This is a genomic window from Vibrio litoralis DSM 17657, from assembly GCF_000426765.1.
Classification (GTDB): domain Bacteria; phylum Pseudomonadota; class Gammaproteobacteria; order Enterobacterales; family Vibrionaceae; genus Vibrio; species Vibrio litoralis.
The window spans coordinates 57,672-173,014 of the sequence record NZ_AUFZ01000016.1 but is presented as its reverse complement, the minus strand read 5'-3'; the positions used below and the strand labels follow the sequence as shown (position 1 = coordinate 173,014).

Here is a 115,343-nt window from a genome sequence, read left to right as displayed (position 1 = left end):
AAGATACAAAATTTTGGTCGTTTCCTCTCTAACATGGTTATGCCCAACATAGGTGCGTTTATCGCATGGGGCTTTATTACTGCCTTATTCATTCCAACTGGCTGGTTTCCAAACGAAACTTTAGCCTCTATGGTTGGCCCGATGATTACTTACCTGCTTCCCTTATTGATAGGTTATACCGGTGGTAAACTTATCGGTGGTGAGCGTGGTGCAGTTGTCGGTGCAATCACAACAATGGGTGTGATCGTTGGAACCGATATTCCAATGTTCATGGGGGCAATGATTGTTGGTCCTATGGGCGGTTGGGCAATTAAAGCCTTTGATAAGCGCGTAGAAGGTAAAATTAAAAGTGGCTTTGAAATGTTGGTTAACAACTTCTCAGCCGGCATTATCGGGATGATTTGTGCAATTATTGCCTTCATGCTGATTGGTCCATTTGTTAAAGTACTTTCCAACACTTTAGCTGCAGGCGTTCATTTCTTAGTGGATGCTCACTTACTTGCATTAACTTCTATTTTTGTTGAGCCAGCAAAAATCTTATTCTTAAATAATGCAATCAACCACGGTATTTTCTCACCGCTCGGTATTCAGCAAGCAGCTGAAACGGGTCAGTCTATTTTCTTCTTAATTGAATCTAACCCAGGCCCTGGTTTAGGTATTCTTTTAGCTTATATGTTTTTTGGAAAAGGTACGGCAAAACAAACTGCCGGTGGTGCCTCGATTATCCACTTCTTCGGTGGTATCCATGAAATCTATTTCCCATATATCTTAATGAATCCACGTTTAATCCTAGCCGCGATTGCGGGGGGTATGACGGGTGTATTCGTTCTCACTCTCTTTGATGCAGGTATCGTTTCCCCTGCTTCTCCAGGCTCTATCTTCGCTATTTTATTAATGGCACCGAAAAGCTCAATGCTAGGAGTTCTGTGTTCTATCTTTGCCGCCACGGCCGTGTCATTTACCATCGCAGCATTGCTAATGAAATCACAACGTACAACGGAAGAAGATGGCGATGAAACTGCCTTAGATAAAGCCACTGCTGATATGCAAAACATGAAAGCATCAGCGAAAGGTGAAAGTGCTGCAACCAACCAAAGTAACAAAATAGATATGGCAAATGTTCGTAGCATTATTGTCGCTTGTGATGCCGGTATGGGATCAAGTGCCATGGGTGCCAGCCTGCTACGCAAGAAAATTCAACAAGCGGGTCTAGATATTCAAGTAACCAACCTTGCCATTAATAGCTTACAAGAAGGAGTTGATATCGTGATCACTCATAAAGATTTAACAGAACGTGCTCGTAAACATGTCCCTAATGCATTCCATATTTCATTGGTTAACTTCTTAGATAGCGAAATGTACAACCAACTAGTAACCAAGCTATTAGCTGAGCAACGTCCAGAAGCGGCTAACGATAATCAAGCAATGAAAGTCTCTATACTTGCGGCAAATGATGAAAGCTTTGAAGAACAAGCGCCTTCTGTATTTAATATTGAACGTAAAAATATTCATTTAAGTTTATCTGCCAGTAATAAAGAAGAAGCTATCCGTTTCGCAGGTAACCAATTAGTCGAACTTGGCTATGCTGAACCAGAATATGTCGATGCCATGTTTGAGCGTGAAAAACTGGTACCTACTTATCTTGGTGAATCAATTGCCGTCCCTCATGGAACCGTTGAAGCAAAAGACCGAGTCATCAAAACAGGCATCGTGATTTGCCAATACCCTCGTGGTGTGCAGTTTGGTGAAGACGACGATGAAGTCGCCAAACTTGTTATCGGTATAGCGGCTAAAAATGACGAACACATTCAAGTAATCACTACGATAACCAATGCGTTAGATGACCCTGATGCCATTGAAAGATTAACAACGACAACCGATGTCGAAGAAGTATTGGAAATCTTACAAGGTAATCAAGCGGCATAACTCTGTATGATTCGAGGTCAGCGTGCCCCTATACACCTGGCCTCACCCTAACAAGCTTTATTTTTATCGTAGGAATTTATTATGAAAAATGCAGTTCACTTTGGTGCAGGTAATATTGGTCGAGGATTCATAGGAAAGCTTCTAGCAGATGCAGATGTTCAAGTAACTTTTGCTGATGTTAATGCACCGCTTGTCGATCAAATCAGCCATAAACAAGAATATAAAGTTAAAGTCGTCGGCTTGAAATGCCAAATCGATACGGTGAATCATGTTACTGCCGTTAATTCAGCCAGTGATGATGTGATTGAACGTATCATCCACACAGACCTTGTTACAACAGCTGTTGGCCCTAATGTACTTGATATCATTGCTAAAACTATCGCAACGGGCATCACTAAGCGCTTTGAAGCAGGTAATCTGAAACCTTTAAATATCATCGCTTGTGAAAATATGGTTAGAGGCACAACTCATCTAAAAGGTGAAGTTTATAAATACTTATCCCCTAACCTACATACTCAAGCAGATACTTTAATTGGGTTTGTCGACTCTGCCGTTGATCGAATTGTTCCTCCAGCAGAAGCGGCGAATGATGATCCACTTGAAGTTACCGTAGAAAGCTTTAGCGAGTGGATTGTCGATGAAAGCCAATTTAAAGGCGAAATTCCTGATATCGCAGGAATGGAAAAAACCAATAACTTAATGGCTTTTGTAGAACGCAAACTATTCACTCTCAACACTGGTCATTGTATTACCGCGTATTTAGGTTGTTTAAAAGGCCACCGTACGATTCGCGAAGCCATTGAAGATCCTGAGATTTACTTTGATGTAAAACAAGCTATGCATGAAAGTGGCGAGGTGTTAATTCAGCGCTACCAGTTTGACCGTGAAATGCACGGGGCTTATATCCAAAAAATATTAGATCGTTTTGCTAACCCTTACCTTGTTGATGAAGTGGATCGCGTAGGACGACAACCTATTCGTAAATTAAGCGCTAATGATCGCTTAATAAAGCCACTACTTGGCACCATCGAATACGGGACAGAAAACACAACTTTATTGAAAGGGATTGCAGCGGCTTGTAAATATCGTAATGATAACGACCCTCAAGCAATTGAATTACAGAAATCAATTCAAGATCAAGGAATTAAAAAAACATTAGCGCATTATACCGGGCTTAATGAAAACAGTGCCGAAGTGCAAAAAATCGAAAGTCTTTACTTACAACTTTAATTCTAATAATCACGGGGGCTTTTTCCGCCCCCTCTTAATTTAGATGGTCTAATGAGCGAAAAATTAAACGAAACAGAGATATTGGAACGATTAAACCAAGCACCGACGGTGAGAGGTTTCTTTATCCAAACCGTGGAGATATTTGATGAGTCTATTGATGCTCTCATCAAGCGTATTTTCCGTAAGGATAATTTTGCCGTGCAATCCGTTGTCGGACCTTTATTGCAAGATTCTGGTCCTCTCGGCGATCTAGCGGTTCGTTTAAAACTATTGTTTGGTTTAGGCGTATTGCCCGATGCTATTTATCACGATATTGAAGATCTCATTATTCTGCGTAACAAACTCAATAATGACGGCTCCGAATATGAATTTACCGACCCATTAATCATCAGTAGCATTAAGTCACTTAACCTCATAGAAAAAATGGCAATGGTGCCTTTAAATATTACCGAACCAGATGATGATATCGACCTAAGCTTTTACCGCATGCAACTACAACGTCAGCAGCAAGTGATCAAGTCTGGTCTATCTCTGGCCATTGTTGATATTTGTAGTGAACTCCAAAAAGATAGCCCATTTTAATAGTACTACACTTGACTATATAGTTCGTCCAGCTTTAGAAAGGATTCTAATGTGACTGGTTCATCAAGTAGCTTTTTCGCTTGCTCTAGTAAGTCCATGCTTTTCCCTAATAGATGCCGTATTTTTAGCTTAACAGGCTAATTTCACAATGTGGAAATCTTTGCCCAAAATCCTCCCTTCTAATCCGGACTTGATCGTTTTATTCCCTAGTCTAAATAGAAATATCGTGACATTCTCTAAGTTATATCTTGGTCTCTAACAGCTAAGATGGCAGCATTAAATTGCTTGGATTTATCGATATCATTCAAGCCAACCATAACGTGACTAAACATTTATACTTCCTTTTTAGAGTGTTGTTGAACTAACCTACTTTGCTATATCAACTTTCTTATGTCTATTGATGCATTGTTAAGGTGTGAAGCACGTAATATAGTATTTTATATTTTACTAATGAAACAAAATTCAAAGGGTGAATACGGAGAAACCACAGAATCTGCTTCCTCCGATTGAGAGTCGAGTTAACCACCGATATGGCAGGCAAATCCCATCGATTCTACTTTATGTTTTAGTTGTCGGATCTTTTCGTCTGGGTTTGATGCAGTATCTTGCATAGGATAAATACGTCCCAGTAATGCGTACTTATTCTCACCATAATTGTGGTATGGAAGAAGATGGATGGTATCCACGTTGGACATCAACTGAGCAAATTCACCAATCGCTTGGATCTCTTCTTCGTTATCGTTAAACCCAGGAATAACTGGGACACGCACGGTCACTTTGGTAATAAATGAAATACGCAGGATATTTTCCAGAATGGTACGGTTATCAACCCCTGTTCCCGCTTTATGAACGGCAGGATTAATGGCTTTAATATCGACTAATGCTAAATCAATCCAAGGGAAAACATCTTCAATGGCTTGTTTTGAACCCAGTCCAGTAGTTTCTATCGCAGTATGCCAACCTTTCTCTTTGCACCCTTTAAGTAACTCTCGGGCAAATTCAGGCTGCGCTAATGGCTCGCCACCAGATAAGGTGATTCCGCCACCGGCTCTGCGGAATAAGTTCTCGTCTTTTTTAAGCTCAAGCAGAACTTGCTCTACCGTCATTCGCTTGCCTTTTATCTCAAGCGCACCGGTTGGGCAAACATCAACACAAGCACCACATTCGACGCATTTTTCACGATCAATAAAATGAGGATTTGAATGGGAAATCGCCCCCACTTTGCAAACATCGATGCACTTGCCACAATTCACACAATCGCTGGCTTTGAAGATCAACTGAGGTTTAGCCTGCTGCGATTCAGGGTTGCTGCACCATTTACAAGAGAGTGGACAGCCTTTGAAAAAAGGAATAGTTCGAATTCCGGGACCATCATGTAACGAATATCGCTGGATGTTAAAAAGAACACCTTCTTTGTTGTAATCAACTTCATTCATACAGTTTCTCGTTATTTTGATAAAAATAGGCCGCTTACTTACATCACGGCCTATTTATTATTTTTAGAAATTATAATTGCTGTTCTGTACGGCTAATGATGTCGTCCTGAACCTCTTTCGCTAATACAACAAACTGAGCACTGTAACCCGCAACACGAACCACTAAGTCCTGGTATAGGTGTGGATTCTTCTGAGCATCAAGTAGACGTTCACGGTCGATAACGTTGAACTGTACGTGCATACCTTTACGGTCAAAATAGTTTCTTACCAAGCCGCTAAAGTTGCGTAGTCCTTTCTCTCCAGCCAGTGAAGAAGGTAGGAATTTTTGGTTGTACAGTGTCCCGTTCGAAGCAATGAAATGGTCAAGTTTCGCCACAGAGTTCGCAGCAGCAGTTGGGCCAGAAACGTCTTTACCTTGACGAGGTGACACACCATCAGACAAAGGCTTACCAGCTAAACGGCCATCTGGTAATGCAGAGACACCTTTACCGAACAGAACGTTAGCTGATACTGGGTAGATACCCGCTTGGAACTGACCACCACGCGTATTGGTGTACTTCTCGACTTCTTCGCAGTAGATGGATGCACAACGGCGAGCCACGTAGTCCACGTCATCAATATCGTTACCAAAGCTTGGTGAGCTTTCCAGGATAAGACGGATTTCTTCATGTCGAGAAATGCTGCCTACCGCTGGCGTCGCTTGTGTTTGTGCGCTTGAGAGCTGACGGAACACTTCTTCTTTAATGGCTTCTGGGCTTAGAGATCCGTTTTCCGCAATCAGACGTTGAACCACGTTGTAGACATCTTTTTCATCTAAAGAGATGCGGCTAGCAGCAGGAGCTGCAGCGTAGCCAAAGTTCGCATCTAGCGCGCCTTTTAGCTCAGTCATTGTCAGTTTACGATCTTCGAACACTTGTTTTTGCATTGCATAAACAGAGTCGCCCGTATCAGCGATACCAAATGCTTGCGGGCCTGTGTAGTTGTAAATCGCACCGCCGTCTTGCAAAGACTTACCACGACCAATACAGTCATCAACCAATGCAGACAGGAATGGCAGCGGACAGCGCTCAGCATGTGCGATATCAACACTATTACACGCTTCAACCAATTGGCGAACGAAATGGGCAATTTGCGCTGTGAATGCATCAAAGAAGTCTTCAGTATCAGTAAATTGAGTCATATCTTTGGTCATAGGGCCAATTTGTTTGTTATTAGCACGACCACTGTTTAGTGTGATTTCCAATACTTTTGCGACGTTGAAGAATGCAGCATCGTGCCAACCTTCAGTACGGTGTGGTGCTTGTGGTTCTACACAACCAATGATGCAGTAGTCACGAGCATCCGCCAATGAAACGCCTCGGTTTTGTAGTGATGGAATGATAACTTCATCGTTGTACATTGCCGGAACACCAAGACCTAGGCGAACCACTTCACAGGCACGGAACAAGAACTCATCTGGCGTACCTTGCCACACACGAATAGAAAACGAAGGCGCTGGTAATTGAACGTGTGCCGTCGCTTCCATACACATGTAGCTTAATGGGTTGGTTGCGTCTTTACCGTCTGGCGTCTGACCACCAACACATAGGTTTTGGAACACAGCGTAGCCGGCAAACGCCTGAGCGGATATTTCATCACGCGTTTTATTGATGTCGTTTAGTTTGATCCAACAGCAGTCAACCAACTCTTGAGCGAATACAGGGTCGATGGATTTATCTGCTGCCAAGAATGGGTACATGTATTGGTCAAAACGTCCTGGTGAGATCGAGTGACCACTTGACTCAATTTGCAGCATGCTTTGTAGGAACCAGAATGTCTGACATGCTTCCCAGAAAGTGGTTGCACCGTTCTCAGGAACACGGCGACAATTCTGACTGATTTGTTCAAGTTCACGTTTACGTTGAGGGTCCGTTTCAGTTTGCGCTAGACGATCCGCTTCATCAGAGTAACGGTGCGCATAGACAATCGCCGCTTCATAGCTGATGATAATTGCATTGTAGAACTGCTCTTTTTTAACGAAATCTGGTTCTGCACGGTCAAGTTTTGCCAACGCGGCTTTGACTTGCTCAATCACGCCACGGAAACCAATCCGCAATACTTTTCCGTAATCAACACAGACGTGGCCAACGCCACCGTAGAAGTAGTTACCTACACTGAATACACCCGCATTCATAGAATCGTGGGTCTCTTGAGACATATATGACGCCGCTAATTCACTGGTGGTTTTACCTGGCCAGTATTTAAATGCTTCGTGCAATTCTTGTGCAGTTTTTTTCTCAATAATGAATGGGTCCGCTACGCGGTGCTCCATTGTTTCAAATTCTTTTTCTACCCAGTCGAAAGAGAACTCTGGACAAATTTCAGTTGAACGTGGGTTAATCGTCACCGCACCGACAATCAATTCATCTTTACGAATCGTCACTGGTAGCTCGGTATAAATCTTTTCAACAACTCTTGCTCTGCGCATGACCGCTGGTAGATGCTCGTTTTGTTTATAAGCTTCCGTGGCTAAAACAGCACGCTCAGACTCGACGTAAGGTTTAGCGTCAATGATCATTTTTTTTAGTCGTAAAACGCGGTCAGTTGGATTAGAAAAACCTTTCTCTAACATAGTGATGTTACTCCGTAATTATTAATCAGTATGATCGCAAGATCAGACCTTAGTTATTTTGTTCCACGGCAGTTGCTGTATTTCGATAAATAATGCGAATGCCTAGTCAATGAGTAAAATTGCGCAATATTGAAGGATGTGCACTTCATGCAGGTACGCCACATGCGTTCTCTATCGCTAATTAATTAAAAACCGTTTAAGTCATCTTCAATAGTGCGCATCGCTTCATTCACAGCCGAGACTTCCCCAAAGATGGCGAGCGCTGTGACATGCTGTGGACAAGAGCCAGTAATCTCTGTTACCGCCACATCTGCACACTTGCTTGCTAAATCGGCACAGAAGTAAAGGTCAGGGATGGGCAACATTGCTATTCCAATCGCATCTATGCGGATCAAACCCAAGCGCTGACGAAATTCCGAGGGTACACGGCGTTTAAACATCGTAAGAGTGTCTGGACTTGGTGCGTTAATTATGCGTTTTTTCATAGTTCTATGCCTATCCCTTAACTACATTAATATTCAAACAGTTATCGAATATTTAATGCTTCGACCATGACACATCGACGGTGACGAGCAAAAGAGCGTGCAGAGGTAATGCCTTCGCCCGTTGGCCCAGCGATAGTGAATGTTGTATGACCTTCACCACCCACACCAATTCCTGAGTACGATGGGCCGTTTTTCACAAAAATTGTGGTTTGAATTAAACGGGCCATTTTGGTCAGTTTTTCAACATTGGTTGAGTGCATGATTGCAGTATGACGGTTGCCATGTTCAACCTTAATTGCCAAGTCTATCGCTTCATCCACGTTTTCAACGCGGACAACCGGTAGGAGCGGCATCATCAGTTCATGAATAACAAATGGGTGATTTCTTTCTGTTTCAAGCAAAATGACTTTAACGTCATCGCCAACCTGGATATCTAATTTTTCAAGGATGTAACGAGCGCCTTTACCAACAAAAGCGATATTCGGGCCAGTACCCTTTTCATTTAGAACCAGTGATTGAAGTTGTTGAATCTTCTGTCTGTCACACAATAAATACGCGCCACTTTTCTTCATGCAATGAATCAAGTAATCCGCGACTTCATTGACAACAATGACTTCTTTCTCAGCGATACACGGCAAGTTATTGTCGAACGCACAACCATTGATGATGTCTTTTGCAGCTTTCTCAATATTTGCTGTTTCATCAACCACAGCAGGAGGGTTACCAGCACCAGCACCAATCGCTTTTTTGCCAGTTGACATCACTGTTTTCACAATCGATGGACCACCCGTTGCGACGAGCATATTCACTCGAGGGTCCTTCATCATTGCATTGGTGTTATCAATCGAAGGCTCCAATACCGTCACGACCAAGTTTGCAGGCGCGCCCAGTTCAGCCAGTTTTCTGTTGATCAAATCAACCGCAACCAGTGAGACATTGCGCGAACGCGGGTGTGGGCTATACACCACCGTATTCCCTGCCGCCAGCATACCAATACTGTTGTTAATAATGGTTTCCGTTGGGTTAGTCGTCGGTGTGATTGAGCCAATCACACCGTACGCAGAAAACTCTGTCAGAGATAAGCCTGAATCGCCACTAAGTGCTGACGTCACGAGGTCTTCTGTACCTGGCGTTTTCGTTGCTGCGATGCGGTTTTTGGTCAACTTGTCTTCAAAGTTACCCATGCCCGTTTCTTCAACCGACATACGAGAAATTTTTTCAAGCACATCGTCTTGCGTGAAAACATCTCGAATACCTTTTACAAACGCAGCGCGGTCGCCCATGGTACAGTGACGGTATTGGACTTGAGCCTGTGAAGCAGCACTGATCGCCTCTTCCATCGACGTAAAACAACCTAAGTATTCTGCCGAGCCACGCACAGTGTCTTGGCTAGGCACGCTTTGAGGTTGCGCCTGTGTCTCCTTTAATATTTGAGAAACAATGCTCTCTAAGTTTGTATCTGCATTTGATGCGACAGGTTGTGCGTTCGATGCTGTCGCATTGGTGTATTTGCTCAAGACTTTTTCGACTGCTTGAGCAATGTCTTGTTCATTCATTCTTGATACTCCTTACAGCATCCCATTAAATTTCAATCACATTGCGAAATTTAGATGTATGAGGTTGTGCTTGACTTAAGAGGAGCTGAATCCATCGTTCCCAAGAGTTGAAGCCCAACATCACGCGCAGTTAGTACAGCCTGGCGAACCGCGCCAGAATCACCAGCAAAGGTAAAGATCACTTCATTACTGAAGCATGTACCTTTTGCTGGCGTTGAATAACCAACCGGATCAATCACAGCAGATTTTGCCGCAGCATCAGCAATAACCACACCGATGGCCGCTGGAGACGCACAAGTCATACCAAATGATTTACCAATTGGTGCACCAAATGCTTTGTTTAGGGCAGAGCTTGCGCGAGCCGTGTATTGGAACTCTAAATGACCCGCTACGTTGCCGTACACGTCACCAAACGTACGATTGATTTCAGATAGCGTCACTTCCACTGCGCGACGTACATCAGAGACATCATCCGCACCAAAGATGATTAGACAGCCATGACCACCGCCACCTTCTGTATCACGAGCAAGCTCAACCGCAACCACTTCACTGTTGGTGGCTTTTACTGCTTCATCGGCAGCAAAGATGTGTGGACCTGCACCGTTACGAGCACCCACAATGCCAATTGAGCGGTACTTTTTGTCGATGTTCATCACTTCATGCAACTGGCTATCAACACTCGCTACAACAAGGCCAATAGTGCGACCAAGGTCAGTCGTACCAACAAACTCAGTCAGACCACAGCTAGAAAAGTCCACAGTAGGCGTCGCAGGAGCAGCTTGTTGTTGTGCTGGCTGTTGTTTATTCATGACCTCAGAAATAATCTGTTCAACAAAATTATCTTTCATCGTCAATTTCCTTCTGTTCTATTACTGAACTGTTTTTGGCAAGATTTTTTCGACTTCAGTGTGAGGGCGAGGAATAACGTGTACAGAAACAAGTTCACCAACTTTGCTAGCAGCAGAAGAGCCCGCATCCGTTGCCGCTTTTACAGCACCAACATCACCACGAACCATTACTGTGATTAGGCCAGAGCCGATTTTTTCGTAGCCAACAAGTGTTACGTTTGCAGATTTAACCATGGTGTCCGCTGCTTCAATTGCAGAAACCAAACCTTTTGTTTCAACCATACCTAGAGCTTCTTGTTGCATAAATACCTCGATAATTTAAATGATTACTTTTCTGGCAAAATAGCCCTACGAGAGGTTGTAGGCTCTGCCTTATTCATTAAGCCATTTCATAATAAAAGCCTGGGGACAAAATGTTTTGCCCCGAGTGAGGATTCTTTTGCTGACAAAATTTGTGGCAAACAAGAATTTACAGCGATCTAAATCACACTAAATTTCAAGTAGGTAGAAAGCGCTCCAGGGCACCTTGGTGTACCGAGGGCTTAAAAGGAAGATAAGAGAGAAAATATAGGGTTAAGCCAGTCCTCGCGGCTTATTGAGGCAAGAATGAATGGATTAGATATAAAGTTATCACGAAGGACAAATTTGTCCTGTCGAGCGTTCATCATTTATGAGAACGGAAAATATCAGCGGGATTTCAATGGCATAATTGCTATGTCATTGAAGGTACAGAATACGTAAAAATCGCCTGATTTCAGGTTAAATAAGATGCTGCCACATATCAGGATGCGGCTTTGCTACCACCATACTATGAACCAGCAGACCTTTTTCGCCCGCACTTTTACAGCCGACGTTGACCGCGTTGTTGACGTCACCAATATCGCCATTGACGACAAAATAACACTTACCACCGATACCAAATGCCATGTGGACACGAACTAAAGTCACGTTTGCGGCTTTCATTGCTGCGTCAACCGCCTCGATGCAGGCCGCTACACTAAAGGTTTCAACCACTCCAACCGAACCTCTGGTTTCTACAGGCGTAACACCAGAGATCGCAGGTAGGATACTGGAATCAATCTTAGGCAAAATAATGCTATCGACCTTTAAGTGCCCGGCTATCATTTCACCGTGTTCTACGGCTTGTTTTACTGCTGCGACATCACCAGTAATCATGACAATATATTTACCTGGGCAAATCGTTTTTGAACTCAGCACTTCCACGCTGGCGCTTTTCAACATGCTATCGGTGACTTCGACGCCTTTTGCAATACTGCTTAATTCAAGCAAGCCAATGGTATCTTTCATTATCTACCTCTGTGAATAGTAATATATTGAGAGTCAACGGAACTCACCGTGCCGCTACAACTTGCGTGCACACCTAAACTCAACGCATTTGCTTTTGCTTCGACTAACTTTTGCCCTACTTCTACTTTATCGCCGACTTGCACTATCGGCTCACCCGGCGCACCAATGTGCTGACTTATGGCAACTTTGACTTGCTGATATGGTAAATCAAACGGTTGCATTGGCGCTTCTTGATAGTACGGCGTTAAATTAAGACGAGAAACCAAACGTGACGTTGGGACCAAGCGGTATTCTGCCATTGGGTCAGCATCTCTCAGGTCACCACTATATTGTGCGCCTTGTGTTCGTAGTTGCTTCTTCAATATTTTGTTCACACGCATGGGAGAAATATTGACAGGACAAGCATAGCTCTCACATAAGCTGCACTCTGAACACGTTAATGCGGATAAGAAAGTTGATGGCTTAGCTAAATTTTTGTAGTTAGTGGCCCGGATCACCTGGTTTGGTGCGAGCTGATGACCAATTAAATGACGCGGGCACAATTCAGTACACAGTGAGCACTGCTCACAAACTGTTTTCGCCATGTTAAGAATCTGCTGATCAGTTTTCAGACGGCGCTGAATTAAAATGTGCTCGCGTGGTAACACCAATAATGCGCCTGTCGTTTTGGTCACACACTGATTCAAATCTTCAACTAATGCGCCCATCATTGGTCCACCGTTAATCACGGCAAATTCATCCACGGTAACGCCACCAGTATAATCAAGTAGTTCCTGGAATGTAACACCGAGAGGAACCGTGATGGTCATTGGCGTATTGACGCAACCATTGATGGTTAAGGTACGCTCAAAAACCCCCTGCTCAAGCTCAACGGCATGACACACATTAATCAGGGTTTGAACGTTATTCACAATCACGCCAACGGTTATTGGTAATTGTGCCGGCGCCACACGACGGCCCGTTGCCATCCAAATGGTGATGACTTCATCGCCTGCTGGATACACATCTCGCAATATATGAATGCGCATGTTGGAAGCCAGTAACGGCGTTAAGGCATCAATCGCTTTTTGATATTTGGCTTTTAGTGCGATAACCCCTTCTTTCGCTCCAGTAGCTTTCATCGCATACGTTAGACCACGGATGAGTTCCGCTGCCTTCTCCGCCATCAGTTGCTGATCGACTTTAAGCATCGGTTCGCATTCCGCTGCGTTAACCAAAAAGGTTTCAGCCTCAGATTGAAGCTTTACGTAAGTCGGGAAACCAGCGCCACCAGCACCAACCACAGCAGCATGTTTAACTCTTTCAACAATGGTATTCTTATCCAATTGAGTAAGATGCGAATCAATAATACTTTGTTGATTTTTCATAATATTGCCTCTAGGGCCTGTTGTTCTAGAAAATGTCTAACCCGGAATGCCTAATCGTTTGTAGATTTGGCAATTATTGGGCTAGTTCGGCTGCATCTTGTGCAATCATCTTTTCTTCATTAGTTGGTAACACCACAATCGCCGGCGAGTTTACTGTGGAAACAACGCCCCATTCACCTCTCGTCGTCGCGGCATTTTTCTCTTTATCGAGTTTGAAACCAAACACCGCCAATTTTTGTACGGTGAGCTCTCGAATTAACACCGAGTTTTCACCAATGCCACCGGTAAATACCAATGCATCGATACGATCTAACGAAGCGAGATGGCCGCCAATATGACGTGCTAAACGGTGCACTAACACCTCTATGGCAAGTGCCGCACGTTGATTACCTTGAGCCCGCGCCTGCTCTAGTTCGCGGCAATCGCTTGAAAGTCCAGACACACCAAGTAAACCTGACTGGCTGTTACTCATCCTGTAAACAGAATCCAGCGATTGTTGCGTACTATTGGCGATATACACCGCGGCGCCGAAGTCCAAATCACCACAACGCGTCCCCATCACCAGACCTTCAAGCGGAGTCATCCCCATCGATGTATCCACACTTATTCCGTCTTTCACTGCGCAAACAGACGAACCATTACCAAGGTGTGCCACGATGATGCCGTGGTTATTCTTATCCAGGCTTAAGCGTTTCACCGTTTCTAACGCGATAAATCGATGTGACGTGCCGTGAAAGCCATAACGTCGTACTTTATGTTCATCACGTAACTCTAGAGGGATGGCATAGGTATAGGCTTCTTCCGACATGGTTTGATGGAACGCAGTATCAAATACCGCGACATTCGGAATATTTGGCAACAGTGTCATCGCGGTTTTAATGCCGATAAGGTTTGCAGGATTGTGCAGAGGAGCGAGTTCAGACAACTGTTCTATTTTCTCAATGATTTCGTCAGTCACCAGCACCGAATCACTGAACTCACTGCCGCCGTGGGCAACGCGATGACCTATCGCACATAAAGAGTCCATCAATTGTAAACTAGACATGGTTGCGAACAGTTTTTCTAATGCCGCTGAATGTGTGCCTTGTGTTAGTTCGAAAACAGATTTGTTTCCTTGCGAATCTTTTAGTGAAATAAAAGCGTCTGATAGTCCTAACTTCTCTGCCACACCCGATAAAACTGGCTCATCTTTCCCGGTTGGTAAAACAGAAAACTTCATAGAAGATGAACCACAGTTAATAACTAAAACACGAGTTTCTGATGACATGATGACCTCAAAAGAGAATGAATATTGAATAAAATGGGGAGTTAAAAATAATGTTGTTTTCTGGGCATTAGCGGGTGAACAGTGAAATCGCCGCCTGTGCGATGGCACAATCTTGTTCTACCGTTCCACCACTGATACCAACGGCACCCAATAACTGACCGTTTGTCCATATTGGTAGACCTCCACCAATACAACACACGTTTGGCGTATTTTGTAACCCATAGAGACTTTGGCCAGGCAGTACCTTATCGGCCAAATCTAATGTTGGCATTTTCAGCGCGACCGCCGTCCATGCCTTCTGTCTAGCCAGTTGATGGCTAACCAGTAGTGCGTTATCCATGACAAAGAAATAACGCTCTGCCCCGATGTGATCGACAAAGCTAAAAACAATATCAATACCCACCTTTTCCGCTGCTTGTCGGGCGAAATCACCAAGTTGGGTAATCGCCTGTAAACTCACAGTGGTAGCCGGACTATCCTTTACGTTCATGTTCAGCGCCTTATGTGAGGGTTTACGATTCTAACGAGTCAACAATGCCGACGATTGCAGCATCCGTAACAGAGTCGGAGTGGGAACTGCTTTTGCGAGCGGAACTTCCGGTTGTCACAACAACGATGTCACTATTGCCTGCGCCAACACAATCAATCGCAATTTCAGTTTCACTGGTTGGGCGGTGTTGTTGATCTAAACGCGTAACCACCAGTAACTTATTACCATTAAGCGATTCATGCTTGGTGGTGGATACAATCGCTCCGGTTACTTGGGCTAAATACATATAAATTCCCCTTAATTGATTCTTTCAACAAAGATACGTCGACGGGCAATTTCCTCTTTAGCTGACGGCGTAATGATTGTATTTTTTTCGATTAGCAACGGCTGCGCTTCAGGCTGTAATTTAACGTCAGCCAGCGTAATCAGTGATTTCAGAGCAACACGTAATACCTTGGGTCTACCGATAAAGCTGACTCCATAGTCTTCAACCTTATTAACATATGTCGAAATTTGTTCGGTTAATGGGCCGGGCGCGTTGTCTAACACAGTTTGATATTCATGATTGAGTGTCGCTGTGATCGGTTTTCGATTGAGCAACGCGTGAAAAGCCCAACTGGTGGCTAAATTGTCACGAATACACAACGCCAACTTGCTTAAGCTATTGGTTGATATTGCAGGAAAAAAGACAGCGTAATAATCGTCATACAATTCATCAGGAAGGCAATAATCCATCGAAAATTCAATATCGCCCTCTTGCTGCCAGCGCAGAAACACCGATTTGATCACCGAGTTCTCGGCGGAATGAGAAAGCGTCACTGCAATACCATAGCCGGACCAATATAACGCCTTAATGCAGCTCAGTGTATCGAGTAATGACTCCTGCTCGTTACCAGTTAAAATGACTCGAATCACTTTTGAACGTTGCGGTTTGCGAGCTAAGATTTCGTCAACGATCTGACTGATCATGACGATTAAGTCTTTTGTCTCCATAACAAGGTTACTCACTTGCTTTCATTGCGATGCCTAACGGAGTAACAAGCAATGGATCAGGTACAGAAAGCGATTCAACACCAGTCACTTTGGTAAAGACTTCGGCAAACTGGCTGAAGCTTGTTGCACCACCCACCAACCATAACTGTTCCGCTGAATTGGTTTTTAACCAGAGCGAAACTAAACTGGCCATTTTTTCCACGACTGGACGCACAACGGAGAAAACTTGTTTTTCATGTTGTGAGTCTTTTTTCATCGTCTCCGCTTGGTCGTATTCGAGATTCATTGCGCCAGCTAACACCAATGTCATATGCGATCCGCCAGTGGGTTCATCGGCACTAAAAGTGACATCACCTTTATCCAAGATACTCATACCAGTCGTACCACCACCGACATCGACGACCGCTCCACTTTGTAAATTTAATGCGCAAGCAGCAGCAACTGGTTCATCAATCACATCAGTGACAATAAACCCAGCAGATTCAACTACATTAACAATGACTTTTACGCTGCCTTCTGAAACACCTGGAGGGATGGCCGTTGCGGCTTTCTCTAATGTGCAGCCAAGCCCTTCTTCAACTTTTTTCTTCAACATGGAAACAACTTGAGTCGCGGTGATGTAATCCACCACAATACCATCTTTGACCACTTTCGAAGGGTAACTTGCACCTGCTACAGGGTTGTTGTTTTTATCTACAACCACAATGGCAATATTCGCCGTACCAAGATCCACACCAACTTTAAAAGGCCCTTTCTTTTTCAGGCACTTTTCATCTTGTACTAGTTTGGCAAGTTTTTTTAGTCGCTTGTATGAAGTTGAATCTGACATGGCTTACCTCACTTGATAACGAGTGACGCTGTCGTTATTTTTAAGGCCAAATGCATTCGCCTCTTCAACGTCGATGTGCATTTCCATCACCGCGTCGTTACTCACTCGCACCACAACATTGCGTAGAATCCCTGCTCGGTCGCCTTGAGTTTCAACATCGATTTCCATACCGTCTTTAAGACCAAAGGATTCAGCATCTTGATGTGAGATATGAATATGACGCCAAGCCACGATCACACCATGGTCTTTAATCACCTTTCCTCGAGGGCCAATAAGTTCGATACTCGGAGAGCTTTCTAAGTCACCTGACATTCTGACTGGTGCTCTCACGCCCAATGCAAACCCGTCAGCAATCGAAATCTCAACTTGTGTTTCACTGCGCAGTGGCCCCAAAACACGAACTTTTTGCAGTTCACCTTTAGGACCTTTTAACGTAATCACTTCTTCAGCGGCGTACTGGCCTGGCTGTTTTACGGCTTTAAAGCGCGTCAATTCAGATCCAACACCAAACAATGCGTCCATATCTTCACGGCTTAAGTGCACATGTCGATTGGAGATACCAATAGGTACGACTAATTTATTATTTGATTCAGCAACAACATAGTTGCTCGTAGATGCAGTATTGGAGTGGCCAAATAACTCTTTCATTATCTGTTGCGTAATGAGTTCTGCCTTTTCCTTAATTGTGTCCATAATAGCTTTACCATTCTTAGAAGAATCTTTCTGATTATTACGATAATTTGTAATAAGTCTTAATGTTTGCCTTTGACTAGGACTTTTTTGACGACAAAATATAGCCGTGACAAAACGATCCAGATTAGCCAATGATTTTTGTAAGCAGCATATCAATATCACTGGCCGTCGGTTTTCTTGGGTTGGTTATGGTGCACCCATCCGCCAGCGTGGCTTCAATAATTGTCTGTCTAGCAGCTTCAACGTCTTCACGCTTCTTTCCAAATTCAGTCAGGGATGCAGGGATCTGCTGTTGCTTGTTTAAATTACGGATAGCCGTCGATAGCTCTCGCACCGCCTGTGAAGGAGAGTCAACATCAATCTTCATTAAACGGGCACATTTTTGATACTTCTTCAGTATGTCCAAGCTGCCGCTTTCGCCATTAAAATCAATAATTAGCGGTAGAAGCATGGCGTTAATTTTGCCATGGGATATGTGCAATATGCCGCCCAACGCATGCGCCATTCCGTGAACCAAACCTAATCCAGATGAATTAAATGCCATGCCCGCCATACACGATGCGTTATGCATATGCTCGCGAGGCTCAATCGCAGATTCGTTTTCCACTACCTGCGGCAAATAGGTGGCGACTAAATGAATGGCTTTTTCTGCAAGCGCATCACTAAAATCATTAGAATTTATGGAAGCCACCGCTTCAATGGCATGCGTTAACACGTCCATACCGGTATCGACAGCAACCGTTCGAGGAACGCTTAATACCAACTCGGGGTCTAACAGTGCAGCGTCAGGTAATAAATCAGCAGAGACGAGTGGGTACTTTTTGCCGTTCGAGGCGTCCGAAATAACCGCATACGACGTCACTTCAGAGCCAGAACCACTAGTGGTAGGAATGGCGATCAATTCAATTTTTTGACCTTGGTAAAGATCCTCTAACGTAATTTTGATGCCCTTAGCGGCATCCAACGAAGAACCGCCACCTAAAGCAATAATCACATCCGGCTGAAATGATTTAAATTGCTGTACACCCGCAACAATAACCGCCGTGTTCGGGTCTGGCTTCACATCACCAAAAACTGAAACGGTCGCATAAGGCATTGCTTTAATTAACGATTGAGTCTTACCAGAAGACACCATAAAAGCATCTGTCACGATAGCGACTTTTTTCGAATTTAAGCGCTCTAAAGAGCTGATAGCATTTGTACCGAAGTACACATCCGGCACAGAAAAAAATCGACTAGCCATTAAATTCTCACTTCCTTTTGGATAAAATTAAAAATACTAATTTGAATTTAACACTAATCGATATAACGAAACTTATAAGAACTTGCCTATAGTTAGTAAAATTTTGTTGTTCTACGTAAATAATGGACAAAACATCCCCCTACTTGAATTTTTTACACTCGATAAAAATAGAGAACAATTTTTTCATAGCATAAATAAAAATCAGACAATATTTTTCCTTACCGCTAGATATACTGAACAAGTGGAAATATAAAACACAACTTTCGATAAATTCCCTACTATTTTTAATTAACAATAAATAAGGTTTTATTATGGATAAAAAACTAGCAGGCCAGTGCATTGCTGAGTTCTTTGGAACTGGTCTATTTATATTCTTTGGAGCCAGTTGCTTATGCGCGAACATATTGGCTGGTGCTAACTTTGGGCTATGGGATATCGCCATTGTTTGGGGTTTAGGTATTGCTCTGGCTGTTTACCTAACCGCTGGGGTGTCTGGTGCCCATTTGAACCCAGCCGTTACGATAGGTTTATGCTTATTCGCAAACTTCGAAAAAAGAAAAGTGCTACCCTATGCGCTATCACAAATCGCTGGCGCATTTTTTGGTGCGACTATCAGTTACGTCCTTTACCAAAGCTTATTCACAGATTACGAAGCCGCACATAATATGGTGAGAGGTTCACAGGAAAGCTTGGCACTGGCTGGCATATTTACCACTTTCCCTCACCCTTCAATCACCGTTTTTCATGCTGTTATTGTAGAAATTGTTCTTACAGCAACACTGATGTCTTTGATTTTATCGCTCACCGACGATGGCAATGGCGTACCTAAAGGTGGCCTAGCTCCGCTACTAATTGGTATTCTCGTTGCCGTTATTGGCGCAGCAGCCGCCCCGTTAACCGGTTTCGCGATGAACCCTGCGCGTGACTTTGGCCCACGATTATTCACTTTTTTCGCTGGCTGGGGTGAAATGACGTTAACGGGTGCAAGAGACATTCCTTACATGATCGTACCAATTATTGCCCCCGTGATCGGAGCATGTATCGGTGGTGCTGGTTATCGTTTATTGATTGATAAATACGTGAGTAAACCAGAAATAGAGACCTCGAACGAAATTCAAGAAGTAAAATAATCGTTATTTTCACACGCTCTAGTGAGAAAATATTTTCTCATTATCACTAGGGCGTCATTCTCTTCAATAAATAAAACATACCTCATATTTATTTTTATATGGTCGACCAAATACTAACCCTACCCTGAAATTCGTACTCTGTATTCTTGAAATCATAAAGAATAACGATAAACAACTATTTGAAGAATCACACTAATATAGTGTTTATATCCAAATCACCTTAAACTACTTGGCCTATAAAAAAACCCCAATCACACAGAAGTTCCATGTGTTTGAGGTGTATTCAGAAAGGTCAGCAGAGAGTGTGAACGCAATCCTAGTTTGACGCTGAACGACGATTTGATTTCGATCGACTATTGGTTGTGGCTGCCGCCGAGCTCGTCGCTGCTTTAGCCGCCGTTGATTTTGTCGTTGTTGTATTACTTGTTGCTGGCTTGGCTGCTGCCTTTTTGGCTGGCGCTGATTTTGCCGATGCATTGCCAGGCTGCACTTTTGGAGAGGCATCAGCTGTCGCTTTTGCTTTTGCTTTTGCTTCTTCAACTGCGGCTGTTGGTGTTTCTTTTACAGCGTCTTGTAGTAAGACGTCAGCTTGTTTAGCATCTTGTTGCTTAGTTTCATGTTGCTTAGTCTCTTGATGTTTCGATTCTTGTGCTGCATTCTGTCCAGCAATAATAACCGCCTCCAAACCTTCAGCTGTTCGTGCTAGAACCTTGTAAGCATAGACTTCACCAATGCGAGAAGCTGCTGCAACGCCTGCATCAACAGCTGCATTTACCGCACCAACATCCCCCACAAGTTTAACCGTGTGTAGACCATTACCTTTCGCAGACTCATAACCCAGCAATTCAACATTTGCCGATTTAATTGCCGCATCCGCAGCCTCTATTGCGGCCGCTAAGCCCACCGTTTCTATTAAGCCTAAACTTTGACCAGACATAGACATACCTTTCTCCTTAATATTGAATTAGATGTATACCCAAATAACCTCAAGGTGCTAGGTTCAGCGAGAATGACTTGATTCACAGTCGCGGCAACGACTTGAAGATCTAGTAGTTTTAAATCAAAAATCGTTAGCAAAGGCTGTGGGCCAAGGCAACTCGCTCTAGCCACTTATGCTTCACTTCGTAATCGTTCTGATATTGTCGTATCTTCCCAAGGGAAAATATCCCGACCAAAATGGCCATAACAGGCAGTTTGACGATAACGAGGAACCAACAAATTTAATTGTTGGATCATTTCATATACTCGAATATTGAAATGTTCATCAACGAGTTGATACAGACGAGATACTGGTACTTTTTCTGTACCATATGTATTTATTTTCATCGAAACTGGTTCAGAAATACCGATCGCCCATGCAAGTTGGATTTCGCATTTTCTAACCAACCCCGCTGCAACCAAGTTCTTAGCGATATACCTCGCCATATAAGCAGCAGAACGATCGACTTTTGAAGGGTCTTTACCCGAGAACGCACCGCCACCATGACAAGCCGCACCGCCATAGGTATCAACGATGATTTTTCGGCCCGTTAACCCGCAATCTGCAGTAGGTCCGCCAATATGGAACTCCCCAGCCGGATTGACGAGAAATTGCGTTTTTGAGGTCATCCAGGATGCGGGAATAACGGGTTTAATAATGTCTTCAATCACTGCCTCACGCAGATCTTTCAAAGAGACGCTTGGTAGGTGTTGAGTTGACACTAAAATCGTGCGGGCTTGCCGGATAGTATTTTGGTGATATTCAAGCGTAATTTGCGCTTTCGCGTCAGGGAGTAAAAAAGGCAACGCACTTTCTTTACGCAATAATGCTTGCCGTTTCATTAACTTGTGTGAATAACTGATAGGAGCAGGCATTAATTCTGTCGTTTCATCACAGGCATAACCAAAGGTGATACCTTGATCACCAGCGCCCAATAGAGAAAAATCAGAGCTTCGGATGCCTTCAGATATATTGCTCGATTGAAGCCCGAGTAAGTTGATAATCCCGCAGCTGTTGCCATCGAACCCAGCGGTAGAACTGTTGTACCCGCAGCTCTTTATCGTAGCTCGAACAATCGCTTCAATATCTACCTTAGCGAATGAATTTATCTCACCTGCAACGATAACAACACCTGACTTGATCAAGCATTCACAAGCAACTTTGGCAAAAGGATCTTGGAGTAGAAAAGCGTCTAGAATCGCATCAGATACCTGATCGGCTAGTTTATCTGGATGCCCTTCTGAAACGGATTCTGAACTAAATAAGTAGCTTTCCATTATCTATACTTTCATACTTTAACCATATCTTATGGTAAATAGACATATAGTTCATGGAAAGACACTTTATTGCCAGTATAGTGGACTATTTTGTTATCCCTTTCTTTTCAGAAACAAGATAGTACAACACGATTTAGTTCTTAGTTTTGATCACATTTCTCTGTAATCAGATGGAGATACACCAATTTCCTTTTTAAAGATTCGACAAAAGTAGTTTGAATCTTTCCATGCAAGTTCTAGAGATATCGTATTGATTTTCAAATCACTGAACTTTAGCAAAGCGCAAGCTACAATGAGTTTTCTCTGAGTTATATAGTTTGAAAACCCAACATTTTCACTCTTTTTAAACGCCCGACTTAAATAGCATGAACTGACAAATGTTTTCTCGGCGATATCGTCTAATGTAATATTATTTAATCTTTTTTTTTCAATGTGGAACTTGGCTCTTGCGATAAAATCTACACTAGATGACTGCTTTTTAAATAACGGAGTGAATATAACATTACCAACGTCAAACAACGAAAATATAAGGCGTGAATAGAGATCTTCTTTTAAACCTGAACGTCCAACATCTTCAGATAGTGCATGTAGTTTTGAGCAAATAGAGGAATAATCTTCGCTCAATGAATCAAGAAAGAAACCTAGCGTATCAAGGAAGTTTTTTACCCTACCTCTTGCATCTTCACCAGCTTTCGTTTGTACGTAACATTCATTAATTGTCTCTAAAACAAAATCATTCCAAAGTACATAGTTTTTCTCTAGAAAAAGGTTGTTTATTGTTTCCTTTAACTGTTTGGATTCTTTGCTCTTCTCCTCATCAAACTCAAGCGTCTTTTTAATAGTCTCGCTCAAAACTTTTTGTCTGACTGGCTTTAATAAGTAATCTTGAATCTGCAAGTTGAACATATTGCGTAACATGTCAAAATCGTCATTAGCGGTGGTGACAACCACTTTCGCTTCATTATTTTTGGATCTTAGATAATCGATGACTTCTTTCCCATTAGGCAAAGGGATATTAATATCAACCAACATCAAATCAATATTTTTAATATCATCTATTAATTGGATTGCTTTTCTTCCTGTTGATGCTTTATGAATAAGAGCATTATCGACGCACGTTAAAACAATTCGTTCGATAGACTCCATTTCAATTAATTCATCTTCCACAATCACTATATTGTACATACAATATCTCTTTAATTATTATTCATAGGGATTTTTAGCATTATTGTTGTTCCATGCATTGGCCTGTTAGGGCTGGATATTTCCAGTTTGTACTCATCTCCGTACAAAAGCTGTGTTCTATTGATTATATTGTATATGCCAATGCATCCACTTTTAGAGTTTTGCTCACCAGCAATTATTTCTTTGATTTTACTTGCGGCGATACCATCGCCGTTGTCTTGTAACTCAATGAATAAATCTTCCCCATCATCATAGGCTTCTATAGATAGAGTGCTCATGATGTCTCTTGGTTCCACAACATAATTGAAAAAGTTTTCTACCAATGGTTGAAGAATCAAAAAGGGACAAGGAATATTAAAATATTTTTCAGGAACATTGCACGTATACGAAAATCGGTCCCCCATCCTTACCTCTTGGATAGACATATAATTTTTGACATACGTTATTTCGTGCCCAAGAGTAATAACGCCACGAGTGCTTTTCCTCAATAAATAACGCATCATATCAGAAAAGTTATGCAGCATATTTTCGGTTCTATCTGCTTCTTCTAAATAAGCCAGACGACCAATCGTATTCAGAACATTAAATAAAAAGTGGGGATTAACTTGATAAGAAAGCGCTTTAAACTCAGCTTCATTTAAAGCCTTCTCCATTGCCATACTTTTTTGTAATTCATTTTTTAGTTCTAATTCTTTTTTATGCAGTTCGCTTTGAATAAGCCGTGAGTGAGCTTGCTCAACCAGATAAGACGCAACATCGAACAAGGTGTCTGCTGTCGATACAAAGCGTTCATAATCCATTTTTTTAGTTTTATCGTATAAAGCAATGAGTTCAGAACTATCTTCCCAAATTCTATTCTCTTCAAGAATGTACGGGATTTTACTTTTTGCACTATCCTCGACTTTGACTTGACCTGATATCATTGCACCTAAATACTGACCATTAACCATAATCGGTACCGCACATTCAACAAAACCACAGTAACAACGATATACCACTGGCTTACCGGTTTTCATAGCAATACGACCACCAGCATCATCACTTTCAAAACATTGCGCTTTTCTTTGTGGATCTTTTCTCGATTGAGCACAATATTCACAAAATCCACTTAGCTTGGTGACAGGCTCACCGTGAGAATCAACCACAACCAAAGCAATCTCCATTGACTGGCTGAAGTTGTTCTGCAATATTTGCAAGCGATTGATATCTAGATATTCTTCAAGTGTATACTGCATAATTCTCAGCTATTGTGACTTACGGCATTGTGGAATTATAAATTTACGACTGACTCGTAACCTGACACAGATCAATCAAGTTAAGTATCATTAGTGTTGGGTAGCTGTTTTGAGATATTCGTTATAGTTTTCTATGGCGTTGTTGCCTAAATCAGTTGAACCTTTTCCAAGTCCTGTGATCTGATCCTTTGTGATGGTTAGAACGGAGGTGACTGGGTAAAGCGAAAAAGCAGATAACTAACTGGGCGGAGTACAATAAGGCTTTGTGCAAACGTGGCTCGGTTACGTTCTGGATAGATGATTCAACCGTAGATGCATGGCGATGTAAAACCCATCACGGCAAGCGTGGTAGAGGCTTTCAGTACTCTGATACCGCTATTGAAACTGCTTTGATGATTAAGGGCATCTTCTCTCTACCATTACGTGCTCTCCAAGGCTTTATCGACTCTATCTTTGACTTATTGGATGTTCCGGTGACTTCCCCTGATTACACCTGTATCAGTAAACGATCGAAGACAATATCGCAATAAATCTAGAGGGGCGATTCGCCATATAGCCATTGATTCAACTGGCCTCAAAGTCTTTGGCGAGGGTGAGTGAAAAGTGTATTTGCGGGAATCGTTCAAGGCTTAGTATTAACTGGGAGTATTGGCACAATGGTGACCGGGTTGAAACCTGAAGAGCGGGCAAACGTCTTCTCTGTTATTTATGCGACCTCTTATGTTGGTGCCGATATTAACTTACATAAAAGAAATTTCACCACGTCCTACTCTGTTTATTCATGGTGAAAAAGCACACTCACTTTATATGGCTAAGACCGCCTATGAAAATGCAGCTGAGCCAAAAGAGTTAATGATTATTCCCGGTGCTAGCCATATTGATTTATATGATCAAATGGATGTCATTCCATTTGATAAACTCACGAGCTTCTTCAAACAACATCTCGCTTAATCAATCGTTAGTATTTTATCGCTATATAGTGAACTGGGCATAAGATCATTCTTTTGCCCTTATTAACTCATTAACTGAATTCGACTTTTAAGTCATGTGTGCAGTTTTAAGCACATAGGCCCTTCTATAAAACCAAGGTAAAATAAACGAACTTATGAAATCAACGACGACCTATGATGGCTCATCTTCTGAGCTGACTGATAATACAGCTCATTGGAGTGGCGTATTTGCTATGTCTTTATGTGTATTGGCACTTATTGCATCCGAGTTTATGCCGGTTAGTTTGCTGACATTAATTGCAAACGCCTTACAAATAACCGAAGACATGGCAGGTCAAGGCATTGCAATCTCTGTTACTTTGCCGTATTGACCAGCTTATTACTACCTACTTTTATCGGCACCATTGACCGTAAAAAATTACTATTAGCACTCACTTTTTTGATGGGTATATCTGGAGCCATTATAGCTGTAGCGCCTAACTATATGGCTTATATGCTGGGTCGTGGACTCATCGGCGTAGTCATTGGTGGATTCTGATCTATGCCTGCGGCAATGGCCATTCGATTAGTGCTACCTGAAAAAGTCCCCAAAGCACTCGCCATCTTTAATGGTGGTAATGCGATAGCGACCGTCATTGCTGCACCATTAGGTTGTTATTTAGATTCTATTGTTGGGTGGCGCGGTGCTTTCCTAGCAATAATCCCTACCGCACTGATCACCTTGATATGGCAATGGTTAGCCTTACCAGTGATGAAAACAGAGGCAACTACACCGGGACCTAGTAATATTCTTAATACATTAAAAAACCGTATTGTTGCCCTTGGTATGGCTGGCTGTGGCGCTTTTTTTATGGGACAGTTTGCACTCTTTACTTACTTGAGACCTTTCCTTAAAACGGTGACACAAACCAGCGTCTCTACATTGTCTCTACTATTATTGGCTGTTGGGCTTTCAGGGCTTATTGGCACACTTATCATCAGCTCATTTCTCAAAAGAATGTTATTGTAGTGGTCAACTAAAAAGGCAAGGTGAATTCACCTTGCCTTTGTGTTTTTTCTACAAATAATTTAAGCCGCATACCAACCATCAACTAACACTTCTGTTTGCTCTAACACAAGCTTAATGGCTTCTTCAGCGACATCTCATGGGTATTTCTATTTGCGTAATAATCAGCGTTCAAGGTTACGTATACGATCTCGAACGCTTTTCCGTTTCTGCCAATCTACCGTCGCAGATTTACGTAATTGTTGAGTCAATTCAATGGCGAGTTGACGTAAATTTTCATTACCTAATTCACGAACGGATGACTCGTTTTCTAACAAGGCGCGATAAAAAGCGATTTCATCATCATGCTTATCCCTCCAACGAAAGCCAAGCAGCACCTCGAATACCGCTACTATCACCAAATTGTGCCCTGACAAACTTGAGATCAGCGAAATCAGTGAATACATACTTTGACGTTGCTAATGGCAGATCTCGATATATAGACTCAACTTTAGATAAACCACCACCAAGAACAATAATATCCGGGTCAAGTAAATTTACGACACTAGAAAAACATCTCGCCATTTGATCAATCAACTTGCCATAGGCGTTTGCAGCGTTATCATCTCTTTCATTTAGCAAAGCAACAATTTCATTAGCGGGTAAATATTTGCCAGTAATGAGCTTGTAAGTCAGCTCAAAACCAGTTCCAGAAATAAACTGTTCTATGCAATTTTTTCGCCCACAATAACATGGGCGAGATACCCCATCCATTTCTGGACTATATCCCGGCAACGGATTATGCCCCCATTCACCGGCAATAGCATTAGGCCCACTCCATACTGCTTTATTAAAGACGATACCTCCACCGCAACCTGTTCCCAAAATTGCACCAAAAACAACGCTTCCATCTTTACCAGCACCATCTACAGCTTCGGATAGGGCGAAGCAATTCGCGTCATTAGCAATGTTTATTGGACGAGATAGAAGCTTGCTTAAATCAAACTGCAAATTTTGACTATTCAAGAATGTACAATTAGCATTTTTAATCAAGCCAGTAACGGGGCTAATCGCTCCAGGTAAGCCGATACCAACTTTGCACGAGGAACCGATTTCTTGTTCGATCGATAAAATAAAATCAGTCACTGTCGTTAAAAAATCTACGTAACTTTTTGGAGTAGGCGTTCGTTTTTTTAAGCTCACCAATCCTTTCTCATCCAAAACACATATTTCTATTTTGGTTCCACCAATGTCTAAACCAATATACATCTCACAGTCCACCTTAAATCCAGTATTCAATAAACTATTTAGTTAGTTGATATCGAAAATCCAAATGATGCTTTAGTGAGATCATCCGCAACGAAATGCAATTTATAGATAACACTACCCCAGACTTCTTTATGCTTAATGTCTGTTAACTCTATTTTCTCTATCCCCTGATAGACTAGATTATTCGCTTCAATGACGAGTGTTTTATTAGCTATCTTCAACAACACGGTGTTATTAGATTTTTGAATCACATCGCGAACCGTAATGTACAGAGGGAATTCAACAGAACTTAGAGGTTCGGACAATACTATCGACTCTTCCACTGTAACCTGAGGCTTTTCATGATCGAAAGTGATATGTTTTTGAATGTTGTCACTATCGCTTTTATAGCCATAAACAGCACTAGTATCGAAACTTAAAGTGCTTTGTGTTTCATTATTTGCAAACTGAACATCCGTCGCATCGGCTCCCACTCCATGTAATTGAACTCGTCCATTAATCACTGGGACATTATGACCAACAGAGCTAATATGCCACATGTCATAACGAGTATCGCTAAACGTTTCACGCGAATATTCACCTTGACCTAAATCGAGAATAATAGGCTCGCCATCACAATAAACACTAAAGTGCCCAACATCATTATGTGAATGGTGGTTAATTAACTCGTCATTGCTTCCTGCGATTGCGCTCATGCATAACCCAACTCCCGGAGCGACATTGTCACGAGCCACCATTACTTGCATATCGTCAAGCCATACAGATTTCTCGCTAATTAAAGTACTTGAACTAGCAACTTGTGGAGTCCAAAATAGTTGGCGAGTAAGGTGAACTAATGACTGTCTCATATAATCACGACCATCACGCTCAGTAGACTGCTGAAGGCATTTAGCAGCCGCTCGTTGTGAGTCTTTAATCACTAAGTTTGCAAGCTGTTCAGACTTAATCAATTGCGAATATTTACTCAATAACCCATGGTCAAGACCCACCTTCAACGCACCATCGGCAAAGTTAACATAGCTATTACCACCAATATGTAACTTAAGAATATGCTCTCCGAAATTACGCAACTTAAGGTTCTTTTCTACTTCCAGATCTACCTGAAAACGTTCTTCCAGTAACGCGATGAAAGCTGCTAAACGACCAGCGCTCACATTCCAATAGGTGGGCCCCTCAATACAACTGCCACTTTCTTTGAGATTATCAACAAATCGAGATACCAGTACGCACAATTTATCCGCAATACTGACCAGACGATGTTTATCTTCAACCAAATAACAAGCGGTTAACAGCAAGTTATGCGCACACCATACTGTCCAGTTATTTTTACCATTATACCAGCCATAAAGCTTTGAGCTTTCAAGTTTGCTTAATACTCGAGTTTCTATTTGTTTATGAATTAAGTGATATAACGCGGGGTATTGTTTTAACAATACAGGTTTGAGCAAGTAACTCAGTTCCGCCAATAAACCAGCCGTTTCACAATTGAATAAGTCCAAATATTCATCATCAGGAACGGGAAATGGGTCATTTTCATTCCAAGGATTAACATCTTTATATAGAATCATTTCATGATGGTGTGCAAAATTATGTGCTGGCACACACCAATAAATTTCACCCATTATTTCCCAAATATAATCTATGATCCTTGGTAAGTATTTTCGCTCATTCGTTAAACATTCAGCGATAACCAGATACGATAACTCAACTCTGCGGCGGAAATAGTTTTCTTCATATTCAGAACGATCACCATTCACCATAAAATTGGTGTACATTGTTCCTGATAACGGGTCGATTTCTTTTAATAAAACTTTATCAGCAAATCGCGTAATCGCTTTCGGCCAATTATCCAAACCGGACGGTAGAGCTATATTTTCCCATTCATCACGTTTATCAATAGTCGGAAATGGTTGCCAATGATCGCTATCGAGACAACCACTGACAAACTCATTCAGCAAGTTAGTGAACATATTAAATACCAAATTTATAAAGATAATAAGATTAAGCAGTACCCCGATATAATTACGAAGTACTTATCAATCCTAAGCTCGAATTCGATTACCTGTTTTTTCGTCAAAAACAAGAACAGTAGAAAGCTCCGGAACTAATGATATTTCCTGGCCGACAGAAAGACTTTTCTGTTCCTTAAATGCAGATGTCATATTAAATGAAGGTAAACTGCACATTACGACCATATCAGAACCAGTGTTTTCGATAGTATTAATCACTGCGTTTAATCCATCTTTGTGCCCACTGTCTTCTACTGTCAGATGCTCAGGACGAATACCGACTACAACTTTAGCACCATCATCAATCGCTAAATTTTGATCCAATTTAATCACATCACCGCTCGGTAGTTTTGCGAATAAGCCGCTACTGTCTTTCATTACAACGCAATCAATTAAGTTAATTGACGGACTTCCTAAAAAACCAGCAACAAAAGTGTTATCCGGCTCCTGGTATAACTGTAATGGCGAACCACACTGGTAAATCATCCCATCTTTTAGAACGACAATTTTCTGGCCAAGAGTCATCGCTTCAATTTGGTCGTGAGTTACATAAATAGAAGTTGTACCCAATGATTTATGTAAATCAGCAATTTCACCACGTACTTGAGTTCTCAGCTTTGCGTCTAGATTCGATAAAGGCTCATCAAATAAAAAAACCGCAGGGTTTCTAACAATAGCGCGCCCCATTGAAACACGCTGCCTCTGACCCCCCGATAAATCTTTTGGCAAACGGTCTAAAAGGTGCTCAAGCTCTAACATGTTTGCAGTTTTCTCTACTTTCTCTGCAATTTCACTCTTGGGCATTTTTGCCAGTTTCAAAGCAAAACCCATATTTTCTCTAACAGTCATCTGAGGGTATAAAGCGTAGGTTTGAAAAACCATTGCAATATCACGCTCCTTAGGTTGTTCTTCAGTTACCACTCTATTTGCAATAGAAATTTCACCAGAAGACACTTCTTCTAACCCTGCGATTATGCGCAACAAAGTAGATTTACCAGAACCACTTGGGCCGATAAGAACACAAAACTCACCTTCTTCAATGTCTAATGACACATTACGAATAACGTCAACAGAACCAAAGGACTTAGATACATTTCTCAGAGATACAGATCCCATAATCGTTCACCTTTTAAAATTTAGCCTTTGACCGCGCCGGCCATTAGACCGCGGTTAAATTGTTTTTGTAGTAACAGATACACAATAACTGACGGTACTGTCGCAATCACTGTTACAGCGATAAATATATTTTGCTGCATAATTTCATCCACACGGAGTGACCGAAGAATCACTGGAATGGTATATAAACTGCGATCGTCTACAGCAATCAATGGCAATAAGTATTGATCCCAAATCATCAAGAAGCCGAAGATTGTCGTTGTACCCAATGCAGGTTTAATAAGTGGCAAAATAACGTTTTTAAATATTTGTAGTTCACTGGCCCCGTCCACACGAGCTGCATCTTCTAAGTCTCGTGGAATTGCCTTCATGAACTCTGTCAGCAGGAATATAGAAAATGCCCAGCCTACAACAGGTAGAATTAGACCTGCGTAAGAGTTGTATAACGATGTATCTATAATTGGGATTTCTTTTTGAAGCGTTAAATACAGTGGAATAGAAATAACTTCATCCGGTAGCATCATCGTAGATAAAATAGCCAAGCTAATAATAGCTCCACCTCTGAACTTCTTACGAGCTAAAGCATAAGCAGCCAGAGCGCTAATTGTTGTCTGAAGGATAGTACCTAGCACAACCACAATTAGCGAATTTAACAAGTAAAGCCACGATTTAATCTCAACCCACGCGTATCGAAAATGATCAAATGTTGGTTCTTGAGGCCAAAGTACAAGTTGACCCGGCTGAACAGTATTCTTACTGAATGCAGTCGCAACGATTCCCCAAAATGGCCCACAAAAGACGACGATAATGAGGGTATAGGCAACGAACCTTGCAATTTTTTCATAAATAGTTTTGCTCATGATTCCTCCTATTAGTTTCGTTCGAAACGACTTTTAATAAAGATATGGGCGATAGTCAGGCATACTGTGAATACAAATAACAGGAACGACACAGCTGCTGCATATCCGTAGTCCATTCTGTCAAAGCCCGTCTTGAAGATATGGGTCATTATCATTTCTGTTGACCCGGCAGGCCCACCACCTGTTGTTGTATATACTTCTGTAAATACTCGGAACCCACGAATAAAAGACAACATCAAGACAACAGAAATCGCCGGGATTAGGCCAGGTAGAGTCACATGCCAAATTTTTCGCCAGGGAGAAGCCCCATCAACGTTCGCGGCGTCATAAAGCTCTTTATTAACTCCGGCTAAACCTGCGATAAGTATCACCATGTTATAAGGAATGGTTTTCCATACTTGAAGCAAAATAACCGTAAACAAAGCCATATTAGGATCAGACATCCACCCCTGAGGGGCGATATCAATAAAGCCTAAAATGTAGTTCACAACACCTGTGGATGCCGGATAAAACAGAATGCGCCACACTTCAGCCAAAATAGCCACAGAAGTTACTGCAGGTATAAATATTGCGGTACGGATAATACGAATATGTCGCGCTTGTCCTTGAAGTAACAATGCAACAGCAAATGCTAGGATCACACCACAAACAGTCGATGAACCTACGTAAATGAATGTATTGATAACAGCATCATGCAACTGAGTATCCGAGAGTGTTCTTTGAAAGTTTGCCAGCCCCACGAACTCATCATCACCAAAGAACTTTATTTTATAGAAGCTCATGATCAGTCCCTTGACAATAGGAACAAACTTGAACCAGGTGAACACGATCAATGCAGGTGCCAGAAACAGCCAAGGAACCAGCCAACGCCGCTTAGTCATAACTTAATCCTTTATTTAAAACATCATATAATGGAAGGAAATATCAGCCCTTAGATAGAATTACCTAGGAGCCAATATAAATACCTATTTCAAACTTACTTGGCTAGAACACCTTGACGACTTAACTCACTGTTTACAGCAGTATCAATATCTTTCAAACTATCCGTGATGTCAGTTGAACATGAAGATAAAATTCTATTGAAACCATCTGAAGTAATTTGACGAATTGGTTTCCAGTTTGGCACTGCTGGGAAATAAACTCCTCCTTCCGCATACTGTTGCGAGAACGTATTCCAGTTTGAATCGTTATAGATTTTTTCAGTGTTAATGTTCTTATTTACTGACAAACGTACAACAGGCAACGAGTCACCTTCAACACCAACGCCCATCCCCATTCTCTGACCTTGCTCTGAGATTAAGAACTCAAGAAACTTATCCGAACTCTCCCGGGTCCCTTCATTACCAGCAAGAATGAATGCGGCAGTACCTTCAGCAAGTGAGGCACTACTCATTTTGCCTGTTGGAGGTATAATAACTTCAATCTTATCTTTGCCTGGTTCGTTATAAAATGAGCTTAAGTGATATGGACCAGAACGATAAATCCCCGCCTGACCTGAGTTAAATACCGGTGTCGCATCGCCAGTAGTTGATGTTATTGCTGCTGGTTGTGCATAACCTTCACAGACCATTTTTTGTGCAAATAACATCGCAGACTCGACTTCAGGAGTCGCTAAACTAGCCTTAAAGCCATTTTCATTTGATGAAAGGAAAGTACCGCCAGCCTGCCAAATTAAGTCACTCATAAACCAGCTAGCATAGCCACGCGTCGAAGAAAGAGGCATTACATAACCATATGTATCGGCTTTACCTGAGCTGTTTGGATCCATCTCGGTAAACGCTTTTGCCAACTTGTACAAATCATCCCATGTTTTTGGTTTGTCAAAACCTAGCTTCTCACGCCAGTCTTTACGCACGAATACCGCAAAAGCTTGAGCAGAAAAAGGGACACCATAATGTTTACCATCATAGGCACGCATGCCTTTCCAAGCGACATCATAAAGTGCCTTCCCACCTTTCACAGAATCTTTATCAATCTCTTCTAAAATCCCCATTTCGTTCATTTGCCCCATGGATGTTGCATCTGTTAACACCACATCAGGTAATTTACGACTAGCGGCAGAACGAGCTAGACGAGTTTCAAAGTCAGAGTTAGCCAGGAACAATTCCACTTTAACGCCAGTCTGGTTTGTAAACTCTTGAACTATTGCTTCTATAGTGCCTCTCTCATTGTTTCCATATCGGGCCCAAACATTCAGTGTATCGGCAGAAAATGCAGGCGATGCCACAATAGAACTTAGGGAAAGTGAGAGGCACACGGCCAATTTCGTTCTCATAATATGTTCCTTCATTATTGTTTTCTTTATCAGAAATATTGAACACAGGTTCATGTAGGGTACTGCGTCCTCCAGCACCACATGACATAGTGCTAACTCAACGGATAATGACACTAACGTATAATTTTTAGTCATTCAATCTCAAAATCTAATTTTGAGTTAACCGGTTACCCAATATGTTAAACACATCACGAAAACACAATCAAAGGGGTGTGAGGTAGTTAGGAGAGATATTTATGAGTGATATTATGAATATATGGTTAACCGGTTACCTTAAAGTACAGATCTTAGTTCATTTAATATAAAAAACTGTTCTACTATGACTTAGGATTTACAAGGGAGTATTTATAGTCTATCGACAGAGAGGGCTTAAGTTTATAGAAGCCAACGTTATATCCGTTTGGTCGACTCACGTATCACTAACTCAGGATCAAGATCTTCTCTTGAAATCACGGTCTTGCCTTCAATGAGATCAAGAACTTTCTTAATCGCCATTTCACCAAGATCTTGCCCACGGGTATCAATCGTCGTAAGGGAAGGGTTAACGTGTTTACTAATCGGATTATTATCAATACCAGCAATCGCTATATCTTGTGGAATACGGACCCCAAACTGCCTAGCTTGACCCATTAAGCCAATAGCAACTTGATCATTACAAGCAATAATTGCATCAGCACGGTGATTTGAGAGAAGGACTTTTGAGGCTATACGCTCCGCCGCTTCGACTGTTGGTTCTTCAACGTTGTATTCAATAAACTTGATATCATGGTCAGCAAATATAGATTTAAGTTCAGCGATCCGAACAGAATTCCAGTTTGCGCCTGAGTATCCCACATAAGCAATACTCTTTAACTGCTGTTGAATTAAATAATTCGCTAAAATATCGATGGTCAGCTTTACATCCATACCAACGGAAATGACACCAGTTCGAAATGGATGGCCAATAAAAACGACAGGGATACGTAATTCAGTCAACCAATCAATAACTTCGTCAGATAAGCGTCCTGAGATAAGGAGACCGTCAACTCGTGTGATAAGCGTTTGTAACCTCTGCTTTATCTGACGCTGATTTTCATCTAAATCAACAACGAGCAAACTATAATTCCGCTCTAACGCTATTCGGTTCGCTCCCTTAACCACATTAGTGTAATGAGGGTTGCAAATATCCAGCACTCCTAACCCAATTGCACCGGTTTTACCCGTTGCAACTGCTCGAGCCATAAAATTTTGCTGATAGCCTAATTGATCTATTGCTTCACGAATTTTAGACTCGACAGGTTCAGAGAATGATTGCTGAGCATTCATGAATTTCGAAACCGTTGCAGTCGAGACTCCAGCGACTTTCGCAACATCACGAATAGTTGGTTTTCTCATTTTGGTCATAGATCACTTCTTATCAGGTAGTTGTAGGAGATGAAGTATGCAACCGAGCTTGCTTGTTTTCAATAGAAACCAGATAACACATTGATAAATTTAAATGTTTACATAGTGACAGATAGGATTAATTCAAACCTGATCTGCTTCAACAAGACTAGAGACTTCATTGAGCGATATTTTGTTACAAGAATATACTCTTGATGCCTTACTATAAGAAACGTGGCTTCGGCTCCACTTGTAGACAGATAAATTCGAATAGCCCTGTTCTCTTCCTCTCATAGAATATTGACCATAGATAGCACGTAATAGAGTCTCTTTGTAGCCACGTACCTGCAAGATGCGAGTTAAGAGTTTTATCTAAACCTTTAGATAAAGAAAGTTGATGACGGAATAGTCCCCTGAAGTGACTTAGATATGCTGATATTGCATTACTGCTATTTCTTCATGATTTTTAGTCATACTCATTATTTTGCATAGTCATTAGAATATTCAAACCTCTGCCTCATATACTCATGCGACTTTACTATTATTAAGGAAGAACATGTCTACATTATTCCAACCTTTACCGCTTAAAAGCCTAGAGCTCAAAAACCGCCTTGCTGTCGCACCTATGTGCCAATACACAGCGGTAGATGGCATCGCAAATGATTGGCACCACATCCATTACGCTGGGTTAGCTCGTGGCGGCGCAGGCTTGGTGGTGGTTGAAGCAACAGCGGTTTCTCCTGAAGGACGCATTACGCCAAAATGCTTAGGTATTTGGAATGATGAGCAAGCGCAGCAACTGGCTAAGGTCGCTCACTCTATCAAACAAAATGGCAGTGTTGCGGGTATTCAAATTGCTCATGCTGGCCGTAAAGCTAGCGCCAATATTCCATGGGAAGGCGATGACCATATTGATTCATCAAACCCTGAAGGCTGGGATACTATCGCCCCATCAGCGGTGGCCTTTGGTGCTAACTTACCAAAAGTACCGGCTGAAATGACCAAAGATGATATTAAGCGTGTAAAGCAAGATTTCGTCGCGGGTGCTAAGCGTGCATTAGAAGCAGGTTTCGAGTGGTTAGAACTTCACTTTGCTCATGGTTACCTTGCCCAGAGCTTCTTCTCTATTCATGCTAATCAGCGTACTGATGAATATGGCGGCAGCGCTGATGGCCGTGCGCGATTTTTATTAGAAACTTTCAATGCGGTACGTGAAGTATGGCCTGAACATCTACCACTAACTATCCGTCTAGGGGCTGTTGAGTTTGATGGCAATGATGAAGCGATGCTGCAAGAATCGGTTGATATGCTCAACAAAATGAAAGCCAATGGTTTGGATATGGTCAGCGTCAGCGTTGGTTTTAATACCCCAACCGCACAAGTCCCTTGGGGGCCAGCATTCCTAGCCCCGATTTCTGAGCGTATTCGTCAACAAACGGGGTTACCGGTGGCGTCTGCTTGGGGTATTGATAAGCCTGAAGATGCAGAGCGCGTGGTGGCAGAAAATCAAATGGACCAAGTGATGATCGGTAAAGCTTATTTAGCGGATCCTCACTACACTTATCGCCTCGCCAAAGCATTGAATGTTGAAAAGCCATCTTGGTGCCTACCGCCTTCTTATGCCCATTGGCTAGAGCGTTATAGCTTCGCTGATAAATAATAAATGGGCAGCGAAAAAGTACAAGGCTACTACTTCGGCCGACTACTTAAATTCGCTGAATGGCACCCAAGTAATGGTGTGTTTAAATTAAAGTTAGAAGCTTAATCACACTTTAACTTCACAATAAAAAGCGATGCTTGATCATTCAGGCATCGCTTTTTTGTTGGGTGGATTTTTAGTATCAACCTTTACGATTAATCACCATAAATATCAAAGCTAAAATATTGATCCGCAATCCTATCGTAAGTCCCATTCGCACGAATCTCTGCAATCGCTTTATTAAATGCTTCTGCTAATTGCTTATCTTGCTTGCGTAGTGCTAAAGCAGTGCCCTCGCCTACATACGCTTTGTCCGTTACTGGCTCACCAGCTAATTCAAAGCCTTTGCCAAGTGGCTTATCAAGAAAAGCTAATTGCAGCTGGTCAGCATTACTAAAGGCTACATCTAGGCGACCACTATCCAAATCAAGGTACACTTCATCTTGCCCTTTATAACGCTTGATATTCGCCACATCTCCAAACTTCTCGGTGACGTAGTTATCATGAATGGTACCTAATTGAACGCCGATATTTTTACCGGTTAAGCCCGCTTTATCCATGTTGTAGCCCGCATCGGTCTTAGCCACAAAACGGGCTGGCGTTTGGTAGTACTTGTTGGTGAACAAAACACGTTTCTTACGCTCTTCGGTAATACGCATTGACGCCATAATAACATCGGCTTTTCTAGCAAGTAACGCAGGAATTAAGCCATCCCAATCTTGAGAGATCCAAACACATTTAAAATTGGCTTCTTTACACAGAGCCTCAGCAATTTCAATATCAAAGCCAGTAGGCTCACCATCTTCATTTTTATAGTTAAAAGGTGGGTAGGTAAAATCCGAAGCAAGACGTACGACTTTTTTGTCCGCAGCATGAACCGTTCCGACTATCATTGCGCAGCATACCGCCGCAAGCGTGATTAATTTTTTCATCATAAATCCTTTTATTATTTATATTCTTTTAGCACTTGTAGTGTTTTATTCATACTGCTGACAGAGCCAATTGAAATTCTAACGCATCCTTTCACCGTCGACTCATTAGCAGGGCTACGAGCCACAATACCCTTATTAAGCAGGTATTCGTAAAAGTTATTGCTGCCTTTAAAGCGAATGAGAACAAAATTGGTACACGATGGATAGACTTTATCCACGATTGGAAGTTGATTCACTTCATGGCTAAACCAATCTCGTACCTCTGTTAAATGTTCGGTTTGTGCCTGCATCTGCATTAAACCAGCAGAATCTAGCGCTTTTAATGCAATCTCGGCACTTGGGTCGGCAATCGGATATGGCGCAATTAAGCGAGCGACATAACTCATCACACTTTGATCAGCGATTAAGAAACCCACGCGAATTGCCGCCAAACCAAATGCTTTTGATAAAGTACGAACCACAATTAAATGTGGATATTGCGCCATTAAATTCAACACACTAGTTTGCGGGGCAAATTCAATATAAGCCTCATCGACCACAACTAGCGACTGATCTTTAGTGCGCTCAAGTAAAGCGACTAAGTCTTGCTGATGTAGCGCATTGCCGGTTGGGTTATTCGGGGAACATAAAAATACAATGCTGGTATTTTCAAGCTCAGCTTCAATTTGAGCTAGGTTGAGTTGAAACTCCGACGTCAATGGCACGACTGCCGTCTTCACACCCATTGAGTCGGCGCAAAACTCATACATACCATAAGTTGGCGGACAAACTAGAATTTGATCATTACCCGGCTGACAAAAAGTACGCACTAATAAATCAATCGCTTCATCTGCGCCGCGCACCGCCATGATCTCAATATTATCATTGAGTCTATTGTCTTGGTTCTCACCATCTAGATGAAATTGTTCACAGTAACCACGGTAAGCCGCTGCAATATCAAACGGTAAGAAATCTGGATAGCGATTATAATGGCTATTTACCCCCTGCTTCTCATCACCATACTGACAACATGTTTCTAATTCATTGGCATTCAGCCACAGATGATCTTGTTTATTGGTCATACCACGCGCAATGCGTCTGGCCGATTGATAAGGTATGAGTTTTTTTACCGCCTCAGGAACCAACTTATCTGCTAATGATGTCATACGCCTCTCTCGCCATGCATAATAAAAATAAAAATCACACTAAAATTAATTTTAAATTCTAATTTAAAGCATAAATAATCACTTTGAGTTGAGTCTTGATTTTATACAAACAAGCCTTGCAATAAGAAACGAAAAGTAAGCATACTAGCCATGAGGAAAAATCATATCTAATCTCACGACTTGAGAGTGTTTGATTTTATTACGATTGATGAACAAGGAACGCTCATGCCGACTCGACTGCCTTCGACTAAAGCACTATACGCATTTGTAGTAACCGCTGAAGAACTCAACTTCACCGCAGCAGCAAATCGGCTCAATCTCACACAAGGTGCGGTTAGTCGACAAATCTTATCGTTAGAGCAGCAATTAGATGTCGCCTTGTTTCATCGACACGCGCGAGGGTTATCACTCACATCTAAAGGTGCAGAATTTCTGCCGTTGGTTGAACATGCACTGAATCACTTGCAACGTTCCATCGAACACATCGCCCATGACAAACGCAAAATCAAACTCAAAGTTCCAAGCTGCATTACTTCATGGCTACTACCCAAACTAATGAACTTTCAGCAGAAGAATCCCGAGATCGATGTTGAGCTCACCTCAACTATTAAACACAGTGTCAACTTTGCCAGTGAACCTTTCGATGCAGCTATTGGCTATGGCGATCTCGATACCTTTAGCCAGCAAGATCAGCCATTGCACTACCATTTATTATTTGAAGAGATCTTAACGCCTGTTTGTGCCCCGACCTTGTTAGATAAACACCAACCACTACAAGCAAACATACTAGAACAACAAACATGGCTGCACGCCACACCTGAAAAGTCGGATTGGAAGTTATGGTTAAAAGCTTGGGCAACCGAACAAAACCACCCCGAGTGGGCAACATTGAAAGGTAAAAAGAATCAGCATTTTGCCACATTAGATCTGTCGGTTAATGCCGCAATGCAAGGTTTTGGTATGGCGATTGGTGATACGATACTTGCCCAAGCCGACATAGATCTAGGTAGGCTTATCGCCCCTTGTCAGCTCAAGGCTCGCTCAGGAAAAGGCTATTACTTTATACGCCCGAAATCGCAAATAAATAACAATATCGAGCGTTTAATGGGTGAGTTATTAAAATAGATTAGCGTCTAAAAAATAAAGTCGGGATCACCAAAATCACCCACCAGCCCATCGAGAGCAAAGCGGTCGCTAAGATAAAGCCTGAAACATTAACCGAAAAGTTGAAAGCGGCGAGCATCCATTGCTGATGAAATAGGTTGAAGTAGAAAGATACCGTCCACAACACTGCGACAACAACCAAAACAATCACCAAACCTTTCAATGCATTGTTAAAATCTCCACGGCTAGGAATGCAGTGGAAGCAAATTAAGCAAGCAAGAAGTAGAGTTAATGCATGTTGGCGAGAAGATAACGCGCTATCAATAAAGGTTTCTATGACGTAGCCACAGTAGTGTAAAGCGGCTGCGGAAACGGTATACACATTTGCCACATCCACGTTCAAAACAAAAGGCCGAATGGTTGGCATTGCTAAAAAATGCTGCAATAACACGATCACTGAAAAGCCTGCCAATAATGGGGCGATTGCAATAAAAAACACACCTATTGATTGATAAAGTGAACGTTGATTCCAATTGTGATCGACATAACCAAGTCGGCCATCTTTTCCCATTTGAAACCAACTTATTTTATGAATTTTATGGCCAAAGATTAATGCGATTATTGCATGTGAAGCTTCATGAATGGGCGTTCCCACCATGGCAGATAGGTAGAATAACCCTTTAGATAATGGGTTTTCGATCACTCTTGACCCTAATGCTTTCATCATGATTTGTTGTAAACCAATAACGAATGCCACCACGGCCAAAAATACTGCTAGACCAATCATAACCTTTCACTTTCTAAATACTAAAGCGCCATTCTAACGTAGAACGATAACCAAGTAACCTTAGCTAATATAACTTATTGAGGAAAATCATGTCCCTGTATAGGTAACTTGGCTAGGTAACTGGAAAAGCTAAATAAGTCATTTTTTCTATACCCATAAAAATTAAAGGTATATAATCCGCCCGCCTTAATTACTTGGATTTTTCATGGACATCAAAAAATGGTTTACGAATGTAGAGTTCATCTCTCTTTCTATTATTGTTTTATGTACCAGTCCATTCATTATCCCGACTGTTCATGCAGCCAATCATCTTGTAAATCCACCTATTTCCTCTGTGATGAAAAGTGGTTCGGAAGAAGTGCAATCAGGCTTATATCAAGAGCTTGAAATCTCAGAAAACCAAAGCGCTTCAAATGGCTTAACTCCGCCAGTATTACAAGATGAGCGCTACCCTGTGTTGGATGAATTGTAATCCATAAAATCCACAGTGGTCCTTCAAAATAACGGTAATCTACCGAATCGAGCATAAAAAATGGTGTGCTGCTTATGCCAACACACCATTGTTACTTTTCAATTCTAAATGACTTAATCACTCGTCATCATCAACAAACACATGCCCTTCTAAAGAATACGGTTCACTTTGATGCTCTTTCATTTGCATCGAATGACCGCGAACTTTTTTCAACGCTTTCTCTAATTGGCTGGCTTGTTGGTAATCACCTTCAGCATAAGCAAGGTAGATTTGATGTTCGAGATCTTCAATACGGTCTTGGTCTGTCACAACATCCTCCTGCTAACTATTGATCTTATACCCAAGTGACTTCAAGATGCAGAATTCAGAGCTATCATCCAAGCCTTTAGGCAAGGAAGATTGGCGTAGGAATGTAGGTACCTTTCAAACCAATCTGACGCGGCATAAAGGTTTGGATGAAGCTCCCGAAGGGCAAGTTAAAACAAGCTTTATCCTGCGTTAAATTGAACAGAGATAGAATCTATGATCGTATTCAATTTGCCTTGCCTAAAGCTTGTTTTATTCTTGCTGAAACTTGCACCTTGAAGTTACTTGGGTATATCCACAGAAAAATCAGCTCTAATTAGCTTTCCACAACAGTGTAGACCAAAGTTAAAAACGTGTTAAATACAATTAAAATAAGCTTAAATATTAAGGTTTAATAAAGTAATAGCCATAAACTATGTTAATATTTTTTCATATCATATTTAGAGGTATTACCTTTCCTCCTAAAACATGAAATGATTCAATAATTAAAATAACTTCCCAACCAAATTGGTTGCTACTAGGGTGATGATAATCAATGCCACATACCATTCTCAGCCCCAAGGCATTTAAAAGTCTAGCGACAACTTTTCTCGTCCCATTCCCTATAATTGGGCTAATTTTCTTTTTGGTTGGAGAAAATCACCTAAAGCAAGAACTACACAGAATTTCTCATTCGTACGTCAATCAAATAGAAGCGATTGCCGATGAGCTTCGAGATGAAAATTTACAAGCGCTTTATGATGCAACCAATTGCCAACAAATCCAGAAAGATCTGTTATTTAAAGCATTTTTAAGAGAAATGTTGATTGTAGAAGACTTAAAAATCACCTGTTCTTCTAAAAGATCAGAAGCAGATTTGGCAAAAATTAAGCATCAACTGCCAGCCGAAATGCTGGAGACCGGTGAATACTTATTTGATGTTCCTTATAAGGATGGGCCTGTCCGTAGTTTATTAGTCGTCGATAAAGATAAAAATGCCCCATCGCGTTCAGCCATATCAATTATCGATCAAAGTTATATCGATGTGAGGCTAGGCTTAGGCAACGATGATCGTATTATGCATTCAATCATGACGGTTTCAGGCAAAACCTACCCTGCAAATAGCCACATTGAGGATAACCGCTTCCTGACTACCGCTAACTCGGATCATTTGAATATTCAAATCTCGATTCAGCCAAGTAATAAACTCAAAAATGAACTTTATATAAACTGCGTATTATTCACCATTCCAGTCTCGTTATTCTTCTCGATGCTTTGGTACTTGCTCAGATACTGGTACCAAACCAAGGGTTCATTAGCAGAAAAAATGAAAAAAGCACTGAAAGCAAACGAGTTTTACTTGGTATATCAACCCCTAGTGGACAGCTCTACCGCCAAAGTTCAAGGTATGGAAGCATTGATCCGTTGGAACAGCCCAAGAACTGGCTTTATCGGCCCGGATATTTTTATTCCAGTCGCCGAGCAGCATGGTCTTATCAATAAAATTACTGACTTTGTATTCGAGCGTGCATTAGCCGATTGGCAACAAAACACGGTCAGTGACTTACATATTGGTATAAATGTTCCCCCTAGCTATTTATCGCAAAATTCATGCTTAGAAAAATTAAAGGCATACGCCAAGCGCTATCAAGCTCAAGGCCTTCAACTCGGGATTGAAATTACGGAACGACAGCTGCTTGATAAATCTGACAGAGCGGTACTTACCGATATTCAAAAACTCGGTATTGATGTCTCTATCGATGATTTTGGTACTGGTTATACTTCTTTATCCGTATTAGAAGATACCGAGTTTAATTACCTAAAAATTGACCGCTGTTTTATTAATACCATTGGTATCAAGTCGGTTAACTCTCCGGTATTAAATAGCATCATTAATCTCGCCGATAGTATGAATGTGTTAATGGTTGCCGAAGGGGTAGAAACCAAAGAACAAGCCGATTACCTCAAATCCCATGGCGTTCAATTATTGCAGGGCTATTTCTTCTATAAACCTATGTCCTTGGAAGATATGTCGGCACTGCTAAAAAATAACCAATGAATTATAGGAATAGGTGAGTTTCCTTCCTTTTACTAATCGGCTCCAAAGTTCAATGATATAGTCACGACACTCATTTGAGCAGCATTAGATAAAAGGAAGGTAAATGGAACTGTCATTCGAAATCATGGCGTTACTCGTCGGTGTGGCGGCATTAGCTGGCTTTATTGACGCAATGGCAGGTGGTGGCGGTTTACTGACCTTACCGGCTTTACTGGCAGCAGGTATTCCTCCCGCTCAAGCTTTAGCGACCAATAAACTTCAAAGCTCGTTTGGTAGTTTTTCCGCCAGCCTATATTTTATCCGTAGCGGTACGGTGAAACTGCAAACCATGTGGCTGCCAATTGCTTGTACATTTGTAGGCTCAGCACTTGGCGCAGAAGCGGTACAAGTCATTAAACCTGACCTATTAATGAGCATTATTCCTATCGTGCTGATTGCTATCTCAGGTTACTTTCTGTTTTCTAAATCCGTCACCCTACATCCAGATGATAAACCTAAACTCTCTGAAGCCGCATTTGCCCTCATCATCGGAACTAGTGTCGGTTTCTATGATGGATTTTTAGGCCCAGGTACTGGTTCTATCTTTGCGGTATGTTTCGTGGCAATTGGTCGCTATAGCCTAGTCGCTGCCACTGCTCGCACTAAAATTCTCAACTTCACTTCGAATATTGCAGCTTTGTCATTTTTTATTATGGCCGGATTACCTATTTGGGAATTAGGCTTAACCATGGCGGTGGGCAACTTTCTTGGGGCACGCTTAGGTGCCAAAGTGGTACTAGGCAACGGACAAAAAATTGTTCGCCCATTGGTGATCATTATGTCGATGACAATGGCGCTTAAGCTTCTGTGGGAACAGCATCAGCAATGGCTGCTATCAATGCTTTAACTCGCTCATTACGATAAGTATTGGGGCGGCAACATAAATGTACTGGGCGAAATAGCGGTTTTAACTCATCAAAACTAAAGCAATATTTCGCCTCAATCTTTAATGTTTTGACTATCGATAAAGGAACCAAAGCTGGCGCGACACCACCTAATGCCAGTTGCGCAGCCGCGGTATAGGAATCCATCTCCATCAATGCCGAAATGCCGAGTTGAGATAGCACATCAAATTGGTAACGGTTCGCAGGGTTTGATAAATCATTAGTGATAATGTGTTGCGGCAAAGCTTGCAAAGGTTGCAGGCTGACCAACACAAAAGGTTCATCGCACAAGCGCACTACTTTCAGCCCATGCTTGGTGGGAATTTCACCGGCACAAAAGCCTATGGTCGCTTTCCCTGATTGCACCCGCTCAACAATTCGAGGGGTATGGTGGGTACTGATATGTATCGCCGAATCTTGCTCAAAATACCCCCCCATCATGCTAGATAGGTACCCCGCCACCAAAGTTTCTGAACAATCTAAATGAATGACCGTCTCATCATTTAAAGTATGCTGCTCATAGATACGGCCTTGCAACTCATGAAACGTCGGCTCGACACTGGCAATCAACTCTTTAGCTGCCGGCGTTAAGCGCACATGTCGTCCATCCGGTACAATCAGCTTCTTACCTAACTTCTTTTCCAGTAAAGAAATACGCTTACTGACTGCCGATTGGCTGATATACAGTTGGCTTCCTACTCGACTCATGGTTTTCTCATGACTCAAGACCAGCAGAGTTTCAATACCTTCAAGCAACATAAAATTCATTCTTTTTGGGAATAGATGAGATGATAATAACTCAGTCGATGATGTTCTGCGATCTCAATCTAGGCATTCATTAACAGCTCGTTCAAATCCATCAGTAAACTACCTTTAATCACTCCTTAGATAAAATCATACTTTTTTAATTACCGTAACAAAAAAGTATGATCTTTCTTCTCACTTTAAATAATAAACCGAACAAACGACACTTAAACCAGAACTAAAGTTTAATGGAATAATTTCAACTAGCACTTTAGTTTCAAATCGGACTATCAATGAAAGACTAAAGTTTATTTAAAAATAATAAACTTTCAACACAATAAAACACATGTCAAACGACTCATTGATAGTTACTACATTTCATCTATAAATAATGAATCGTTAATTATCACAAAGGGGAAATGATGAAAAACATGGATGTCATGTTACTCTCCACTAGCTGTATTCAGAGTCAATTAATGAAAGAATTACTATCCGAATCTTTAGGGCCATCAGTCAGCCTAGTCAATCAACATACCTTTACTTATCATGACTGGGATCGACCGGCATTAGTTTTAGTCGATCTAGCCAACTTGCCCTCTTCAAACCGACCGTGGGAGGAGTACCTACATGGCTTTAAGGAAAATGTCAGCACAGTTCTACTCAATACCCAAGAAAGCATTTCAGCCCAAAAATTATTACAGTGGCCGAATGTATATGGCTACTTTTCTCACTACGAAGATCAAGAAACTCTCATTAAAGGTTTAACAAAAGTATTAGAAGGTGAGCACTGGATCCCGCGTTCAATGTTAATAGAAATGTTACTCTACCTTCAGTCAATAAAACCAATTTCGACGACTTCCATTGAGTTAACTAGTCGAGAGATTGACGTGCTCAACTTATTATCTAATGATAAAAGTAACACCGAAATAGCCAGTGAGTTATTTGTTAGCGAGCACACAATAAAATCTCACTTATATAAAGCATTTAAAAAGATTAATGTAAAAAATAGAATGCAAGCCAAAAGATGGGCACGCTGCAACCTACCTTTATATGAAAGCTAATTTAAAATACGTTAATAGAATTAGCTTAATCTAGCAGTTCAAAAAAGGTAGAAAGACAAAAAGATAAATGAAAAATGGGTGGGAGAGGAATAAAGGCCGTTTAGCGAAACTCTACCGCGAGTGGTTCCAACTGAACAAACATCCCATCAACGGAATTTTTATCATCAATGTAAACCATTTGCGATTTGTATTGGTCACTGTAAAAATTGAGTTCATATTGCCCTTTAGGGATCATGTCGACTTCAAATTCGCCTTCCTCACCAGTATAAAATGGAAAACTGCGGCTGCCATCTTCAGAGACAAATTCTCCGATAACATCAACAAGTGGCTCGCCTTGAGCTTTTAATTGGCCGGTAACCAGCAGGCCTTTAATCATCGCTAAGTTCACACTTGAGCCTCTACGCAAGCCCCCTTGTACTACGAACTCAGAAAACTCTAACTCTTGGTCGAAAGCTAACTCACGGGTATTTACTTCGATTAAGCGCTCTCGACGATTACTCACTTCAGTGACTAAAGATGTCACACCGCCCTGTTCTTTCGGCACAACGGCAACACGACCATAATCGTTTTTTAGTAAGCGGTAGTCATCACTCTCATCTTCTAGGCTCACAATGGTAAAGCCAGAGCTAACTGGTGATGTCCAAGCAACGTCAGTACCAGAAAAGGCAACGCCAGTTTCTAACCCGACACTACCTACTCTAGTCCTATTCTCTGCATCAATTTCATTGGTAGAACTAAGACGAATATTGCCATTTAGGTAGTCACCATATTTTTTATAATAGAGATCCGCACCATCATATTCATGGTCGCGAAAATTAGCGGTACCACGCCAACTTTGATCAATACCGTAACTATAAAAAGACAAAGCATTTTCACTGTGTTCTTTACTTGAATCATAACGAGAAGACACACTAAAGCGTTGGTTAAATAAGCTGATCGGTATATTGGCAGAAATGGTAAAACTCTCTTCGCTATCACCATAAATCTCTTTCCAGCGTAGATTTACCCCGAGAGTCAAATAGTCCCATAAGCGATAACTGGTATTGAGCGCTAACGAGTTTTCGACGTTATCATTATCATCAAAGCGAGAATAACCATTAAAAGACATGTAACCATTGGTGATCGGGAGGTTTAACCCGGTACTAAAGCGAATATATTGCTGGGTTTGATAACCAATGAGCGGCTCTTGATAGCTATATTCATAACTGATGTTGGTGTTATTTAACGCGCCCCAGGCCGTTTCAGGCAAATAGTAGCTCGCTTTTCCTTTATAAAAATCACTTTGCTCGGTTTGCTTTAGCCCTGTTTCTAAAGTCAAAAAGTCATCCCACACTGCGAAGTTATGCAACAAGTTGTAGTCTTGCACATCTTGTTGCCATTCCACTTTAGGAGAAATTGTCCACCAATCGGTCAAGCCATACGACAGCACCATCTGCGCGGCTGGGACTTCATCGTTAAGCTCTTTAACCCCTTCGGCGTTGTAACTCTGAACATACCCTGCTGTCCATTGGGTTTCCAGCGTTCCTCCTAGTAAGATTTCGGGAACATTAACCAAATTATAAAACTGTACGACCTCCGAGCCACCTTGATCGATATAACTCACTTCAACTTCATTCACCCCATTATCAATAGGTAGATCACGCAAATTATATTGTCCCGGTGCGAGACGAATTCGGCGGAAGTCTTCACCGTTAATTCTAATGGTGACGATGGAGGTGGATTCTAAAACAATCGGAACTGAGTTAGGTCGATAATAGTCGCGTAAATATTGCGGCTGGTAAGAATAGGAAAGCCCGAAGATATCCCCCGGATTGAGTTGCTGAATTTGGGTGTCGGTGTAATAGTCCCCAACTTGAATAAAACCATAGTTATTCGGTAAGTCATACATTAACCGAGAGGCATCACGCTGAACTTTGACTTCCTCGGTAATACTGTTGCGAGAAAACGTGTGGCCATCTTCAAAAGTTAATGGGCCGATAGCAATACCCGTTCGTAATGCTAGGCTGTCGGAAAACAGAGACGTCTCATCAAGATTATGGGTATGAGAATAGTAAAGATTAAACACCCCGCTAATAGGGCTGGGTTCAATCATACGAACGTGTTTCGCGTACTCTTTTTTAGACGAATAACCTCCAAATGGAATATCGATTTCTTCAAGTTGCTCTGCGGGAATATCAATCGTGATGATCAACATATCCTCATCAAAATTGGCACTCCATCCTAGCTTTTGCATGTCACTAGCGACAATACGTGCATCCATAAACTCTTTCACAAGTTTGGTTTTAATGCTGTCTAGTACAATAGGAGACAGTTTATCGACAAACTCACCGCTATCGAGCTGCCAATCGGAAATGTTCTCATTAGATAAATAAGCGGTGATTTGTACTCGTTTGGTAGGTAGGTCAACATCAATCGGCATGGGAATTCGCTCGTCAGCCCACGTGGTTAGAGGACCTCCAAATGCAAATAGCAGCGTAATAACTGACCAGAGTTTCATTATTCAAATTCAAGAATATCAATTGAGTTCACTTGGCTTGGGGCAATACCCGGCTTGATCGGCAACACCAGGTTAGATTTGGCTAACATATTAATCGTCGGCAGTGCATCTTTGTAAGTCACTTCTCCGCTTGACCCTTGATTAAATACCAAGCCCCAGTTACTTAGTACCGTATGCTTATTACCTAGGTTTTGAATAGATACTTTGCCTGCATCCATCTTGGCGACAATGTTATGCTCGGCTTTTTCTGGCGTAACATAAACGGAAGTAACAAATTTGTAGTTAAATTTCACCCCTTCTTGTTCGCCCACGGTGATTGGCTCAAAAATAACTCGATAAGATCGTTCGTCTTGCAATGCTTTTTTCCCTAAATACATCACCTTAATTCTTTTTGATTGCTGTGGGTTTAATATAATTTTACTTGGAAAAATACGCAGTTCTTTGGTGTCTTCATTCACTTCATTACCAGTTGAATCCATAGTTCGGTAATACGTTTTAACTAAATAAGTTTGCTGCTCACCAGATTTATTTTCAATAGTATAACTAGATACTGGTTTTTTTATATCTATATCCATCGAAAGTGGTGTGATCATGACATTAGCTAAAGCTGATATGGAAAATAGCGAAGTAATAATAAAAGGTATTATTTTAAACATAGTGCAACCTTAAATAATAAAGAGGAGGAAGCCCCCTCTTTTTATTTTATAAAACTATAGAGCGACAAGAGAAAAGGTAATAGTTTCTGTGTAGTGGCCACTACCTGCATTATCAAACGCACCTGCATCAGTTTCTAAAGTAAGCTTGAATTGTTGCTCCCCAGGCTCATAGTCTGAAGTAAACACTCCATTCATATTCGCACCACCGGCATAAGTAAATGATGCATTGCTAACTTGAAGTTTCGGTCCATTCTTAACCGATGGAGTTAGTGTATAAGGGATCGTATCACCGCCATCACTATTAAATAAACCACCTTGAGCTAAGCTAACATCGATGTTATAACCATCATTGGAGTTACACTTTACCGCCCCACTGATACTTTGAGGGTTTTTATCAGTAATATTATTCAGCTCTAGTATTTTATTATGCCCAGCACTTAATTCTGCAATTTCACCAAGAGATGTGTCCGCATCACCGGTTGCCAGTAAACCAATATTACAAACTAATGGCACTGCATGAGTAAGGGTCACTGACGCGGTTTCATTACCGTCAGCCAATGCATTCGATGACGCTGCAGCTAAGCCGAGCATCGCAAGTGTTATTGCTGTTTGTTTCATAATAATTCCTTTTACCGTTCAACGGATATTTTCATTAAAATTGACGTGACCTTGACAATCACCCGTTTAATTTAGTCGAATAAAAACAAACGCAGGAATGAAATAAATGGGAATTAACGATGAGCTATTAATTAAAATCTAGTATCGCTTTTTATTGGTAAATAACACAACAAAAAATAGACAAAAACAATCTATAAGAATTAATTATTGATGAATTCAGGTATGAGCTTTTTATTAATTACCATCGTGGAATAAGAAATGAAAAAGGCCAAGAACATTTATGCTCTTGACCTTAAATTTGAAATGATAGTGGACTATTAGATCTATACCCGAAGTAGTTGGGGTTGCAGTGAGGCGACAAGCGAATGAGGCCCCATGAGCATAACTAGCCTATGTGATTGGGCCGAATGAACGCCGTCAGCTTCAAGTACAATGGATCTAAAGTTTATTTACATTCTGCCTTGATTACCGCTACTAAGCGATCGACCGCCACCACTAATTCTTCCGTCGTCGCATTAGTAAAGTTCAAGCGAAGAGCTGGCGTCACCTTCTCACCTTGCTTGTAAAACACCGAGCTTGGTACTACCGCTACTTTGTTTTTCAATGCCGCTTTGGCCAAAGCAAAATCATCACATTCTGGCAAGGTTAACCAAATAAACATGCCGCCTTCTACCGGATTAAAGTGGCAGCCTTGTGGTAACTTGGCAATCAGTTGCTCTGCTAAACACAAGTAACGTTCTTGATAAATTGCACGCAAGGTTTCTAAGTGAGCAGGAAAATCTTGATGGTTTAACAAATCAAGCAACACCGCCTGCATTGGAATACTTGAATGCAAATCGGCACATTGCTTCACTTTTACCAGCGGTGCAATCCATTCAGCTTTCCCCGTCACGACGCCCATTCGCATACCTGGCGCAGCAATTTTAGAATAAGAACGCAGAACTAATGCTCTTTCAGGGCAGAAGCTCGACACCAAAGGCAGCATCTCTCCAATAAAGCGAAGCTCACGATATGGCACATCTTCTACCAGCGTCACGTCATATTGTTGACACAATTGCGCCACTTTTTGACGGACTTCTAGGCTCCACGATACGCCGGTCGGGTTATGAAAATCTGGTACTGCATAAAATAGTTTTGGTGATTGCTCAGCAAAACACGCTTCCAGTTCAACAAGGTTTGGTCCATCCGCTTGTTGTGAAATACTGATCACATTCGCTTGTGCGAGACCAAATACTTGCAACGCACCTAGGTAGCTTGGCGCTTCCATCACCACTTTGTCATTTGGGTTAACAAACGCACGGGCAATTAAATCCAACGCTTGTTGAGAGCCTGTGCAAACTAACGATTCATGATGCTCAGGAAGTTGAAACTGACTGCGGAAATAATCAAGCAATGGGCCATAACCGGCGGTTTGACCATATTGGAACAACGCAGGTTTTTGCGGTAATGAGGTTAACGATTCATCCATTAAGGCAATCGGGAAAGTATTTCCGTCAGGTAATCCACCAGCCAAAGAAATGACGCCTTCCGCTTGAGCGTCCATTAAAATTTCACGAATATAAGAAGGTTGGATTTGTTGTAATGCTTGAGTAAGTTCCATTTTCCAGCTCAGACTATGATTAGATTGAGCCATTGTACGCCTTCTTCGATTATCGACAATATTGTAAACATAAAAAATGCCCAGTTATTACACTGAGCATTCTTCTTTATGTGATAAGTCACCACATATTATTCTGTCATTACTGGCCTTTGAACTTGTCAGCAAGTAATTTATCGACACCGAAACAACCTGAGCCCGATACCGCGAGAGATACTGCCATTGCTAATAATGCTAGACCAAACTCGTAGCCACCATTTGCCAAGAACAAGCCATTCGGTAAGTGTACACTCACTATCGCAACCACCATAGTAAAGGCAACCACAACAGCTGCTGGGCGAGTTAGCAAACCAAGCAATAAGAATAGACCACCGAAAAACTCACCAGAGCCAGCTAAGAATGCCATTAGCTCACCTGGATTTAAGCCTAGTGACGCCATAAATTGACCAGTACCAGCAAGGCCGCCACCACCAAACCAACCAAATAATTTTTGCGCACCATGCGCCATTAAAATCACACCAACAGGTACACGCAACATTAATGGGGCTAAGCTTGCTTGAGAGTGTAAAATTCGTTGTAAAGCTGACATGAAAAACTCCTTAAAAATAAAATGTGTTAAATAAAACTTACTGCCACAAATAGGATTCCATTGATAAAGCGTGATGCTGGATCCCGCCTTTGATCACTGAAAACTCATCACTACTGTTACTCGCGCCTAGCGCTACTAACAATGGTAAATAATGCTCATGGGTTGGATGGGCTCGAAAAAAGTTCGATTGCAGATTTGGCGCATCAAGCAAGGCTTGCGCACTGCGCCCTGTCATTTGCAATCGAACCCATTGTTCAAACTCCACCACATAATCCGCCGCTTGCTTTGAACCAATCACCACATCACCTAAGTTGTGAGTAATCGAACCCGACCCAATCACTGCGATATCTTGCTCACGTAAACAACCTAACTGCTTGCCCAAGTGATATATATCGTCACCTGATGCATGCGAATTAATAGAGACTTGAATCACTGGAATATTCGCGTTTGGCACCAAATGCATCAACGGCACCCAAGCACCATGATCGAGGCCGCGTTGAGCTTGCTGCTGAACCTGAAAGCCCTCACCTTCAAGTAAGCCCTGAATCGCATTAGCTAACTCAGGAGAACCTTGCGCAGGGTATTCCAGCTGATATAACTCCGTTGGAAAGCCGCCAAAATCATGAATGGTTTGCGGCGCTTTATCTGAAGTTACACTAGTAAAACCATTGGTGACCCAGTGTGCTGAAACCACAACTATCGCTTTCACTTCATCAAATACAGATTGATGTTGTTCAAGTAAATCACGTGCATGGCTTTGCTCAATTGCAAACATCGGAGAGCCGTGGCCAACAAACATCACAGGTGCTAATTTCACTTTCTCTCCTCCATTGCCAATTCAGTAAGCTGATGGAATGAAGTTTGCGCCCCTTGAATTTAATTGACAATACCGCTAATAATGAACACATTGTTCAATAATTTTTTACAGTAAGAGTCACAAGGATCTAGCAACATGGATAAACTTAACTTAATGAATAGCTTCGTTCATGTGGCAGAAAAAGGCTCCTACACCGCTGCCGCACAGCATTTAGGCAAGACCAAAGCCTTAATGAGCACTCATATCACTCAGCTTGAAACGCTCTTAGAGGTTCGATTGATTCATCGCTCAACTCGTGGATTACAGTTGACTGATGCAGGTAGAGCCTATTACGAACAAGCCAAACGGATACTCGATGATATTTCGATGGTAGAAGTAGGCTTGAGAACTGAACAACAGCAGATCGGCGGACGACTACGCATTAGCGCACCAGCAACTTTTGGCGAATGTGTCCTCATGCCGTTTATTGCGCAATTTATTCAAACCCATCCGGATATTAAGATTGATGTAGTGCTCAATGATCGCTTTGTTGATCTAGTATCAGAAGGCTACGACTTAGCGATTCGAATCGGTCATTTACCTGACTCTGACCTGATTGCGCTTCCGGTTGGCCATATGTCACTTAAAGTCTGTGCATCCAAGGCATTCATTGAACATTTTGGCGAGCCCAAAACACCGCTAGATCTTTCCAGCCTTCCAGCGGTGTATGACAGTAATAATAAAGGCTCCAAACTGAGACAATGCTACAAAGACGGTGAAACCATTAGCTTTCCAATCCAACATTCCGTCTCGGTGAACAATGCACTTGCCTCAGCTTATCTAGCGGTTCATGCCAATGTTTTTACCATCAGCCCAGACTTTGCGGTCGGTCCTTTTCTTGAATCAGGACGACTACAAACCTTACTGCCTGATTATGATTTTGGTGCCTATCCGATAAATGCGGTTTATAGCCATCGCAAATACTTACAGCAAAAGATCAATGTGTTTAATCAAGCTTTAAAAACCTACATGACTAAAGCATGCGTTTAAATAAACCTTAAGTTAAACTGAGGTTTAAGATAGGAAAAGTTAGTGGAAATGAATATGGATATGAGCGTGGGTCAGGTAGCTAAAAGAGCTGGGATAAGCGTCGCGACCTTGCATTTTTATGAACAGAAAGGGCTGATTTACAGTAGTCGAAATGCAGGAAACCAACGCCGCTACCCAAGGCAGATCCTACGTAGAATTGCAGTCATTAAAGCGGCACAAAATGTCGGTTTAACACTGCAAGAAATCTCAGAACAGCTCGCTTATCTACCGAAACATAGAGCGCCAAAAAAAGAAGAATGGGAAACCCTAGCTCAACATTGGCAGCAACAATTAACGCAAAAGATCCAAAACCTACAAGCACTACAAAACCAGCTCGGCAGTTGTATTAATTGTGGTTGCTTATCGTTAGACAGCTGTGCGTTATATAATCCTCAAGACAGCAAGCCTATCCAGCAAGCTGGTGCCAAACTCAGTATAATACAAACACAATAAGCGAACCCGATGGCGAACAAGAAAACTAAGTCCGAACTTCCCTGTATTACCCTACCTTCGTTGATACATCGCATTGGCGGAGAAAATTGCAAATACGCAAAAGCCATCGCCGCACAACATCAATGTGAGTTAAAACGCATTCGTCGCTCGCGTAATTGGCAAATCACAGGAAACTCAGAGGACTTAACGAATCTTTTCACCACACTACAAGCAGAACAGAGCCAAGGATTTGATTATTTAATCAATAAGTTAAATACAGGTTTACTCGCTCTCAACGATAAGCCGGAATCAAAAGCAGAGCAATTAGCCTCACTGATCGCTCAACAACCGGATATCACGTTAAATGAACTCATGGCAGCCACCAACTGCACCATGGCTGAGGCTAGAGTGGCAAGGTTTAACTTTCAGGATTTCGAATGATTACAATACGTCCCTATCAACCCGAAGACGCAGCAACACTCTGGCAATTGTTTTTCAATACCGTCAGACAAATCAACGTGCGAGATTACACCCAAGCGCAAGTTGAGGCATGGGCTGAAGATAAGTCAGACCTTACGGATTGGATAGAAAAAATGAAGAGCAACCAACCTTTTGTTGCCAAGATCAATCAACATATTGTCGGTTACTCTGACTTACAAAGTGATGGTTATATCAACCACTTCTTTTGCCATCATCAATACCAAGGCTGTGGCGTAGGAAAGGCTTTAATGCTGCACATTAATCAGCAAGCCAAGCAGCGGAATTTAACTCGATTACATGCTGATGTGAGTATGACTGCTAAGCCATTTTTTGAACATGCTGGCTTCATCGTTAAGGAAAAACAAAACGTCTCATTGCGAGGTCAGTTGTTCACTAACTATAAAATGGAAAAGTCAATTTAACCGCAACTCGGAGAGCAGCGTTCTCGTATCACGCAACAAGAAATCGTTTCGTGTGACGTGATGCGAGTTGCGTGCAAAAACAAACGCGATGAATAGGCTTCTACTATTCTTGCTTATCACGCTTATGCTTAGGTACATAATTTAAAATAGAAATCGGTACTTCTTTATTTGGCGTAAAACCTTCTACCGTTTGGCGTTTGATCAAATGACCAAGACGGCTTTCAATCATACATAGATTTTTAAAGTCATCACGTGAGACTAATGATACCGCCTCACCTTTTGAACCTGCACGGCCAGTACGACCAATTCGGTGGACATATTCATCGGCAGGGAATGGCATATCATAGTTAATCACACACGGTAGATCATCGATATCAATACCACGCGCCGCGACGCCAGTTGCCACTAAATACTTCACTTTACCTTGCTTAAACTCATCTAACACACGAGCACGAGAGGCTTGATTGCGACCACTGTGGATCGCCTCTGCTGCAATGCCGCGTTTTTCTAGTTGAGAAACCAATTTCGCCGCGCCATGTTTTGTGCCAATAAAGATCAACACTTGCGACCAGTCTCGCTCGGTTAATAAGTGGCTCAATAAGGCTGATTTCTTATCTTTATCAACCGTAATTAAGTACTGGTTGATTGAATCTTTTGAGGCTTGATGTTTGGCGATCACGATTTCTTCAGGATCGCTAATTGCCGTGCGAGCTAACTCTCGAACTGGGTTAGACAAAGTTGCCGAGAATAATAGGTTTTGAATGTTTTCCGGTAGGCGCGCTAAGATCTTATTAATGTCTTCAATAAACCCCATGTCTAACATGCGGTCGGCTTCATCTAGTACCAACATTTCAACTTCATCAAAATGTACAGAATGCTGGCCGTATAAATCAATCAAACGACCTGGGGTAGCGACCAGAATATCGACCCCATCAATTAACGCTTGTTTCTGCGGTGCGTAGTCAACACCACCGTACATGGCTAACGAGGTTAAATTAAGGTGTTTGCCATAAGCTTGAATATTTTCATTCACCTGAATAGCAAGTTCACGAGTAGGCACTAGAATTAAAGCTCGGATACGCTTTTTACGCTGAGTTTGACCACCGCTTAAGCGCTGTAATATTGGCAATACAAAACTGGCTGTTTTACCGGTACCGGTTTGCGCCGCGGCGATTAAGTTTTTTCCATCAAGAATGATAGGAATTGCTTTGCGTTGAATTTCTGTTGGTTTTTCATAACCTTGTTCAGCAACCGCTTGCAGGATGGAAGGGCTTAATTCCAGTGTAGAAAATGGCATCGAATATCTCAAAACGTTAAATAGATATCTTATTGTAACCAATTTATGCCTAAGCTGTTTGAGGTTTTAGAGTATTTTTTCTAGATAGGAAAAGTGCATTGTCGCTCACATTACTCATAAGCTTATGTAATGTAATATTAAGAACCATAAGCCCTTAACTTTATTGCGGAATTATCTATGGATACAATCGGTAATTCCGATTGGTAACGAATCACAAACAAGCGTAACTTGAATTCAACAAAACCATAATTCAAATCGACAGGGAGACACCTTATGTCCAGTGAATCAAAATGCCCTTTCCACAATAGCAGCAACGTAAATAATAGCGGCAACACAGCTGCAACCGGTACTCAAAACAAAGATTGGTGGCCAAACCAACTTGACCTCTCCGTCCTTCATCAACAAGGACAAAAATCTGACCCAATGGACCCAGATTTTGACTACGAAAAAGAATTCCTAAGCCTTGACCTTAAAGCGGTTAAGAAAGATCTGCATGATTTAATGACCGATTCTCAAGATTGGTGGCCAGCAGATTTCGGCCACTACGGTCCTCTATTCATTCGTATGGCATGGCACAGTGCGGGTACTTACCGCGTACAAGATGGTCGCGGTGGCGGCGGTACGGGCCAACAACGTTTCGCACCTCTAAACAGCTGGCCAGATAACGTTAACCTAGATAAAGCACGTCGCTTAATTTGGCCTATCAAACAAAAATACGGCAAAAAAATCTCGTGGGCTGACTTGTTTATCCTAACCGGTAACGTGGCTCTAGAATCTATGGGCTTCAAAACTTACGGTTTTGCTGGCGGTCGTAAAGATGTTTGGGAACCAGAGCAAGATGTTTACTGGGGTAAAGAAACCGAATGGCTAACCGATGACCAACGTTACTCTGGCGACCGTGAGTTAGATGATCCACTAGCGGCAGTACAAATGGGCTTAATTTACGTAAACCCAGAAGGTCCAGGTGGCAAACCCGATCCAGTACTTGCAGCAAAAGATATTCGCGATACTTTTGCTCGTATGGCAATGGATGATGAAGAAACGGTAGCGTTAATTGCCGGTGGTCACACATTCGGTAAAACTCATGGTGCAGGTGATGCGGCTAATGTAGGCGCCGATCCAGAAGCGGCTGACATTGAACAACAAGGTTTAGGTTGGCATAACAAATTTGGCAGCGGCAAAGCCGGTGATGCGATTGGTTCTGGGCTTGAAGTGACTTGGACGCAAACCCCTACCAAGTGGAGCTACTACTTCCTAGAAAACCTGTTCAATTACGAATGGGATCTCGTGAAGAGCCCAGCAGGTGCATGGCAGTGGGTTGCAAAAACTGACGATGAAAATGTGCCTGATGCATTTGAAGCCGGTAAGAAGCATAAACCGACCATGCTAACCACTGATCTATCGCTACGTTTTGATCCTGAGTATGAAAAAATCTCACGTCGCTTCCTGAAAAATCCTCTTGAGTTCCAAGAAGCATTTGCTCGTGCTTGGTTCAAGTTGACTCACCGTGATATGGGTCCAAAAGCTCGCTACCTAGGCCAAGAAGTGCCTGCTGAAGATTTGATTTGGCAAGATCCAATCCCAGAAGTGAAACATCCTCTGATTGATAAAGCTGACCAAGCTGAACTGAAGAAGAACATTCTTGATTCTGGCCTATCAGTATCAGAACTTGCTTCAACCGCATGGGCGGCAGCTTCAACCTTCCGCGGCTCAGACATGCGTGGTGGTGTGAATGGTGCACGTATCCGTCTTGCTCCGCAGAAAGATTGGGAAGCAAACCAACCTGAGCAACTTGCTAAAGTGCTAGCTAAACTTGAAGAAGTTCAAGCTCAATTCAACCAAGCGCAATCTAGCGATAAACAAGTGTCTATTGCAGACCTTATCGTACTTGCTGGTAACGCAGCGGTAGAACAAGCCGCGAAGAATGCAGGCTTCGATATTGAAGTTCCATTTACTGCTGGCCGTGCTGATGCAACCCAAGAGCAAACGGAAGTGGATTCTTTTGAATACCTCAATCCAATTGCTGATGGTTTCCGCAACTACAACAGCGGTAAGACAAAAGCACCAGCTGAATTCTTATTAGTAGATAAAGCACAGCTACTAACGCTAACCGCACCAGAGATGACAGTACTTGTTGGTGGTCTACGTATGCTAGGCACTAACCACGACCAAACTGACTACGGTGTGTTCACAGATAAGAAAGAAACATTAAGCAATGACTTCTTTGTTAACCTGCTAGATATGAGCACTGAATGGAAAGCCGTTGGCGATGATAAGAAAGTCTACCAGGGCACAGACCGTAAGACTGGCGAAGCGAAATGGCAAGCCACTCGCGCAGACCTTGTGTTCGGTTCAAACTCTCAACTTCGCGCCGTTGCTGAAGTGTACGCCTCAAGCGATGCCAAAGAGAAGTTTGTTAGGGACTTTGTGAAAACGTGGACTAAAGTGATGGAACTGGATCGCTTTGATCTAAAATAGTCTGCTTATCATTCATGAGTAACCTAATACAAACGGTTAATTCATAACTTCAAGCCCCTATCGACAAATGTTGATAGGGGCTTTCATTTAATCTCAACTCAGGTTATTGAATCAAAACGCGCCAAAACAAATTCAACAAATAATCGAACTCGCATCGGTAAATGCTGCCTATCTCGATACAACAAAAATAAAGTCCTTACTTTACTGCGCCACTCCGGCAAGACATGTTGTAATTCACCTTGCTCTATCATCGGCAACGCATAGTAATCGGGAATATAACCTATCCCAAGCCCAGCCTTCACACCATGAGTAAGCATTTGAATCTCATCAACCTCTAGCCGAATGCCGTGGGTCGCTTGATAATCATATTCTTGCCCATTATTCATGCTCACTAATTGCCACACCGACATTGGATGACAAATAATCACAGGCTTACCACATAGATCCGTCGGCTGTTTAAGTCCACTAATATCGTGCTCAGGGCTAGCACATAAAATAAAGTGGATATCCTTTAGTGGTCTGGCAATCCAGTTATCAACGACAGGATTCCCAACCCGAAAGACCACATCCATCGCCTCACCTTCAATATCAATTAAGGCATTGGAGAAATGTAAATCTAGCTGAATATCTGGATACTGAAGGAGGAAATCATAAAAGATATTACGTAAAAATTGAGTGCCTGCATTAATTGGAGCACTGACTCGTATTTTACCTTTTGCTTGATGCTTTTCATTATGTAGCGCTTCACCAATATCACTAAGTTCATCAAATAGTCCATGAGAACGCTGATAATAAAGCTCACCAATACTGGTTAAAGAGACTCGATGTGCATCCCTGTTGAGTAACCTCAATTGTAAGTCTTGCTCTAATTGCTGAATTCTACGGCTTAATGTTGACAGAGGCATGGATAAATCATCAGCCGCCGCTTTAAAGCTATTTAAACGTGCTACAGTGCAAAAATAACGCAAATCATCAAGTGAATAGTTAGATTTCATATATGGGATTTCCTGTCTTATTTTTACGTCTTTATCTACTTATTGAAACTAATAGACTTGAGTCAAAATGACAAGCAATAGGAATAATGAATGACTCTTTCCAACACCACAAAAGCAGTACTTCTACTGATTCTCTGTACCTTTTTTTGGGGAAGCACTTTCCCTATTGGCAAAAATGCGCTCGATGAAGTACATGCTTTGACCTTAGTATTTTGGCGATTTTCTATTGCAGCAAGTTGCTTAGCTATTTATATGAAGCTGATTCGCAGCCCTAAAGTCATACTCACCATGAAACAGTGGTTGTGGGTATTTGCAGTCAGTGCCGTTGGTGTGGGTGGATTAAATCTTGGACTGTTTACTGGGCTTGCTTACACCAGTGCTACCAATGGTTCGTTAATTATGGCGCTGAGCCCATTGATGACCTCTCTCATCGCCAGTGTCGCACATCGAGCATTACCATCGAAAGCTCAATGCTTTAGCTTACTGGTCAGTTTATCTGGTGTCTTATTGGTAATCACCAATGGCAATCTAGATACCTTGATTCACCTACAAATCAATCATGGTGATAAGCTGGTTTTCTCGGGAATGTTAGCCTGGAGTTTATATACTTATTTCAGCCAAGGGATCAGTAAATGGTTAGCCGTCGTGCCTTATACTTTGATCGGTATGATTAGCGGTGCTGTAGTCATTGGAACTATGTGTTTACTCACACCAGAAGTAAGACCTTTTGCAGAATTATGGAGTAGTTCAATCATCGGTATTACCGAAGTGGTTTACATTGGTCTATTCGGCACCGTAGCTGGCTATTTATTATGGCTCAATGGCATACGTCAACTAGGCTCTGCCAGTGCCTCGCTCTTTTTTAACTTTGTGCCAATCTTTGCCATGTTAACTTCATTTATGTTGGGACAGAGTGTGACAAATCTTCAATTAATTGGAGTCGCTATTGTTATTGCTGGGTTGGTGTTGCCTAGGTTAGTTACTTTCAATAAGTCGGTAGAAGTAAGATCGTAAGTCTTTGTATTATTAAAATTAAAGTCCTCAAAGTAGAATGGCATAAACTTTGAGGATTTTAATTACACAGCATCGATTTTCGTTTTATTTACCTCAATAACTCTTCAATCACCTGCAACACCCCTGCATCTTTATTACTTGGGGCACTAAAACGAGCATGTTTCTTTACGCCTTCATGGGCATTTTCAACCGCATATGAGTGATAGCTTTGTTGCAGCATTTCAACATCGTTGAAGTAGTCTCCAAAACTCATGGTTTGTTCATAACTAAAGCCAAGCGTGTTTTGCAGGTGTTGAATTGCTGCGCCTTTTGATGCTTTGGAGTTCATCACATCTAGCCAAATTTTACCGCTAACCACCACTTGATGGGTTTCACCAAAATGCTGATTAATGGTTGGGAATACTAATTCTTCCGTGCCATCAAAATGACAAATCGCGACTTTGATAAAATCATCGTCCACGGTTAATACATCTTCTACTGATTCACGACGGTGGTAATATTTAGCGAACTCTTTTAAGGCTTGTGGATCTTGCGTTTCAGTATAAGCGGAACGCTTACCACATAACACTAGGTGCGCACCGTCAATGCTTCGCGCTGCTTGCACGATGGCTTCAATTTCAGAGCGCTCGATAGTACAGCTATAAAGCTCTTGCCCTTTGTGCATCACTAAGGTGCCATTTTCAGCAATAAAAAACATGCGATCTTTTAATGGTGCAAAGGTTTCCGCTAGGCTGTAGTACTGACGTCCAGAAGCAGCGGCAAACATGATGCCATTGGCTTCTAATTTTTCATATATTTCATAAAACTTAGGGTCTAGCTGGCTATTTTCATCCAGCAAGGTGCCATCCATATCGGAGGCAATAAACTTAATATCGGGTTGGACCATAAAACCACTCACTTTCATATAAAACGGTAGGGAACGAACAATTAGCTCACTAATTCAACATCGGATTTCGGTACACAGCAGCATGCTAATACTTTGCCTTCGTCAATTTCACCGGGAAATAATGCTGGCATGTCAGGTTGATCGACCTTGCCAGATTCCAATGTCATTTTGCAACTACCACAAAAGCCCGAACGACAGCTATTGGCAACCGGAACTCCGGCTTTTTCAGCTTGCTCAAGTAAGGTCGATTGGTTATCCCCTTCAAATAAGTTGCCATCAATACTAATGGTCACTTTTTTCACTGGTTCTACTTCAACCGCATCTTGGCTGGTATCGGCATAGAATTCTTTTTGTTTGGTTTCCAACACCTCAACCACATCACCGGCACGGATCATGCCTTCATTTTTCGCCACTACATTCTGGCCAAAGAAAATGCCACCAGTTTCATCAGCACGGAATTTAGATAAGGTATTAAGTGGCTCGTTCTTTTCGCTGCGCATGGCTGTTTTTGGGTTCACGGTAGTCAACACGCAACGCATGCAAGGTTTGACGATTTCAAACTCGACTTCGCCAATTCGAATGCGTTTCCAGCCATCTTCAGCAAATGCTTCAGTATCAGAAACCACAATGTTAGAACGAAATTGCGCCATCGAATGTTGCACAGGGCCACGTTCATTTAATTCATCAAGGGAAGCCTGGCTGATCAGCAATAACGGATACCCATCGGCAAAGCTAACATTGGTTTGAATTTTTTCACGTTGGCGGTTTGATTGCTCACCAGTAAATAGCAGCTGAACCGGTTTACCAATAATAAAGCTAAACCACTGATTGGCTTTTTCATGAGTACTATAAGAAGGAAAAGTATCTGACCAAACAGTGCATTCTACTTCTGCCATATCGAATTCATCAAAACGCAGCACTAGTGGCTCTTTCGCTTCTGGGTAAGTAAGTACCAACCCATGTGGGTGCAAGGCTGCTTTTACTCGCACCATTTGATGATGTTCGCGTGCTGTCACCATGCGGCCAGTCGAATCGGCTACCATAAACCGACGATCAAAACTTAGACCTTGTTTTTCAACCCACGCGGATGACAACTCAACACCGGTAATAGACTTAACTGGGTAAACATTAATGGCAGCTAATCTCGCATCTTGCATTGGCTCTAATCCTAATGTGGCTTCTATTTTTGCGAGTTTTTTCTCTAATTCAGACTTCCCGCGCTCCGACTGACTCATCACTCTTCCTTTTTTAAATCTTTTACTTAAATCTACTTGGCTAAAGAGTATCAGAATTGCTTACCTTGAGATAAGTAATAAACCAGAAAATTTAGGTGAAAAAACCCAATCTTTACTCTATCATTGCGCCCCACACGAAAGCGTTTGCTTTTTTAAATTGCAATTGATTGATGAGGTGGGAAACCATGACAACTTTGACCATTACACGCCCGGATGATTGGCACGTTCACTTACGCGATGGTGATGCGCTAGCCAATACCGTTAAGGACATTAGCCGCTACAATGGTCGTGCGTTAATCATGCCAAACACCGTTCCACCTGTAACCAACCTACAAATGGCGCTGGATTACCGCCAACGCATTATGGCGCATAACCATAGCGACACATTTGAGCCGTTAATGGCACTCTACCTCACTGACAACACCACTGCTGAAGATATCCGTGAAGCCCATGCCTCTGGCAAAGTTGTCGCTTGTAAGCTCTACCCTGCTGGCGCGACCACGAACTCAGATTCTGGCGTAACCGATGCCAAGAAAATCTACCCAGTATTAGAAGCGATGGCGGAAGTTGGCATGCTACTGTTGATTCACGGTGAAGTGACGACTCACGATGTTGATATTTTTGACCGTGAAAAGACCTTTTTAGACACGGTGCTGGCACCCATCGTGAATGACTTCCCACATCTTAAAATCGTGTTAGAGCACATCACTACACGTGAAGCGGTGGAGTTTGTTAAACAAGCCGATGATAACGTAGCAGCAACCATCACCTCTCATCACTTATTATTTAACCGTAACCACATGTTAGTTGGAGGAATTCGTCCTCACTTCTATTGCTTACCAATCTTAAAGCGTGGCAGCCATCAGCAAGCTTTAATTGAAGCGGCAACTTCGGGCTCGAAAAAGTTCTTCTTAGGTACAGACTCTGCGCCACACGCACAAGGTAAGAAAGAAAACGCTTGTGGTTGTGCTGGCTCTTACACGGCTCACGCTGCGGTAGAACTGTATGCTGAAGTATTTGATAAAGAAGGCAAGCTAGATAACTTAGAAGCATTTGCCAGCCACAATGGCCCCGATTTTTACGGCATTGCTCGTAATAGCGATAGCATCACGCTTGAAAAATCAGCTTGGGATGTTCCGGCAACCATGCCGTTTGGCGCAGATGTTGTCGTGCCAATTCGCGCGAATGAGCAGATCGAATGGCAAGTTAAGTAATCCCCAACTGACTCCAAGAGGAAGCTCCCAGAAGACAAGTTAAAACAAAAATGCCAGTCAGAGAATCAACTCTGACTGGCATTTTTAATATCGAAAGATTAAACCGACTTAGACTAGAAGCCCTGCTCTTTCGCCATCTTCATCGCAATTTTTGGCGCGTTCCAAAGAGACGGCAGTAAAATAAACGATACTGGTACTGCGGTGATCACTATGAAAGATTGCAACGCAGAAATCCCGCCAGAACCTAGAGAAATCAGAATCAATGCAGTCACGCCCATCATTACGCCCCAGAAAGTACGGATAAAGGCATTTGGTTCCGTTTCACCACTCACCACTACGCTAATGGTATAAGTCATTGAATCGCCAGTCGTGATGATAAACACGGTAGTCAAAACGATGAACAAAATAGAAACCAAGGTTGGCATTGGGAATTGTTGAGTGATTGCAAATAGTGCACCTGGAAGATTAAAACCTTCAAATGCCCCACTGATACTACCTGGATTAGCAATTTCAAACGCCAAGCCACTACCACCGATGATAGTAAACCAGAAACAGGTAGCTAAAGGCGCGATCACGCTAATGGTGCCAATCAGTTCTCGGATAGAGCGGCCACGAGAAATACGTGCGATAAAGATCGCCATCATCGGGCCATAACCTAAGAACCAACCCCAGAAGAAAATGGTCCAGCCACTCAGCCAAGCTTCATCACCACGATAGGTCGCCATTGGGATGAAGTTATCAATCATGGTACCTACACCTTGAATATAACTATTAAAGATGAAGTTAGTTGGTCCTACGATCAAAATATAAAACATCAATGCCGCGGCTAAAATCACGTTATAGCGACTCAACATTTGCATGCCTTTATCCAAGCCACTTAGAGCCGATAAGGTGTAAAGTACAATCGCAAATAAAACGATGATCATTTGAGTGGTAAAGCCATCTGGCACAGCAAATAACAAGTTCAGTGCATAGCTAATTTGCAGGCCCAGAAAGCCAATCGGCCCAATCGTACCCGCAGCGACTGCGATAATACAGCATGCGTCAATCAAAGCACCTAGGTGGCCTTTTAGGGCCCGTTCACCCAGTACAGGGTAAAGCAAGGTTCTTGGTTTAAGCGGTAGGCCTTTATCGTAGTGTAAGTGCATGACCACTATCGTCGTTAAACTACCGACAATCGCCCAAGCTAAAAAGCCCCAATGCAAAAAGGATTGAGAAAGCGCATTGATAGCACGTTGCTGGACATTATCAGTGGTACCATAAATCGGAGGCGCACTCACAAAGTGAGCAATCGGTTCAGCCGCCGCCCAAAAGACACCGCCACCAGCCAGCAAAGTACAAAACAAGATCGCCATCCAACGAAAGTTTGGTAACTCTGGGGTATCAATACCGCCCAGAACGACTCGACCAGTACGTCCAATCGCGAGCGCTAAACCAATAAGAAAAGTAAGAAGCAGTATAATTTGCCAAAATGGACCAAACACTTTTACCGACCAAGCGAAACCGACATTCACTAGGTGAGACAATACTTCACCATCGAACAGCGCTAATACAACGAAAAGCGCAATAAAGCCACCGCTATACCAAAGTACAGGGTTATTCAGACCTAATTTGTCTGAGGTGGGTACAGGTTCTTGAGTTGCAGGATCATAAGTTGCGGAGGGAGATTCTATCGAGTTGGTTAAATCAGACATTCTGACTCCAATTTTCTTTGCCAACATACCTAAGCTAAAAAACAGAGGCTTTGCATTGCAAAGATGTATTTACACCCGATGTCATCCTTTCCAACAGGCAGCGTATCTTTAACTGCTGGCGGATTAACTCTAATAAATAGAATAAAGCCTAAGCGCAGTGAAATTTAGCCGCCCAAGGGTATAGATTTATGCCATAAGTGCAACCGAAGTGATTTATTTATTAAAGCTATAAATTTTCATCAGTTACATATTCACAACCGATGCTTCCCCCCACTGTAATAATGGTAAAACTCACGACAAGATATTGATCTTAATAATATAAAATATCGTATATCATCCATAAAGACAAAGACTAACCCATCACGATGGCCACCAGATGAATACAAAATAAAAAATCAACACTTAACGAAATTAGCCTATTATAACAACACGTTAATAGAGACTCATCAAGATATGGTTACATTTCACTCAAACAGTAAAAACAAAACTCAACCGTTCGAAAAACAAACAACCCTATCCATCATTTTATCTTCAACATCCTAAAAAGCTTTGAATTAACATATTTCAATATAGAAATTAACCACCAGTATTCGCAGATATTTTCAATTCTCGAGCGTTAATCTTAACTATTGATTTATATATAAAATAAAAAACACTCCCCGACCACCCCATTTACTCTATCAAGACTTATTGCCAGACTTTCGATAACCCTAACTTTAACACATTGATTAAATAGTAATTTATTACAAAAAATAGAAATGTCAGGATAAGTCAAAACTTGTCATCAAATGCAATTTTCAATGTCTTGTTACATACAACTTGGAGAATTTTTCGAGTCGTCATCGAATTCTCACAAAATTTAAGTGTGTGTTACGCCATTTAACCTACAGTTATTTCGCAGGAGAATAAAAGCTCCCACCTTTAGTAAAGTTGAAAATTTAATTTAATAACAATAAGTTAAGGATAATTAATTATGGCTATAAATCGAAATAGCTTAGGGAAGAATGCCTTTAGGCTAAGCGCTTTAACTGCTTCATGCTTAATGGCGTTTAACAGCTACGCCGCTGTCGATTGCGGATCATTAGACTCTTGGGATGCCGGTACGGTTTATAATGGCGGCGACCAAGTACAACAAGATAATAATGCCTATAATGCAAAATATTGGACACAAGGTAATAGCCCGAAAGATTCTGGCGAATGGGGAGCTTGGACACTGGTAGATGCTTGTAGCTCTGATGTTGTGACCAATGAAGCTCCAACGGTTGATCTCACTTCGCCCGCTTCTGATGCACAAATCATCGAAGGCGATGTGGTAACACTAACCGCAAACGCTGCCGACTCTGATGGAAGCGTGGCACGAGTTGACTTTCTCGTCGATGGAACTGTAGTGACTCAATCTACTAGCGCACCTTATTCAGCAACTTGGACTGCAACTCCAGGTTCACATACTTTTAGTTCTATTGCTTATGATAATGAAGGCACAAATAGCTCAACAAGCTCAGTATCTCTCGAAGTACAAGCTTCACAAACTGACGCTAACCAAGAACCAAGTGTTTCTGTTGCACTTTCTAGCAGCAGCGTAACCTTAGGTGAAGTGGTCACATTAACCGCTACTGCCGCAGACTCAGATGGCACCGTTGATAAAGTCGACTTTTATGTTGGTGGCAGCCTAGTTGGAACCGTCGCCTCTTCTCCATACACTCTTAACTACACGACGACTCAAACTGGCTCTGTTTCTGTTTTTGCTAAAGCCACCGATAATGAAGGCGCAACCACAGACTCGGCTGCGGCAAGCTTACAAGTCACAAGCGATCAACCGGTTGCTGCAACTTGTCACCCAGATGGTCTATATCAAACCGAAGGCGTGAATGTGCCTTACTGTAATGCTTACGATGAAGAAGGCCGCGAATTAATGGGGGCCGATCACCCTCGTCGTGTTATCGGTTACTTCACTAGCTGGCGCTCGGGCGATAACGATCAAGCGGCTTACCTAGTCAAAGATATTCCTTGGGAACAATTAACTCACATTAACTACGCGTTTGTCAGCATTGGCTCTGACGGTAACGTTAATATTGGTGACGTTAACGATCCTGAAAATGCCGCGGTAGGTAAAACTTGGCCGGATGTCGATGTTGATCCTGAGCTAGGGTTTAAAGGTCACTTTGGTGCGCTTGCGACTTATAAAGAACGTTATGGCGTGAAAACCTTAATCTCGATTGGTGGTTGGGCGGAAACGGGTGGTCACTTTGCGACTGACGGTTCACGTGTTGCTGACGGTGGTTTCTACACCATGACCACCAATGCCGATGGCTCTATCAACCATGCTGCGATTGAAAAATTTGCCGATTCTGCTGTTGAATTAATGCGTAAATACAAATTTGATGGTTTAGATATTGATTACGAATATCCAACCTCAATGGCTGGTGCCGGTAACCCATACGATAAAGACTTTATGGAACCACGCCGCGAGCACTTATGGGCATCATACCAAGAGCTGATGAAAGTTTTACGTGAGAAAGTCGACCGCGCATCAGAAGCAGACGATAACTACTACATGTTAACCATTGCAGCGCCATCATCTGGCTACCTACTACGTGGTATGGAAACCTTTGATGTCACTAAATACCTCGATTACGTCAACATCATGACTTACGACTTACATGGTGCTTGGAATGATCACGTTGGTCACAATGCTGCGCTATACGACACAGGTAAAGATTCTGAGCTTGCACAATGGAATGTTTACGGAACTGCCGCTTACGGTGGTATCGGCTACCTAAATACTGACTGGGCTTACCATTACTTCCGTGGTTCTATGCCTGCTGGTCGAATCAATATTGGTGTTCCTTATTACACCCGTGGTTGGCAAGGCGTCACTGGTGGCGATAACGGCCTATGGGGTCGTGCTGCACTACCGAACCAATCTGAATGTTCAGAAGGTACCGGTGAAGGTGAGAAAAACAACTGTGGTCATGGCGCAATTGGTATCGACAACATGTGGCACGATACTGATCCGAAAGGCAACGAAATGGGCGCAGGCTCAAACCCAATGTGGCATGCGAAAAACCTAGAGAAAGGCATTTGGGGCTCTTACGCTGATGCTTATGGTTTAGATCCACAAAACGATCCAACCGATGCACTAACCGGTACTTATACTCGTCATTACGATGAAGTGGCGGTTGCTCCTTGGTTATGGAACGCAGAGAAACAAGTCTTCCTATCAACTGAAGATAAAGAATCCATCACCACCAAAGCGCAATACGTTATCGACCAAGGTATTGGCGGTATCATGTTCTGGGAACTAGCGGGTGACTACAGCTGTTATGTCCTTGATGAGAATAGCAACCGTACAAGTGTTGATCCAACGGAGCAAGCGTGTGCATCTGGCAACGGTGAATACCACATGGGTAACACCATGACCAAGACCATCTATGATGAGTTTAAGTCAGCAGCGCCTTACGGCAACAAAGTGGCAACTGGAGCAATGCCTGACCAAGTAGTGGATATTTCAGTCAGCATTGGTGGATTTAAAGTGGGTGACCAAAACTTCCCTGTAAATCCGAAAATCACCTTTACCAACAACACGGGTCAAGATCTGCCAGGTGGAACCGAATTCCAATTCGATATTCCAACTTCTGCACCAGATAATGCCAAAGACCAATCTGGTGGCGGTTTAGCGGTGATTAGCTCAGGTCATAGCCGTGCGGATAACATTGGAGGCTTAGATGGCGACATGCATCGCGTTGCCTTCACACTTCCTTCTTGGAAAGTCCTACCAGCTGGCGAGTCTTATGAATTGGATATGGTGTACTACTTACCAATTTCGGGCCCAGCCAACTACACCGTAAATATTAATGGTGTGGACTACGGCTTTAAGTTTGAGAATCCAGAACTGCCTTTAGGTGATATTTCATCAAGCACAGGTGGCGGAGATAATGGCAACGGTGACGGAACTTGTGATAGCGCAGGACTGGTTACCTACCCTGACTTCCCTCAAACCGACTGGCAAGGCACCCCAAGCCACGCTAACCAAGGTGATAAAGTCATCAACGACAGTGTGGTATACCAAGCTAACTGGTGGACATCATCAGAGCCGGGTAACAACGCTGACTGGACAAAAGTCTGTACTCTATAAGCTTAAACGCGAATAGATAAAACCAAAGTAAAACGCACACCGATATCAAAATCGACGTGCGTTTTTATTTTTATAACCTAGTTAGTTAAAAAGGAGAGGTTTAATCTTTCTTTAATGCCGCAGTGACTATCAATTCCACTTTTAATTCTGGACGCGCCAATTTCGCTTCGCCACACGCACGCACTGGTGCGAAACCTTCTTCAAAAAATTCATCCCAAACGGCATTCATTTCTTGAAAATCAGCCATATCTGCAAGCCAAACGATGGTTTGTAGTACATGTTGTTTATCGGATCCAGCTTCTGACAGCAAGGTTTCAACACGACGTAATGCTTCCGCGGTTTGCTCCGCCACACTCGTTCCAGCAACACCTACTTGACCACATAAATAAACCGTCTCGTTATGCACAACAATTTTACTCATTCGTTGATTGGTTTGCTGGCGCTGAATTGTGCCCATGACTATTGCTCCTAGTGAATAATTTAAAGAAAAACAAAACATTTAAAACCCAAAGAAATATTCATTAGGCCAAAAGAATTTGATGGAAGAATAACGGATTGATAAAAGTATTAGTATACCCACCTTCCAATATCTGAATCATATTTCTCATAAATAATCCCAACCTAACCATTTCAAGGGCAAATATCTTGTTCGTATCGAATTCTAAACTCAAACATAACCTTTACACTTCAAATATTTACCCTTATCAACCTCACCTTCAAACCAATACAAAAAAGCCCATAGAAATAATAATTTTGTTAATTACAGCAACTTGTGCGCACTGTCTAACTTTTGCAATTTCATGACAAATTGTTTAGGGTACTAAACAGTTTACAAGACATTAGATGTTTTGGTTTTGTAAAAAACTAGCCAAGGATGCTAAAGAATGACAACGAAATTAGAAGTAAAAAACCTCTATAAAGTGTTTGGCGAAACACCCGATGAAGCCTTTACTCTCATCGATAAAGGTTTAGATAAAGATGAAATTTTTGAAAAAACTGGCCTCACTGTTGGGGTAAAAGATGTTTCACTTTCGATTAATGAAGGAGAAATATTCGTCATCATGGGCCTTTCTGGCTCAGGTAAATCCACCTTAGTTCGACTATTAAACCGTTTAATTGAGCCGACTCGCGGCCATGTTTATTTAAACGGTAAAGACATTGCGGTTATTTCTGATGAAGAATTACGTAATGTTCGACGCAACAATATCAGTATGGTTTTCCAAAACTTCGCCCTAATGCCTCACATGAGCGTGATAGAAAACGCGGCCTTTGGCTTAGAACTTGCCGGCGTTGATTTGGATAAACGTAATGATGCCGCACGTAACGCACTGGCACGAGTAGGTTTAGAAAGCCAATGTGAATCCTACCCTGATGAATTATCTGGTGGTATGAAGCAACGTGTTGGCCTTGCTCGCGCATTAGCAACCGATCCAGATATTCTATTAATGGATGAAGCCTTCTCAGCGCTCGATCCCCTGATCCGTACTGAAATGCAAGATGAGCTTATTCGTCTACAAAATGATGACCGACGCACTATTGTCTTTATCTCGCATGATTTAGATGAAGCAATGCGCATTGGTGATCGTATTGCCATTATGCAAAACGGCGTGGTGGTACAAGTCGGTACGCCCGATGAAATACTGCAAAATCCAGCCAATGACTACGTAGAATCTTTCTTTAGTGGTGTAAACGTTGCTGATGTTTATTCCGCCAAAGATATTGCACGTAAAAAACCTGCCGCGGTATTTAAAAAAGGTGAGACCGATGGCCCTGCAGCCGCAATGCAAATTCTATCGGATCATGACCGCGATTATGGTGTGGTGGTTGATAAAGCCAATAAATACTCAGGAATAGTGTCACAAGACTCTCTAAAAGCAGCCTACAAAGAAAAACGTCCTCTCAGCTCTGCGCTATTAGAAGGCACCCTTTCTTTACATGCTGATACCCCAGTTAGCGAACTGATCAGCCAAGTTGCTGAAGTACCTTATGCGGTGCCTGTAATCGATGACGACGGGACATATCACGGGGTTATTACCAAAACCCGTCTGCTTCAAACTTTAGATAGAGAGTAATTATTATGACAACTGAAACAACCGTAAGTGCAGCGCAAGCCGCTGATCCATGGGCTTCAGCTGCCTCAACCACATCAAGTGATCCTTGGTCAACCGCCAGCTCTGCTGAAAGTACCAGCTCATGGCTGAGTAATGCGCCAACTCAACCAATAGATCAACCTATTGATTGGGCTCACCCGTTTAAAGATGCGGTGATCCCATTCGATCACTGGGTTGAAAGTGGTCTTAACTGGCTAGTTATGCATGGTCGCCCTGTCTTCCAGGCAATTCGAGTTCCTATTGATTTTATTTTGACCTCATTTCAAACCGCCTTGGTATCAACACCATCGCTAATCATGATCGCGTTACTCGTGCTAATCGCTTGGCAACTTGCCGGCAAAAAAATGGGCTTTGCAACGTTAGTATCGCTGGCCATTATTGGCTTTATTGGTGCTTGGTCAGAGGCGATGGTGACATTGGCTCTGGTTCTCACCTCGGTCTTTTTCTGCTTATTAATCGGCCTCCCCATGGGAATATGGTTGGCCCGTAGTCAATCTGCAGCCAAAGTCATTAGGCCAATACTTGATGCGATGCAAACCACACCAGCCTTTGTGTACCTAGTGCCAATCGTAATGCTGTTTGGTATCGGTAACGTCCCGGGCGTAGTGGTGACGATTATCTTCGCCCTGCCACCAATCGTGCGTTTAACTATTTTAGGTATTCAACAAGTACCCGAAGAGCTCATCGAAGCCGGTCACTCATTCGGTGCCAGCCCGAAACAAATGCTGTACCGAATTCAACTACCACTGGCGACGCCAACCATTATGGCGGGTGTGAACCAAACCTTAATGCTATCGCTTTCAATGGTAGTAATCGCATCAATGATTGCCGTTGGTGGTTTAGGTCAAATGGTATTACGTGGTATCGGTCGATTAGACATGGGTCTTGCCGCAGTTGGTGGTTTAGGGATTGTGATCCTTGCCATCTTGTTAGACCGCCTAACCCAAACCATTGGCATCGCATCACGCGATAAAAAAACCCGCTGGTATGAAACTGGCCCAGCATTACTGGTGTATCGATTAACCAAAGGGAAACCAAGCAAGTCTGATGATATTAAGGCTTCTTAATCCCGACTCAAGTTCAGCTCCACCGCTGGAGCAATGAATGTTCCAGCGTTCACAAATAAGCGTAAAAAAGAAAAAACAGGTGATATGATGAAAACAACACGGATGAAAACCTTACTTGCTACAACTTTATTGGCGTCGACTGCTTCATTAACCGTAAATGCTGAGTCTTTACCAGGCGAAGGAGTAACCGTACAACCTGTCCAGTCCACCATTGCAGAAGAAACCTTTCAAACTCTGTTAGTGAATAAAGCCTTAGAAGAACTCGGCTATGACGTTAAGCCAATACAAAATGTTGATTACAACGTTGCGTATACTTCAGTTGCAAATGGCGATGCCACTTTCCTTGCTTCAAACTGGGAACCATTACATACCGATAAATACAAGCAAGCAGGCGGGGATGAAAAGTTCTTCCGTCAAGGAACCTACTCTACCGGTGCTGCACAAGGTTATTTAATCGACAAAAAAACCGCCGAAAAATATAACATCACCAATATTGCCCAATTAAAAGATCCAGAACTGGCTAAGCTTTTTGATAGCAACGATAACGGTAAGGCAGATTTGACCGGTTGTAACCCTGGCTGGGGCTGTGAAACAGTAATTAATCACCAAATGAAAGACTTTGGCCTCGAAGACGCTATCGATAATAATCAAGGCAGCTATGCGGCTATCATTGCCGATACCATTGCTCGCTACCAAAGTGGTAAGCCAATTTTATATTTCACATGGACACCATATTGGGTGAGTGGCGTATTGGTTCCAGGTAAAGACGTTGTGTGGCTAGAAGTTCCTCATTCATCACTACCCGGTGAACGTAGTGGCATAGATACCACATTACCAAATGGTAAAAATTATGGCTTCCAAATGAATAGCATTCATATTGTTGCTAACAAACAGTTCGCAAAAGAAAACCCACCTGCGGCAAAACTTTTTTCTATCATAAAGTTAAACATTAATGACATCAGTGCTGAGAATTTAATGATGCGTAATGGTCAAAATAAATATGAAGATATCGAAGCACATACCAATGGCTGGATCAAAGCACACCAGAAGCAATTTGATGCTTGGGTAGCCGAAGCAAAAGCCGCCGCTAAGTAATCATGACTCAACAGTAATCTATCAAGCTGCCACCTTTGGCAGCTTTCTTATATCAGTAGAAATAAAAAATAGAGATATCACGGATGAAAAACAGAGCGAAAACCCTTTCAATTACCTTGCTGGCGGCGAGTAGTATTTCATTGTCAGCGAATGCAAGCGATCTACCCGGCAAGGGGATCACCGTACAACCGGTACAATCAACCATTGCCGAAGAAACCTTTCAAACATTGCTCGTTAATAAAGCAATGGAAAAACTAGGTTATACCGTAAAGCCAACCAAAGAAGTCGATTACAATGTTGCTTTTACGTCCATTTCCAGTGGAGATGCCACCTACCTTGCGGTTAACTGGGATCCACAACAAAAAGACAAATATGAAATGGGTGGTGGCGATGACAAATTTTATCGCCAAGGTGTCTATGTCAATAATGCAGCTCAAGGTTACTTAATCGACAAGAAAACCGCCGATAAATATAACATCAACAACTTAGCGCAATTAAAAGATCCTAAACTCGCCAAACTGTTTGATTCAGATGGTGATGGCAAAGCCGATCTAACCGGTGGCGAACCTGGTTGGACGACGGAATCGATCATCAACCACCAAATTGCTGCCTATGGCTTACAAGATACCGTGACTCAGCGCCAAGGAAGCTACTCAGCCCTAATTGCCGACACCATTTCACGCTATAAAAATGATGAGCCCGTGTTGTACTACACTTGGACACCATACTGGGTCAGCAGCGTATTAGTTCCAGGCAAAGATGTAATATGGCTACAAGTGCCATTCTCTGCCATGCCAGAAGGTCTACAACAAGATACCGCACTGCCGAATGGCCACAACTACGGTTTTCAGGTCAACACCATGCGTATCGTCGCCAATAAAGAATTTGCGAAAGCGAACCCAGCGGCAGCTAAACTGTTCTCTATCATGAAACTCGATATTGGCGATATTAGCCAACAAAATATGATGATGAGAAAAGGTCAAAACAAACCAGCAGATATAGAAGCGCACGCTAATGGGTGGATTAAAGCCCATCAGAAACAATTTGATGCTTGGGTTGCACAAGCTAAAGCTTCGGCTAAATAATTCGTCGTACACTATTTAGCTTTATTAAAATTTGTAGTTACTTGGGTATAGGTTACTGCTATTCATTAGCAGTAACCTATTTTTATTACACAAACTAATGTTGAAGCGACATTAATACCGATGGGTATCCCCAACCATCGACTCCAACTTTAACCGGTTTACCTGTCAAATATTCAAATAAAGTCGGAGCCAACGATCCATTATCTACCGCTCCAAGACGAGCTTTAGGTTGCATGCCATCTTTCCAAAACCCAATAAACGCATCTTTTTCTAAATATGTTTCACCGGCATGACGACCTGGAACTAACGTATTATAACCAAACCCATCTTTAGGAAATAAATTGACCGTCCCCGCCCGATCATCTTCATATAAATGAATTAATTGCATCACCGAATCCGGTCTAGCACTCATGGCAGTTAATTCACGCCATTGCGAACCAATACAACCTTTTTCTGTCATACAACTTTTCATCAACACTTGTTTACGTTTCACTTGTTGATGGCTTAATGTGGCTTTATAAGGATTAGATTGAGCAACTGATAATAATTCCGGTTCACTTTTACCATCCACCGCTTGATAAGAAATATGATCGCCCACACGAGTGATCACTTCATTTCTAAGTTTACCGTGACGATACCCCACCACACGTACTGCGCAACGTTCAGGTAAGCAATCTGATTCACGAACCACTAAATAATCTAACGATTCACGCAATCGATAGACAATTTCATCAATAATATTAATCGTTTTGCTACCAGAAATGGGCATAAACTTGGACAATTCATCATAAAGCGGCTGAGCTTTCCATCCTCGTTTCGAGTTAAAAAAATCCATCATATAGTTACCACCAGCGGTTGATGCAATCACAACATCGACCCCTTTATTACTCGGATAATGCAAAGCGTTCGTCATTTTGGGCCCTTCGCCTTCATCTGAGGAAATTTTTAACACTTTCAGTTCAATTCCTTGTTTCTTCAAACCATCAAACACCACCGATTCTGGGCTCAAGGTATAATGCACCGCAGACAAGCCATGATCTCCCGCCATGCCCCAAAGCGTGTGTGGATGTATGCCCGCTTGTTTGTAGGCTTCATCCACCTGACCTAACCAAAAATCTAATCGATTCAACTCCCCTGTTGGGTTAATGATCTCATCACCAAATGGGCCTTTAAAGTGGGCAAAGTGATCCGGCCATGGGTTATACATCAATAAATAATCAGGCATCGCTTGCTCATTCAATGTGGCTAACTCGGCAATTTGATCGCTCAACACTCCCTTTTGGCTCATTTTTGTTAGCAGTCGCCAATCACTTAAACGTTGATAAGCCTGAATTTCATTAATTAAGGCTTGCCGCCTTTTCGACGCGATACGTTCCATTTCTGCTCGGTGGTGTAATTCAAGTAAGCAACGTTGCTCACCAAAATCACGAATCGATTCACCCAAACCTAAGTTCACTAACGCATCAAAACTCAGTTGTGCATTCCAATCATATTGCGCATTACAATTCATAGTTTTCAAATACTTTAAACGATCAAACATGGTCTTCATGCCACGCTGTTCCGTTAAAGGCTCTAATTGCAAAGCATCATTACCAAAAAAGTAATAAGCACGGTCGTGTTGTCTATTCACAAAATGAAAATTAGGGATCCCCGTTCCTCCTTTACCTGAAACCGCGGCCCCCGTTTTCACAATCGGTAAATTACGCACACTAATCGTCGGTGTGGATGAAATGCCATCACTCGCAATCCCATTTTTATGTTGCTGATATAAGTGCTTAAAAAATGGTAAATAACTCGGATCATTTTCCCCTTTATTTACCAACTGATTCAAAAATTTATGCTGAGGTTGATGTTCTGGAGAACCCGTTTCACCCTTTAGTTTAAACGCTTTAAATACTTGCTCTTGTTTGAGTGCTTGGTGTAAATATGGGCTGTCTTTAGATTGCGCTAACCCTTCCATTAAACCTTGACTTAAACCATCCACCACAATTTGAACCGCTCTCGGTCGGTTCTGGCGTGATTGTAAATAGGCAATTAATTCATCCGGGTTATCTTCTAATTTATCTTGCATCCATGCCGTAAAAACTTCCGCTCGTTGAGTCGGCTGCACATATTGACGGTAGGCTTTCAATACATTCATGCGAACAAAATCGATTAAAGTAATCGTCAATGCTTGTGCTTTATTGTTGGTTTTACCTTGGTTGGCTGGTTTCGCATCATCCAAGATGGCGTTCATTGCGGATCTCATTTCACCTTGCGGCATAGTTTGAACATATTTGGACAACGCTTCCATAAGCAAAGTTTGAACATGCTCAGTGGTTGCTCGATCTTTTGCAGAGGTGGTTAAATATTGGTAATGATCGGGCAAAGATTTCGCCAACTCCCAATCATCATTATTAAATAGTTCATCATAAATACTCACTAACATAGCGAAAAACTGGCGATTCATCGTCAGCCCTTCACGGCGCTCAACATCATCACTTAATTCTTCTTCTGTTATTTTAGATTTATCCAGACGAAAAAGAGAATGTTGCCAAGCTTCTAATTGAGTAGAAGAATAATGATCAATTGAATATTTTCGAAACTGGTCTTGGTTTTCTGCACGGCTGTATTGATCATAAAAAACGTAGAGAAAGCGCCCTAAAGAGATACTATAAAAAGGGTTAGAAAGGCGTTTAATCACTCTACTTTTGGTTTCAACATCAAGAGGAAGTGTCAGAATATAAGCATCTAATGTCATGCCTGCAATCGTGAATACGGTAACATCTCTTCCTGTTGAAATAGTGGTATCGAACTGATTTAAAATATTATTTTTTATTAAAGTACCACTGTAATAAATAGGGGCAACAACGGGAATATTCGAAACACTCTCCGCATGAACTATCGACATCTTAAAACAGGTCAAAGTGGCCACGACCCACAAACTGACAAGCTTTATTTTTCTCCTTGGCTTCATTTCCATATACCTTTAATTCTTGTACAATATCGTCAATATTTAAGTGATTAATTTAACCACAAATACATAAGCAATAGTGATGATTTGAGTGAAATTTCACCTGTTATCTACACTTAACGTAAAATACCCACATCTTTATACCTCAATGTACTTTTCCCTTTGCGAAAGACAGATAGGTTACTTTCACGTCTTCATTATGGGAGCAATAACATGGATAAACACGAAGAAGTTCTGATCGCCATTCGACAAATTATTCGCGCGATCGATCTACACTCACGACAACTCAATAAAGAGCTTGGTTTAACCGGACCACAATTACTCCTTATGCGTTCAATTCGTGACTCAGGTGAAGTCACCATTCGTCAGTTATCCATAAATACCAATATGAGCCAAGCGACAGCAACCACAATTATCGACCGGATCGAAAAACGTGGCTTAGTTCAGCGCCACCGCAGCCAACTTGATAAGCGTAAAGTGCATGCTTACTTAACTGAAGAAGGGGCAGATCTGCTAGAAAAAGCGCCGCTACCATTGCAAGATCACTTTATCCAACGTTTCCAAAATCTCGACTCATGGGAACAATCGCTATTGCTTTCATCGGTACAACGTATTTCAAAAATGATGAATGCCGCCGATCTTGATGTAGCTCCGCTCTTGGAAGTAGGTAATATCGCTCACCATCAAGGTACACCGAGTCGTTAATCTAAAATATCTATAAAAATGGCAGTGACGTTAATACCGTCACTGCCATTTTTTCATCTCATTGAATCTAGAGCATATTCCGTAACTTAAAGTACTTTAAGATTAAATACTTTGTGAATCATCCTGTGATTTTTTAATAACTCAGTCAATTGTTTTTGATTTATTGGCTTACCCCCAAAAAGAAAAATCGCTACACTAGCGCTCACAAACTAAGGAGTAACCATGAAGTACGACTGGATTTTCTTTGACGCCGACGAAACCCTTTTCCATTTTGATGCATTCAAAGGCATGCAGCTGATGTTTTCTCGCAAAGGCGTCGACTTCACAGAGCAGGACTTTGCCACTTATCAAGAAGTGAATAAGCCGCTTTGGGTTGACTATCAAAATGGCGATATCACTGCCGAACAACTCAAGCACACTCGTTTTGACTCATGGGCGCAGCGACTAAACACCACGCCAGCGGAGCTGAACTCAGCATTTTTAGAGGCAATGGCCGATATTTGTTCTGTTCTACCAGGTGCCAAAGAGTTAATGGAAGCGATTACGGGCAAAGCCAAAGTTGGCATCATTACTAATGGCTTTACCGATTTACAAGCGATTCGATTGGCTCGCACGGGAATGGATAGCTACATTGATCACGTGATCATTTCAGAAGAAGTGGGCATGGCAAAACCTGATAGCATCATCTTTGAACATGCTTTGCAACGCGCGGGTAATCCATGTAAATCTAAAGTGCTGATGGTAGGTGATAACTTGCATTCGGATATTCTTGGCGGCATCAATTTCGGCATTGAGACTTGTTGGTTAAATCCACACGGCGTAATGGCAACCGATGGTATTACCCCACATTACACTGTAAATTCGTTAACCGAATTACAAGCGATTTTAGAAGCATAATAACGCCTTCAAATAGCACTGAACACAAACTACTGAGCCACCGATTCTCTATTCATATCAAAATAGAAAACCGGTGGCTCAATGTTTAATTCTCAATAACGTCAAACAACCTATTGCTTAACCGACACACCTTCCACTTGCATGACAGATTTAGCATCTGCGCGATCAATAATTTTAATTAAGGTTGATTGAATCACTTCATGCTCTCGAACATCGGTTTCACTCGAAAAACGCTCTTCTTGAACTTCCGCGCCTTCTTCTAAAGTAAAACTGACTACTACCTCGGTGGCACAATCTAGGTTCGGACCAAAATATTGCAGGGTAATTTGCGAGTATCCTTTAAAGCCTCTTTTAACCAGCTTTGCGATGCGTTTTTTTGCTTTATCCACGTTCATCTTTATCTACTCCAACCAACGGTAACTTGTCGTCACGTCTAGTATGCGGTGTTTAGTAAAACGAACAGGCATAATTAAACGAATATAAATCAGAGTACCATGCGGCCGTCAGATCGGATACGGAATGTTGCAGTGATTACTTTTTCTTGCTCAGTTGCACTAAGGTTTCATGCCAGGCCGCACTGCCATCTTTCTTTGATACATCATACTCAGAGCAGAATTGCGATATCGTCATATTGCTGTCACCGGTGGCTAATTTTAACGCCAATTGAACTTGCTGAAGTTTACTTTGCAGACGCAGAACTTGCCCAGCATTGGGGTTCTTTTCTTTGGCATATTTTAGCGCGGCATGTTTACGCTCAGCCGCCCCCGCTCGACGGTCAGCTTCTGACAATAAGTACTTCAGTTGTGCAACGCTCTTTCCTTTTTTAAAGGCAGGCTCGATCAACTCAACACATTCATCAAATGATGGGTTGACTACGTACGGATCAATTTTACGAGCTTGTTGGCGCATCCACTCGAGCGCCAGTTTTTCATCAGACATAACGGGATCTTTTCAAAAAGGGATCAACATGGTATCGCTCAATAGCAAGGCGTTGCAATAAAAAAGTAAGTACCGAGGAGGTAAGTAAGAGAAATTCGTTATTTGATGGAATGGATGGCGACATTAAGCTTGTTCATTATGTGTTTTACGTGGTGCTTTTTTAGGAATAAAGAAGTCACAAGCGATGCGTGTTGCAACTGTCGGTTGCTCCCATGCACCGCATAAGTCTTTTTGATTCTCCGGAGTGCGGGTAAATTGTCGGCATTGTCCACATTTTCTCATTGTGCTTTCTCCATAAAGTCTTAACTATATCACTGTAAACAGAGTACAAAACTAACACGACAAAGCCAATACTCATAAAGAGCCAGCGCGAGGATTAAATTAATAACTCAATTGTAGTATTTCAGCATCACTCAAATATCGCCATTGTTTTACTTCAACGTCTAAACAAACGCCACCAATGGCTTCACGATGCAAAGAAACCACTCGATTGCCTACCGCTGCAAACATTCTTTTAACTTGATGAAACTTACCTTGAGTAATGGTAAGCAACACTTCCTTCGGATGAAGAACCACTAATTCGGCTGGATGAGTTAATTGAGATTCACCTTGAAGCTGGACTCCTTGTTTAAATTGCTCTGCTGCGTTGTCGTTAATCGGGCGAGAGAGTCCCACTCGATAAACTTTGGTACATAACGTCGTTGGCCTTGTGATGTGATAAGACCAACGGCCATCATCAGTGATCAACACCATCCCCGTAGTATCTGCATCTAAACGCCCTGCAATATGCAGCTCTGATGAGTTATCAATATCAAGGTATTTAAATAATGACGGGTAGACTTCATCAATATTTGAACAAATAGTATCGGCTGGTTTGTGCAACATGATATAACGAAATGGACGAGCCACTAATATAGAACTATTTAAGGTAATGCAGTTGTTTTCATGTACCTGTTTCGCTTCATCTTGAATCGGGGTGCCATTGACACTCACCACGCCACTTTGGATTTTTTCAACCGCTTCCGTGCGAGTTAAATCGGTGCTTTTACAAACAAATTTATCAAGGCGCATGATTTACCGCTTTAAGGTTTAAGAATTTTTGATCTCAAGGTCGTCTTGACCCCAAATACAACGAGCCAGTTTATGCCCAACAGCAAAGCACACCACCAGCACAGTGACCACAACCATACCCGACACAATATAAGCGATACTCGTTGATGCATGAAAGCCTAGTACTATCGAAAAAACTAAACTTTGGAAGGCTTCGTAGGGCCATTGTGTTAATGGAAAATTAGCGCCAGACACTAAAAAATAGATAAGCCCCAATAAACCGATTACAGCTACTAATACACCTGAAACTCTTGCTTTTGTCATTTCGACTTTACCTTACACATTATTTTACGTGATCATCTTTGTCACTAGCAGCTACGTCAAATTCACTCTTATCAAACCATTGATATTAAGGATACCTGTTGATGTATAGTTAGGTAAACGATAGCCCCATCAAGCCTTCTTCACATACTTACCCGACACCAACATCTCACCAATGCCTTGTAGCTTACAATCTAGCTCGTGATCTTTGCCTTCAATGATGCGGCGCACGACACCTTTAGTACCAATCTTTAATACTTGTGAAGTACCGGTGACTTTTAAGTCTTTTACTAAGGTAATTTTATCGCCTTCTTCTAATAACGTTCCGTTAGCATCTTTTACCGTAAAGGCATTTTCTAACTCTTCTTGTGGGTTCCATTCATAAGCACATTCTGGGCAAATAAGATGGTTTTGATCTTGATAAACATATTCAGACTGACAATTTGGACAAGCAGGTAATGACATTATGATTTTCTCAATAAATGGTTGGGTATAAATAAACGAAAGGAACGCACTTAATTCAAGCGAATACCATCAGAAGACAGGTGCGACAAAATAAACTCAACTCTTGATTGAACCGGCAGTTTAGACACTTCTACTAATTGATATCCGAGCTCTAGGTAAACAGATTGCATCACATTATAAGTCCGAACCGCTTCGGCAAAATCTTGCTTACGCTCCGCATCATTGGTGTAAATATCTTCCCACGGTGGAAAAATAAAAACCTTTTGTGCGTATTGAGAATCTCGGCAAGAGTCTAGTAGTGCTTCTGAGACCGGTAAGCTTTCAAGTATTGAATATCCATAACTATCAATAATGCCACGGTCAAAAAACACTGGTTTATTGGAACTCGAATACATCACATATAGCTGTCTATCTTCGGCTACCATTGCATCACGAAAGGCCGATTTATTCGCCCAAGGCAATGCGTCACCGCCCTGTTCCACTTGCTGTTGAATCACGGCACGACCAGATTCTGGCGCACAGGTATAACCTAACGCTTTTAATTCAGTAATCACTGATGATTTCCCTGAACCAGGGCCACCGGTAAAAACATAACATGGATTTTGTTTCATAGAATACACTCTAACGAATAAAAGAAAACTGCTGCTGAAAGTGCTTTAGCAACGCTTGTAACCGCTTAGGTTGATAGCGGTCTTTATGGTAAATCACAGAAAGGCTGACGTCGGGGATTCTCCACTCTGGCATCACTTCCACCAGCTTTTTTTGTTCGATCTCGGCTTGGCAATACAGCTTAGGAACACGGATCAAACCACAATCTGCCAGAGCCGCATTAATCAACGAGCGGCCATTTTTGCATTCAAATTGGCCTGAAACTGTCACATCGATATCTTGAATCGGTTTGCTTAACGATTGGTAATGCCACTTCTTCACACTACCCGTGAGGCAATTATGCGCAAGTAGATCTTTCGGGTGGTTTAAAGCCGCTGCTTGTTGGTTTAAATAATGCGGGCTAGCAAGTGTCACCATTTCTAAGCTCAATAATTGCCTACCAACAAAACCGGCGTCTTCTAGCGAACCCATACGAATAGCTAAATCAAAATCATCTTTAATCAGATCCACTCGATGACTACTAAAATCCATACTAATAGTCACATCTGGGTACTGACGCATAAAGCTTGCCACCATTGGCGCAATAATATCCTCGCCTAAATGACCACCCACACAGTTAAGGTTAATGTGCCCGCGCATTTGCTCAACATCATCTACCGCGGCATTGATCGCTTGTTCTATACCAGAAAGATGATTTTTGCATTGGTTAAAGAACAGCTCCCCTGCATCGGTCAGCTTTAAGGTTCGAGTGGTGCGGATCAGCAAAGTCACGCCCATTTGCTTTTCAAGCTGAGTGATTTGTTTTGATACATGTGAGCGCGACACTTCAAGCGCTTCTGCCGCTTTGGTAAAGCTCCCCAGTTCAGCTATTAATACGAACGAGCGAACATCACTCAAGTTGATTTGATTTAGCATCATCACGCTCTTTTATTGTTTCTATATGGAAACAGTATTTCAACTTAAGCCATATATATCAACAGTAAACTTAATCCTATAATTCTCGCCATCAAATGAATATTCACTAAAACAAATTCAATCAGGATTAAAACATGAAAAAACTTATTGTCATTACAGGTGCAAGTTCAGGTATTGGTGAAGCGATTGCACGTCAATTCAGCGCCTTAGGCTACCCACTACTCTTATTGGCTCGTCGTATTGAACGTTTAGAAGCACTCGATTTACCAAATACCTTATGCGCAAAAGTCGATGTGAGTGATGAACAAAGCTTTATTGATGCGATTGCCAAAGCCGAAGCGCAATATGGCCCAGTCGATGGCTTAATCAACAACGCCGGCAGCATGCTACTAGGGCAATTAGATACTCAAGATTCCAGCGAGTGGAAGACCATGTTTGACGTTAACGTGATTGGTTTAATGAATGGTATGAAAGCCGTTTTAGCGCCCATGAAATCACGCCAAACCGGTACTATTATCAACATTAGCTCAATTGCAGGTCGTAAAACTTTCGGCAATCACGCCGCTTATTGCGGAACCAAGTTCGCCGTTCATGCAATTTCGGAAAATGTGCGCGAAGAAGTGTCTGATTCTAATGTTCGAGTCACCACTATCGCACCTGGAGCGGTCGATACCGAGCTACTTTCTCACACTTCATCTGATGAAATTAAGCAAGACTATAAAGAATGGACCGCCAGCATGGGTGGCGCTTTAGTGGCAGATGATATAGCTCGAACCGTCGTGTTTGCTTATCAACAACCACAAAATGTTTGTATTCGCGAGATTGTCGTTGCGGCGACTAAGCAGACGATGTAAGAAATCATCATCATGTAAATAACAATGAGGCTGGCTAATATAAAATCAGTCAGCCTCATATTGACTCTTTGAGAGTTCTATTATTTATTATCTATACGTACAAAGATGACTGTTAAAGCAAAAGATAAAACAAAAACTCCGCAAATACCAAATATAGCCTGTATAAAGTTTTGAGTTCCCCCAGCTAAATAAGCTGGCAAACTAAATACCGAAGACAGGATATAACTAGTCAGGTGAGTATCAATGGTGACTGAAATAGCACCAAAAATCCCCGCAGCAAGACTCGCCATAAATAGCGCTTTTGTATACTTAGTCAAAACACCAAACAGCGCCGGCTCTGTTATACCTAAAATAGCGGTAATGCCTGAGCCCATCGTAATGGAAGATTGTTCTTTAGAGGCTGTTTTACGTTGTTTATACCACATCGCCATCGTTGCACCGGCAATCGCAATATTGCCTAAACACATAATCGGCATCAGTAGATCTTTACCATAAAGTGCAAAGTTATTGAGACTAATTGGCGTCATACTATGATGAATACCAAATACAATCGTAATTGGTCGAGTTAAGCCAAACACAAAACCAGTTAACGTTGGTGAGATTTCTAATAAAGAGCTCACAACCCACCCTGCGCCATTACTTAACCACATACCAGCCGGAGCAACTAGAGATAGCACAATCGTTGAGGTGACAGTAAAGGCAATTAATGGTGTGAATACTGGCTTAGCAGAAGCTGGTACAAATTTATCGACCATAGGCGTGATCTTAGATAATACCCACACAGCTAAGATAGCTGGAACAATTGCCCCACCATAATTTAGTAATTCGATTGGAACGACGCCAAAAACAGAAAGCTCTGGGCTATTACCTGCCGCTGAAAGCAGTGTCGCTTTTTCAAGTAACTTCGGAGACATCATTGCAGCCGCAACAGCTAAAGCAATGTATTCATTCACTCTAAAAACTTTTGCCGCCGAAAATGAAACTAACATCGGCAAAAAGAAAAACACGGCAACCGAAATAGATCTAAAAAAGAACACCGTATCCGAAGTTTCTGAGATTACATTGGTCGCAATTAAACCGGAAAGAAGGCCCATTAACATCCCAGCCCCAGCAATAGCCGGAACTACAGGCCCAAAGATCCCAGCGACGACTCGCATAGCATTTTGAAATAGCTTACCTTTCTCATGGGCAATATCTGTCGAATTATCTGATACATTATTTACACCAGAAAGCGCGTTATACCACTGCTCAACTTCCACACCAATGACAACTTGAGTTTGTCCTTGAGCTAATACCACTCCCTTAACACCTTTAATGCTTTCAATTTTTTCTTTATCAACAAGTAATTCATTGATTAATTTGAAACGAAGGCGAGTCATACAGTGGGTAATATTAACGATATTTTCATTACCCCCTACCGCTGAAATAAGTATCTGTAAATTTGATTCAAACGTATTAGGCTGTTCTAAAGAAGAATCTGGGGCAGCTACATTTTTATCAGTCAATTCCATTCTTGCGTCCTATATTTTTATAGTTATCTATGCCGATCATCTTATCCGGTAGCACAACTTTTCCAATCCAAAAAAAGGTGACTAGAATCACATTAAACATGCCGAAATAAATAAATTTGATTATTTTATCCAATTGGTTCGTTTTTATTAGCAAATTATTATTTAGAACGAACCAGTTAATTTTAAGAACAATTAAATGCTTGAAATTGAATTTTTTTAGCGGTTATAGTAAGAAAAATTCAGCTATCCAGAGAAATAAAAGTGAATAAAAATATAATTTCAAATATTGAGTGCATTATTACTAAACCAGATAGACACAACCTCATCACAGTCATTGTTGAAGTAGAGTCTGGAACGATTGGATATGGCTGTGCCACTTTTCAACAACGACCATTAGCAGTTAAAACGATAGTCGATGAATATTTAAAACCTCTCTTAATTGGTAAAGATGCAAATAATATTGAAGATCTTTGGCAAATGATGATGGTTAATGCATATTGGCGTAATGGCCCAGTCATTAACAATGCGATCTCAGGCGTTGATATGGCTCTTTGGGATATCAAATCGAAACAAGCGAAAATGCCACTGCATCAACTGTTTGGTGGCAAATCGAGAGACGCAATCCAAGTCTACACACACGCTACTAGCGATACGATGGATGGTTTGTTTGATCAAGTCGATCGCTATCTTGATCAAGGGTATAAACATATTCGTTGCCAGTTAGGTTTTTATGGTGGAGTACCAGAAAATATCCATACCCCTGAAAATCCAACGGAGGGTTCTTTTTACGATCAAGACCAATACATCGATAACACTCTAGAAATGTTCAAACAGTTGCGAGCTAAATATGGTAACGCTTTCCATATACTCCATGATGTTCATGAAAGACTATTCCCAAATCAAGCTACTCAATTTGCTAAAGCCGTTGAACAATATACCCCATACTTTATTGAAGATATCTTGCCACCAAATCAAACTGAATGGCTAGATAACATTCGTAGTCAATCCTCGGTATCTCTCGCGTTAGGTGAATTATTCAACAACCCAGAAGAGTGGAAAACTTTAATTATTAACCGACGCATAGACTTTATTCGCTGTCATGTTTCTCAAATTGGAGGGATCACTCCCGCACTAAAACTTGGGCATCTATGTGCGACTTTTGGCGTCAGAGTTGCGTGGCATTGTCCACCTGATATGACACCTATCGGTGCCGCAGTAAATACTCATCTCAATGTACATTTACATAACGCCGCCATTCAAGAGCATGTGGAGTATAAACCAAACACCATGCGAGTATTTCCAAACTCGGCTGAGCCGAAAAATGGCTTTTTATATGCTTCTGAGAATGATGGTATTGGAGTGGAAATGGACATTGACGCTGCGAAAAATTTCCCTGTCGAATACCGACCTCATGAATGGACACAAAGCCGTCTACCCGATGGCAGTATCCATACCCCATAAACGAAAAAGGCCGCTATTTTAGCGGCCTTTTTCATCTCTATAAGTCAAACTTTCAGGGTTAAACTGGGTATGGTAGGTACATTGATAATCAATATCGATAATGTCGCTGACGACAAAAACTTCTCCCGTTTTTAAAAAACCCCGATTGGTGATATTCATTGCAGAGCTTGAGCGTTTACACCCCAATAAATCCGCATCTTCTTTTGCCAAACTGATCGCTTTATAAGTCGTTAAATAACTATCGATTTCTAACCCTAAAGAAATCACATGCTTTTGCAATGAACTTTCTATAATTTTTTCATCAATTTTTTTAAAAATTCGAACCGGTAGCCTTGTCTCTTCTATTTGCGTCACTTTACCTTGAATTAAACGGAGGCGCTTAGCATGCCAAAGATACTCATCCTCACCAATCGAAAAAACTTGCATTTCATGGGGTGTTGGTAAACGCCTATTTAATTTTATTTTTTTATAGGTAATTTCGCCAAATTTATTTTCAGTTACCGTATTATAAATTAATGAAGATCCAATCACTGACGTATTAATAAAATAACCAGAGCCCACTTTTGATTTAACAATACCAATCGCTTCTAGCTTTGATAGCGCTTTTCTTACTGAAAACCTTGATAGTTCATATTTTTCAGCCAGTTCTCTTTCTGAAGGCAGCTTAACTCTAATCACTCCTTGGCAGACCTTACTGACAATATCTTGTACTAGCTCTTCGTACTTTTTCATTAATCGTATTCTTAATAATCAGTCGTTAAAATCTAACATCATGCATAACATAAGCTTATGTTTTAGTCACAACAAGCTATCTTAACGCCTTATGTCCCTCTAGCAAGCAATTTGGTTACTCTGCTAATAAGCGCTTCTATCGCACCACAGCAGATTTCACAATAGTCACACCAATAATCCCTAATAAAGCGCCTGTAACTTTATCAATATAATACGCCATTTTGGTGAAGCGCTTTCTTACTCGCGGAGTCGACAGAAGATAGATCACCGCGGCATCCCACGCAAAAACGACTACAGTCATCCAAATACCTAAACCGAGTTTAAAGCCAAAACTCACATCATTAGTTAAAACAACCGTAAACAAACTCAGGTAAAACAATAGATTTTTAGGATTTAAAACACCCGACATAAACCCAGTGAAGAATTCAAACCAGAATGAGCTACCTTTTGGTTCTATCTCGGAGTCATCCACAATTTCTAAATTTTGATACGCACTTTTTCTTGCTCTCAACGCTTTATAAGCGAGATAAATAAGAAAACAGCCGCCAATCACTTTAAGTGTAATCATGATGGGAACAGAAGTAGCCAAGATCGAGCCAACCCCAATAAGGCATAATCCAATATAAACCGCATTGGCAATCGCAATTCCGAAAGCGACACCAATAGCGTTACGACCTTTATTACGAATGGCACTTTTTACCACTAAAACAAAATCGGGGCCGGGGCTTAATAACGCCAAAAAGTGCGCGATCGCCACGGTGATAAAAATACTGGTTAATGTGACATCCATGTTCAGTGATTCCTTTTACAAGCTTTTACGATCTGAAAATATAAAATTCATACTGCGCTTAGCACAAATTTTAGTCAACCACCTAAAAACCAAACCATCACCAGAAACAATCTCACACAAAAGTTCATTCCCCTGAAAAATAGCTACACTCATTGTTTAGTATTAATTTTATACAAATTGAAGATAAACTCATCATTAACCTCACTTTTTAAATGGCTTTAGTCAATATTGATTGACCATACATGTATAAATGGCTTTAAATAATTGTTAATACCCAACGTTTTTTATAAAGATTGTTATTTGTAATATTCATAATTTTTAATGGAGAGAAAAATGGATAAAGAAAAGGATATGGCCACCGATAATGGTGGTGTTCCTCTACCCAGTGGTGATGCTAGTCCGATAAATACCGACTACACCGTAGGTCAAGATAATGTGATCGTGAAACTAGGGCCATTCGGCTTAGACATACATAACCGAGTATTTGCCGTCTCTGGTTTAGCGATTGTCATGTTTGTATTAGTCACTCTGATTTTTAGAGAGCAGGTTGAACCTTTATTCGTAAACTTAAGAGACTGGCTAACGTCTTCTCTTGATTGGTTCTTTATCTTATCCGGCAACATTTTTGTTATCGCGTGTATTGGCATTGCGATTTCTCCTCTCGGTAAGGTAAGAATCGGCGGTACGGATGCAACACCTGATTACACCTACTCAGGTTGGCTCGCAATGTTATTTGCTGCTGGCATGGGTATTGGCTTGGTGTTCTTTGGCGTATCAGAGCCAATGTCTCACTTTAGCTCTTCCCTTGGTGGCACAACCGTGGTTGATGGTCTTCGTACCGATTGGGCTCCATTAGGTGGCGCAGAAGGCGATGTTGAAGGCGCGATGTCTCTAGGTATGGCGGCAACCATTTATCACTGGGCATTACACCCTTGGGCGATTTACGCATTGCTGGCGCTAGGTTTGGCAATCTTCTCGTTTAACAAGGGCTTACCGCTGACGATGCGTTCGATCTTCTATCCTCTATTTGGCGATCGCGTGTGGGGCTGGACGGGTCATGTCATCGATATTTTAGCGATCATCGCAACGGTATTTGGTCTGGCAACATCACTAGGCTATGGTGCTTCGCAGGCAGCCACCGGGCTTAACTTCTTATTTGATATTCCACTCACGGATACAACTCAAGTCGTATTGATCGTGGTGATCACTTGTTTCGCTTTGGTTTCTGTTGTGGCAGGCCTCGATGGCGGGGTGAAGCGTCTTTCAGAAGCGAACATGATCTTAGCGGCACTACTACTTCTGTTTGTGGTATTTATTGGCCCGACACTGGCTATCTTTACTGGCTTCTTTGATAATATTTTATCCTATGTAGAACACTTACCAGCGCTATCTATGCCATTTGAGCGTGAAGATACAAACTACTCTCAAGGTTGGACGGCATTCTACTGGGCTTGGTGGATTTCTTGGTCACCATTTGTGGGTATGTTTATCGCTCGTATTTCACGCGGTAGAAGTGTTCGCGAGTTTCTTTTCTGCGTACTTATCGTTCCTTCGGTTGTCTGCGTGTTCTGGATGACAGCCTTTGGTGGCACGGCGATTCATCAGTTTGTCACAGACGGCTATGAAGCAGTTAAAAATGCCGCACTACCGCTGAAACTGTTTGAAATGCTGAATGCAATGCCATTGGCAGAAATTACTTCTTTCATCGGGATTGTATTGGTAGTGGTGTTCTTTGTAACATCGTCTGACTCAGGTTCACTGGTTATCGATACAATTGCTGCTGGCGGTAAAGTGGATGCACCAACCCCACAACGTATCTTCTGGTGTACTTTTGAAGGCTTAGTTGCTATCGCACTATTACTCGGTGGTGGTCTGGCGGCGGCACAAGCAATGGCGGTCACAACCGGCTTCCCATTTACTATCGTACTGCTGGTTGCAACAGTTTCATTGATTGTCGGTTTGATGGATGAACCTAGAATACAAAAAGTAAAAAAGTAAAACGTTAACCAATTCCCTAGCCTGTCTCGCAGGCTAGGGATTTTTCTTTTCTCTCAATCATTTCACAAGCGTTAACTCAAAAATTATAATTTGATGGGGTTACCCCAAAAATGGTTTTAAATAAAGCAATGAAGGCACTTACACTGTCATACCCTAAATCAAGTGCAATATTAGTGACAGCTTCGCCAGACGCTAACATTTCAAGCGATCTCATTAAGCGCGCTCGTTGACGCCATGCGGTATAGGTATAACCGGTTTCAATCACAAACTTACGACTTAATGTTCTTACCGAAATTCCAGCCCATTGCGCCCACTGCTCAACGCTTTTCCGATCTCCAGGATTATCAATTAACGCACGAGCAATTCGAATTAAAGTAGCAGTACTAGGCATAGGAAGGTCGAATGCATTAATCTCTGCCGCTTTTAGTTCATCTAAAATAACTTGGGTGATGCGTAATTGGCTTTCATCAAGATCAGTCCCCGTCCATTGCGATGCTCTAATCACCGCTTCACGCAATAAACCAGAGGCTTTCACCATACAAGGGTATTGCGGTAAGTATTGGCAGTATGCTTCTGAAATATAACAACTCCACACATCTGATGCACCTTGGCTATAACCATAATGCGCCTGCTTAGGTGGGATCCAGATAGCATGCTCACTTGAGACTACCCATGTTTCCTTGTCTGTCCCGGTGGTCAACAAACCTTTACTTAACCCCGACAATTGGCCACGCGGATGACTATGCATGCCAAAACTACGCTTCTCTATAGGCGCATCATCATATCGAGCCATAATTATCGGCTCTGTTTTTTTAAGGTTTGGGTTATCTTTCAAAATGGCATCAAATCACTATTAAATGGCCGTAATAGCTTAGCACGGCAATATTGAGCTTGCTATTCTACTTGCCACAATACCAAGCCTTCAAGGACACTATCATGCCGAAGTCATACTCTTCCCTTAACAATACTGATCTTGATGAATTATATGAACCACCATCAGAACCAATCCAAAAAGCCGTCACCCATGAGCTTATGTCTTTTCATATTGAGTACCTCGCTCAAGCGACATTTTTTTGTCTAGCGTCAGGACGAAAACAAGGCCTAGATGCGTCGCCTCGTGGTGGGTCTCCCGGTTTTGTTCATGTATTAGATAGCCATACCATTGCGTTTGCGGATTGGCCGGGTAATAACCGTATCGAGTCAATGCGTAACCTAGTCGATGATAATCGGATTGGTATGTTATTTTTATTTCCCGGATTAAGCGTTTTTATGCGCATTAATGGCACAGCCAAAGTCAGTAACGATGAAGCACTTTTAACCACGCTTGCGGAGGGAAACAAAGTACCTAAAACGGCGATAGTGATTACTATAAATGAAGTACTGTTTCATTGTGGAAAAGCATTAAATCGCGCCAAATTATGGGAAGCCGAAGCTCGTATTGATAAATCCTCATTACCCACTCCAGGTAAGATCTTCGCAGCGTTAAATAGCTTAGATTCAAAATCCTCAAATCTCATTGATCAAAAATATGATCATTCAGTAAAAAACGAGTTGTATGGCTAAACTGAGCAACAATGTTTGGATATAGGATATATTTATCGATCTTCTTATACCTGTTATCCTACGCACATAACGTGTTAATAGAGTAAGAATGATGATTGACGATAACCTAGTAATTGAAACCCTAGACGATCTAGAAACGTTTCTGCGCTTAGTGGAAAACGGTGGCCTTGGGCTGGAAAATGTCACTGGTGTAGCGCTGGCAACCAATAACAGCAATGGTCGCCCATTTGTTGCGGTTTTAGATGATAAGCACCAATTATTGCTTGGTCGCTGGGTCACTCAAGAGGTGTTTGATAACGGTAAAGATATCGTACGTAACGGGCCGAAAAAAGCGCACTAGGCTTTTAATTTTCGATTATTAATATTTTCCAATGTTAACTAAGGGCTGACTAATTCAGCCCTATTTTTTTGCTCTCAATTTTAGTCGTAAGGCTTTACACAACCTTCACATCTTTCTCGGTTTCCAATCTCTGCTTTAAATATTCCACAAATAATTGAGTACGGGTATGTTCATAATCCAGCTTCGGATAATAAGCATAAACTCGCGTATGATCCGACGTGACATTCGGTAGTACTCGAACCAATTCACCACGCTCTATTTCTTCTTGCAGCATCACTTGGTTGGATAAAATAATCCCCATGCCGCGTTTAGCACTGTGAAATAACGCTTCAGGATTAGTCGTCGAGAAGTTACCGGTTAAGCGCACTTTCTTGCTGCGTTCACCTAGGGTCGTTAGCCTGACTTCTCGTTCGACTTTTTCACCCCAAATCAGCATGTTGTGGTGAGTTAAATCATCGATCGTCTGTGGCTCACCATATTGCTTTAAGTAACTTGGCGCAGCATAGAAGCCAGATTGATAGTCAATTAAAGGGGCCGCGCGAAAACTTAAAGTATCGAGGTTTTCAATTTCACGACCAATGTAAATATCAAAGCTCAGCTCCGGCAATTGACCGGGGAGTGTAGTGATCAACTGCACTTTAATTTGTGGGTATTGATGGAGAAAGTCATCAACATAGCGCATGAAAAACTTAGAGCCTAATGCGAGCGTAGCACCAACTCGTAGCATTCCAGTTGGGGTTTGATTGATTGAACGTGTTTCATCCACCAGCGATTGCCATTGTTCGACCTGTGCTTTACCACGCTGATAAAACATCGCGCCAGCTTCAGTTTGGCTTAATGAGCGCGTGGTGCGTTTGAGTAGTTGTACCCCAATTCGTTCTTCTAAAAAATGTATGCGCTTACTTACCGCTGAGCTAGTGGTATTCAAACGGCGTGCTGCTTGATTAAAGCTGCCTTCTTCGACTACTCGAATATAGGTTTTTACCGATTCAATCCAATCCATCGACCACTCCATTATTTCCCAAATAGACTCAATCTCTTTCCTGTTGAGCCTATTATCATTTTATATTCACCAAAGTACACTATACCCAAGTGACTTCAAGATGCAGAATTCAGAGCTATCATCCAAACCTTTAAGCAAGGAAGATTGGCGAAGGAATGTAGGCACCTTTCAAACCAATCTGACGCGGCATAAAGGTTTGAATGAAGCTCCCGAAGGGCAAGTTAAAACAAGCTTTATGCTGCGTTAAATTGAACAGAGATAGAATGACTATGATCATGTTCAATTTGTCTTGCCTAAAGCTTGTTTTATTCTTGCTGAAACTCGCACCTTGAAGTTACTTGGGTATGGTTACATGAAAACAGAAACGATAAACGCCTTTAAAAAAACACCACTTTTGCTCGCAATGATGATCATCGCAACGGGTCAAGTTGGTGTAAGCATTTATCTGCCCTCTTTGCCTTTAATCAGCCATGATTTAGCGGTTTCCCAAGCGCAAGTTCAGTCTATCGTCACCTTCTTTTTAATTAGCTTTGGCTTATCACAGCTATTTTATGGGCCGTTATCCGATGCGATTGGTCGTCGACCGGTCTTTCTAGCAGGACAAGGCGTGTACCTACTAGGTACCTTGATCTGTGTGTTATGGGCAACCAGCTTTGAAGCTTTATTGTTTGGGCGTTTTCTGCAAGGTCTAGGGGCTGGTAGTGCTTCGGTACTCGGGCGTAGTGTATTGCGCGATAGCTATAATGGCCCTGACTTAACCAAAGCGTTATCTTATCTCTCGATTACCGCTTCTATTTTACCGATCATCTCGCCCGTATTTGGTGGTTGGCTCGCCTATCATGTTGGCTGGCAAAGTGTGTTTAGTGCAGTGCTGGTGTATTTAATTGCGATTGTCACTCTCGGCTGGAAAGTGCTGCCAGAAACCTTGCCCTACCCTAAAAGCCGCTTTAATCCGGTCAAAGTATTGAAAGGTTATGGTGAACTGATCACCTGTAAGCAAGTGGTGTCTAGTGCAAGTTATAACTGGATCAGCTATTTAGGCGCGGTTGTCTCGCTGTCTGTTTTACCTTTTTTGTTGCAAAAACAATTGGGGATGACGGTATCTGACTACGGTGAAGCAATGATCATTCCATCGGCAGGATTATTAATTGGTAGCGTGACGGTTAACCGCCTGCATAAGTATTTCTCGCAAGCTCGCCTGTTGTGTATCGCATTTAGCTTGATGGTAGTTGCGGGGATCTGGTTGCTGATGATGCCACTTTCTGCTTTTCACCTAATTGGCGCGTTTACCTTATTAACGGTTGCGCAAGGCATGAGTTTCCCAATTTCAATGTCGATGCTGTTAGAACCACACCCAAATCGCGTTGGCGCCGTTTCGGCATTATCCGGTTCTATTCAAATGTGTATCGCTGGCTTCTTTGGCGAGTTCTTAGTGCGCAACTTTGTTGCTAGTCAAAGCGATCTCGGCATTTTTTATTGCTGCACTGCGTTAGTCATGATGTTGGTGTTGCTCGTCAGTCGCCGCACGCAAAAAGAAACTAAAGTTCCAGTAAGCTAAAGCAAACCGGTAAATTGCACTTGAATCATAGTCACTCCTTAACGGGTATCTTTCGGGGTATCCATCACTACTAACGTCGTTATGGTATTCACCTGCGGGATCTCACCTAACACCTCAGAATGAAAGCGTTTATAACGTGTCAAATCTTTGGTTTCTACTCTCAGCAGATACTCATTCGCACCCGTGATGTTATGACATTCGGTGACTTCTTTTGCCAACATCACTTCTTGCTCAAATCCACGCTGTGATTTTTGACTATGATCTGATAGTCCAATCGTGACATAGGCAATAAAGCCAATCCCTAATTTCTCTGAATTAAGCACCGCTCGATATCCACTGATCACTTCTTGGCGTTCCAGTTCTTGGACTCGCCTTAACGTCGCAGAAGGCGATAAACCAATTCGTTCCGACAACTCAACATTGGATAATCGACCATCCGCTTGAAGCTCCTGCAATATTCTTTCGTCAAATCTATCCATAGCTTAACTTTGTTGCTCACTTTATCTAAATAACACATCAAATAGACATAAAATGTAGCCACAAACCCAATAATATACAAGGAACAGTCACACCAAATGGAAACGAAGAAATGGATATTCAACAACTGCTCGCATTATTTACTTTTGTTCTAGTCTCAACCGCCTCACCCGGCCCTAACAACATTATGTTGATGACCTCTGGTGCTAACATTGGCTTTCTGCGCACCGTTCCACACATGCTCGGCATTGTGTTTGGTTTTAGCTTTATGGTACTTCTGGTCGGGGTTGGTTTGATGGGCCTGTTTCAGTTGTATCCAGTGTTACACCAAGTGCTCAATATTGCTTGTATTGCTTATCTCTTTTATTTGGCATTAAAAATTGCTCGCGCACAGCCCGGGTCTCAAAATGCCGAATATCAACCAATGAGCTTTTTGGCTGCCTGTTACTTTCAATGGATCAACCCCAAAGCATGGACTATGGCGATCACCGCTGTCAGTGTTTATAACACCCTCAATAACTGGCAAGGTGTGTTAATCGTGTCACTGATGTTTGGCTTGGTGAATATGCCGTCCGCCACGTTGTGGACTTATGCTGGGCAAAAACTGCAAATCTGGCTTGATAGCCCACTACGCGTGAAGTGGTTTAACTATTCAATGGCGGGATTGTTAGTGCTCTCCATTGCGCCGATGATGTTCTAAAAAGAAATAGAGCTCTAAAAAGAATATTTCGATTCCATTAAAGCAATCTACAAATCGCTTATTTACATTGTAAATTCAATATTGATTCCATTAAGAGTAGTCTTTACACACGATATTTTTCTTCTTTCTATGATTAGTCCGAGTTTTATTAAGAAAGGAGAAAATAATGATTAAACAAGGGTTTACTTTAAGCTTAGGACTGGCAGCTATGTCATTTTATAGCCATGCTGCCAACCAAGCCCCTTCACAACTTCCACCAGCTGGCATTGCCGCTGAAAATGCTCCTCAATTTATCGCCATTGCCTTTGATGACAACACGTTAGTCGACGGACAAAACTGGGTACTTGATCAGTGGGGCAAGCGCCAAAACCCAACTGGGCACGGCAATGCTGCAACCTTTGATGGCTCGGCTATTCACACCACGTTTTTTAATACTTGTGAAGCGATAGTCGCAGCTAGCGAACAAGGCACCAATGCAGGTCATGTTAAAGAAACTTGGTATCAAGCTAACCTACTCGGGCATGAAATGGCCAACCATACTCTCAATCATTTACATGGTTTGGAATTTACTTCCGCAGAGTGGCAACAACAAATCAATGATTGTCAGATCGCCATGAGTAAGCCATTTACCCAAGTCGATCCTGAATTTCCATCCGATGCAGAAGGGATCGATGCCAATGCGGTGGGCTTTCGTTCGCCTTATTTAGAATACAATGATGCTTTATTCGCTCACTTAAACCAAAACGGGTTCAAGTACGACGCTAGTATTTCAGAAGGCTATGAGCCAAGCCATCATGCAGGAAACCAGTATTGGCCTTATACACTCGACAACGGTAGTCCGGGTGCCGAACTTGCCGCCAGTTGGGGAGTAAAGCCGCCAATTACAGAATATCCTGGATTATGGGAAGTGCCCATCTATGCTTTAATCGTGCCGGATGATCAAATCGCCAAACAATACGGCATTAATTATTCACTGCGCGACAAAATACAACAAAAGATGAATTGGTTTGATGTTCAGTCTGGCAAGATTGAAGCTGGCGATTACAACTTATTTTATATGGCACAACTTACCGGACCAGAAGTATTGGCCATTTTAAAATATAACCTCGACATGCGTTTAGCTGGCAATAAAGCACCAATGACATTTTTGGGTCATTCAACTCAATACGATGATCAGATGGATCAGTGGTCACCGACCGCCTCTACCGCCGCAGAGCGTCGCCAAGCAATCGAAGACTTCTTAGATTACGCGCTTTCAAAGCAAGATGTGCGTATTGTCAGTCACTTAGAACTTGTCAATTGGATGGAAAACCCTCAAGCACTACCCGCTCGATGTGAATCCGCTGAATGGATGAAAGGTGCTTCTTATAGTAAGACTCAAAACGTCAACTATGCAGGGTTTGAATGGCAGGCGAAGTGGTGGTCTTACAATGAAAAACCACAAGATAAAAGCTGGTCTGCATGGCAGAAAGTGAGGGCTTGTCGTTAAATGCAATCAAAAAAGCCTGCTATGAAATAAATAGCAGGCTTTAACTTTATCTAGTAAGAAGGGCGATTAATTCTCTTGCTTAACTTCTTCCATCTTTTCTTGAACTTGCTCTTTCGTCTCTTGCGCTTGCTCAACTAGCTCATCTTTCTTCTCGGTTAATTGCTCTTTTTTCTCAAGCAGCTGTTCTTTATTTTCCATCAAAGCTTCTTTTTTACTCGCTAATACATCGGCAATGCCAGCTAGGTTATCCGCCAACTGCTGGGCTTTATCTTCTGGGAATTTCTCTTGCAGCGTGGTTTTTAGCTTGGCTTTTAGATTCTCAAGCATCTCTTGTTTTTCTGAATCAGAAGCATCACGTAGTTTTGAAACCGTACCTGCAATTTGCTTTAACTCAGGGAATAGGTTGGCATCTTTTAGCGGGGCAAGGAGTTTTACATCTTGCAGATTAGCGTTATCGACTTTGCTATCTAGAGTCGTTAGCAAGGTATCCACTTTATCTAGCGTTTGCTCACCACGTTGATAGAGCGGTGCAATGGCTTCGTTTTCAGCAAAGCTTGTGATCTTATCGACGGTTAAAAATAGCAAGACCATGATGATCACAATCGGCAATAGCAGCCCACTGAATAAACCGACAAAAAAGTTATTAAAGCCAGAACCAAAGCTTTTCATTGTTATTCCTTAAGAAATTGAAATTAACTTAACACCAATGTTAACCGATCTTTTAAAAAACGCCTAAGTATCAACCAATAATACCAAAACCAATAAGTAAGTGGTTATCGAAGCTAACCGACGAGCACATAATGATCGACGAGTAAGGCGACAAATAACCCCATCAAATGGTAAATAGAAAACTTAAAAGTCTGCATTGCGCTGTTTGGTTTCGGGAAATATTTTAGCTCACACGCTTTATAAACAAAGCCAAGCGATAACGCGGTAGAAGCTATGGCATACAATACGCCACTCATGCCAAATAACACTGGCAAGGTGCAAATCATCATCAGTAATATGGTGTAAAGCAGTACGCTGGTTTTGGTAAACTCTACCCCGTGAGTCACTGGAAGCATTGGAATGTCCGCTTTGGCATACTCGTCTTTACGGTGAATCGCCAGTGCCCAAAAATGCGGCGGCGTCCAAATGAAGATGATCATCACCAATAACCAAGCGTGAGGGTGAAGCTCGTTAGTCATGGCTGTCCAGCCTAATAAGGGCGGCATCGCACCGGCAATACCTGCAATCACAATGTTTTGTGGCGTGGCTCGCTTCAGGTACAAGGTATAAATCACCGCATAACCCACCAAACTAGCAAAAGTCAGCCAAGCGGTTAATCCATTCACGCCGAAATATAAGGTCACAAAGCCAATCACACCAATCACACTAGCAAACAGCATGACCTTCCAATTTTGCAATTGCCCGGAAGGTAATGGTCGATTTTTAGTGCGCGCCATTAAGCCATCAATTCGGCGATCAATTAAATGATTCAAGGCCGCGGCTGAGCCCGCCATTAAGCCAATGCCAAACAGCCCTAGTACTAATGGTTGCAGAGGCAATTTACCATCAAGCGATAAACACATCCCTACCAAAGCAGTAAGCAGCATTAACATCACCACTTTGGGTTTGGTTAATGAGTAATACAAACGCCATTGAGCTAACCAATAGGATTGGGTGCGCTGACTGGCATGTCCGGAGAAAGATTTTGGCGGTGAAGTTGAGTCATGAGAAATAGAAGACATTGCCGAATGGCGACCTGAAAGATTAACTGAAATACGATGCCTATCCCGCACTGGCTCCTGCTTTGGCGGAAAAGGAATTACATTAGACTTCGGCATCGTGACCTCCTAACGTTTAAATCAAGCTTCATAATCACTTTGATAATTTTGATTGTTCGGTAATGTGACTCGGCTTGGTGATCATTCTCATCTGAATATGATTTGCCGCTTGCCCTATAACTTTAGACTGACAAGACAAGCGTAATTGAGTACATATAAACACTATATTTAACAATAGCAGCGCTGCGACTAAATTGTGGCCAACCGCTAAAATAACAGGTAGATGCATCACAACATTGGCAATTCCTAAGCTAATTTGCAGCACAACCAAACCAACTAAACTCCAAGCCGCTCGATTAAGTGCGCGACTCGATGAAAAGCGCACCAGCCGCCAAGCAAAAAACAATAAAGTGACAGCAGTAATAATGGCCCCGAATCGATGCACTAGATGAATTGCCATCCGTGAGCCATAGTCTAAAACACCAAACTCATAGCTATCTCCACTCATCAATAATGGATGCTGAAAAATAGTGAATGCGCCGCTTAAATTGAAAGCTTGCCACCAGTCACCTTCACACAATGGCAAAGAAGTACAAACTAAAGCGGCGTAGTTAGATGACGTCCAACCGCCTAAAAAGATTTGTACGATAAGTACGCTAAGTGATAGCCAGCCCATTCTTTGTAATGAAAGAGGTTGTAATAAAAGCGTTTGTAATGAGGGTTTTGATAATGAAGCTTTTCGGAATGAAGAAGCAGAATGTAAGCCTTGATAACTCAAGTTCTCTTGAGGTTGAAATTCATCGTGTGTTGCTTCGGTATCTTGGCTCTGACAATAAGGCCGGCTGACCAAATAAAACACCAATAACAAACTAAGTAAGGCAAAGCCGCCAAATAGGTGAAGCACCACAATAATCGGCATCAATTTTAAGGTCACAGTCCACATACCTAGTGCGGCTTGGAACACCACCAGCAAGGCTAAAGCACTAGGCCAAACTTTCGGAATATTTGGTACTTTGAAGCTCACCACCAGAATCGACGCAATCAATAAACCTAGAGTGCCTGCAACATAGCGATGGATCATTTCAAGCCAAGCTTTATAAGGCTCAATGGTATGCCCAGGAAATAAAGCAGAAGCTCGCATAATTTCATCATTTTTCATCGGTACATTGAGCTGACCATAACAACCGGGCCAATCAGGGCAACCGAGTCCAGCATCAGAAATTCGCGTGTATGCACCTAACACAATCACCACCAAAGTGAGGCCGATACTGAGCCGAATCAATTTGCTTAACAATGCCGAATAATCCATATCGCCCCCTAGCCTAATTTAACTGCGGTTAACCGACTCGTGATAGCTTCAATAGTTTACGTAAATCAGCTAATAGTCCTTTAAGCTCATCAGATAGTTCATCCTGACTAGTCACAGTGGGATAGCGCATCACCCATTGGCCGAGCGGATCAATCAATACAAAATCTTGCCCAGCAAAGCTCTTCATCTCAGGCTGTTCCCAAAGTTCTGGCGCCGCTAACAGCACAAAACCACTATCTTGTAATGCGGTTAAATCCTCTTCATTGGCGGCAATCACCACGGGCATGACTCTCGGTTGATCTTTACCTAGTGCAATATGGCTTTGCTTTAATAGGTGCAATTGTTGCTGACAAATTTCACCGCAATCTTGTGGCAATAAGTACGCCATTTGCCAAGTATGTCGTGCTGGATTTGCTAACCGTAAATCTTGATAGTGAAGTTGTGAATCAATCAATACGCCATGATTAGTCACGCCAGATTGATACCAGTTCATCGATAAAATCAATTTCGCGGCAATCACTGGCAAGGCAAAAATCAACAACATGATAAGCAATACTTTTTTTCCCGAACGAGGAGAGTAAGCCGTTTTTGCTAACGATGATTGATTCAATGCTGCTTCATGTTTTTTGTTATGCATACATACGCTCATCTTGATCCCAAATTACTGTAAGTGATTAGTTGGGTTTATTGATTCCTACTCTTTTCTTTTTCCAGATTTTTCGATGGCTTTCCTTGACGATAAGCAAACCAAAACGCTAACCCCAACAATACTGCCGCCATCGAAAACCATTGCACCGCATATCCAAAATGACGTTTTGACTGCATAGGCAATGGCTGCCAAGGATGTGGTAAGTGCTCACTAATTTTTACTCCGTTATTTTCTGTTAACCGTGAATCACCCGTGAAAAGCAAGGGCTGCATTGGCTGAATCACATAAGAAAATAAGCTCAGCGACCTATCTGAAAACAAGTGCTGAGACAAATCTTCAAGCGATAGGTTTTGAATTCTTAACCCCAAACCATCGGTTATCTCCATCATTTCAGGCATCAAGCCTTGGCTCATCGGGTTATCTTGTTTTCGGTACAATCGCCCAACTATTGTTTGCGTTTGAGACGCTTGCGCCTGACTCCTTTGCTTTTGACTAATACCAACCACTTCAGGTAATACTTGTCTGTCACGACCTGCGGGTATAAAGCCCAATTCAATCAACCCCACGACTTCAAAATCAGATTGCGGATCATTGGCTAATAAGCGCACCGGCTGAAAAACCAAATAACCAACTTTTCCCTGCCAAGTTTGGTTATCCCAATACACTCGTTGTACATTTACGTCATCAGTTAATGGCGCAATCCTCAGCGACAACTTCACACCCGTCGCTTCTTCACTAGGGCTCATTTGCCAATCTTCAATCGCTACGGGATTAGCGTCGGCTCTTAGCTGCAATTGCTGCTCCATTGCCAATTTTTGGTTACCGCGATCTAATTGCCAAAAGCCTAATTTGACCATCACAGCAAACACGACCACAGTTAATAATAATAAACCGATCTTTTTGATTCCCCACTTCGACACAGGAGTTGCTATGACACTCGTTTCCTTATTTAAATTAACGCTGGTGCTTCTGCTGTTGTTTGTCATTTTTAACCTCGGCAGAGCTTTATACTCAATGGTGAAATACGATCGAGACGATCCCAATGCGGTGCCTATGAGCCAGTTTTTGGGTAAACGTCTATTCATCTCCGTGATTGTGATTATGGTGTTGTTAATTGGCTTAACATCGGGATTAATTACCCCCAACGATCGCCCTTACTAATCACACACCACAATCAAAGTTCAGCCTACAACCTAGGAACTAAAATCTTCACCCTCATAAAACATAGACGAAGATAAACAAACACAGCCATACCACATCGACAAAATGCCAATACCAACTCCCCGCTTGAAACGCAAAGTGATCGCGAGGAGTAAAGTGGCTAAAGGCAATTCTCGCCAAAAGAACGATTAAAAAGATGGTCCCTAAGGTGACATGTAACCCATGAAATCCGGTTAATAAGAAAAAGGTATTGCCATAAATGCCAGATTGCAGCGTGAGGTTCATTTCTTGGTAAGCATGAATGTACTCTTCGGCTTGATAAAATAAGAAAGCGATCGCTAAAACAATGGTAATTTCTAACCATATAATCAGCGCCGTACGTTGATTTTTTTCTAAGCTCAATTGAGAGAAGTGCAGCGTAATCGAAGAAGTCAGTAAGATAATGGTGTTCATTAAAGGTAAGCCTTGCCACGGCATTGCTTGGGTTTCTACTCCACTCGGCGTTTTCACCAAAGGCCAAATAGCTTCGAACGTTGGCCACAATACTTCGTTAGTCATCAGGTTATTAGACGCCCCACCAAGCCAAGGCACCGCGATCATTCTGGCGTAGAAAAGCGCACCAAAAAAGGCAGCAAAAAACATCACTTCGGAGAAAATAAACCAGCTCATGCCTTGACGAAAAGAGCGTTCAATTTGGTGTGAATATAAACCTGACATTGATTCTTGAATCACATTACGAAACCACCCCACCAGCATGATCAGCAAAACGATTATTCCAGCCAGTAACACGAATCCACCGAAATGGCTCAACATGCCTTTTGGTTGCATATAAAGCCCTGCACCCACTGCAATCAAAAATAAGGCAAAGGCCCCCACAATCGGCCAATTACTTTCTGATGGCACATAATAGACTTCCGGTTGGCGAGAAGCAGACGATCTAGCTTCTGATTCAATAGAAGGTGATTGAGATAATGGATTCGATTTATTCATCTGGCTCTCCTTAAAACAAGCTAATTCAGCTCATTTGGCGATGAATGTGATGATTGAGCGAACGACTCTGACGCTCCCCTGCTCAGATTTTGTATTGTATTTTTATCCTGCTGTGTCTCTTTTATTGGCCTAGATGCTGGTTGAGGCACTGGCTGAGACGATGATTGACCGCTTTCCGTAATGTCATACAAAGTATAAGAAAGCGTTAGTCGATTAATGGAACTGGGTAAGTCTTTATCCACATAAAAAATCACCGGCAGCTCCGCTTCTGTGTTGGCTTGCAATGGCTGATGATTAAAACAAAAACATTCCACTTTATTAAAATGAGTCGCGGCAATTCCCGGAGCAACCGACGGTACCGCTTGCCCTATCATCGCTATATTGGAATTATTCACCGCCCGATAACTGGTTCTGATCACTTGGCCGGGGTGAACATCCATCTGCGCTTGTACTGGCTCAAATTGCCACGGCATATTCGGGCTGACTTGAGACATAAATTGCACTCGTACCAATCGTGAGGTATCGACTTGAATACCTTGCGAACTGGCTGCTTCAGTATTGGTTTTGCCATTAATACCAAGCTGCTCACACATAATGTCGTATATAGGAACGAGGGCGAATCCAAAACCAAACATGCCCACGACACTCAGCAGTAAATAGCCAATCAGCTTTTTATTGCTTTTAGTCTTTTTACTACTGCGAACCTTTTTACTACTCTGGCTCTTTTCATCGTGTATCGAACCTTTATGTATAGAATCAGTACTCGGCTTTTGATCTGACATACCCCCTCCTATTTTTGGTTAATCAACCTTTGGAGGCGTTGAAAATGTATGGTGAGGCGCAGGGCTTGGCACTGTCCATTCCAATCCTTCTGCTCGTTCCCAAGGTTTGGCCACTGCCGCTTCGCCACCTCGGATACACTTAATCACCACCGCTAAGAACAACAACTGAGACAAGCCAAAAGCAAATCCGCCAATCGACACTATTTGGTTCACATCAGCAAATTGGATCGCGTAATCAGGAATTCGACGTGGCATGCCAGCCAAACCTAAAAAGTGCATCGGGAAGAAAAGAATATTGACCGAAATAATCGATAACCAGAAATGCCACAAGCTCAAGGTTTGGTTGTACATGTGACCGGTCCATTTAGGCAGCCAGTAATAGGCCGCCGCCATGATCGAGAACACCGCTCCCGTCACCAGTACATAGTGGAAATGCGCCACCACAAAGTAGGTATCGTGGTATTGGAAATCTGCTGGCACAATTGCCAACATCAGTCCAGAAAATCCGCCAATGGTGAACAAGACAATAAAGGCAATAGCAAACAACATTGGGGTTTCAAAGGTCAGCGCCCCTCGCCACATGGTCGCCACCCAGTTAAAGACTTTTACCCCAGTGGGCACCGCAATCAACATGGTGCAATACATAAAGAAGAGTTCGGCAAACACCGGCATACCGGTCGTAAACATGTGGTGCGCCCAAACCAAGAATGACAATAAAGCGATAGAACAAGTGGCGTACACCATCGAATGATAACCAAAGAGCTTCTTGCCGCTAAATGCTGGAATAATCGCTGAAATAATGCCAAATGACGGCAAAATCATAATGTATACTTCGGGATGACCAAAGAACCAAAAGATATGTTGGAACATCACCGGATCACCACCACCTGCGGCATCAAAGAAGCTAGTTCCGAAATATTTATCGGTTAACACCATGGTAACTGCACCGGCTAATACTGGCATTACCGCAATTAGTAAGAACGCGGTGATCAGCCAAGTCCAAACAAACATTGGTAGCTTCATCCAATCCATACCCGGCGCGCGCATATTCACTATCGTCACGATCACATTAATCGCACCCATGATTGAACTGATCCCCATGATATGTACCGAAAAGACAAACAATGCGGTGCTATCGGAGCTGAACGTAGTCGAAAGTGGTGCGTAGAAAGTCCAACCAAAATCCGGTCCACCACCGGGCATAAACAACGAACCCAGTAAAATCAAAAACGCAAAAGGTAAGATCCAAAAACTCAAGTTATTCATGCGAGGCAATGCCATATCCGGCGCGCCAATCATCATTGGGATCATCCAGTTTGCTAAGCCAGTAAAAGCCGGCATCACTGCACCAAATACCATGATCAAGCCATGAACGGTCGTCATTTGGTTAAAGAAGTGTGGATCAACTAACTGTAACCCCGGCTGAAATAACTCCGCCCGAATCACCATCGCCATTGCGCCGCCGGTGAAAAACATGATCAAACTGAACCATAAATACAGCGTGCCGATGTCTTTATGGTTAGTGGAATATATCCAACGCTTTATGCCTTTCGCTGGTCCATGGTGATCGTGCTCGATATCAATATGATCGGCAGTATCGGTTGACGCATTTTGATAAGAAGGTGAAGGGTTCATTGTGCCTCCGGTTGACTATCCATAGTCTCTGGTGTTGCCTTGCTGTTCGATGTCACACTTGTGTCTGGTGTAGCATTTGTCTCAGATGAAGACGAGCTTTGCGTATTTGCTTGAGCATTATTTTCATCTGGTAAAGTACCATTAGTAAGTACTTGCTTTATATCTGATGCTTGCACAGCATCGCCCGTATCATTACCCCAAGCATTACGTTCATAAGTCACAACCGCCGCTAATTCTTCTTCATTTAATTGATTCGCAAACGCCTGCATGGCGGTACCTGTTTTACCATTGATCACAATATCGATGTGCTGTAGTAAATCTCCGGTGGCAATTGGGCTGCCTTTCATCGCAGGGAAGACATTCGCCATCCCCTCACCATTAACTTGATGACAAACTGCACAACGGTCGTTATAAACTTTTTCCCCTAACGCCATTAATTCATCCATGCTCAAGGTTTTGCCCAACGCTTTTTCCTGTTCTGCTTTTTTGGCAGCGGCCATTTGTTCTTGCTTGGCTAGCCAGGTATCGAATTCATCTTCCGGCAAAGCTTGTACCACGATCGGCATGAACCCATGGTTACGACCACACAGCTCCGCACATTGACCACGATAAATTCCCGGCTTATCAATTTTGGTCCAAGCTTCATTAATAAAGCCGGGAACCGCATCTTTCTTCACAGCAAAATCAGGTACCCACCATGAGTGAATCACATCGTCAGACGTCATAAGAAAACGGATCTTACGATTAACTGGCACCACCAGCGGATTATCAACTTCGAGTAGGTAGTGCTCGCCTTTTTGTTCACTGCCTTCAATTTGTTTCTGGGAAGTCGTTAAGAAGCTATAAAACGCCACATCATGATTGAAATAGCGGTAATGCCATTTCCACTGTGAGCCAGTGACGGTAATAGTGAGATCATCTTGCGAGGTATCTTCCATCGCAATTAAAGTTTTAGTGGCAGGAATAGCCATCAACACAAGGATAATAATGGGAATGATCGTCCAAAGGATTTCAACTTTGGTACTTTCGTGAAAATGCGCCGCTTTGACACCTCGGGATTTTCGATGACGAATGATCGAATAAAACATCACACCAAACACCACCACACCAATTGCGCAGCAGATGTAAAAAATCAGCATATGTAGGTCATATACCTTGCCACTAATTTCAGTGACACCTTGGGTAAGGTTTAGTCGAGTTTCAGATGGGGTAGCAATCATCGGCACAAACAGCAGCATCCCGATAAATGCGCGAACCGCTAGACGCAGAGAAAAGCGTCTATCGCTAGAATTCGCGATAAGATAAGCAACAACATTAGTCCATGATCGAATCAAGATGCCCCCTCGTCCTTGCAATATTTTTATTGTTATTGAGGAGCAAAAAGCACACAGATACACCTAGTGAGCATAAGCTCCAACATGTTTAAGAAACATGGAATCATGGTGATGGTGTCATCAGGCAAAATTGGCACCACACCACGCTATACTTTTAGTCGTTAATAACGGATACGGCTTTTCTAAGCTTTCAAATCAGCTAGATACATCTAAAGCTAGTTAGAGTTTCAACTTTGTTCAAGAAATATACTTTTTCTATTTTCAATTTGTGAGCACAAAACCAACAAAAAAGTTTTTCTTACGCCAATTTAATGTGCTATAAACCTGCGCAACATTTACTTAACAATATATATGCGTACTAAAATGCACCAATTGTTAATTCTTGTACTGATATTATTGCTTTCTAGTAGACAGATTCACTACAGAAGCTATGATGGTTCCGCCTAGAAGCTACTAGGCCGGTCAAACAGGATTTTTGACTGACAATAAAACATAAAACAGGCTTAAATATGCAAAACAACAACTCATTGATTTATCGACTGGCCAACGGCAATTTGGTACTGCAGATTTTGGTAGGTATTGTTGCAGGTGTTGCACTTGCTACGATCTCTCCTTCAGCAGCAACTAATATGTCTATTTTTGGTAGCCTATTCGTAGGCGCACTAAAAGCCATCGCCCCCATCCTAGTTTTCGTTTTGGTTGCAGCATCGATTGCTAGCCAGAAAAAAGACTCTAGCAGTAACATGCGCCCAGTTATTACGCTTTACCTTGTCGGCACCTTTTTAGCTGCGCTAACCGCTGTACTAATGAGCTTTGCTTTTCCAACATCGCTTACTTTAGTAAATGCAGCAACTGGCACAACCCCACCTGAAGGCATTGGTGAAGTATTAAACACACTATTGTTTAAGATCGTTGATAACCCAGTAAACGCATTAGTTAACGCGAACTACATCGGCATTCTTGCTTGGTCTGTTGGTTTAGGTCTAGCGCTTCGCCACGCAAATACCGCAACTAAAGATATGTTCAGCGATATCAGCCACGGTGTTTCTGCAGTGGTTCGCTTTATCATTCGTCTTGCGCCAATTGGTATCTTCGGTCTTGTTGCAACAACATTTGCAACCACTGGCTTTGAGGCAATTGCCGGCTACGCGCAACTGCTAGCGGTTTTACTTGGTTCAATGGCAATTATTGCTTTAGTTGTGAATCCATTACTTGTTTTCCTAAAAACCAAACAAAACCCATACCCGTTGGTATTCAAATGCTTACGTGAAAGTGGTGTAACGGCATTCTTCACTCGCTCAAGTGCTGCGAACATTCCAGTTAACATGGCGTTATGTGAAAAACTAAAACTGAATGAAGATACTTACTCGGTATCTATCCCACTGGGTGCAACCATTAACATGGGCGGCGCAGCGATTACGATCACCGTATTAACGCTTGCTGCAGTAAACACACTTGGTATTCAAGTTGATCTACCAACAGCGGTTCTACTAAGCCTAGTCGCAGCAGTTTCTGCTTGTGGCGCATCTGGTGTTGCTGGTGGTTCTCTACTACTTATCCCGCTAGCATGTAGCTTGTTCGGTATTTCAAACGACATCGCAATGCAAGTTGTAGGTGTAGGCTTTATCATTGGTGTTATCCAAGATTCAGCAGAAACAGGCCTAAACAGCTCTACCGACGTAGTATTCACTGCCGCTGTATGTCGCGCAGATGAAGCTCAAGCAGCAGCGCAATCTAGCCAAGCTTAAGTTTCTTAAAATAATCTAGATATACAAATGGCCAACTGAATGATCAGTTGGCCATTTTTTGTCCGAGCCGAAAATACATCTAAATTCAAATCTAAAACAACAGAATTTAATAACTAATATAATCCATCATCTGAATCAACTGCATACGCACTTCATTTGGCGTTTGACTGTGCCAAAAACCGACTAAGAATGCGAATAATGGTATGGCGAACATAATGGTTAACACGATCCCAAGCAGCTGCTTACTCGACAATTGCCATCCATTACGTGCACGAAGCCCTAGTGCCTCTTTTTTAGGGCAAGCACTCACACAACGCATACAAGCTTGGCATTCATCCGTACGAATCGTGTTGACGGTATGAATAATAATATTCGAAGGACAAGCACGTGTGCACTTATCACAGTTGAGATCACCGCGTTCATTTAAACAATGCGTTGTATTACGACGAATCTTAAATGGACTAATAAAACTAACAATCCCAAGCAATGCACCATAAGGGCAAAAGTAACGACAAAATGCACGCTGACGCCATGCCGCAAGCAATAACATAATGATTAATACGCTGAGGGTGATCATACCTGGATTGACAAATAACCAAGCCGTTTTGATATCAGCAATTTTATGATAGTTACCGTTGAGGTAATAAGGGATATTGGCAGGGTGCATACCTAGAGAAATAAAAGCAAAAAAGGTTAGCAATAGGTACTTTATTATTCTCAACGGCCAATCTAACCACTTGGGAACCGGATAGGGTTTTGCAATCCACTTTATACGCCATTGATATAGATATTCTCCGGCCAATCCGAGTGGGCATATCCATCCACAAAATGCTCGTTTACATACTATTCCTGTGATGAGTACCGTAAATAACATCACCGCCCCTGCAGGGTGAGTTTGGTCCCAAAAACCAAGACTCACAATCGCTTTTAATTCAATGGCAGCAGCAATTGGTAAGAAGGCATCCACAACATCAGGGCGTAAGAAATTCGGGGATATTTGTGCGGCTAATAGAGCAGTATGGAGCGTGTATTGGATCGCGACGAAAAAAAATGACAACGCCATCGCGTGCTGGCAAAAATAACGTAACGTGTTGGGGCGATAATTGGCCTGTAGAACTTCCGGTTGATACCGATGAACAAGCATCATTATCATGACTGCCAAGCCAAGTGATAACATCAATGGCCAGTAGAGTGAAGCCATGCTCGCTAACACCAAAATGCCAAAGGTGATACTAGCGCCTAATTTTTTCCCACTAGAATATAAAAGGCTAATGCTATACACCAAGGCAAACATTAAGGTCAGAGATTCTATAATTGTCACAGCCACACCATTTACGCTATTTATTATATCTCTATAGTAAAACCTCCCCTTATTGTTTCTTTGATGCGTATTAATATTGGTGCGAGTTTAACTACCACTTAGGAGTAGTTTTGATATTCATAACTTAGATAGCTGGATACTAAAAGCTTTACATTCATATCAATGGGCATAACTAGATTCCCCCACTCCTATTCCCATCCTCCAAATACCCGAGTAAAATACTCAGACAATTTTGGAGATAACCATGACGCCCACAACCAGCAGCGCTTTACCTCAACTACCGAAAGCCACCCTTTTCGCTTTATATTTCATTATCTTTCTAGGTTCGGCAGGGTTTTTTATTACCATTCCGGCTTATGTGAACTTGTTTTTAACTGACCACTCTCTGGCGATTGCTCAAGCGATGCCTCTAGAAGATAGACGCACTTTATTTGGTACGGTCATGTCAGCCGCGCCTTTTATCTCGATGTTTTTTACGCCATTTATCGCTCGCTTTGCGGATCGTTACAGCCGTAAAGTGGTAATGGCATTATGTTTGGTGGTAGCGGCTATCGGCTTTTTAATGCCGGTGTATGCGATTATTGCAGGTTCAGTAGCCTTGTTGTTTGCGGGTAATATGATCAACAGCTTGGGCTCGGCAAGTCAACCTATTGCACAGGCGATTTTGGCCGATAATAGCCAGGGGAAAACCAAAGCAACCTTAATGAGTTTTGTGGCAGTTGTGATGACAGCGGCAATGTCTTTTGGCCCAGCTCTTGGTAGTAAGCTTACCGCTTTATATGGCCCTCAAGCCCCTTTTTATGCTTGTTTATTGATTGCTGTAGTGTGTTTTATTTTGCTACACATCATCCAACTACCCAAACAAGCCACTTTAAAACAAACTTCTCTAAAACAGGAAAGTCCATTCTCATTAGCTGCGCCATTAGCACGTAGTCAAAAAGGTTTGTTGCCTTGTTTGGCTATTGTCTTTATCTGCCAGTTCAGTTGGAGTTTATACTTCCAAAATATCTCTTTTATTCTGCCGCAAAAATGGCAATTGGCAGTAGAAGGTGAATTTTACCAATACTTCATGTTGGCAATTGGCATCGTGATGATTGCTTCTTTGTTGTTTGTTCCTCGCCTACTACTTACTTGGATGCCGCTCACGCGCGCTCTAAAATCGGTGTTAACCGGTGCGGGCATAGGCATGATTTTACTGGCGATTACACCGACGCCAACCACTCACGTTATCGCCATGATTTGGACATCGATTATGGTGGCCTCTTCGTTTCCTTTATACATTACAGCGCTGTCAGATCGAGCCAGTGATGGTGACCAAGGTTGGGCGATGGCGTTATCAAGTGCTATGGTCGGCTTAGCCTGGACTCTAACCGGCTATCTCACGGCGATTCTCGTTAATATGGATTTAATGCTGCCGACCTTTATTGCTGTGGTTGGTTATGCCGTGGCTATGATGCTAGTACCGCGTCAATCACCAGTAGAGTTACAAGAGGCGAAAGCGTAATCATGACCTTTGAATCTGTTCTTAAAAATCATCAATTTTGTCCTGTTCTCGATAATAAATATCAGTTTGGTAAAGGGCTGATTGTCGATCTGTCACCAAGTAGTGGTATCTGGAACAGGGTGAATGAACAGCATGATTTTTCCGCAGAAATAAAAAGACAGGTGGCTGAAATCGGTGCGGTAGTCGAGATTGGTCGTTATGCGGAACAACGTATGATTTATCAAGATACCGATAACTTTTCGGGTAGTGAATCTCGTACGCTACATATTGGTATTGATCTTGGTATCCCTGCTGGAAATTGCGTTTTCGCCCCCTTAGAAGGTGAAGTGTTTGGGTTTGCCAACCACCAGCAACAAGGCGATTACGGCCCAACCATCATTTTGCGTCATGAGCTAGAAGGTTATGTATTTCACACGCTTTATGGCCATTTAGCTGCATCATCATTAAATAACCTCCAACGTGGGCAAATCATTAAAGCTGGTGAAGCATTCGCAACCATTGGCGATTCGTATGAAAATGGCGGTTGGGCATCTCACCTACACTTTCAAATCATCCGTGATATGGCAGAGTATCAAAATGATTACCCCGGCGTAGTCGATCCCATTCACGCAAGTTTTTACCTCAAGAATTGCCCAAACCCTAATTTGATTCTTAAGCGTGAAGATTTAGCTATATAAAAACTCTCTTTTTAATAACTAAGAGATCTGAACAAAATCACGGAAAAAGTCTGTCTATCCTTTTAATCTGAAAAAACAGCCTAATATCTAATATATCCTTCGTACTTGAAGCTGCAGCTTTGTTGACGGCGTTCATTCGCCCCAATCATTTAGACCAGCTAAACTCATGGGGTCTCATTCACTTGTCGCCTCGCTGCAGCTCCAATTACTTGGGTATACATAATGGGTAAACTCAACAAAAGGGAAGATGATGACAAACGAATATATTCCACCGAAAGTTTGGACCAATGAACAACAAGGTGGCACTTGGGGTAGTATTAACCGCCCAGATTCTGGCGCGCGCTTTGAACGAGAACTACCAGTCGGTCAGCACCCAATTCAGCTGTATTCAATGGGTACGCCAAATGGCCAAAAAGTCACAATTTTGCTTGAAGAATTGCTGGCAAAAGGCGTCACCGAAGCTGAATACGATGCGTTTCTGATTAAGATTGGTGATAGTGATCAATTTTCTTCTGGTTTTGTTGAAGTCAATCCAAACTCCAAAATTCCAGCATTAGTTGATCGTAGTGGTGATTCACCGATCAATGTCTTTGAATCTGGGTCTATCCTACTTTATCTTGCCGAGAAATTTGGCCACTTCATTCCAAGTAACATTGAAGATCGTACTAAGGTATTAAACTGGCTATTCTGGTTGCAAGGTTCTGCGCCATATTTAGGCGGTGGATTCGGCCATTTCTATCACTATGCGCCAGAAAAATACGAGTACCCTATCAATCGCTTCACCATGGAAGCGAAACGCCAACTAGATGTACTCGATAAGCAACTTGCCAACAATACTTACATTGCGGGTGAAGAGTACAGCATTGCTGATATCGCAATCTGGCCTTGGTATGGCAACTTGGTACTAGGTAATGCGTATAATGCCGCTGAGTTTTTAGACGTTGAAAG

General features: G+C 42.1%; 108 protein-coding genes and 3 pseudogenes (2 of these 111 cut by a window edge). 42 read left to right on the top strand and 69 right to left on the bottom strand.

All coding sequences use genetic code 11. From position 1 onward, the window contains the following. From K358_RS0104070 to K358_RS0104060, 3 genes are all read left to right on the top strand, one after another. On the top strand, window positions 1-1,926 hold the 3' portion of the coding sequence (locus K358_RS0104070) for a PTS mannitol transporter subunit IICBA (RefSeq protein ID WP_027695617.1). Its footprint begins 24 nt before the window's first position; 1,926 of the gene's 1,950 nt are visible here — the last part of the coding sequence; its start codon lies off the left edge, out of view; the stop codon is at window positions 1,924-1,926. 81 nt (window positions 1,927-2,007) lie between these two features. Further along, window positions 2,008-3,156: a mannitol-1-phosphate 5-dehydrogenase gene (locus K358_RS0104065; protein WP_027695616.1), complete on the top strand. Its 1,149-nt coding sequence runs from the start codon at window positions 2,008-2,010 to the stop codon at window positions 3,154-3,156. Between the two features lie 51 nt (window positions 3,157-3,207). Then, window positions 3,208-3,738 (top strand): MltR family transcriptional regulator, encoded by a 531-nt coding sequence (locus K358_RS0104060; protein WP_027695615.1) that lies wholly within the window; start codon window positions 3,208-3,210, stop codon window positions 3,736-3,738. A 518-nt stretch (window positions 3,739-4,256) separates the two neighbouring features. Here the strand turns inward: K358_RS0104060 and K358_RS0104045 are convergent. From K358_RS0104045 to K358_RS0103975, 15 genes are all read right to left on the bottom strand, one after another. Continuing rightward, on the bottom strand, window positions 4,257-5,174 hold the full coding sequence (locus K358_RS0104045) for a glycyl-radical enzyme activating protein (protein ID WP_027695614.1): 918 nt from the start codon (window positions 5,172-5,174) through the stop codon (window positions 4,257-4,259). A gap of 70 nt (window positions 5,175-5,244) precedes the next feature. Beyond that, complete coding sequence (gene grpM, locus K358_RS0104040) at window positions 5,245-7,785, bottom strand: glycyl radical diol dehydratase GrpM (protein WP_027695613.1); 2,541 nt, start codon at window positions 7,783-7,785, stop codon at window positions 5,245-5,247. Between the two features lie 185 nt (window positions 7,786-7,970). Then, entirely contained in the window at window positions 7,971-8,270 is a 300-nt protein-coding gene (locus tag K358_RS0104035) for a BMC domain-containing protein (RefSeq protein ID WP_038149657.1), read from the bottom strand. A 41-nt stretch (window positions 8,271-8,311) separates the two neighbouring features. Next, complete coding sequence (locus K358_RS0104030) at window positions 8,312-9,826, bottom strand: aldehyde dehydrogenase family protein (RefSeq protein ID WP_027695611.1); 1,515 nt, start codon at window positions 9,824-9,826, stop codon at window positions 8,312-8,314. Between the two features lie 50 nt (window positions 9,827-9,876). Next, window positions 9,877-10,674, bottom strand: a complete 798-nt coding sequence (gene pduB / locus K358_RS0104025; protein WP_027695610.1) for a propanediol utilization microcompartment protein PduB — start codon at window positions 10,672-10,674, stop codon at window positions 9,877-9,879. 21 nt (window positions 10,675-10,695) lie between these two features. After that, a complete protein-coding gene (gene grpH / locus K358_RS0104020; RefSeq protein ID WP_014232056.1) occupies window positions 10,696-10,977 on the bottom strand; it encodes a propanediol utilization system shell hexameric protein GrpH in 282 nt (93 codons plus the stop codon). A gap of 456 nt (window positions 10,978-11,433) precedes the next feature. Beyond that, complete coding sequence (locus tag K358_RS0104015) at window positions 11,434-11,982, bottom strand: BMC domain-containing protein (RefSeq protein ID WP_027695609.1); 549 nt, start codon at window positions 11,980-11,982, stop codon at window positions 11,434-11,436. Beyond that, a complete protein-coding gene (locus K358_RS0104010) occupies window positions 11,982-13,349 on the bottom strand; it encodes a 4Fe-4S dicluster domain-containing protein (protein ID WP_027695608.1) in 1,368 nt (455 codons plus the stop codon). The genes K358_RS0104015 and K358_RS0104010 overlap by 1 nt, the downstream gene beginning before the upstream one ends. A gap of 73 nt (window positions 13,350-13,422) precedes the next feature. Then, entirely contained in the window at window positions 13,423-14,616 is a 1,194-nt protein-coding gene (gene tdcD, locus K358_RS0104005) for a propionate kinase (RefSeq protein WP_027695607.1), read from the bottom strand. Window positions 14,617-14,683: 67 nt separating this feature from the next. Further along, window positions 14,684-15,106: a GlcG/HbpS family heme-binding protein gene (locus K358_RS0104000; protein WP_027695606.1), complete on the bottom strand. Its 423-nt coding sequence runs from the start codon at window positions 15,104-15,106 to the stop codon at window positions 14,684-14,686. Window positions 15,107-15,128: 22 nt separating this feature from the next. Then, the gene (locus tag K358_RS0103995; RefSeq protein WP_027695605.1) at window positions 15,129-15,392 is read right to left on the bottom strand and encodes a EutN/CcmL family microcompartment protein; all 264 of its coding nucleotides are present in this window, start codon (window positions 15,390-15,392) and stop codon (window positions 15,129-15,131) included. Window positions 15,393-15,403: 11 nt separating this feature from the next. Further along, entirely contained in the window at window positions 15,404-16,114 is a 711-nt protein-coding gene (locus tag K358_RS0103990; protein ID WP_027695604.1) for a hypothetical protein, read from the bottom strand. Next, complete coding sequence (gene eutJ / locus K358_RS0103985; RefSeq protein WP_038149654.1) at window positions 16,107-16,928, bottom strand: ethanolamine utilization protein EutJ; 822 nt, start codon at window positions 16,926-16,928, stop codon at window positions 16,107-16,109. The genes K358_RS0103990 and eutJ overlap by 8 nt, the downstream gene beginning before the upstream one ends. A 3-nt stretch (window positions 16,929-16,931) precedes the next feature. Continuing rightward, window positions 16,932-17,621: a phosphate propanoyltransferase gene (pduL, locus tag K358_RS0103980; protein ID WP_027695602.1), complete on the bottom strand. Its 690-nt coding sequence runs from the start codon at window positions 17,619-17,621 to the stop codon at window positions 16,932-16,934. 124 nt (window positions 17,622-17,745) lie between these two features. Continuing rightward, window positions 17,746-18,864 (bottom strand): 1-propanol dehydrogenase PduQ, encoded by a 1,119-nt coding sequence (locus tag K358_RS0103975; protein WP_027695601.1) that lies wholly within the window; start codon window positions 18,862-18,864, stop codon window positions 17,746-17,748. A 311-nt stretch (window positions 18,865-19,175) separates the two neighbouring features. On the opposite strand from K358_RS0103975, the gene K358_RS18035 reads away from it, so the two are divergent. Continuing rightward, entirely contained in the window at window positions 19,176-19,994 is an 819-nt protein-coding gene (locus tag K358_RS18035; RefSeq protein WP_051241168.1) for an MIP/aquaporin family protein, read from the top strand. 667 nt (window positions 19,995-20,661) lie between these two features. Here the strand turns inward: K358_RS18035 and K358_RS19425 are convergent. The 4 genes and pseudogenes from K358_RS19425 to K358_RS0103950 form a co-directional block, all read right to left on the bottom strand. After that, a pseudogene (locus tag K358_RS19425) lies at window positions 20,662-20,931 on the bottom strand (BMC domain-containing protein); the annotation flags it as partial. A gap of 173 nt (window positions 20,932-21,104) precedes the next feature. Next, complete coding sequence (gene metK / locus K358_RS0103960; protein ID WP_027695600.1) at window positions 21,105-22,250, bottom strand: methionine adenosyltransferase; 1,146 nt, start codon at window positions 22,248-22,250, stop codon at window positions 21,105-21,107. Between the two features lie 150 nt (window positions 22,251-22,400). Then, window positions 22,401-23,435 carry a helix-turn-helix domain-containing protein gene (locus tag K358_RS0103955; RefSeq protein ID WP_027695599.1) on the bottom strand — a complete coding sequence of 345 codons (1,035 nt, stop codon included), beginning with the start codon at window positions 23,433-23,435 and terminating at the stop codon, window positions 22,401-22,403. 11 nt (window positions 23,436-23,446) lie between these two features. Continuing rightward, on the bottom strand, window positions 23,447-24,670 hold the full coding sequence (locus tag K358_RS0103950; RefSeq protein WP_038149651.1) for a sensor histidine kinase: 1,224 nt from the start codon (window positions 24,668-24,670) through the stop codon (window positions 23,447-23,449). A 212-nt stretch (window positions 24,671-24,882) separates the two neighbouring features. Between K358_RS0103950 and K358_RS18955 the strand changes: the two are divergent. From K358_RS18955 to K358_RS19370, 5 genes and pseudogenes are all read left to right on the top strand, one after another. Then, window positions 24,883-25,267, top strand: a pseudogene (locus tag K358_RS18955) (transposase); the annotation flags it as partial. Between the two features lie 210 nt (window positions 25,268-25,477). Further along, complete coding sequence (locus K358_RS19420; protein WP_244875222.1) at window positions 25,478-25,621, top strand: alpha/beta hydrolase; 144 nt, start codon at window positions 25,478-25,480, stop codon at window positions 25,619-25,621. Window positions 25,622-25,775: 154 nt separating this feature from the next. Beyond that, window positions 25,776-25,991, top strand: a complete 216-nt coding sequence (locus tag K358_RS19380) for a hypothetical protein (protein ID WP_211232229.1) — start codon at window positions 25,776-25,778, stop codon at window positions 25,989-25,991. Then, a complete protein-coding gene (locus K358_RS19555) occupies window positions 25,988-26,158 on the top strand; it encodes an MFS transporter (protein ID WP_211232228.1) in 171 nt (56 codons plus the stop codon). Before K358_RS19380 ends, K358_RS19555 begins: the two co-directional genes overlap by 4 nt. A 3-nt stretch (window positions 26,159-26,161) precedes the next feature. After that, on the top strand, window positions 26,162-26,629 hold the full coding sequence (locus tag K358_RS19370) for an MFS transporter (protein WP_211232227.1): 468 nt from the start codon (window positions 26,162-26,164) through the stop codon (window positions 26,627-26,629). A 59-nt stretch (window positions 26,630-26,688) separates the two neighbouring features. Here the strand turns inward: K358_RS19370 and K358_RS18950 are convergent. The 8 genes and pseudogenes from K358_RS18950 to K358_RS0103900 all read right to left on the bottom strand — a co-directional run. Next, a pseudogene (locus tag K358_RS18950) lies at window positions 26,689-26,967 on the bottom strand (type I restriction enzyme endonuclease domain-containing protein); the annotation flags it as partial. A 7-nt stretch (window positions 26,968-26,974) separates the two neighbouring features. Further along, window positions 26,975-27,874 (bottom strand): ROK family protein, encoded by a 900-nt coding sequence (locus K358_RS0103930; RefSeq protein WP_027695595.1) that lies wholly within the window; start codon window positions 27,872-27,874, stop codon window positions 26,975-26,977. 38 nt (window positions 27,875-27,912) lie between these two features. Then, on the bottom strand, window positions 27,913-29,844 hold the full coding sequence (locus tag K358_RS0103925; RefSeq protein WP_027695594.1) for a heparinase II/III domain-containing protein: 1,932 nt from the start codon (window positions 29,842-29,844) through the stop codon (window positions 27,913-27,915). A 72-nt stretch (window positions 29,845-29,916) separates the two neighbouring features. After that, on the bottom strand, window positions 29,917-30,999 hold the full coding sequence (locus tag K358_RS0103920) for an ABC transporter ATP-binding protein (protein WP_027695593.1): 1,083 nt from the start codon (window positions 30,997-30,999) through the stop codon (window positions 29,917-29,919). Between the two features lie 20 nt (window positions 31,000-31,019). Then, entirely contained in the window at window positions 31,020-31,859 is an 840-nt protein-coding gene (locus tag K358_RS0103915; protein ID WP_027695592.1) for a carbohydrate ABC transporter permease, read from the bottom strand. 11 nt (window positions 31,860-31,870) lie between these two features. Further along, window positions 31,871-32,740 (bottom strand): carbohydrate ABC transporter permease, encoded by an 870-nt coding sequence (locus K358_RS0103910; protein ID WP_027695591.1) that lies wholly within the window; start codon window positions 32,738-32,740, stop codon window positions 31,871-31,873. 95 nt (window positions 32,741-32,835) lie between these two features. After that, window positions 32,836-34,134, bottom strand: a complete 1,299-nt coding sequence (locus tag K358_RS0103905) for an ABC transporter substrate-binding protein (RefSeq protein ID WP_051241164.1) — start codon at window positions 34,132-34,134, stop codon at window positions 32,836-32,838. Between the two features lie 390 nt (window positions 34,135-34,524). Then, the gene (locus K358_RS0103900) at window positions 34,525-35,517 is read right to left on the bottom strand and encodes a LacI family DNA-binding transcriptional regulator (RefSeq protein ID WP_051241162.1); all 993 of its coding nucleotides are present in this window, start codon (window positions 35,515-35,517) and stop codon (window positions 34,525-34,527) included. Between the two features lie 535 nt (window positions 35,518-36,052). On the opposite strand from K358_RS0103900, the gene K358_RS0103895 reads away from it, so the two are divergent. Beyond that, window positions 36,053-37,156: an NADH:flavin oxidoreductase/NADH oxidase gene (locus tag K358_RS0103895; RefSeq protein ID WP_027695588.1), complete on the top strand. Its 1,104-nt coding sequence runs from the start codon at window positions 36,053-36,055 to the stop codon at window positions 37,154-37,156. Between the two features lie 194 nt (window positions 37,157-37,350). Here K358_RS0103895 and K358_RS0103885 read toward each other — a convergent pair whose 3' ends face one another. Together K358_RS0103885 and hisC are read right to left on the bottom strand one after the other, a co-directional pair. Next, window positions 37,351-38,127, bottom strand: a complete 777-nt coding sequence (locus K358_RS0103885) for an ABC transporter substrate-binding protein (protein WP_027695587.1) — start codon at window positions 38,125-38,127, stop codon at window positions 37,351-37,353. A gap of 14 nt (window positions 38,128-38,141) precedes the next feature. Then, window positions 38,142-39,272: a histidinol-phosphate transaminase gene (hisC, locus tag K358_RS0103880; protein ID WP_027695586.1), complete on the bottom strand. Its 1,131-nt coding sequence runs from the start codon at window positions 39,270-39,272 to the stop codon at window positions 38,142-38,144. Window positions 39,273-39,497: 225 nt separating this feature from the next. On the opposite strand from hisC, the gene K358_RS0103875 reads away from it, so the two are divergent. Beyond that, window positions 39,498-40,397: a LysR family transcriptional regulator gene (locus K358_RS0103875; RefSeq protein ID WP_027695585.1), complete on the top strand. Its 900-nt coding sequence runs from the start codon at window positions 39,498-39,500 to the stop codon at window positions 40,395-40,397. A 1-nt stretch (window position 40,398) separates the two neighbouring features. Here the strand turns inward: K358_RS0103875 and K358_RS18765 are convergent, their stop codons facing one another. Continuing rightward, window positions 40,399-41,163, bottom strand: coding sequence for a hypothetical protein (locus tag K358_RS18765; RefSeq protein WP_027695584.1), 765 nt, complete (start codon window positions 41,161-41,163; stop codon window positions 40,399-40,401). 205 nt (window positions 41,164-41,368) lie between these two features. On the opposite strand from K358_RS18765, the gene K358_RS0103865 reads away from it, so the two are divergent. Next, the gene (locus K358_RS0103865) at window positions 41,369-41,635 is read left to right on the top strand and encodes a hypothetical protein (RefSeq protein ID WP_027695583.1); all 267 of its coding nucleotides are present in this window, start codon (window positions 41,369-41,371) and stop codon (window positions 41,633-41,635) included. A 117-nt stretch (window positions 41,636-41,752) separates the two neighbouring features. Here K358_RS0103865 and K358_RS0103860 read toward each other — a convergent pair whose 3' ends face one another. Further along, window positions 41,753-41,944, bottom strand: a complete 192-nt coding sequence (locus tag K358_RS0103860; protein ID WP_027695582.1) for a hypothetical protein — start codon at window positions 41,942-41,944, stop codon at window positions 41,753-41,755. A 532-nt stretch (window positions 41,945-42,476) separates the two neighbouring features. Here K358_RS0103860 and K358_RS18015 point away from each other — a divergent pair. Together K358_RS18015 and K358_RS0103850 are read left to right on the top strand one after the other, a co-directional pair. After that, entirely contained in the window at window positions 42,477-43,979 is a 1,503-nt protein-coding gene (locus tag K358_RS18015) for an EAL domain-containing protein (RefSeq protein ID WP_051241160.1), read from the top strand. Between the two features lie 103 nt (window positions 43,980-44,082). Next, complete coding sequence (locus K358_RS0103850) at window positions 44,083-44,865, top strand: TSUP family transporter (RefSeq protein WP_027695581.1); 783 nt, start codon at window positions 44,083-44,085, stop codon at window positions 44,863-44,865. Here K358_RS0103850 and K358_RS0103845 read toward each other — a convergent pair. Next, entirely contained in the window at window positions 44,816-45,661 is an 846-nt protein-coding gene (locus tag K358_RS0103845; RefSeq protein ID WP_027695580.1) for a LysR family transcriptional regulator, read from the bottom strand. The genes K358_RS0103850 and K358_RS0103845 overlap by 50 nt on opposite strands. Before the next feature lie 407 nt (window positions 45,662-46,068). Between K358_RS0103845 and K358_RS19490 the strand changes: the two genes are divergently transcribed. Beyond that, entirely contained in the window at window positions 46,069-46,707 is a 639-nt protein-coding gene (locus K358_RS19490; RefSeq protein WP_051241159.1) for a LuxR C-terminal-related transcriptional regulator, read from the top strand. Between the two features lie 100 nt (window positions 46,708-46,807). Here the strand turns inward: K358_RS19490 and K358_RS0103835 are convergent, their stop codons facing one another. From K358_RS0103835 to K358_RS0103810, 6 genes are all read right to left on the bottom strand, one after another. After that, window positions 46,808-49,126 (bottom strand): fimbria/pilus outer membrane usher protein, encoded by a 2,319-nt coding sequence (locus K358_RS0103835; protein WP_156888679.1) that lies wholly within the window; start codon window positions 49,124-49,126, stop codon window positions 46,808-46,810. A gap of 77 nt (window positions 49,127-49,203) precedes the next feature. Next, a complete protein-coding gene (locus K358_RS0103830; RefSeq protein WP_027695577.1) occupies window positions 49,204-49,860 on the bottom strand; it encodes a fimbria/pilus periplasmic chaperone in 657 nt (218 codons plus the stop codon). A 54-nt stretch (window positions 49,861-49,914) separates the two neighbouring features. Further along, window positions 49,915-50,478, bottom strand: a complete 564-nt coding sequence (locus tag K358_RS0103825; RefSeq protein ID WP_027695576.1) for a hypothetical protein — start codon at window positions 50,476-50,478, stop codon at window positions 49,915-49,917. A 445-nt stretch (window positions 50,479-50,923) separates the two neighbouring features. Further along, the gene (locus tag K358_RS0103820) at window positions 50,924-52,078 is read right to left on the bottom strand and encodes an aminotransferase-like domain-containing protein (protein WP_027695575.1); all 1,155 of its coding nucleotides are present in this window, start codon (window positions 52,076-52,078) and stop codon (window positions 50,924-50,926) included. 139 nt (window positions 52,079-52,217) lie between these two features. Beyond that, window positions 52,218-52,664, bottom strand: a complete 447-nt coding sequence (locus tag K358_RS0103815) for a DoxX family protein (protein WP_027695574.1) — start codon at window positions 52,662-52,664, stop codon at window positions 52,218-52,220. Window positions 52,665-52,701: 37 nt separating this feature from the next. Then, window positions 52,702-53,481: a DODA-type extradiol aromatic ring-opening family dioxygenase gene (locus tag K358_RS0103810; protein ID WP_027695573.1), complete on the bottom strand. Its 780-nt coding sequence runs from the start codon at window positions 53,479-53,481 to the stop codon at window positions 52,702-52,704. A 135-nt stretch (window positions 53,482-53,616) separates the two neighbouring features. Here K358_RS0103810 and K358_RS0103805 point away from each other — a divergent pair, with 135 nt between their 5' ends. From K358_RS0103805 to K358_RS0103790, 4 genes are read left to right on the top strand one after another with little or no spacing between them, the layout of a single operon-like run. After that, a complete protein-coding gene (locus K358_RS0103805) occupies window positions 53,617-54,510 on the top strand; it encodes a LysR family transcriptional regulator (protein WP_027695572.1) in 894 nt (297 codons plus the stop codon). A gap of 54 nt (window positions 54,511-54,564) precedes the next feature. Next, entirely contained in the window at window positions 54,565-55,002 is a 438-nt protein-coding gene (gene soxR / locus K358_RS0103800; protein ID WP_027695571.1) for a redox-sensitive transcriptional activator SoxR, read from the top strand. A 9-nt stretch (window positions 55,003-55,011) separates the two neighbouring features. Then, entirely contained in the window at window positions 55,012-55,422 is a 411-nt protein-coding gene (locus K358_RS0103795; RefSeq protein WP_051241158.1) for a ribosome recycling factor family protein, read from the top strand. Then, a complete protein-coding gene (locus K358_RS0103790) occupies window positions 55,419-55,883 on the top strand; it encodes a GNAT family N-acetyltransferase (protein WP_027695569.1) in 465 nt (154 codons plus the stop codon). Before K358_RS0103795 ends, K358_RS0103790 begins: the two co-directional genes overlap by 4 nt. A gap of 103 nt (window positions 55,884-55,986) precedes the next feature. On the opposite strand, the gene K358_RS0103785 is transcribed toward K358_RS0103790, so the two are convergent. Further along, entirely contained in the window at window positions 55,987-57,180 is a 1,194-nt protein-coding gene (locus K358_RS0103785; RefSeq protein WP_027695568.1) for a DEAD/DEAH box helicase, read from the bottom strand. A gap of 273 nt (window positions 57,181-57,453) precedes the next feature. Here K358_RS0103785 and katG point away from each other — a divergent pair, with 273 nt between their 5' ends. Next, complete coding sequence (katG, locus tag K358_RS0103780) at window positions 57,454-59,658, top strand: catalase/peroxidase HPI (RefSeq protein WP_027695567.1); 2,205 nt, start codon at window positions 57,454-57,456, stop codon at window positions 59,656-59,658. A 98-nt stretch (window positions 59,659-59,756) separates the two neighbouring features. Here katG and K358_RS0103775 read toward each other — a convergent pair whose 3' ends face one another. Further along, window positions 59,757-60,653 carry a LysR family transcriptional regulator gene (locus K358_RS0103775; protein ID WP_027695566.1) on the bottom strand — a complete coding sequence of 299 codons (897 nt, stop codon included), beginning with the start codon at window positions 60,651-60,653 and terminating at the stop codon, window positions 59,757-59,759. Window positions 60,654-60,743: 90 nt separating this feature from the next. Between K358_RS0103775 and K358_RS0103770 the strand changes: the two genes are divergently transcribed. Next, on the top strand, window positions 60,744-61,667 hold the full coding sequence (locus tag K358_RS0103770) for a DMT family transporter (RefSeq protein WP_027695565.1): 924 nt from the start codon (window positions 60,744-60,746) through the stop codon (window positions 61,665-61,667). Between the two features lie 88 nt (window positions 61,668-61,755). Here K358_RS0103770 and K358_RS0103765 read toward each other — a convergent pair whose 3' ends face one another. Both K358_RS0103765 and K358_RS0103760 read right to left on the bottom strand, forming a co-directional pair. Continuing rightward, window positions 61,756-62,553, bottom strand: coding sequence for a Cof-type HAD-IIB family hydrolase (locus K358_RS0103765; protein ID WP_027695564.1), 798 nt, complete (start codon window positions 62,551-62,553; stop codon window positions 61,756-61,758). 41 nt (window positions 62,554-62,594) lie between these two features. Then, a complete protein-coding gene (locus K358_RS0103760; protein WP_211232226.1) occupies window positions 62,595-63,788 on the bottom strand; it encodes a YcbX family protein in 1,194 nt (397 codons plus the stop codon). A 185-nt stretch (window positions 63,789-63,973) separates the two neighbouring features. Between K358_RS0103760 and pyrC the strand changes: the two genes are divergently transcribed. Then, window positions 63,974-65,002 carry a dihydroorotase gene (gene pyrC / locus K358_RS0103755; RefSeq protein ID WP_027695562.1) on the top strand — a complete coding sequence of 343 codons (1,029 nt, stop codon included), beginning with the start codon at window positions 63,974-63,976 and terminating at the stop codon, window positions 65,000-65,002. Window positions 65,003-65,115: 113 nt separating this feature from the next. Here pyrC and K358_RS0103750 read toward each other — a convergent pair whose 3' ends face one another. Beyond that, complete coding sequence (locus tag K358_RS0103750) at window positions 65,116-66,696, bottom strand: BCCT family transporter (RefSeq protein WP_027695561.1); 1,581 nt, start codon at window positions 66,694-66,696, stop codon at window positions 65,116-65,118. Between the two features lie 973 nt (window positions 66,697-67,669). Between K358_RS0103750 and K358_RS0103745 the strand changes: the two genes are divergently transcribed. Beyond that, window positions 67,670-70,831, top strand: coding sequence for a chitinase C-terminal domain-containing protein (locus tag K358_RS0103745; RefSeq protein WP_027695560.1), 3,162 nt, complete (start codon window positions 67,670-67,672; stop codon window positions 70,829-70,831). A 100-nt stretch (window positions 70,832-70,931) separates the two neighbouring features. On the opposite strand, the gene K358_RS0103740 is transcribed toward K358_RS0103745, so the two are convergent. Continuing rightward, window positions 70,932-71,288: a RidA family protein gene (locus K358_RS0103740; RefSeq protein WP_027695559.1), complete on the bottom strand. Its 357-nt coding sequence runs from the start codon at window positions 71,286-71,288 to the stop codon at window positions 70,932-70,934. 427 nt (window positions 71,289-71,715) lie between these two features. On the opposite strand from K358_RS0103740, the gene proV reads away from it, so the two are divergent. The 4 genes from proV to proX (K358_RS0103720) all read left to right on the top strand — a co-directional run bounded on the left by proV (window position 71,716) and on the right by proX (K358_RS0103720) (window position 76,189). Continuing rightward, window positions 71,716-72,903 carry a glycine betaine/L-proline ABC transporter ATP-binding protein ProV gene (proV, locus tag K358_RS0103735; RefSeq protein WP_027695558.1) on the top strand — a complete coding sequence of 396 codons (1,188 nt, stop codon included), beginning with the start codon at window positions 71,716-71,718 and terminating at the stop codon, window positions 72,901-72,903. 5 nt (window positions 72,904-72,908) lie between these two features. Beyond that, window positions 72,909-74,009, top strand: coding sequence for a glycine betaine/L-proline ABC transporter permease ProW (proW, locus tag K358_RS0103730; protein WP_027695557.1), 1,101 nt, complete (start codon window positions 72,909-72,911; stop codon window positions 74,007-74,009). Window positions 74,010-74,111: 102 nt separating this feature from the next. Next, entirely contained in the window at window positions 74,112-75,104 is a 993-nt protein-coding gene (gene proX / locus K358_RS0103725) for a glycine betaine/L-proline ABC transporter substrate-binding protein ProX (RefSeq protein ID WP_038149752.1), read from the top strand. Window positions 75,105-75,187: 83 nt separating this feature from the next. After that, window positions 75,188-76,189 (top strand): glycine betaine/L-proline ABC transporter substrate-binding protein ProX, encoded by a 1,002-nt coding sequence (gene proX / locus K358_RS0103720; protein WP_027695555.1) that lies wholly within the window; start codon window positions 75,188-75,190, stop codon window positions 76,187-76,189. A 94-nt stretch (window positions 76,190-76,283) separates the two neighbouring features. Here the strand turns inward: proX (K358_RS0103720) and K358_RS0103715 are convergent, their stop codons facing one another. Beyond that, on the bottom strand, window positions 76,284-79,151 hold the full coding sequence (locus K358_RS0103715) for an alkaline phosphatase family protein (protein WP_027695554.1): 2,868 nt from the start codon (window positions 79,149-79,151) through the stop codon (window positions 76,284-76,286). A 204-nt stretch (window positions 79,152-79,355) separates the two neighbouring features. Between K358_RS0103715 and K358_RS0103710 the strand changes: the two genes are divergently transcribed. Further along, window positions 79,356-79,847, top strand: a complete 492-nt coding sequence (locus K358_RS0103710) for a MarR family winged helix-turn-helix transcriptional regulator (protein WP_027695553.1) — start codon at window positions 79,356-79,358, stop codon at window positions 79,845-79,847. A 222-nt stretch (window positions 79,848-80,069) separates the two neighbouring features. Next, window positions 80,070-80,744, top strand: a complete 675-nt coding sequence (yjjG, locus tag K358_RS0103705) for a pyrimidine 5'-nucleotidase (protein WP_027695552.1) — start codon at window positions 80,070-80,072, stop codon at window positions 80,742-80,744. A gap of 110 nt (window positions 80,745-80,854) precedes the next feature. Here yjjG and K358_RS0103700 read toward each other — a convergent pair whose 3' ends face one another. The 8 genes from K358_RS0103700 to K358_RS0103665 all read right to left on the bottom strand — a co-directional run bounded on the left by K358_RS0103700 (window position 80,855) and on the right by K358_RS0103665 (window position 85,043). Further along, on the bottom strand, window positions 80,855-81,139 hold the full coding sequence (locus K358_RS0103700) for a hypothetical protein (RefSeq protein WP_027695551.1): 285 nt from the start codon (window positions 81,137-81,139) through the stop codon (window positions 80,855-80,857). A 136-nt stretch (window positions 81,140-81,275) separates the two neighbouring features. After that, on the bottom strand, window positions 81,276-81,683 hold the full coding sequence (locus tag K358_RS0103695; RefSeq protein ID WP_027695550.1) for a hypothetical protein: 408 nt from the start codon (window positions 81,681-81,683) through the stop codon (window positions 81,276-81,278). Window positions 81,684-81,806: 123 nt separating this feature from the next. Next, a complete protein-coding gene (locus K358_RS19330; RefSeq protein ID WP_169716282.1) occupies window positions 81,807-81,965 on the bottom strand; it encodes a hypothetical protein in 159 nt (52 codons plus the stop codon). 99 nt (window positions 81,966-82,064) lie between these two features. Next, the gene (locus K358_RS0103685) at window positions 82,065-82,754 is read right to left on the bottom strand and encodes a pseudouridine synthase (protein ID WP_027695549.1); all 690 of its coding nucleotides are present in this window, start codon (window positions 82,752-82,754) and stop codon (window positions 82,065-82,067) included. Window positions 82,755-82,772: 18 nt separating this feature from the next. After that, window positions 82,773-83,057, bottom strand: coding sequence for a hypothetical protein (locus K358_RS0103680; RefSeq protein WP_027695548.1), 285 nt, complete (start codon window positions 83,055-83,057; stop codon window positions 82,773-82,775). 129 nt (window positions 83,058-83,186) lie between these two features. Continuing rightward, window positions 83,187-83,519: a zinc ribbon domain-containing protein YjdM gene (locus K358_RS0103675; RefSeq protein ID WP_027695547.1), complete on the bottom strand. Its 333-nt coding sequence runs from the start codon at window positions 83,517-83,519 to the stop codon at window positions 83,187-83,189. Window positions 83,520-83,569: 50 nt separating this feature from the next. Further along, window positions 83,570-84,130 (bottom strand): AAA family ATPase, encoded by a 561-nt coding sequence (locus K358_RS0103670; RefSeq protein ID WP_027695546.1) that lies wholly within the window; start codon window positions 84,128-84,130, stop codon window positions 83,570-83,572. Between the two features lie 10 nt (window positions 84,131-84,140). After that, window positions 84,141-85,043: a LysR family transcriptional regulator gene (locus K358_RS0103665; protein WP_027695545.1), complete on the bottom strand. Its 903-nt coding sequence runs from the start codon at window positions 85,041-85,043 to the stop codon at window positions 84,141-84,143. A 134-nt stretch (window positions 85,044-85,177) separates the two neighbouring features. Here K358_RS0103665 and K358_RS0103660 point away from each other — a divergent pair, with 134 nt between their 5' ends. Then, entirely contained in the window at window positions 85,178-85,897 is a 720-nt protein-coding gene (locus tag K358_RS0103660; protein WP_027695544.1) for an SDR family oxidoreductase, read from the top strand. Between the two features lie 80 nt (window positions 85,898-85,977). Here K358_RS0103660 and K358_RS0103655 read toward each other — a convergent pair whose 3' ends face one another. Next, entirely contained in the window at window positions 85,978-87,408 is a 1,431-nt protein-coding gene (locus tag K358_RS0103655) for a PTS transporter subunit EIIC (RefSeq protein ID WP_027695543.1), read from the bottom strand. Between the two features lie 261 nt (window positions 87,409-87,669). Between K358_RS0103655 and K358_RS0103645 the strand changes: the two genes are divergently transcribed. Then, window positions 87,670-88,869, top strand: coding sequence for an enolase C-terminal domain-like protein (locus tag K358_RS0103645; protein ID WP_027695542.1), 1,200 nt, complete (start codon window positions 87,670-87,672; stop codon window positions 88,867-88,869). A gap of 18 nt (window positions 88,870-88,887) precedes the next feature. Here the strand turns inward: K358_RS0103645 and K358_RS0103640 are convergent, their stop codons facing one another. Both K358_RS0103640 and K358_RS0103635 read right to left on the bottom strand, forming a co-directional pair. Further along, window positions 88,888-89,601, bottom strand: coding sequence for a GntR family transcriptional regulator (locus K358_RS0103640; protein ID WP_027695541.1), 714 nt, complete (start codon window positions 89,599-89,601; stop codon window positions 88,888-88,890). 136 nt (window positions 89,602-89,737) lie between these two features. After that, complete coding sequence (locus K358_RS0103635) at window positions 89,738-90,391, bottom strand: LysE family translocator (RefSeq protein WP_027695540.1); 654 nt, start codon at window positions 90,389-90,391, stop codon at window positions 89,738-89,740. Between the two features lie 351 nt (window positions 90,392-90,742). Between K358_RS0103635 and K358_RS0103630 the strand changes: the two genes are divergently transcribed. Beyond that, window positions 90,743-92,389: a BCCT family transporter gene (locus K358_RS0103630; protein ID WP_027695539.1), complete on the top strand. Its 1,647-nt coding sequence runs from the start codon at window positions 90,743-90,745 to the stop codon at window positions 92,387-92,389. A 76-nt stretch (window positions 92,390-92,465) separates the two neighbouring features. On the opposite strand, the gene K358_RS0103625 is transcribed toward K358_RS0103630, so the two are convergent. Then, window positions 92,466-93,182: an AraC family transcriptional regulator gene (locus K358_RS0103625; protein WP_051241157.1), complete on the bottom strand. Its 717-nt coding sequence runs from the start codon at window positions 93,180-93,182 to the stop codon at window positions 92,466-92,468. Window positions 93,183-93,325: 143 nt separating this feature from the next. Here K358_RS0103625 and K358_RS0103620 point away from each other — a divergent pair, with 143 nt between their 5' ends. Both K358_RS0103620 and K358_RS0103615 read left to right on the top strand, forming a co-directional pair. Continuing rightward, the gene (locus K358_RS0103620; RefSeq protein WP_027695537.1) at window positions 93,326-93,952 is read left to right on the top strand and encodes an MSMEG_1061 family FMN-dependent PPOX-type flavoprotein; all 627 of its coding nucleotides are present in this window, start codon (window positions 93,326-93,328) and stop codon (window positions 93,950-93,952) included. 91 nt (window positions 93,953-94,043) lie between these two features. Continuing rightward, window positions 94,044-94,292, top strand: a complete 249-nt coding sequence (locus K358_RS0103615; RefSeq protein WP_027695536.1) for a hypothetical protein — start codon at window positions 94,044-94,046, stop codon at window positions 94,290-94,292. A gap of 94 nt (window positions 94,293-94,386) precedes the next feature. Here the strand turns inward: K358_RS0103615 and K358_RS0103610 are convergent, their stop codons facing one another. After that, the gene (locus tag K358_RS0103610; RefSeq protein ID WP_027695535.1) at window positions 94,387-95,295 is read right to left on the bottom strand and encodes a LysR family transcriptional regulator; all 909 of its coding nucleotides are present in this window, start codon (window positions 95,293-95,295) and stop codon (window positions 94,387-94,389) included. Window positions 95,296-95,647: 352 nt separating this feature from the next. Here K358_RS0103610 and K358_RS0103605 point away from each other — a divergent pair, with 352 nt between their 5' ends. Further along, window positions 95,648-96,853: a multidrug effflux MFS transporter gene (locus K358_RS0103605; RefSeq protein ID WP_027695534.1), complete on the top strand. Its 1,206-nt coding sequence runs from the start codon at window positions 95,648-95,650 to the stop codon at window positions 96,851-96,853. A gap of 38 nt (window positions 96,854-96,891) precedes the next feature. Here the strand turns inward: K358_RS0103605 and K358_RS0103600 are convergent, their stop codons facing one another. Further along, a complete protein-coding gene (locus tag K358_RS0103600) occupies window positions 96,892-97,332 on the bottom strand; it encodes an Lrp/AsnC family transcriptional regulator (RefSeq protein WP_027695533.1) in 441 nt (146 codons plus the stop codon). Between the two features lie 110 nt (window positions 97,333-97,442). Here K358_RS0103600 and K358_RS0103595 point away from each other — a divergent pair, with 110 nt between their 5' ends. Beyond that, complete coding sequence (locus tag K358_RS0103595; RefSeq protein ID WP_027695532.1) at window positions 97,443-98,030, top strand: LysE family translocator; 588 nt, start codon at window positions 97,443-97,445, stop codon at window positions 98,028-98,030. Window positions 98,031-98,196: 166 nt separating this feature from the next. Next, a complete protein-coding gene (locus tag K358_RS0103590; RefSeq protein ID WP_027695531.1) occupies window positions 98,197-99,519 on the top strand; it encodes a polysaccharide deacetylase family protein in 1,323 nt (440 codons plus the stop codon). A gap of 66 nt (window positions 99,520-99,585) precedes the next feature. Here K358_RS0103590 and K358_RS18010 read toward each other — a convergent pair whose 3' ends face one another. The 5 genes from K358_RS18010 to K358_RS18000 all read right to left on the bottom strand — a co-directional run bounded on the left by K358_RS18010 (window position 99,586) and on the right by K358_RS18000 (window position 104,163). Further along, window positions 99,586-100,188 carry a hypothetical protein gene (locus K358_RS18010; protein WP_051241156.1) on the bottom strand — a complete coding sequence of 201 codons (603 nt, stop codon included), beginning with the start codon at window positions 100,186-100,188 and terminating at the stop codon, window positions 99,586-99,588. A gap of 113 nt (window positions 100,189-100,301) precedes the next feature. Beyond that, complete coding sequence (gene cyoE / locus K358_RS0103580) at window positions 100,302-101,345, bottom strand: heme o synthase (protein ID WP_027695530.1); 1,044 nt, start codon at window positions 101,343-101,345, stop codon at window positions 100,302-100,304. A gap of 34 nt (window positions 101,346-101,379) precedes the next feature. Then, window positions 101,380-102,594 carry a COX15/CtaA family protein gene (locus K358_RS18005; protein ID WP_083962739.1) on the bottom strand — a complete coding sequence of 405 codons (1,215 nt, stop codon included), beginning with the start codon at window positions 102,592-102,594 and terminating at the stop codon, window positions 101,380-101,382. A gap of 28 nt (window positions 102,595-102,622) precedes the next feature. Continuing rightward, window positions 102,623-103,231 (bottom strand): hypothetical protein, encoded by a 609-nt coding sequence (locus tag K358_RS0103570; protein ID WP_244875221.1) that lies wholly within the window; start codon window positions 103,229-103,231, stop codon window positions 102,623-102,625. Between the two features lie 47 nt (window positions 103,232-103,278). Then, a complete protein-coding gene (locus tag K358_RS18000; RefSeq protein WP_051241155.1) occupies window positions 103,279-104,163 on the bottom strand; it encodes an SURF1 family protein in 885 nt (294 codons plus the stop codon). A 10-nt stretch (window positions 104,164-104,173) separates the two neighbouring features. Between K358_RS18000 and K358_RS0103560 the strand changes: the two genes are divergently transcribed. Then, a complete protein-coding gene (locus tag K358_RS0103560) occupies window positions 104,174-104,404 on the top strand; it encodes a DUF2909 domain-containing protein (RefSeq protein WP_027695528.1) in 231 nt (76 codons plus the stop codon). A gap of 54 nt (window positions 104,405-104,458) precedes the next feature. Here the strand turns inward: K358_RS0103560 and K358_RS0103555 are convergent, their stop codons facing one another. From K358_RS0103555 to coxB, 4 genes are all read right to left on the bottom strand, one after another. Continuing rightward, complete coding sequence (locus tag K358_RS0103555) at window positions 104,459-105,394, bottom strand: cytochrome c oxidase subunit 3 (protein ID WP_083962737.1); 936 nt, start codon at window positions 105,392-105,394, stop codon at window positions 104,459-104,461. 20 nt (window positions 105,395-105,414) lie between these two features. Next, window positions 105,415-106,131: a cytochrome c oxidase assembly protein gene (locus K358_RS17995; protein WP_051241202.1), complete on the bottom strand. Its 717-nt coding sequence runs from the start codon at window positions 106,129-106,131 to the stop codon at window positions 105,415-105,417. A 63-nt stretch (window positions 106,132-106,194) separates the two neighbouring features. Next, window positions 106,195-107,811: a cytochrome c oxidase subunit I gene (gene ctaD / locus K358_RS0103545; protein WP_027695526.1), complete on the bottom strand. Its 1,617-nt coding sequence runs from the start codon at window positions 107,809-107,811 to the stop codon at window positions 106,195-106,197. Next, window positions 107,808-109,049, bottom strand: a complete 1,242-nt coding sequence (gene coxB / locus K358_RS17990; protein WP_083962759.1) for a cytochrome c oxidase subunit II — start codon at window positions 109,047-109,049, stop codon at window positions 107,808-107,810. Before coxB ends, ctaD begins: the two co-directional genes overlap by 4 nt. 605 nt (window positions 109,050-109,654) lie before the next feature. On the opposite strand from coxB, the gene sstT reads away from it, so the two are divergent. After that, window positions 109,655-110,893 (top strand): serine/threonine transporter SstT, encoded by a 1,239-nt coding sequence (gene sstT, locus K358_RS0103535; protein WP_027695525.1) that lies wholly within the window; start codon window positions 109,655-109,657, stop codon window positions 110,891-110,893. Window positions 110,894-110,999: 106 nt separating this feature from the next. Here the strand turns inward: sstT and K358_RS0103530 are convergent, their stop codons facing one another. Beyond that, entirely contained in the window at window positions 111,000-112,214 is a 1,215-nt protein-coding gene (locus K358_RS0103530) for a 4Fe-4S binding protein (RefSeq protein WP_027695524.1), read from the bottom strand. A 244-nt stretch (window positions 112,215-112,458) separates the two neighbouring features. Here K358_RS0103530 and K358_RS0103525 point away from each other — a divergent pair, with 244 nt between their 5' ends. The 3 genes from K358_RS0103525 to yghU form a co-directional block, all read left to right on the top strand. After that, window positions 112,459-113,718 carry an MFS transporter gene (locus K358_RS0103525; RefSeq protein WP_027695523.1) on the top strand — a complete coding sequence of 420 codons (1,260 nt, stop codon included), beginning with the start codon at window positions 112,459-112,461 and terminating at the stop codon, window positions 113,716-113,718. A gap of 2 nt (window positions 113,719-113,720) precedes the next feature. Beyond that, window positions 113,721-114,395, top strand: coding sequence for a peptidoglycan DD-metalloendopeptidase family protein (locus K358_RS0103520; RefSeq protein ID WP_038149641.1), 675 nt, complete (start codon window positions 113,721-113,723; stop codon window positions 114,393-114,395). A 250-nt stretch (window positions 114,396-114,645) separates the two neighbouring features. Beyond that, a protein-coding gene (yghU, locus tag K358_RS0103515; RefSeq protein ID WP_027695521.1) for a glutathione-dependent disulfide-bond oxidoreductase crosses the window boundary here: on the top strand, window positions 114,646-115,343 show its 5' portion. 157 nt of this gene lie beyond the right edge of the window; the window shows 698 of its 855 coding nt (coding positions 1-698); its start codon is at window positions 114,646-114,648; its stop codon lies off the right edge, out of view.

Coding starts and splice junctions, on each gene's coding strand:
- K358_RS0104015 (WP_027695609.1), bottom strand. CDS start 11,982: ATGAAAGATACCATTGGCTTGCTTGAATTAAGCAGTATTGCAAAAGGC.
- pduB (WP_027695610.1), bottom strand. CDS start 10,674: ATGAAAGATAATTTTGTTGAACAGATTATTTCTGAGGTCATGAATAAA.
- K358_RS0103560 (WP_027695528.1), top strand. CDS start 104,174: ATGACACTCGTTTCCTTATTTAAATTAACGCTGGTGCTTCTGCTGTTG.
- K358_RS0103660 (WP_027695544.1), top strand. CDS start 85,178: ATGAAAAAACTTATTGTCATTACAGGTGCAAGTTCAGGTATTGGTGAA.
- K358_RS0104045 (WP_027695614.1), bottom strand. CDS start 5,174: ATGAATGAAGTTGATTACAACAAAGAAGGTGTTCTTTTTAACATCCAG.
- katG (WP_027695567.1), top strand. CDS start 57,454: ATGTCCAGTGAATCAAAATGCCCTTTCCACAATAGCAGCAACGTAAAT.
- K358_RS0103630 (WP_027695539.1), top strand. CDS start 90,743: ATGGCCACCGATAATGGTGGTGTTCCTCTACCCAGTGGTGATGCTAGT.
- K358_RS19370 (WP_211232227.1), top strand. CDS start 26,162: ATGCCTGCGGCAATGGCCATTCGATTAGTGCTACCTGAAAAAGTCCCC.
- K358_RS0103595 (WP_027695532.1), top strand. CDS start 97,443: ATGGATATTCAACAACTGCTCGCATTATTTACTTTTGTTCTAGTCTCA.
- proV (WP_027695558.1), top strand. CDS start 71,716: ATGACAACGAAATTAGAAGTAAAAAACCTCTATAAAGTGTTTGGCGAA.
- K358_RS0103520 (WP_038149641.1), top strand. CDS start 113,721: ATGACCTTTGAATCTGTTCTTAAAAATCATCAATTTTGTCCTGTTCTC.
- K358_RS0103795 (WP_051241158.1), top strand. CDS start 55,012: ATGGCGAACAAGAAAACTAAGTCCGAACTTCCCTGTATTACCCTACCT.
- K358_RS0103765 (WP_027695564.1), bottom strand. CDS start 62,553: ATGGTCCAACCCGATATTAAGTTTATTGCCTCCGATATGGATGGCACC.
- K358_RS0103845 (WP_027695580.1), bottom strand. CDS start 45,661: ATGTTGCTTGAAGGTATTGAAACTCTGCTGGTCTTGAGTCATGAGAAA.
- K358_RS0104000 (WP_027695606.1), bottom strand. CDS start 15,106: ATGAACGTAAAGGATAGTCCGGCTACCACTGTGAGTTTACAGGCGATT.
- K358_RS0103665 (WP_027695545.1), bottom strand. CDS start 85,043: ATGCTAAATCAAATCAACTTGAGTGATGTTCGCTCGTTCGTATTAATA.
- K358_RS0103915 (WP_027695592.1), bottom strand. CDS start 31,859: ATGAGCAAAACTATTTATGAAAAAATTGCAAGGTTCGTTGCCTATACC.
- K358_RS0103805 (WP_027695572.1), top strand. CDS start 53,617: ATGGATAAACTTAACTTAATGAATAGCTTCGTTCATGTGGCAGAAAAA.
- K358_RS18010 (WP_051241156.1), bottom strand. CDS start 100,188: ATGAAAAGCTTTGGTTCTGGCTTTAATAACTTTTTTGTCGGTTTATTC.
- K358_RS0103775 (WP_027695566.1), bottom strand. CDS start 60,653: ATGAAATCTAACTATTCACTTGATGATTTGCGTTATTTTTGCACTGTA.
- K358_RS0103850 (WP_027695581.1), top strand. CDS start 44,083: ATGGAACTGTCATTCGAAATCATGGCGTTACTCGTCGGTGTGGCGGCA.
- pduL (WP_027695602.1), bottom strand. CDS start 17,621: ATGGACACAATTAAGGAAAAGGCAGAACTCATTACGCAACAGATAATG.
- K358_RS0103680 (WP_027695548.1), bottom strand. CDS start 83,057: ATGACAAAAGCAAGAGTTTCAGGTGTATTAGTAGCTGTAATCGGTTTA.
- K358_RS0103760 (WP_211232226.1), bottom strand. CDS start 63,788: ATGAGTCAGTCGGAGCGCGGGAAGTCTGAATTAGAGAAAAAACTCGCA.
- tdcD (WP_027695607.1), bottom strand. CDS start 14,616: ATGTCATCAGAAACTCGTGTTTTAGTTATTAACTGTGGTTCATCTTCT.
- ctaD (WP_027695526.1), bottom strand. CDS start 107,811: ATGAACCCTTCACCTTCTTATCAAAATGCGTCAACCGATACTGCCGAT.
- proW (WP_027695557.1), top strand. CDS start 72,909: ATGACAACTGAAACAACCGTAAGTGCAGCGCAAGCCGCTGATCCATGG.
- K358_RS0103865 (WP_027695583.1), top strand. CDS start 41,369: ATGGACATCAAAAAATGGTTTACGAATGTAGAGTTCATCTCTCTTTCT.
- K358_RS0103620 (WP_027695537.1), top strand. CDS start 93,326: ATGCCGAAGTCATACTCTTCCCTTAACAATACTGATCTTGATGAATTA.
- K358_RS0103975 (WP_027695601.1), bottom strand. CDS start 18,864: ATGGCTAGTCGATTTTTTTCTGTGCCGGATGTGTACTTCGGTACAAAT.
- K358_RS0103710 (WP_027695553.1), top strand. CDS start 79,356: ATGGATAAACACGAAGAAGTTCTGATCGCCATTCGACAAATTATTCGC.
- K358_RS0103555 (WP_083962737.1), bottom strand. CDS start 105,394: ATGAATAAATCGAATCCATTATCTCAATCACCTTCTATTGAATCAGAA.
- K358_RS19380 (WP_211232229.1), top strand. CDS start 25,776: ATGAAATCAACGACGACCTATGATGGCTCATCTTCTGAGCTGACTGAT.
- soxR (WP_027695571.1), top strand. CDS start 54,565: ATGGATATGAGCGTGGGTCAGGTAGCTAAAAGAGCTGGGATAAGCGTC.
- K358_RS18035 (WP_051241168.1), top strand. CDS start 19,176: ATGGATAAAAAACTAGCAGGCCAGTGCATTGCTGAGTTCTTTGGAACT.
- K358_RS0103670 (WP_027695546.1), bottom strand. CDS start 84,130: ATGAAACAAAATCCATGTTATGTTTTTACCGGTGGCCCTGGTTCAGGG.
- grpH (WP_014232056.1), bottom strand. CDS start 10,977: ATGCAACAAGAAGCTCTAGGTATGGTTGAAACAAAAGGTTTGGTTTCT.
- K358_RS0103910 (WP_027695591.1), bottom strand. CDS start 32,740: ATGACTAAGCGGCGTTGGCTGGTTCCTTGGCTGTTTCTGGCACCTGCA.
- K358_RS0103905 (WP_051241164.1), bottom strand. CDS start 34,134: ATGAGAACGAAATTGGCCGTGTGCCTCTCACTTTCCCTAAGTTCTATT.
- proX (WP_027695555.1), top strand. CDS start 75,188: ATGAAAAACAGAGCGAAAACCCTTTCAATTACCTTGCTGGCGGCGAGT.
- K358_RS0103920 (WP_027695593.1), bottom strand. CDS start 30,999: ATGGGATCTGTATCTCTGAGAAATGTATCTAAGTCCTTTGGTTCTGTT.
- proX (WP_038149752.1), top strand. CDS start 74,112: ATGAAAACCTTACTTGCTACAACTTTATTGGCGTCGACTGCTTCATTA.
- K358_RS0103790 (WP_027695569.1), top strand. CDS start 55,419: ATGATTACAATACGTCCCTATCAACCCGAAGACGCAGCAACACTCTGG.
- K358_RS0103590 (WP_027695531.1), top strand. CDS start 98,197: ATGATTAAACAAGGGTTTACTTTAAGCTTAGGACTGGCAGCTATGTCA.
- K358_RS0103715 (WP_027695554.1), bottom strand. CDS start 79,151: ATGGAAATGAAGCCAAGGAGAAAAATAAAGCTTGTCAGTTTGTGGGTC.
- K358_RS0103875 (WP_027695585.1), top strand. CDS start 39,498: ATGCCGACTCGACTGCCTTCGACTAAAGCACTATACGCATTTGTAGTA.
- K358_RS0103900 (WP_051241162.1), bottom strand. CDS start 35,517: ATGACCAAAATGAGAAAACCAACTATTCGTGATGTTGCGAAAGTCGCT.
- K358_RS0103570 (WP_244875221.1), bottom strand. CDS start 103,231: ATGCATAACAAAAAACATGAAGCAGCATTGAATCAATCATCGTTAGCA.
- K358_RS0103995 (WP_027695605.1), bottom strand. CDS start 15,392: ATGTATTTAGCCCAAGTAACCGGAGCGATTGTATCCACCACCAAGCAT.
- K358_RS18015 (WP_051241160.1), top strand. CDS start 42,477: ATGCCACATACCATTCTCAGCCCCAAGGCATTTAAAAGTCTAGCGACA.
- K358_RS19490 (WP_051241159.1), top strand. CDS start 46,069: ATGAAAAACATGGATGTCATGTTACTCTCCACTAGCTGTATTCAGAGT.
- K358_RS0103640 (WP_027695541.1), bottom strand. CDS start 89,601: ATGAAAAAGTACGAAGAGCTAGTACAAGATATTGTCAGTAAGGTCTGC.
- K358_RS0104065 (WP_027695616.1), top strand. CDS start 2,008: ATGAAAAATGCAGTTCACTTTGGTGCAGGTAATATTGGTCGAGGATTC.
- K358_RS0104030 (WP_027695611.1), bottom strand. CDS start 9,826: ATGAATGAACAAGACATTGCTCAAGCAGTCGAAAAAGTCTTGAGCAAA.
- K358_RS0103895 (WP_027695588.1), top strand. CDS start 36,053: ATGTCTACATTATTCCAACCTTTACCGCTTAAAAGCCTAGAGCTCAAA.
- metK (WP_027695600.1), bottom strand. CDS start 22,250: ATGGAAAGCTACTTATTTAGTTCAGAATCCGTTTCAGAAGGGCATCCA.
- K358_RS0103820 (WP_027695575.1), bottom strand. CDS start 52,078: ATGGAACTTACTCAAGCATTACAACAAATCCAACCTTCTTATATTCGT.
- K358_RS0103625 (WP_051241157.1), bottom strand. CDS start 93,182: ATGGCTCGATATGATGATGCGCCTATAGAGAAGCGTAGTTTTGGCATG.
- K358_RS0103605 (WP_027695534.1), top strand. CDS start 95,648: ATGAAAACAGAAACGATAAACGCCTTTAAAAAAACACCACTTTTGCTC.
- K358_RS0103695 (WP_027695550.1), bottom strand. CDS start 81,683: ATGTCTGATGAAAAACTGGCGCTCGAGTGGATGCGCCAACAAGCTCGT.
- K358_RS0103950 (WP_038149651.1), bottom strand. CDS start 24,670: ATGCAGTATACACTTGAAGAATATCTAGATATCAATCGCTTGCAAATA.
- K358_RS0103835 (WP_156888679.1), bottom strand. CDS start 49,126: ATGCCGATTGATGTTGACCTACCTACCAAACGAGTACAAATCACCGCT.
- K358_RS0103930 (WP_027695595.1), bottom strand. CDS start 27,874: ATGTATATTGGTTTAGACATTGGTGGAACCAAAATAGAAATATGTGTT.
- K358_RS0103885 (WP_027695587.1), bottom strand. CDS start 38,127: ATGAAAAAATTAATCACGCTTGCGGCGGTATGCTGCGCAATGATAGTC.
- pyrC (WP_027695562.1), top strand. CDS start 63,974: ATGACAACTTTGACCATTACACGCCCGGATGATTGGCACGTTCACTTA.
- K358_RS0103685 (WP_027695549.1), bottom strand. CDS start 82,754: ATGCGCCTTGATAAATTTGTTTGTAAAAGCACCGATTTAACTCGCACG.
- K358_RS19420 (WP_244875222.1), top strand. CDS start 25,478: ATGGCTAAGACCGCCTATGAAAATGCAGCTGAGCCAAAAGAGTTAATG.
- K358_RS0103745 (WP_027695560.1), top strand. CDS start 67,670: ATGGCTATAAATCGAAATAGCTTAGGGAAGAATGCCTTTAGGCTAAGC.
- eutJ (WP_038149654.1), bottom strand. CDS start 16,928: ATGTCAGATTCAACTTCATACAAGCGACTAAAAAAACTTGCCAAACTA.
- K358_RS0103770 (WP_027695565.1), top strand. CDS start 60,744: ATGACTCTTTCCAACACCACAAAAGCAGTACTTCTACTGATTCTCTGT.
- K358_RS0103815 (WP_027695574.1), bottom strand. CDS start 52,664: ATGTCAGCTTTACAACGAATTTTACACTCTCAAGCAAGCTTAGCCCCA.
- K358_RS0103750 (WP_027695561.1), bottom strand. CDS start 66,696: ATGTCTGATTTAACCAACTCGATAGAATCTCCCTCCGCAACTTATGAT.
- K358_RS0103525 (WP_027695523.1), top strand. CDS start 112,459: ATGACGCCCACAACCAGCAGCGCTTTACCTCAACTACCGAAAGCCACC.
- K358_RS18005 (WP_083962739.1), bottom strand. CDS start 102,594: ATGGATTATTCGGCATTGTTAAGCAAATTGATTCGGCTCAGTATCGGC.
- K358_RS0103830 (WP_027695577.1), bottom strand. CDS start 49,860: ATGTTTAAAATAATACCTTTTATTATTACTTCGCTATTTTCCATATCA.
- K358_RS0103655 (WP_027695543.1), bottom strand. CDS start 87,408: ATGGAATTGACTGATAAAAATGTAGCTGCCCCAGATTCTTCTTTAGAA.
- K358_RS19330 (WP_169716282.1), bottom strand. CDS start 81,965: ATGAGAAAATGTGGACAATGCCGACAATTTACCCGCACTCCGGAGAAT.
- hisC (WP_027695586.1), bottom strand. CDS start 39,272: ATGACATCATTAGCAGATAAGTTGGTTCCTGAGGCGGTAAAAAAACTC.
- K358_RS0104035 (WP_038149657.1), bottom strand. CDS start 8,270: ATGAAAAAACGCATAATTAACGCACCAAGTCCAGACACTCTTACGATG.
- coxB (WP_083962759.1), bottom strand. CDS start 109,049: ATGCTGCTGTTTGTGCCGATGATTGCTACCCCATCTGAAACTCGACTA.
- K358_RS0103610 (WP_027695535.1), bottom strand. CDS start 95,295: ATGGATTGGATTGAATCGGTAAAAACCTATATTCGAGTAGTCGAAGAA.
- K358_RS0103615 (WP_027695536.1), top strand. CDS start 94,044: ATGATTGACGATAACCTAGTAATTGAAACCCTAGACGATCTAGAAACG.
- K358_RS0103700 (WP_027695551.1), bottom strand. CDS start 81,139: ATGAACGTGGATAAAGCAAAAAAACGCATCGCAAAGCTGGTTAAAAGA.
- K358_RS0103825 (WP_027695576.1), bottom strand. CDS start 50,478: ATGAAACAAACAGCAATAACACTTGCGATGCTCGGCTTAGCTGCAGCG.
- cyoE (WP_027695530.1), bottom strand. CDS start 101,345: ATGCCGAAGTCTAATGTAATTCCTTTTCCGCCAAAGCAGGAGCCAGTG.
- K358_RS0103635 (WP_027695540.1), bottom strand. CDS start 90,391: ATGGATGTCACATTAACCAGTATTTTTATCACCGTGGCGATCGCGCAC.
- K358_RS18765 (WP_027695584.1), bottom strand. CDS start 41,163: ATGATTGGTCTAGCAGTATTTTTGGCCGTGGTGGCATTCGTTATTGGT.
- K358_RS0103785 (WP_027695568.1), bottom strand. CDS start 57,180: ATGCCATTTTCTACACTGGAATTAAGCCCTTCCATCCTGCAAGCGGTT.
- yjjG (WP_027695552.1), top strand. CDS start 80,070: ATGAAGTACGACTGGATTTTCTTTGACGCCGACGAAACCCTTTTCCAT.
- K358_RS0104060 (WP_027695615.1), top strand. CDS start 3,208: ATGAGCGAAAAATTAAACGAAACAGAGATATTGGAACGATTAAACCAA.
- K358_RS0104010 (WP_027695608.1), bottom strand. CDS start 13,349: ATGAAAAATCAACAAAGTATTATTGATTCGCATCTTACTCAATTGGAT.
- K358_RS0103925 (WP_027695594.1), bottom strand. CDS start 29,844: ATGTTCACTAACTTGCTGAATGAGTTTGTCAGTGGTTGTCTCGATAGC.
- K358_RS0103675 (WP_027695547.1), bottom strand. CDS start 83,519: ATGTCATTACCTGCTTGTCCAAATTGTCAGTCTGAATATGTTTATCAA.
- K358_RS0103600 (WP_027695533.1), bottom strand. CDS start 97,332: ATGGATAGATTTGACGAAAGAATATTGCAGGAGCTTCAAGCGGATGGT.
- K358_RS0103955 (WP_027695599.1), bottom strand. CDS start 23,435: ATGTACAATATAGTGATTGTGGAAGATGAATTAATTGAAATGGAGTCT.
- grpM (WP_027695613.1), bottom strand. CDS start 7,785: ATGTTAGAGAAAGGTTTTTCTAATCCAACTGACCGCGTTTTACGACTA.
- sstT (WP_027695525.1), top strand. CDS start 109,655: ATGCAAAACAACAACTCATTGATTTATCGACTGGCCAACGGCAATTTG.
- K358_RS0103740 (WP_027695559.1), bottom strand. CDS start 71,288: ATGGGCACAATTCAGCGCCAGCAAACCAATCAACGAATGAGTAAAATT.